Genomic DNA, 115,343 nt, shown 5'->3' with positions numbered 1-115,343 from the left:
GGGAAGCGCTCGGGGATGGCGCGCAGGTTGTCGACCAGCAGCGTGTCACCGCTGATGTAGAGCCGCAGGATCGGCCCGTCCGGCCCGGCCAGGTCCAGCACGCTGCCCATCACCGGGGGCAGCACATGCCGTGCCAGGCCGACAGCGTGCCGCCCGGGTGTGGCGGTGATGCGCAGCCGGTAGCCGTCGCGCTCGAGCCTCGCGTCCTGCCAGGTCGTCAGCGGGCGCGGGTCGGTGAACCGCTGCCGGCGCAGTGCGCGGGCGGACGCGGGGGTGGTGAAGATCGGCAGGTCGTGCGGCAGCTCGCGCTTGCCCACCCGGTCCCAGTGGTCGCCGTGCATGTGCGACAGCACGATCGCGTCGAGCGCCGGCAGGTCACCGACGGACAGCGCGGGCTCGGTGCGCCGGGTCGACGTCAGGCCCAGCCCGAGGTAGGCGCGCTGACCCCGGTGCAGGAAGTTCGGATCGGTGAGCAGGGTGAACGGGCCGAGTTCGAGCAGCACGGTGGCCGTGCCGATGAACGTCAGGCGGCACTGTGCGGTGGGCATGAAAGGACCTCGTCACGGCCGATGCGGCACGTCCATTTTGACGGTGCAGGCCTACCGGTTCGTCTACCCCGGCCGTGCCCACCCGAACCGCAGGCGGAATGAGCCCCCACCGCCGGGTGGTTGGCGCAAACATGAGAGCAATCGGAGTGACCACCTACGGCGGCCCGGACGCCCTGCACGAACTCGACGTCCCGGCCGAGCCCCTCGGCGCCGGCGAGGTGCGCATTCGCGTGACCGCGACTGCCGTCAGCCCCACCGACACCGGCGTGCGCAGCGGGATGCGCGACGACAAGCCTGAGGCCGCCGCGCCGGGCGCGGTGCCCGGCATGGACGCCGCCGGCGAGGTCGTCGAGGTCGGTGCCGACGTCGATACGGGCGTCGCCCCCGGCGACCGCGTCATGGCCGTGGTGCTGCCGAAGGGGCCGCACGGCGCGTACCGGAGCGACCTCGTCGTCCCGGCGCAGTCCGTGGTGGCCGTCCCGGCCGGCACGTCCGACGTCGAGGCGTCGACCCTGCCCATGAACGGCCTCACCGCGCGGTTCGCGATCGACTCGCTGCAGCTGCAGCCCGGCCAGGTGCTCGCCGTCACGGGGGCGGCCGGCGCGTTCGGCGGTTACGTGATCCAGCTGGCCAAGGCCGACGGGCTGACGGTCGTGGCCGACGCCTCGGACGACGACCGCACGCTGATCGAGCAACTGGGGGCGGACGTCGTGCTGCCCCGCGGCGACGACTACATCGACGCGCTGCGCTCGCGGTACCCCGACGGCGTCGACGGTCTGGCCGACGGCGCGCTGTTCAACGAGTCGGCGCTGCCGGCGGTCAAGGACGGCGGACGGATGGCCACCGTCCGCGGGTACGACGGCAAGGGTCAGGACCGCGTCACGGTCATCCCGGTGATGGTGTTCGACCATGCGCTGGACCGGCCCGCGCTCGACCGGCTGCGGCAGCAGGTCGAGGACGGCGTGCTCACCCTGCGCGTCGCCGACACCCTGCCCGCCGCCCAGGCCCCTGAGGCGCACCGACGGCTCGAAGCCGGCGGCGTCCGCGGCCGCCTGGTCCTGCAGTTCTGACGAGAGGCTGACCCATGAAGTACCGCGAGCTCGGCACCACCGGCCTGGACGTGTCCGCGATCTGTCTCGGCTGCATGAGTTACGGCGACCCCGAGCGCGGGGCGCACCCGTGGTCGCTCGGCGAGGACGGCGCGCTGCCGTTCTTCCGGCAGGCGATCGACGCCGGCATCAACTTCTTCGACACCGCCAACACCTATTCGGCCGGGTCGAGCGAGGAGATCACCGGACGTGCGCTGCGCGAGTACGCCGACCGCGACGAGATCGTGCTGGCCACCAAGGTGTTCATGCCGGTTGACGGCGACGGCCCCAACTCCAAGGGCCTGTCGCGCAAGGCCATCTTCTCGGCCATCGACGCCAGCCTGCGCCGCCTGCAGACCGACTACGTCGACCTGTACCAGATCCACCGGTGGGACCCGACCGTGCCGATCGAGGAGACCCTCGAGGCGCTGCACGACGTCGTCAAGGCGGGCAAGGCCCGCTACATCGGCGCGTCGTCGATGTGGGCGTGGCAGTTCAGCAAGGCGCTGCACGTCTCGGACACGCACGGGTGGACGCGGTTCGTCACCATGCAGGACCACTACAACCTGCTCAACCGCGAGGAGGAGCGCGAGATGCTCCCCCTCTGTGCGGCGGAAGGCATCGGAGTCATCCCGTGGAGCCCGCTGGCCCGCGGCAAGCTGACGCGCGACTGGGACGACACCACGACCCGCTCCGAGTCCGACGAGTTCGGCCGCACGCTGTATCTCGACGGCGACAAGCAGATCGTCGACGCCGTCGCGTCGGTGGCGTCGTCGCGTGGTGTCTCCCGCGCACAGGTGGCGCTCGCGTGGGTGCTGGCCAACCCGGTGGTGAGTGCCCCGATCGTCGGGGCGACCAAGGCGAACCATCTGGAGGACGCGGTAGCGGCCGTCGATCTCGAGCTGACCGATGACGAGATCGCACAGCTGACCGAGCACTACACCCCGCACGAGGTCGTCGGCTTCCGCTGACCCGTGCGCCGACGACGGCGGCAACCCGGCATCGGGTTGCCGCCGCCGTCGCTCACGCGGGGACGAACGGTGGCTGCGCCCCGGACGCGAAGTCGTACGGCGACGCGGTGTAGCTGCCCTTGACGGGAACCGTCGGGTAGTCGCCGATGTCCTGCCCACGGGGGTTCAGCAGCGTCACCTGCACGGTGATCCGGCTCAGCACGAACCCGGACCGCTCCACCGCCTCGCCCGCACCGCACTTGAGGTCGACCAGGTCCGGCCAGCGCAGGTTGGGCGAGTGTGCGAAGTAGAACGCACTCACCGTCGCCCGTCCCCAGGACGTCGTGGTGGCCGGCGGCGGCCCGGCGAGGTAGGTGCCCTGGGTGGCGCCGTCCCCGTGCAGGGTCACCCGGCGGTCCGGGCGCGGATCCTTCACCAGCGTCGTCCAGTTGGTGCAGACGAAACTCTCGTTGTAGTGCAGGGTGAACTGCGCGGTCACCGGGACGCCGGGACGCAGCCCGCGGATGCGTGCGCCGAGCTGCACGTAGCCGAAGCACGGATGGTCGCCATTGCCGAGGCTGACCAGCTGGCACGGGTTGGCATCGTCAACCTGCGGCACCCAGTAGGTCAGGTGCGGGGTGACGATGACCGGCCCGTGCACGTCGGGGGCGGGCAGGTTCGTGGGAATGACGGCGTGGGCCTGGGCCGGTGTCGTGCCGGCGAGAACACCGGCCAGCAGGGTGCAGACGGCGAGCAGGGCGGCGACGATGCGCGCCCGGGGTACGGCCATGACTTCTCCTTGATCGTGAAGAACGAGCCGGCCGTCAGGGCCGACCCAGTGCGCGGAACAGCCAGCCCTCCTCTCGCCAGTGCTGCGGGTCGAGGGCGTTGCGCCCGTCGACGATGCGGCGCTGCGCGACCGTGTCGGCCAGCGCGCCGGGCAGGAGGTGGCGGAACTCGTCCCACTCGGTCAGATGCAGCACCACGTCGGCATCGCGGCACGCGTCCAGGGCCGTGGCCGAGTAGGCCAGCGTCGGGTGGCGGTCCTTGGCGTTCGCCATCGCCTCGGGGTCGTAGGCGCGGACCGCCGCCCCAGCCTGCTGCACGGCCACCGCCACGTCGAGCGCCGGCGAATCGCGGATGTCGTCGCTGTTCGGCTTGAAGGACAGGCCGAGGACGGCGACGCGCCTACCGGCCAGCGAGCCGTCGCACAGCTCACGGGCCAGGTCGACCATGCGCGCCCGGCGACGCAGGTTGATGTCGTCGACGCTCTTGAGGAACGTCAGGGCCTGGTCGACACCCAGCTCGCCGGCGCGGGCCATGAAGGCGCGGATGTCCTTCGGCAGGCACCCGCCGCCGAAACCGAGCCCGGCGTGCAGGAATCGGTGCCCGATCCGGGCGTCGTGGCCGATGGCCTCGGCCAGCTTGGTGACGTCCGCACCCGTCACCTCGCAGATCTCGGCCATCGCGTTGATGAAGCTGATCTTGGTGGCCAGGAACGAGTTCGCCGCGACCTTGACCAGCTCCGCGGTCGGGAAGTCACACGTGATGAGCGGCGTGCCGCGGCCCACGATGGCGGCGTACGCGTCCAACAGCGCGGCGCCCCCGTGCTCGGGGCCGCTGGGGTCGACGCCGAGCACGATGCGGTCCGGGTGCAGGGTGTCCTGGACCGCGAAACCCTCACGCAGGAACTCCGGGTTCCACACCAGGGCGGCCCCCGCAGCGCGCAACGGGCCCGCCAGCACGGCTGCCGTCCCGACCGGCACGGTGGACTTGCCGACCACCGTCGCGCCGGGACGTACCCGAGCGGTGACGGATGCGAACGCGGCCTCGACGTAGCGCAGATCCGCCGCGAGCTCGCCGGGACGTTGCGGTGTCCCTACGCAGACGAAGTGCAGATCGGCGAAGTCGACGGCCTCGTCCACGGACGTGGTGAAGCGCAACGCGCCGCCGTCGACGTGGCGTTGCAGCAACTCGGGCAGGCCGGGCTCGTGGAAGGGGACTCGCCCGCTCCGCAGGGTGTCGATCTTCGCCGCGTCGACGTCCACGCCGACGACCTCGTGGCCGAGCTCGGCCATCGCTGCGGCATGCGTGGCACCGAGGTAACCGGTGCCGATGACGGACATTCTCATGGACGATCCTTTCCGGACGGTGACGGACGCAGGGCCCGGAGACCGCGTGCGAATGCGGCCCGCTCCGTGGCGTCGTCGAGTGAGTAGGTGCCGGTCGCACCGGTCGATGCCGGTGACGTGTCGAAGTAGACGAACCCGGCGATGCCCGGATGCGTGCGCAGGTAGGTACCGAGCGCGGCGAGCCAGGTCGTCTTGTCCTTGCCGTCGCTGCCGATCTCGCTCAGCACGATCGGCAGGTGGGTCAGCGCATGCAACCGGGTGATGGTCGGGTCGAAGGTCGCGGCCGGCTGCGCGTCGGCGTGCTCGTAGCCGGTGAGACCCACGTAGTCGACGACGTCGTCACCCGGGTACAGCGGGGCGAGTTCGGAACTCGCGCCGGGGTTCTGCACCGCGACGGGTGACCACACCCAGCGCGCGTGCAGGCCGGGGACGTGGTCGAACAGCTGGTGCACGTGTCGCCAGGACCGCACGTAGTCGGCCGCCGTGTTGCCGTCGACGCCGATGCCCCACGGGTACCAGCCGGCGTTCATCTCGTGTGCGAACCGCAGGTAGAACGGCGCCTTGTACGTCGCCAGCATCCGGGCCTGCTCGAGCAGCTGTGCGTCGAACTCGCCGGCGAGCAAGTGACGCAGGGAGTCCCGTGGGTCCGGCACACCGTTGCGAGCCCCGAGATGCCAGGGCTCCAGCGTGATGAACGGCGTGAGGCCCGCCGCGTGCATCGCCGTCATCTTCTGCGCCGTCGTCGTGGTGTCCAGGCGGATGAACGCGCTGAACACCGTCGGTCGCACGCCGACGTCGCGGCTCAGCTGCCGCTCCCGACTCAGCGAGGCGTTCGGTTCGTTCAACCCGTAGAACGGACGGTGCCCGACCGGCGTGGTCACCGGAGCCGCGCAGGACGCGAGCACCAGAACCGCGAGCACCAGAACCGCGAGCACCAGAACCGCGAGAAGCGGGGCAAGCAAGACTGCGGCACCACGTCTCACGCACCGACGCTCCGGCTGGTACCGAACATCTGGTCCAGCGTCACGGGTTGCAGCCCACGTTCCCGGATGAGGGCGGTGAGTTGCGGGTAAAGCCGGGTGACGGTGCCGACGTTGGCGTGGCCGACGACGACGGCTCCGGGCAGCAACGCCTTGCGGGCGTTGATCATCAACTGCGTCGCACTCACTGGAGCGGCGTCCTCGAACGAGCCCTGCCACATCAGGATCCGCGTGAACCCGAGGCTGCCGGCGATGGCGTCGGTGCGTGCGTCGCGCAATCCCGACGGCGGCCGCAGGTAGGGGCGGGACGTGACGCGGAACGTCTTCTCGATCCAGTCCTCGTTGCGTTCGATCTCCGAACGCACCTGCGCATCGCTGCACTGCGTCAGCAGGCGATGGTGGAAGGTGTGGTTCGCGATCTGCACCTGACCCTTGTCGATCAACGGACGCAACGCCTTGACGTGCCGCTGCCAGGTGTCGGCCAGCCGACCGATGGGGTCGAAGGTCAGGGCCAGTCCGGTGTCGCTGGCCAGCCGGACGTAGGCGGCCAGCGTCTCTGGGTCGAACCCGTCGTCGACGGTCAGCGCGATCTGGTGTCCGGGCCCGGGCGCTCGGGTGACCGACGCTGCCGGTCCGGGGACGGCAGGGGGAATCTCGGGTTTCCTCGGCCCGGACGGCCCGCACCCGCCCAGCACCGTGACCGCCGCACCGAGGGCGAGCATCCCGAGGAAGTCCCGGCGGCCGTGACCGCGGGCGGTCACGACGCCCGCGCATGGAAGAGCGGCAAGGTCATCGGCGCGAGGAACCGGCTGTAGCTGGCGCTCATGTGCGAGGCGTCGCGGTAGGCCAGGATGTTGCCGATCACCATCGGGCACTTGGCCGCGGTGCACAGCCAGTCGGCCGGCTCCACCGTCGTGACGTGCGCAGCGGCCAGGGTGCTGGCCATGGCCTCGTGGCGTCCCTTGTATGTGTAGATGGAGTCGCCCTTGCGGCTGCGGATGCACTTGCTGACGTCGTCGATGTGTTCGGCCACGCAGTCCGGCCCGCTGCTCATCGGCACTGGGGTGTCCATCACGTAGACCGCACGTAGTCCCTCGTCGGAGAACACGGTCATGGCCTTCGCGGTGGCATCGGCCCACGTCGTGTTGGAGAACTGCGTGCCAGGCACGTTGTCGCTCTGCGAGGCAACCACGATGTCCGGGTCCAGCTGCTTGATTCGGCCCATCGTGATCTTGCGCCACGTGTCGCACTCCTTGAACTCGCGGTGCAGCGCGTCGTTGGTGAGGTGCAGGTCCGCGATCGAGCAGGCCGCCTTGGTCCACGCCACCACCCGCCAGTGGACGAGCTTGGCCTCGCGGTCCAACGCGGGCAGCCACTGTTGGGCGTGCGAGTCGCCGACGAGCGCGAGCGTGTGCACGCCCTGCGGGTCTCCGAACACGCAGGCCGGTTGCTTGACGACCAGGAAGTCGGCGTGGCAGCCGTCGTGGTCGCTCACCGGCACGTCGTGCGGGGCGTTCTGCAGGTTAGGAGTCAGGTTCGCGGGCACGTGCTTGATGCCCAGCGATGCGCCGACGGTGTTCTGCAGCGTGCGGCTGTCGGCCTGGCCGACCACGGTGGACGTCGAACCGACGTTCAGGCTCGGCAACGACTGCGAGACCGCTTGCGCAGACCCGACGACCAGCGCCGCGACCAGGACACCGCCGAGCGCCCAACGGGACTGCCGTAACCGGCCGCGCTGCGTCGGGCGCTCGAGCAGGTGCAGGGTGAGTACCGCGAACCACAGGGAGAGACCGGCGAGTTCGAGGTTGAGCTTCCAGGTGAACTCGTAGCCGAAGGCGACCGGGACAATGATCAACATCGGCCAGTGCCACAGGTACCAGGCGTAGGAAAGCTTGCCGACCTGCTGCACGGGCGGCACCCGCAGCACGCGCTCGACGCCCCACCGCACCGGTACGGGCCGACATCCTGCCGCGATGACGAGCGCCGTAGCCAGCACCGGCAACAGGGCGGCGGTGCCGGGAAACGCCGTGCCGTCGTTGTAGTGGAAGGCGGACCAGACGACACCGGCGACGCCCAGCCAGGACGCGACGCCGGCGACGGCCGTGGGCACGCGCCCCAGGGCCGTCACGACGACGGCGACGAGCGCACCCACACCGAGCTCCCAGGCCCGCGTGTGGATCGCGAAGTAGGCCAGCGGCGGATTGGACGCGGTCTGGGTCACCGACAGCCAGAGCGAGACACCGACGACCAGGCTCACCGCGACGAGCACGACGCGACGGAAATGACGGCGTCCCAGCCAGGCGCACAGCGCGATCAACACGGGCCAGAAGATGTAGAACTGCTCCTCGACCGCCAGCGACCAGAAGTGCTGCAGCGGGGACGGCGTCTCGGTCGCCTGCTGGTAGTTGACTCCCTCGGCGGCCAGCCGGTAGTTGATCCCGTAGTAGGCGGTGGCGATTGCGTCTTTGACGACTTTCTGCACCTGGAAGATCGACAGGAACTGGCGCGCAGCCAGCACGGTCACCACCGTGACGAGGGCGGCGGCGGGCAACAGGCGTCGGATGCGTCCGACATAGAAAGCGACGAAGTGGATCCGGCGCCGTTCCTCGACCTGGCGCAGCAACTGCCCGGTGATCAGGAAGCCCGAGATGACGAAGAAGACGTCGACACCGACGTAACCGCCGGTCAGGCCGGGCACATCGGCGTGGTAGAGCACGACGAGGGTCACCGCCACCGCGCGCAGACCCTGGATGTCTGGTCGCCACCGACGCGGTCCGTCGGCGGCCGGGTGCTGCCCGGTGCCGATCGTCTCGCGCACCGGCGCCCGCTTCTCGGTGACGCTGGCCGACGCCGGGCGCCCGGCTCGTGCGGCGGCCGCCCGCTCGGCGCGCCGGGCGGCTCGCGACGCCTGCCGTTCGGCGCGGGTGGTGCCGGTGCGCACGAACAGCAACGGCAGCTGCACCCACGACGCGACGACGGCCAGCGCGATCATGGCCCAAAACGACGCCAGGCCGTAGGCCCGCACGCCCTCGACGAGCCCGAACCAGATGAGCACCTGGGTGACCAGGACCCACGTCTTCATGACCCGTCCGACGGTGACCGCGATGGGCGTGCTGCGGCTCGTCGAGGCCCCGGTCGCCACCCAGTCCTTGGTGCGACCGGTGAGCACATGCACGATCGCGACGGCGTGGGCGAAGGAGTACATGGCCTGCACGCGCAGCACGTCGAGGCGCCAGCGTCCGCGCATCACGCACGGCAGGATCACGAGCCACAGCAGGACGGCACCCAGCAGCCAGACCGAGTTCATCGGCTTCACCCAGCGCGGCAGCAGGTACAACATCGTCAGCGCCGGGACGGGCGCGAGGAAGGCGTTGACCGCGGTCGAGATGTAGTACAGGAAGCCGGCCCAGAAGCACAGCCGTTGCCGGCCGCGCACCTGCGCGGCGGCGTGGAAGGACGGGTCGCGCAGCAGCGACATGCTGCCGGAGCACCACCGGTACTGCTGGTTGAGGAAGGCCCGCGCCGTGTCGGGGCAGATCCCGCGTGACACCACGACCGGCACGTAGCGCACGACGAAGCCGACCTTGAGCATCTTCACGCCGGTGTGGACGTCCTCGGAGTGCCCGATCTGGGCGAAGCCACCGGCCGAGTCCAGCGCGGCGCGGCGATAGATCGCGCAGGTGCCCACGCAGATGGCGGCGTCGACGGCGTCCCGGCTGGGTTGGATCATCCGGTAGAACAACTCCTGGGTGGCCCCGGCGCACCGCTGCAGCCAGCCCATCCGTCGTGACGTCTCGAAGTACTGTGGCGACTGCACGATGCCGACCGTCGGGTCGTCGAAGTACGGCACGAGCTCGTGCAGGAAGTCCGGGCGGGGCACGAAGTCCGCGTCGAGGATCACGATGAGGTCGCCGGCGCTGTTCTCGTAACCGTGCCGGAGGTTGCCGGCCTTCTTCAGGAAGCCCCGGTTGGGGCGCACGGAGTAGCGGAAACCGTGCACGTCGGCCAGCTCGCGGACGGCCTCGCGGGCGCTGTCGTCGAGCACGTGCACGGTGACCTCGGCGGGCCACGCCAGCCGGCTGACGTGCTCGTAGGTGTTGGCCAGCAGGTCGAGCGGTTCGCCCGCGCTGGGCAGGAAGACGTCGACGCTCGGGTGGGTACCCGGCGCGTACTGCGACACGAGCAGTTCGTGGTCGACCCGGTCGGTGCGGCGGCGGTGGGTGCTCGACGCGAGCGACACCGCTAGGGCGACGGCGTAGAGCGAGGTAGGAACGAGGAACAGCACCAGGCGGTCGTCGGCCGTGGCGAAGCGGCCGACGCTGTAGGCGATGAGGCAGAACGAGATTGCCTGCAGGGCGAGCAGCCAGCGGTTCTGCCGGCCGAAGTAGCTGTACTTCTCCTTGTCGTCCGGGGGCGACGGTAGGTGCGCCGTGGTACCCGGTGTTTCCGGGGCAGGGGCGATCGTGCTCTGGGACATGAGGGGCCATCCTTGGCAGCTGGGGTGGCGGGGGCCACGGCAAAGGGTGTGCTCCGGCGAATGCGCGCCCGCCGAATGGGCGCGGGTCGTCGAAGAGACGTGCCGGATCGGCGCCGGCACGGAGATCCCGATGCGCCCACGACACCCGGCAGCGTCGAGGAACGAATCGGTTATTTCGAGGTCAACCTATAGTGACTCAGAGTGCCGAGACAACTCCATACAGTGTTTGTAACCGACAGAAACGTGATGTTTACCGGGTACTTCCTGTGCCGCCAACACGTGCGTCACGGGTACTCCGTCGTCTCGTCCGGCGCATACTGCCCGGGTGCGCAGAGGGGTGCGGTCGAGGCGTGCCGAGCAAGCGGCGGCACCGGACTCAGCCCTGCCGGATTCAGCGGTCAGTCGGACATCGCAGCCGGACGCAGCGTTGCCGGACGTGTCGGTACCGGTGCGCGCCCGGCCCGGCCGGTGTCCCGCCTGCGCCCACGAGGCCCACCGGTCTTCCGGGCGGGTGTGGCCGGCGCGCCGGAACGACCCACGTCCGGCGACCTGCCGGATGGCCGACGGCGTGGATGATCCGTCCGGCTGGCCGACCGAGTGCGGGTGCACCGACCCGTTCCACGGCTCCTGAGCGCGGCCGCCCGACGCGGCGGGCGTCAAGCCGGCAGGAACCTGCCGGTGACGCTGAGAGACCGCGCGGCGGCGTTGACCGCACGCAGGCTCCACGACGCGCTGTACCCGCTCGCCAACCCGGTCACCGTCATCGTCGACGCGCCGGTCACCGGATAGGTGGTGGGGCCGACCGTCAGCTGCCAGCCCGTCGCCCCTGCCGGCAGCGCGGGAAAGGTGAAGGTGGCGCCCCCACGGACCGGCACGACCGTCGGCACGACCGGGGCGTCCAGCGCGACGAAGCTGCCGCTGGAGGCCGAGCCCGCCGACCCCCAGCCGGCGACGCCGCCACTGCCCGCGGCGGGGGCCAAGGACCAGGTGTGCGTGGTGCCGGGGCGCAGGACGGTGGACGACGTCCACGTCGTGCCGGTGACGGGCAGCGTGGTGGTCGTGCCGTCGAGGGTCAGCAGCCAGGCCTGCGCCCCGGTGGGCACCCGGGGCAGCTGGAACACGGCGGTCCCACCGGTGACGACGAGGTACGGGGTGGACGGTCCGGCCATCGGCACCGCCGTGAGCGACACCGGCTGCGACACCACGGTGCTGGTGCCGGCGACGTCGGCCGCCGACAACTGCACCTGGTAGCTGCCGCCGTTGATCAGGTTCAGCAACCAGTACGTCGACGTGGCGACCGGGATCGGCACCATCTGCTTGCCGTCCAGGCTGAGCAGCCAGTGGGTGGCACCGAACGGTGCCGGCGGGAAGGAGACCTGCAGCGCGCCGCCGACCGCGGTTACGGTCGGCGCGGCAGGGGCGTCCGGCGTCATCTGCACGGCGGCGGTGGCGTTCGACCAGGCATCCGCCGAGCCGGCCGCATTCGTCGCGTGCTCCCGGTAGCGCAGGTAGTCGTGCCAGTCAGCGCGCTGGACCGTGTACCCGGCACCCGCGCCGGTGACTGCAGTGCACGACGTGGTGTCGGTCGGCGTCGTGCAGCGGTACCAGTGCCCGGTGACGGTCGGCGCAGCCGCAAGACCGGCCCGCCACGTGCCCGGCGTCGCCGAGACCGCGGCACCCACGCGCGGGGTGCCGGTCGTCACGGGCACGGATTGGTACAGCGGTGGCAACGCCGTCGTCCCGCTGGCGCCGGGGACGCTCACCCACGGCGTGGCCAGCTGCGCGGCGAGGGCCGAACGGCCGGCGGGGTCGGCGTCCACCCGCCAGTCCTTCGTGCCCGACTCCTCGAACCACACGATGCCGGCGAGTCGCGGGGTGTGCAGCAGGCCGCCGACCAGGTCGGCGATCTGGGCCGGGCGGGTCGGCCCGGGGGCGACGCCGGTCTCGGCGAAGACGAGAGGCTTGTCGGCGGCGAAGGTGTTCAGGTCGGCCTGCACGGGATTCCAGAGTGCGGCGAAGGTGTCGGTCGCGTTGGGCAGGTAGAGGTCCGGAGCCACCCAGTCCACGTAGGCCGATCCGGGGTACAGCGAGCCAAGTGACCCCGAGGACCCCGGGGACGCCGCGCCGGCGACGACCGCCGGCGACCACATCCAGATGACGTTCGTCGCGCCGGCCGCGGTCACGACATCGTGGACGTGGCGGTAGGCGGCGACATATTGCGCGTCGGTGTTGCCGTTGACGCCCCTCCCCCACGGGAACCAGCCGGCGTTCATCTCGTGCGCGAAGCGAACCGCGACGTGCCCGGGCACCGCGGCCAACGCCTTGGCCTGGGCGATCAGGTAGGTGTCGAAGGCCCCCGACGCGATGGCGGTCAACGGGTAGGGATTGGCACCGGTGTTGCCTCTGACGTCCGGCGACCACGTCAGCATCGGCAGGCGGTGCGCGTCGGCCAGCGCCGTCAGGCCGGTCCGGTCGAGCTGGTCGCCGAAGGCGGCGAAGTAGTTCGCGATCGTCGGCTGCCTGGCGACGTCGGTGCCGAATGCCTGCAGGCCGGCCAGGTCACGGGGCAGCCCGGGCAGCGAGGCGCCGAAGTAGACCGACGACGGGCAGATGACCGGGTCGGAGCAACTCGGTGCCGCGCCGGCCGGTGACGCCGGGACGAGCAACACCGACAGCGCGAGCCCGCTCCCTACGAGGGCGGCGACGAGGCGGCGAAGAAGGCGAGCAGCCATCGGCTGGCTCCTGACGAAAGGGCACCGGTGGGTGCGGCGGGCCGATCACCGACGCCATCCCCCGCGTGAATTCGGTGTGAGCTCGCTATACCCAGTTCAGGTCGATGTGTCCCACTCTGCCCACGCCTGGTGATCCGGTTGATTCTTGCGAAGGAGCGGATTCCGTCGGATGGTGATCACGCGCGCCGGTCGGCCATGTCGGCGAACAGCAGCGCCGCGCCGACCCTCGACAGGTCGTCGGTACCTGCAGCCCGGGCCAGCTTCGTGACGTCCGCGGGCAGCCCGCGCTTGCGGGCGAGTTCGAGCACCCGCCGGTCGGCGAACGGACGCAGGCCCGGCCACACGGCCTGGACCTCACGGCAGAAGATGTCGACACCCAGCGGCCCGATGCAGGTGAACGCCTGGATCGCGTCGCGGATCGCGGTGACGTCGTCACTGCCGTCACGCAGCCGGCGGAGGTCGCCGCCGTAGCGGTCCTGGGCCTCCTCGGCGAGCTGTCCGAGCTGGCGGGCCGTCTGCTGGGTGCGCAGATACTTGCTGTCCGTCAGCAACTGCCACCGGGTGTCCTGGCCGGCGTCGCGCAGCTTTGCCGCCGTCGTCAGCCCGGCGTCGCCCAGCGCCCGCGCCGTCCGCAACCCGAGTCGCGGGTCGAGGTTGGCCGACAGCAACGAGGTGAGCACCAGCAGCCGGAACAACGGTGCAGGTGTGTCCTTGAGCGTGATGCCGGCTTCCTCGGCGAAGGTCGAGCCGTGCTCGTCCAGCAGGCTGCGGATGTCCGAGGAAGCGCTCACGCATGCGGCGTACCCGGACTCAGCGATCCGTGCGCAGGGCGGCCAGGTCCTGATCGACGACCCGCCGACCGACGACGGTCAACAGCTCCGCCGCCTGGTCCAGGCTGTCCTGCTCGGAGCGCGCCAGCTCGCTGACGGTGTGCACGGCCGCGAACCCGGCGGGCCGCCACTCGTCGGGCGAGAGCAGCGACCGGCCGCATACCGCGACGACCGGCGTTCCGGCCCGCTGCGCCAGGCGGGCGATGCCCACCGGCGCCTTGCCCCGCAAGGTCTGCCGGTCGAGCGAACCCTCGCCGGTGACGACCAGGTCCACCTCCGGCAGCATGCCGTGCAGGTCGTACAAGGTGGCGACCAGTTCGACGCCGCGGATGACGTCGGCGGCCAGCGCAGCCACGCAGGCGAACCCGGCACCGCCCGCGGACCCAGCCCCCGGGGTGTCTCGGTGCCGGGTCCCGGTGGCGTCGTCCAGCAGGTCGGCCCAGCGGGCCAGCGCGAGGTCGACGCGCCGGACGTCGGCGGGCGTCAGGCCCTTCTGCGGCCCGAACACGGCGGCCGCTCCGTCCGGTCCGGTGAGCGGGTTGTCGACGTCGCACACGACACGGAGGTCGCAGCCGGCCAGGTCGGGTCGCAGGCCGTCGAGGTCCACCGCGACGACGTCCGAGACCGCGACGCCCGGGTCCGCGACCCGGCCCTCGTGCGTCGTGAGCCGAGCGCCGAGGGCCTGCAGCAGCCCGGCGCCGCCGTCGGTGGTGGCGCTGCCGCCGAGGCCGACGATCACCTCGGTGCAGCCGGCGTCCAGCGCCGCGGCGACGAGCAGCCCGGTGCCGAACGTGCTGGCCCGTTCCGCCTGGTGCTCGCCCGACACCAGGTGCAGGCCGGACGCCGCCGCCAGCTCCAGCACGGCTCGCGTACCGCGCTGGGCCCAGCGGGCCTCGGCCGGCTCACCGTGCGGGCCGCTGACGTGTGCGAGCCGCGCATCGAAGCCGGCGGCGAGCGCCACGTCGACCGTTCCCTCGCCGCCGTCGGCGACCGGCACCGTCCGCACGTCCAGTGCCGGCATCGCGGCCCGCATCCCGCGGCCGATAGCGGCAGCCACCTCGTCGGCGGTCAGGCAGCCCTTGAACTTGTCGACGGCCAGCAGAACGATGTCGCGCCGCTCGTCGCGGCCCGACGGAGATCGTTCACGCATACGCTCATGGTGCCCGCCGCCAGCCGGCTCAGCTGCTCGACCCACTTTGCGGACGATGCGTCGCCGTGCCGACGCGAACCGGCGGTCAGTCGCGCAACTCGCGGCGCAGGATCTTGCCGCTGGCGGTCTTGGGCAGTTCGTCGACGAAGAACACTGCACGCGGGTACTTGTAGGCGGCCAGCTCGCCCTTGCAGTGGTCGATCAGCTCGGCCTCGGTGACGGACGCGTCGGGCTGCAGTGACACGAAGGCATGCACGGTCTCGCCGCGGTAGGGATCGGGCACGCCGATCACGGCGGCCTCGCGCACCGCGGGATGGGCATACAGCACGTCCTCGACCTCGCGCGGCCACACCTTGTAACCCGCGGCGATGATCATGTCCTTCTTGCGGTCGACGAGGTAGAACCAACCGTCGTCGTCGCGGAACCCAACGTCACCGGTGCGCAGGGCGCCGCCCGGGAAGGCGTGGGCCGTGGCGTCCGCGCGACCCCAGTACCCACGGGCGACCTGCGGCCCCGAGATCTCGACCTCGCCGATCTCCCCGGGAGGGAGCTCGGCACCGTCGTCGCCGACGATGCGCACGAACGTCGAGGCGATCGGCACCCCGATGGACAACGCTCCGGAGGCCGGGTCGACCGGCGCGCGCCGTGACGGCGGGACGATGTGGGTGATGGAGGAGGTCTCGGTCAGCCCGTAGGCGTTGTGGACGTACTGGCCCAACTCGCGTTCGACGGCGTCGGCCACCGACGGTGCGATGGGCGCGCCGCCGCTGTACAGCTTCGTCAGGGAGGCGAAGTCCTCGCGGGTGCGGCCGGGGGCGCCCATCAACGCGGTGAGCGCGGTGATGGCACCCACCGTGAACACCGGGCGGTGCTCACGCACGAGGTCGAGCATCACCTCGGGGTGGAAGCGGTGGCCGAGCACCAGTGGCGCGGGCAGCAGCAGGGACAGGATCCCGTGGCCGACCAGGCCGGTGATGTGGAACAGCGGCGCGACGGCCAGGATCGGCTCGTCCGGGTGCAGGTCCATCCACTCGCGGAAGCTGCGCGCGTTGAAGACGAAGTTGCCGTGCGTGAGCTCGGCACCCTTGGGGTCGCCGGTGGTGCCGGAGGTGTAGACGAGGAAGCAGACGTCGTCCGGGCCGGGCTCCGGGGTCGGCGCCGGCCGCGCGCCGGAGTGCCGCTCGAGCAACGCCGACAGCTCAGCGACGCCGTCGGCGACGGGCCGCGGGCCGGAGGGGAACAGGCGCTCGTCGTCGCGGGTCTGGAAGTCCAGCGGCGAGCACGTCACCACCGTGCGCAACGCGGTGCCGGCCGCGGCCTCGGCCGCCACCGGGTACAGCTCGTCCAGGCAGAGCATGACCGTGGCCCCGCTGTCGCGGACGACGTGACCGAGTTCGCGCGCCTTGTACATCGGGTTGGCCGCGACCGCGATGCCGCCCGCTTTCCACACGGCCAGCATGCCGATGACGAAGGCCGGATTGTTCTGCAGGAAGAGCACGGCCCGGTCACCCGGCACGAAGCCGCCGTCCTGCAATCCGGCGGCGAGCGCGTCGCTGAGGTCGTCGAGGTCGGACACCGTGATGGTGCCGTCGAAGTACCGGATGGCCGGTTGACCCGGAGCGCGGGCGACCGACGCCGCCCACATGGCGCGCAGGTTCGGGTACTCGGCCTCGATGTCGGCAGGTTGGCGCTCGTCGTAGAGCCCGAGCCACGGTCGGGTCATCGCTCCCCCTTCGCGGACCGTCACTCGGCAGGCCGGGCCCGCACGTCGACCACGATGTTCCCCCGGGTGGCGTTCGAGTACGGGCAGATCCGGTGGGCGTCGTCGGCCAGCGCCTGGCACTGTTGCTCGTCCACCCCGGGGATCTGCACGTCGAGGGTGACGGCGAGCCCGAACGCGTCCCCGACCGGGCCGATGCTCACGGACGCGGTCACCAGTGACGCGGACGTGTCGATCTTGGCCCGCCGCCCGGCCGCGCCGAGCGCACCCTGGAAGCACGCGGCGTACCCGGCGGCGAACAGTTGCTCGGGGTTGGTGGCGCCTCCCGGGCCGCCCATCTCCTTCGGCGGGCGGAGGTCGAGGTCGATGAACCCGTCGTCGGACGTGGCGTGGCCCGCCCGTCCGCCGGTGGCCGTGACGGTGGCGGTGTAGGCGATGCGGTCTAGCTCGGTGGTCATGCTCAGCCTTTCGATCGGGACAGGTGCTGGACGGCGAGGTGGGCGAGGGCGAGCGTGCGCGCGTCGGCGTACCCGGTGATGTATCCGCCGCGAACCTCGGTGGTCGCCGCTGCGGCGCCGACGGCAGTTCGAGGGCAACATCCACAGTCCGCCACCCGCACAACATTGTCAGAGGGGCGCGCCACACTCGGCCCATGTTGATTCTCACCGCGACAGCGACTGGTCAGGGCGACCAGGACAACGATTTCACCTGGACGACGGAGGGCGAGCTGGTCTGGCTCGGCCTGGTGTGCGACCGCGACCTGCGCGACCCCGACGGCGGGTGCGGGTGCGGCCGCGCCTTCTCGGGCCTCAGCTCCCACCGCGCGACGACGACGGCCATGGTGCGCGACCTGCCGCTCACCCGCGACGACGTCGTCCAGGCGCTGGTCGGTTACCTGGAGGCTGCGGGGTACGGCACCTTCACCGCCGCCAGCCTCGAGGACGAGGTGGACGAGCTGCTCGCGCCGCTGCAGCGGTTGTCGGCCGGCGACATCGTGCGGCGCCGGCTCGACGAGCTCCTGGTGCTCCCCCGCGCACCACGCCCGACCTGACGCCGAAGGCGCACGGGCTGGATCGGTCTGCGCCTGGTGACCGGCCTGACCTTCGCCGGCGCACCGCTGCTCTTCTCGATGCTCAACATGGCGGTCGACACCGACAAGCGTGCGATCCGGGGCGTAGCCGCCGGGTCGACGCCATGGGTGACGTCCGCGGTCCGGCAATCCCGGCGGTGGTCCGCCGCCCGACGGGCCCGTCCGACCCTGGAGCAGGATGCTGGACATGGCTGATCGTCGACCACTTCCGACCGGTGCCTCGTACAGCATCACCGTCCGCATCTACGCCGAGCCCAGCGCGTCGGTGGTCGGTGAGCTCGCCACCGCGGTCGGTTCGGCCGGGGGGCTGCTCACCGCCATCGACGTCAGCGACTCGCGCCCCGACCGCGTCACCGTCGACGTCACCTGCTCGGCGACGAACGCCGATCATTCGGGCGAGATCGTCTCCGCGATGCGCGCGGTGCCGGGTGTCGAGGTGCACCGGGTCAGCGACCGTACCTTCCTGCTGCACCTGGGGGGCAAGATCGCGGTGACCTCGACGGTGCCGCTCAAGACACGTGACGACCTGTCGATGGCGTACACGCCGGGTGTCGGCCGGGTGTCCATCGCCCTGGCCGCGCACCCCGAGGACGTGGCCAAGCTGACCGTCAAGGGCAACTCGGTCGCGGTCGTCACCGACGGGTCTGCGGTGCTCGGTCTCGGCAACATCGGGCCGGGCGCCGCCCTGCCGGTGATGGAGGGCAAGGCCGCCCTGTTCAAACGCTTCGCCGACATCGACGCGTGGCCGATCTGCCTGGACACCCAGGACACCGACGAGATCGTGCAGGTGGTCAAGGCCATCGCGCCCGGTTTCGGCGGCATCAACCTGGAGGACATCTCGGCCCCGAGGTGCTTCGAGATCGAGCGCCGCCTGCGCGACCTGCTCGACATCCCGGTCTTCCACGACGATCAGCACGGGACGGCGATCGTGGTCACCGCAGCCCTCACCAACGCGCTGCGGTGCGTCGGCAAGACGTTGGCCGATGCGCGCGTCGTGGTCGCCGGCGGCGGTGCAGCGGGCACGGCCATCGTCACGCTGTTGATTGCCGCCGGGGTGGGCCACGTCCTGGTGTGGGACCGCGAGGGCATCCTGTCGCCGCAGGACGCGTCCCTCAACGCCGCGAAACGCAGCCTGGCCGAGCGCACCAACCCGTCCTGCGTGGTGGGCACCCTGCGCGACGCGCTCCAGGGCGCGGACGTGTTCATCGGCGTCAGCGGACCCGGGGTGCTCGACGCCGCGTGGATCGAGGAGATGGCGGCCGACCCGGTCGTGTTCGCGCTGGCCAACCCCGACCCCGAGGTCGACATCGACGCGGCCCAGCACCGGGCTGCGGTGCTGGCCACCGGGCGCAGCGACTACCCGAACCAGATCAACAACGTGCTGGCCTTCCCCGGGGTGTTCCGCGGTCTGTTGGACGCCCGCGCCCGCCAGGTCACCGTTCCGATGCTGCTGTCCGCGGCCGAGGCGCTGGCCGGGTGCGTCTCGGACGGCGAGCTGAACGCCGCCTACATCGTGCCGTCGGTCTTCGACCCGGCCGTGCCGACCGCGGTCGCGAGCGCGGTCGGCGCCGCGGTCGGTGTGTCGTAGCGACGCCATAGGCATCAAGCCCGACCGAGCCCGGAGCACGGCCCTCGCGAAAGGATCGCACCCATGACCACGACCGAGCCCGACACCAAACCGGCCTCCCCCGCGTGGATCGCCCGGCCCACCATCGGCACGGCGTGGCTGGCGGTCGCCGGCCACATCCTCGACCACGGAACGCCGGGCAGCTGGGACGGGGTGCCGCTGACCGAGGTCCTGCGTGCCACCCTCGACGTCGACGCTCCCGCGGTCACCGACCCGATCATCGACCGCTATGCCGACCCCGAACGCCTCGCCTGGATGCACGCCAACTTCACTGACGCCAGCCGCGTCGCCGAACTCGACCACGCCGACAGCTACGCCACGCGCCTCTACGACTACGCCCGCAGCGGCAGGAACCAGATCGACTGGGTCATCGACCACATCCGGAACGACCCGGCCACCCGCAACGCGACCATCACCACGCTCCAGCCGCTGACCGACACCACCTACATCCCGTGCGTCAGCCTGCTCGACTTCTGGCTGGCCGAGGACGCGCTTCACCTCGGCGTCTACGCCCACGGCATCGACTTCGGCACGAAGGGCTACGCCAACCTCGTCGAACTCGCCGCCTTGCAGCACCACGTTGCCGACGCTCTCGGCAAGGCCGTCGGCTCGCTGGCGTTCACGGTCAAGTCGGCGCACATCTACGACACCGAACGAAGCCGGATGGGCGCGATCTGCGCCGCCGTTGCTCGTCCTGCGTAGCTGTCCGGCCGCGACGCCTCGTTCAGCCGCTGCTCCCGGACGGGTCGGGGGCGGCCAGCGTGCGGATCTCTTCGGCGTACTCGGCGCTGTACACGCCCACGGTAACTGCCGTTGCACCGACACCGACCTCCACCCGGCTGCCGCCGGGCAGGTCCCACCAGGCCTGAGGGGTGGACCCGCCGAACCGCCCGGACGGCGCGCCGAGCTCGGTTGCCACGATGGCAGCGGCGTCGGTGAAGGACTCGCGCAGCAGCCGACCGCCCCAGGTCGAGGCGTCCGGAACATCGTCGGTGATGTCGAACGACACGGTGGCGAGCCCGAGCTTGTCGCTGGTTAACTCGGCCGGCGTCCGGTGCGACGTCCGGCCGGTCTGCGCCTGCAGCGACCGGCCACCCGTTCCGGGGACGATCGTCCAGCCCAGCGAAGCGACGAGGTCTGGCACGTCGTCGACGGCTACTGGCCACCTCACTCCGGCGAAGATGCGCAGCGCTTTGGCCAGGGCGTTCGCGTCTATCCCTCGCGCGCCAGCCACCGCTTGACCTTATCCGCAGTCCAAGCCAGGTCGGTCGGCCGGCGAAGTGACTGTCACCGTCGCGTCCTATGACTCTGTGGCCACGGCTCCACCACGAGGTGGGCGCCGTGACCCCCACACTGCCAGCCCCCCGTTTGATTGTTCTCGAACGTTCACAAAAGTGCGGAAACCCTGCTGCGTATGGGATCTGACTACGTCGCGAACTTCATCGAACTCTCAGGAACAACGGCGAATTTCCCAAATGGCTACCAAGATGGCTACCCGATGATCTTGGCTCGGCAGCATTTCGAACGAATCTGCGCTTAGTCATTGCGACCTGCCTCGCAGCTCCATGCTGCGGCCACCACCTTGTCGTCCGTGAGATCCTTGCAGACCTCGGCGACCCGCTGCAGGTGAGTGCCCGTCAGCAACACTGCAGCAGAGTTGACGGGCGTCATTTCGCGCAGCCCGCTGTTGTTTGATTGGTCAGCCACAGCTCGATCCCTCGCCTTCCCGCATCATGCTGCAGCTTGGTAGAACGCCGGCTGCAGCGCAACGCTCGTATCCAGGCGAAGTCATGATCAAGTGCTTTCGCGGGTCTCCGTCACCCAGGCGTGCTCGGCGACGTACCAGCAAGACGTCGTGATCGGTGCGTTAGCACTCAGCACGGGATCAACGAAGGCTGCGACGGCATGCAGCACCTCCCCGAACTGCTGTGGAAGGTCGGCGGCCTGCGACTGCCGCCGGCGCCAGATCAACCATTTTGCTTGAGCCGCTTCAGGCATTTGAGCCAAACCCGGCAAGAGAGAGAGGTCGGAAGGTAACTTCCCGACAGGTCGCCACGGCCTCGAACGCGGCGCGCACGTCGTCGGCGGCGAGGTCGTGAGTACGAGTAATCGTCAGGATGTCCGCGAAGTCTCGCCAGCGAGTGTTCGCCTCGCCGCGCTGCAGGGCGGTCACCGTCTTCTCGGCAACGACCATCGGCAGCGGGTAACCGAGAAGCCGCACTGGCAGCTGCCCGATCTCGATCAGCCGTGGGAGCTCGATCTGGGTTGATGCCGGGAAGATCGGATCGCCGAAATTGACATCGATACCGATCGTGATGCGCGCGCTGCCGAGTTTGGCGACGAGCCGAACCCGCACACCGGGGTATCCGTCATCCTCGCGGATGACGTAGGCACGGATCTCACTTAGGTCGAAGACGAGCCCGTCGTCGTCGACGCTAAGAGCAGTCAACTCGGAAATGCGCGATGCATGCATCGACCGCTTGGACCTACTGGTACGAGACACAGATGGCGACGGCCGCCAGCTGCTGCGCGGTTATGTCATCCCTGAGCGTGCGCTGTTCACGTCGATCACGCGATCTCGATTCCATGCGCGACGTTGCCTGCCAAACCAAAAAGATCCGGATAGAGGGTTGACTGGTTGTAACCGAAACGTTTCTCGAGCAAAAACCGCAGCTCGGGCTTAGCGCTCGCAGCGACGCGCAATGTGTACGTCGGAGTCGCGTCTACCCGTGCGCGACGCGTAAGAGAATTCATTCTGACAGGTATCGACGTTGCCTCGCGGACCTCAGCCGAACTCCACAGGCCCATTGTTGATGCGTGCCCCGGCCTCTTGCGGTACAGGCGAGAGTTATCTCCAGCTTGAATCATCGGTACGCCGCCCAACAGGAACGCCGAGTTCTGCGCCGAGATACGCTCATTATATCCCGGAGGGCGCCAGACGCGGGGTAAAAAGCGCCGCCACTCGCCCTCGTCGATAGATTTCCACGGGAGATCCCGACTGGACCATATTGCGTCTAGGTCAACCTGCCGATGGCTCACGTCGAATGCGAACAGTCGACCATCAACATCCGGTCTTGGAACTCCATTTTCATCGTACTTACGCTCGACCGAAAACCAAAGCGCGACGAATGGGTTGTACGTTACGTCAAGTAAACGCGTAGGGCCGCCGTAATGCTGGATATGCGCCAGAATCTCCAGAGCTGATAGGTTGTCAAAACGCCAGTCCTGCCTTGCGCGTCGAATGACTTCGTTCTCGAAATTCACAACTTGTACTTCATCAGGAGGTTGGCCTAGATTGTTTCTAAGACGGCGATACGCGGAGCTATGTAACGAGTAGGTCGCATCGACAACACCTCTCCATGCCATCGTTCTCGCATTGGTAGCTCTATCGATAATTTTATTGATGGCTCTGCTGGCCGTGTCCCAGTCGTCCACTGCTTCTTCCCATGGCCCGAAAAAGGCGTCTCCTGCAGATAGCATGACTGTGCAACCCTACTTTAATGAACGTCTTGTCCGTTGAATCGGGGCACTCTTCAATCTCAGTGCGGCTCTGACATCCGGGTATATTGCTCGAAAAGAGCAGCCTGACGCTCTTGCTCGCTTGGTTTATCTTGGCGAAGTCCGAACACTCGATCGACCGCTTTGTCCAGCGTCTCGTGCGCGACACGCAGCCCCTCTCGCATCATTCCAGGTTCATATTGTTCTGCGAGCGAGCGCGGATCTTCGCGGCGAGCCTCCTCGATGCCAGCCGTAGCCTCTATGATCTTGCGTTTTTGTTGTCGATCTAAGCGCGGTAGTGGAAAGTTGTTCCATACGATTGTGTTGGTGAATCTCAGACGAGATTCGAGACGGCCGCCAATAGTTCGTTGCCACGTGATGAACATTGATGAAGAAATCACCCCGAACTGCAGGCCATCATCATCTGCCAGGCTGTACGCAAGGTTGCTTGCGACAACCTCAGGGCCGAACCTTTTAGCGGTAAAGTAATCGCGTTGCTCGCTGACGACGCTGGGAACGCACAAGAATGCCGTCGACGGTTGACTGTTGAAGTCGAACAGGTGCGGTCGGTCTGCCCATTCGCGCGTCGCTTTTCTTTTACTGCTCGCGCGATGCTGGCGACATTGGAGCAGACGTTCACGCAAGACAGGGCTTTGAGACAAGTGCGCCATCGGAGCATCGACAAGCCACAGACACCACCGCTCCTGCCCATGTAGCAGCTCTCGCGAGCCAACGAAACGCCTCAGATATTGCGCAGCTATCTGGTCCTCCGAGATCATGGCGTACTCCTCGGGCGTGACTATAAGAGCGCCACCGTCGTTGGGTCGGCTACCGAAACTAGCGGACCTGAGATCAGGTGCCATCGGCTGTCGTCGCTGTTCTACGAGCACGTCGGGCCCGTCGCAAAGGTACGCATTGATATGTCTGGCCGAGAGCTCGTTCGGTCGGGAGTCTGGGCGCTCGTAGTCAAACAGCTGGCAACCGCTTTCAGCGGCCCGCTCAAACCCAATGATTACGCAATGAACCGTTGCTGCTCCAGCCGCTTCGGACTCCCAGGCAAAGGTCCGATGAGCAAATCGGATTTTCCAGCCTCTTGAGTACACTGCTTCGAAAAGGGTAGCGACGGGCTCTCCCTGGACGATCGAGTTTGTCGATACTAGAGCCCAACGCCCCTCAATCCCTGCAAAATATTGCATTGCCTTCACGTACCAGCCGGTGACGTAATCCAACCTGCCAATATCGTCACGTTTCCAGAGCCTCCGGAGTTCTTGCGACTGCTCGGCTGTCCTGGTGTTGTGCCCAAGGAAAGGAGGGTTGCCGGCGATCACGACTGTTTGGCTAGCCTGGCATACTTGCTGCCAGTCCGTCTGAAGTGCATTTCCGACTACGACTGTGGCAGCCCTCTGAATGGGTAGGCGCTCCGGCGCAACCCCGAAGCGTTCTTTCATTTTCAGATCGCATTGGCGGTCAATGAGGAACATCGCCGTCTCCGCGATGCGCGCCGGCCACTCATCAATCTCGATGCCGTAGAAGTGGTCGAGGGTGACCTTAAGCGTGTGCGTCCAGTCGGCCGTCAGCGCCACGGCTTGCATGCCATCGGTCAGCGTCGCCAGCGCATCCATGATCCGGAGTTCAAGATCACGCAGCTCTCTATAGGCGACGATGATGAAATTGCCGCAGCCGCACGCGGGGTCCATGTAGCGGATGTCGCCGATCCGCTTCCACAGGTCGTTGAGCTTTTGTCGTCGGCCCTTCTGCAGCGTGAGGATGTGGTCGAACTCGGCGCGGAGCTCATCGAGGAAGAGCGGGTTCAGGGTCTTCAGGATGTTCGCTTCGGACGTGTAGTGCTCGCCCAGTTCGCGCCGCGTCTGCGCATCGCGAACTGACTGAAACATTGAGCCAAAGATGGCGGGGCTGATCGTTGACCAGTCCACGGCTGACGCGGCAAGGACAGCATCGCGGAAGTCGCTGTCGAGTGTTGGGAGGGTGATTCGCTCCTGAAAGATTCCGCCGTTGACGTACGGAAAGGCACCCAACCCCGCAGCCAGCCCGCCCCGCTTGGCATCGGGGGTGTCTAGGACCTCGAACAACTCGTTGACCCGCTGCGCGATGTCAGACCCATCTCGCGCCGTGTGATCCTTGACAAAGTCTTGAAACAGATCGGGAACGGGCTCTCCGCTCGGCGCCTTCCACATCTCGGTGTCGTCGCCGAAGAGCAGAAACAGCACCCGCGCGAGCGTCACCGAGATCTCGTGATCGCGCTTTTTGCGATTGGAACCTGCGAGGTAGCCCTTCTCCACCGCGGCGTACATCTGAGCCATGAGCTTCGATGCGCGCTTGGTCTCGTTCTTGGTCTCGACGTCGAAAGCAGCCCGGACCCGCGACAGGAGATCATTGACGTCGACAAGGCTGTCGTTCGGGAGTCTGATCGCGTCGAGTTTCGCCAAGAATCGTGGGTCGGGGTTGCCGACGTGGTGCACATGCCGGGCGGGTCTGGATGTGACGCCGCCACCCTTCGAGATGCGCGAGGGCCAGCGCCACACCTGTTTCTCGCCGTCGTGAAAGATCACGAGACGGTTCGTCGAACTCTTCGCGATCGCTTGGTCGAGTTGCGCTTCGACTGCCGAACCGGGCAGCGCTGGAACTTCCCACACGCGGACGCCTTTGTACGAGGACACGTTCGTGGCGGTGATTGTGTGCCCGTTTTCGAGCTCCGTCAGGATGGGCGGCTGGTCGGGACTGTGCCAGAAGAGGTCGAAGCGGAATAGGTCGCTAAACCGCTCGTCGTCCGCCTTGGCAAGCAATGAGTCGGTCATCGCGCCGTGACTCCGATGGAGCAGAGGATCTTGATTTCTTCCTTGTCCGTAGACCCAATGACAAGGCGCTGGTCATCGTGGATCTGTTTCACGAGATCTGCAAGGTCTTGGTCGGAGTACTTGCTCCGGCGGGCATGGCGCAGACGGATGTTGGCGTATTCGGTGAGTGGCCTGTCCATCATGGCGCTCACGGCGTCGCTCGCGTCGGCACCGTAGATCGTGCCGCCAAGCCGTTCCACGGCCCACTTACGCACGCCGCGAAGTGCGCCCGCCGCGACCATCTCGGTGCCGAGCTTTCCTTTGACCAGGGAGGCCTCCCGATCGAAGTGATCCAGCCGCAGCGGGGCGGTCGGTGTCGTCTGCTGAGCGCGGAACAGGCGAAGTGCTTCGAGTGGTGTCAGCAAGCGTTCGACTGGGTCGCCGCCATCCGGGTTGTCGAACGACGCGGCGAACGCGTCGATGCCGGTTGAGGTGCTGGCGTAGGTAGCCACGCCGGTCCTGACCTCGTTGTCATAAGGCTCCCGGGTGCTGTGGATCATGTCCTGCATCGCGATGATCTTCGCTGCGAGGCCAGGCTTCTCGTCCCTGATCTGCGACCATACGAGCCAGGCCTCGCTCACGGCATCGGCCTCGCCTTCGTCTTGGACGAGCTCCTCCTCCGCGGGCAGCGTGCCTTTGTAGAGGTCGTCCAGAAGGTTGATTTCCTTATCGTCACCAAAGAACTGCTCGTCGGAACCGAAGGCGGCAGCGTTGTCGCCGAGCCTTTGCCTGATGCGCTGGCGCAGCCGGATCGCCTGCTCAACCTTCTCGTGCGTGATCAGGTAGATGAAGACGCGGTCGGACTTCTGGCCGACCCGGTCGACACGGCCGGCGCGCTGGATGATTCGGATGATCGCCCATGGCAGGTCGTAATTGACGATGATGTGAGAGTCCTGCAGGTTCTGGCCTTCGGACAGGACATCGGTAGCGACGAGTACGTCGATCGGGTCCGTGACGGTGGTGGTTTGCGCGTCTTGCCCCGGCATCCGATTGCTCTCGGGGGAGAAACGGCGGGCGATAGCAGCTGGGTCGTCAGAGTCGCCAAAGGCCAACCCAACGTGCTGGATGCCGGCATCTCGTAGCGCTCGCGCGACGTACCCGGCAGTGTCTGCGTACTCGGTAAATACGAGCACCTTTTCGCCGGGGTGGTCGTCCCGAAGCATGTCAATGAGCGCGTTGACCTTCGAGTCCTTCGCCGGATCCCAGGCTCCGAAACGGTCAAGGAGGTCAGTGATGATCCGATTGTCGCGGACTAGGTCCTTCTTGAGAGTGGACTTGAACACCTTGGTCCCGAGCCACTTCGTCGAAGCGGGCAGCCGGCGCTGCAATTCGCGGTATCGAGACTCCGGACTACCGCCCATCTCCTCGTCATCTTCGAGATCCTCGTCGGTGACCGCGAACTGGCTGTCGCTGAAACTGCCGAGCGGCAGGTCAAGCCCATTGTCGATCGCGTGAACGAACAGCTCGTTCCTGGCACGCTGGCGTTGGAGGCTCAGAATGAAGGAGTACCCGGAGGACGAGAGGCGTTTGAACAGCCCGATGCGGACGAAGCCGCTGACGTTGCCGCGGCCAGACCGGATGTCGGAAAGGATCTTGGCGTCCTTCTCAGTGTGCGAAGTCTTTGGGTCGTCGTAGGCCGCGAGTCGGTAGCGCGGAAGGCGGAGGTCTCGAATGGCATCGAGAGTGTCGTCGTCCTCCATCAGCTTCGCCGGGTCGTCGTCTGAAAATTCATGGCTCAGCGGAGTGGGAACGCGCGTCGGAAAGTGAAACCGCTGGCCGTCGGCGAACTGCAAGTACTCGCGTGATTCGGCCGTGCCGTCGGGAAGTGTCACCACCTCCGTCTTGGCGGTCCGCTTGATGAAGGAGCGGGTCCGCCGCACGAGATGGTCACTCATCAGGCGCTTCCAATCATCGGCCTCTTCCGATCGACGGAACGCGGCGAGGGTGGTGATCTTACCGTCGACCTTATCGACGAGCGTCGGATCGATAGCGACAGCCGCCGTCGGCTGGATACCGAGATCCTCGTCGTCGTCGATGTAGAGGCCGATCTGGTTGGCGACGTCGGCGAACGCAAGGTTGTACGGAGTCGCGGTCAGCAGCAAAACCTTCGAGCCGTTGCGACGGACGTAGTCCTGGATCGCCTCGTACGCCTTGGTGGAGTTGTTGCGAAGGTTGTGCGACTCGTCGCAGATGACGAGGTGGAACCGCTTCAGCTCGGGAAGCTTCTTGTCAGCCATTGAGTATGGGATGACGCGGGCGCCCAGCAGGCCGAAACTCTCCAGGTGCTCCTCCCACATACGCTCCAGATTCTTGGGGCAGAGGACGAGAGTTGTGTAATCCTCGGCCGCTTCGAGCATCAGCGCTGTAGCGACCGCCGTAAGGGTCTTGCCAAGGCCGACGACGTCGCCGAGCATCGTGCCGCCGCGGCGCACGATGCGGCGTGCCAGCGTGCGCACGGCAGTCTCTTGGTAGTCGAGAAGCAGGCTCTCGATCGACCGTGGCAGGACGTAGCCGAGCCCCTCCCGAGCGTCTTCGGACAGCGCATGGCACACCTTGAGATAGACCTCGTAGGGCGTCGGCTGTTCGTCTGACGCCCAAGATTGCTCGATCAGCTCGATGATCTCAGACGTAATCTTGAGCGAGAACGGGTCGTCCCACCGATCGGTGAACCAGTTCGCGAGCTTGCCCGAGGCGTCTTTGTCGGTGACGTCGATGTTCAGCTCGAGGTTCTTGTAGAAGCCCGCGTTGGTGAGGTTTGAGGAACCGACGTAGGCACGACGTTCAGCGAACACGTTGCCGGGGGCGTGAAAGATGTACGTCTTGCCATGAAGCGGTGCGGTCGTGAAGACCTTCATCTCGACCGCACCGGACTCCAGTTGCGCCCTGAGCTGCTGAAGCGTCCTCTGTTCAGCCTGCGACGGCAAGCCGCGCATGAGCTGAGTCCGTAGATGCTTGACGAGCCGCTCCTTCGCGGTGAGGGCCTTCCCCATGTCGTTAAGGTCCGAGCCATAGGGCGGAGGTTGAACCGCATCCTGAAGCGCGGCGAGCATGAGGGCCGAGTCTGCTGGCATCACCATCCCAACGAGCACCCGCACAACGGCGGAGTCGCTCGCCTGCTTGCCAACGATCTTGCCGTCGACGACGTTTGCGAAGCTCGCCCAGCCGCGAAGGTCGAAGTAGCCGGTGGCGACGTCGCAAGTGTCAAAGTTGGCGAGGGCCGTCTGTAGCGCTGCTCCGATGGACGATTCGGTCTTTAGGTTGTCAAAGATGTCTGGCACATATCCTCCGCCGGGTAGCTCGCCCCGGTGACCTTACCGAGGGCGACCGACAGAATTCGGTCAAACGGCGACAATGCAAGAGGTGTGATCGCCTGGTCTTGGGTGTTGGTCGACTGAGGTGACACGTGTGAGGCGTGGCTCGGTGATGATCATGGTGCCGAGTCGCCGGGGAGATCGGGAGCCTCGGCATCGGTGGAGTGGTCTTGGAGCCAGTCGGCGATGGCGGATAGGTCAGCATGGCCGACAACTAGGTCGAGCATGAACCGCTCCCCCTCGTCCGCCGCCGACTCGAGCCGTTGGCCGTTGACCAGCAAGAACACCTTCGTGGACAGCCAGGCAAGCCGCTTGTTGCCGTCCACCAGCGCTTGGTTGTTGTCGATCGACTGACACAGCGCAGCGGCCTTGAGCCACATGGTGGGGTATGCGTCCTCCCCGAAGACTGATGTCTCCGGCCGGGCGATGGCTGACGCGAGCAGCCCCGGGTCGCGCACGACGAACCCGACCCGGTCGACCTGGCGCAAGATGTCCTCAAAGCTCAGGTAGCGAGTCACTACTGGGCGAGGCGATCGAGCAGCTCCGCGTCTTCAGCTGCGGACTGGTCGAATAGCCCGTCCAAGGCGGCGGCACGGCGGTCGCCGTCGATCCGCGTTTTGATCGCCAGCACCACGACCTCGTGCATCGACCGGTGCTCGCGGGTGGCCTGCTCCCGCAACGCCTCGGTGTCCTCGGGGCTCAGCTTCACAACGAAGGCCATATCGAAACGATATCTCCGGTTGCGAGTTCTGGCCATCGCTTTCTCCTTAGTTTGCTCTTGCGGCGACTCCCAAACTGCGTCAGCATGTGAGCTCAAAGTGAAGCTAGGCCGCGGGGGCCGACCTAGGAGCGCGCCCCGTGTCCGTTGACCTCCCTGCCCCGTCCACGCTGAAGTTCATGGCTCTGCGCCGCCCCGGTATGTGCAGTTGCGGCCAGACCCTCGCCGCCGGCGAGCGTGCGGCGTGGGACAAGAGCAGGCGCGTCGTCTTGTGTCTGTCATGCGCAGCTGGCGCGCTGCCGCTCTCTGCGACCGAGCAACCCGAGGTCGCAGTCCTTGAGCCAGCGCCGATTGATCTGGGCGTGGCCGGCGGGTCGGCCCGGGCCGAGTTCGAACGCCGTCACCAGAAGCGTGAAGATCGAGTTCGCGAGGCGCACCCGAAGATCGGCGGACTGCTGCTCGCGCTCTTCGACGATCCGCAATCGACCCAGGCCTGGCGCAAGGGCGGCGTCGGCGAGCAGAAGGTCGGCGAGCGGTTCGCCAAGCTGGGCGACTCCGTCATCGCTCTGCATGATCGCTGCGTCCCACGCAGTCGGGCCAACATCGATCACATCGTCATCGGGCCATCCGGCGTCTTCGTTGTCGACACCAAGCGCTACGCGGGCGCCAAGGTTGCCCTGCGCCGATCAGGCGGGTTCCTCAGTCCCTACCGCGAGCAGCTGATGGTCCGTGGCCGCGACCAGACCAAGATGGTCGAGGCAATGGAGTGGCAGCTGTCCGCCGTCCGGACCGCGTTGTCCGGTTCGCCATTCGCCGACGTGCCGATCAGTGCCGTGCTGTGCTTCGTCGACGGTGAGCTCCCGTTCTCCGGGAAGATCGACATCGGGGACGTCCGGGTCCGCGGCCCGAAGGGATGCGGGCGGCTCGTCGCCGAAGACGGACCGTTGGACGCTGCCGAACGCGAACAGATCGCGCAGCATCTGGCCGAGCGCCTACCGGCCAAGAAGATGCCGACCACGTGACAGCGCCGACCGTCGACGTGTGAGGCGGCACGAGGACGTGTGAGGTCTGCCCTTACCGGCCCGTGGCGGCGGCCCGGCCGAGAAACCCTCCGAACCCCGCCGACTACCCGAAAAGACTGAGCCAGGACGACCTGTGAGGTCTTGCCGGGACGTGTGAGGTCTCGCCGACCTCACACTGATCGCTACACGTCTGCGGACGCTGCTCAGCATGTACTTCGCCAGCACGCTGAATGGCCGGCGCATTCGCCGCTCGGCAACCGTCCACAGGTCCTGTCACCTGTGCTCATCGACCGTGTCACCCCCTCCGGTTGGTCGTGTCACCCCTGCCTGGACACGTGTCACCTGCCCCGCTGCAGAGCCCGTCAAGTCCAGCTTCAAGATCGTCGTCTCGGACGCCCGAGAGACAGGTGACGCCCGGGATTACTGGGGTGACGTGACCTGGGCGGGCTTCTCAGCGTTCCTTGGGGTGACGAATAGTTGTACACGTCTGCGGATCGTCGTCCCCATGCCGAACGAGATTCCAAAACTTTTGCGCGACCGGAGGTCCGGTCCGGGTCGAAGAAAGCGCCCTACCCGGGAGAGAGCACATCTCACTCCCGGAGGCAGGCCATGACGACCACTCGATCGGACGCGGCGCGATGATGACGTTGCACAAGCTGAGCGCCGGCAACGGCTACACCTACCTGACGCGCCAGGTGGCGGCGAACGACGCCGCCGACACCGGCTACGCCAACCTCGGCGAGTACTACAGCGAGCGCGGCGAGTCGCCCGGGGTCTGGCTGGGTCGCGGGCTCGACAGTCTCGAGGCCGGACCACGCGTCGGTGACCGCGTGCACGAGGCGCAGATGGTGGCGCTGTTCGGCCAAGGACGGCACCCGAACGCCGACGTGATCGAGCAGGCGGCGCTCGTCGCAGGCGCCCCGTCTCCGTCGACGGCGCTCGGCCGGCCGTTCGCGGTCCGTTCCGCGAGCAGCGAGTTCCGCCACGAGCTGGCCCGCCGCCTCGTCGAGTACAACCGCGACCACGGTCAGCGCCCCGGCGCAGCGATCGAAGACGACGTACGAGCCGAGCTGCGGACCGAGCTGGGTCGCGAGTGGTTCGCCCGTGATCACGGCCGCGAGCCGGCCGATGCGCGGGAGCTCACCGACTACGTCATCGGTGCCTCGCGACCCGGTGCGCAGTCGGTCGCCGGCTACGACCTGACGTTCTCGCCGGTCAAGAGTGTGTCGACCTTGTGGGCGCTTGCCGATCCCGCGCTGGCGCGCGAGGTGGCGGCCGCACACGACGCGGCCGTCCGCGACGTCGTCGACTGGCTCGAGCGCGAGGCGGTCTACACCCGGGTGGGCGCGAACGGCGTGCAGCAGGTCGACGCGCGGGGTCTGCTCGCCGTCGCGTTCACGCACCGCGACTCCCGCGCAGGCGACCCCGACCTGCACACGCACGTGGCGATCTCCAACAAGGTCCAGACGACCGGCGGACGGTGGCTCGCGCTCGACGGCCGGCCGCTGCACAGAGCAGCCGTATCGGCGTCCGAGCGGTACAACACCCGGCTCGAAGCAGGACTCACGGCGCGGCTCGGTCTGCGGTTCGCCGACCGACCGGACGAGAGCGGCAAGCGTCCGGTGCGCGAGATCGTGGGCGTCGACCCGGCGCTCGCGCAGTTCTGGTCGAAGCGCCGCGCCGACATCACTGCTCGGCAGCAGGTGCTCGCGGCGGAGTTCAGTCGCACCCACGGTCGTGCTCCGGACTTCGCAGAGCAGACCGGGTTGTTCGGACGCGCGAACACCGACACCCGGCAAGGCAAGCACGCTCCGCGCTCTGAGGCCGAACAGCGCAACGCGTGGCGCGCCGAGGCGTCGACTGTGCTCGGCGGCGATGAGTCGCTGGTGGCCATGCTCGCTGCCGCCGGCCCCCAGGTGGCGCCGGCGACAGACGAGGCCGCGACGGCCGTCGACGACCGATGGGTCGAGTGGACCGCTGCGGACGTCGTCCGGACGGTCGCCGACAGCGCGAGCACCTGGCGGGCCGGGGTGGTCCGGGCTGAGGTCGAGCGTCGGGTCCGGTACGCGAACGTCCCGCTCGCCCACCTGGACGTTGTGGTCGAGGCGACCCTGGTTCGAGCCTTGTCGTCCGAGCTGTCTGTACGTCTCGGCGACCCGGATGAGCTTATCGAGCCGGGCACGCTGCGCCGACGCGACGGGTCGAGCGTGTTCGCCGTCGCCGGGGCGCAGCTCTTCACCTCGACGGCCGTGCTCGACGCGGAGGAACGCATCCTTCGCGCCGCCTCCCTGCTCGACGGCCGGTCGCTGGACGGGACGACGGTCGACGTGGCGCTGCTCGAAGCAGCCGCGAACGGCACGCCGCTCAATGATGGGCAGGCCGCGCTCGTGCGTGACCTGGCCACCTCGGGCCGGCGGGTCCAGCTCGCCATCGCACCGGCCGGGTCGGGAAAGACGACCGCGCTCGGTGTGCTCGCTGCTGCGTGGACGGACGACGGCGGCAACGTGGTCGGGCTCGCGCCGACGGGCAGCGCCGCGGACAAGCTGCGCCGCGCGATCACTAGGCCGACGGACACGATCGACAAGCTCCTCTACTCGCTCGACCACGACGCTCGTCCCGGGTGGGTCGACACGATCGATGAGACGACGTTGCTGATCGTCGACGAGGCCGGCGCTGCCGGCACACCCGGGCTGGATCGCGTGATTGCCTTCGCACTCGAACGAGGGGCAAGCGTCCGGCTCGTCGGTGACACCAAGCAGTTGGCGCACGTCGCGTCCGGCGGGGTGATGCGGGACATTGCCGAGACGACCGGTGTGGCCAGCCTCGAGACGCTGGTGCGCTTCGCCGATCCGCTCGAAGGACGTGCGTCTTTGGCGCTTCGCGTTGGCGACCCCGTCGCGCTCGGCTACTACCTTGACCGCAACCGCGTCCATGCCGGCGACCACGGGTCGACGGTCGAGCAGGCCTACGCAGCGTGGCGGGTCGATCGAGAGACCGGACGCGATTCGATTCTGCTCGCGCGTACCAACCGGGTCGTCCGCGAGCTGAACGTCCGCGCCCAGGCCGACCGACTCGTCGAGCAGGGGGCGTCGGCCCAACAGGTGCGGCTGCACGACGGCACTGCCGCGAGCGCCGGCGACACTATCGTCACCCGGCACAACGACCGGCGGCTGCCGATCTCTGCCTCTGACTGGGTGAAGAACGGCGACCGGTGGCAGGTCGATGCCGTACGAGAAGACGGCGGCCTGCGGGTAACGCACGCCGACACCCACCACTCGATCACCCTGCCGGCGCGCTACGTGCACCGCTACGTAGAGCTCGGCTACGCGACGACGATCCACCTCGCGCAGGGCAGCACCGCCGACACCTGCCACACCGTGCTCACCGGCGACGAGGATCGCGAGTCGCTGTACGTAGCGATGTCGCGCGGTCGGCTGGGCAACCACGTCTACCTCGATGTCAGCTCGGCGACCGATGGTCATGCGGCGATCACCCCCGAGGCCCTTCACCCGTCGACGAGCATCGAGCTGCTCGAGCGGGTCCTGGCTCGGGAGAGCGCCAAGCGCTCGGCGATGACGCAACGCCGCCTCGACGAGGACCCCTCGGCCCGGCTGCGGACGGCCTGTGAGCGGTACCTATCGACCGTCGAGTCGGCGCCCGCGCACTTAGGGGTCGGCGCCGCGCCGCTGCCCTGGCTGCCGAAGCTGCCGATGACCGGAGATCCCATCTGGGACGAGTACTTGTCGCTCCGGTTCACGCAGGTTCTCGAGCGTGCCGACGCTGTCACCGCCTCGCTGCCAGACACGCGGTGGGCGGCGGCGCTGCGGCAAAATGAACCAACGCTTGCCGAGCAGGTCACTGTCTGGCGGGCGGCGCACAACGTCGATGTCTTGGACTTCCGTCCGTGCGGAGCACTCGACCACGATGACGCGGTCCATCAGCGTCAGCTCGAGGCGCACGTCAAGGCTGCCGTCGGCCACCTGCTCGGCGAGACGGATCGTTGGCGGCCGCTGATCGATCGAATCGCGCCTGGTCTCGCGGACGATCCGCACTGGCCGGTCTTGGCCCGGGCGTTCACGCGCGCCGAGGCGGCCGGCTTAGACGTCGAGACCCGGCTACCCGAGTTGATCGCCGAGCGGCCACTACCGGCCACGTACGCCGGGCGATCGCTGGACTACCGGCTCGCCAACGCCTGCCCCGAGGCGTTCGAGCTGACGCATCGGACGCCGCAAGAGCCGGCGGCCGTGACGCCCACGCACCCGGCTCCCCCACCGAACTATGCACGCGCACTAGGCAACCCACCCATCTCACGAGGAGGACCGCACCGATGAACCACGACGGCGACTACACCGACGAGCAGATGCTGCTCACGATCGTCCAGGCAGCACGGCTGCTCGGCATCGGACGCACCACTGTCTACCAGCTGATTAAGGACGGCGAGCTGCACCCCGTGCACGTCGCGCGTGCTTGCCGCCTCTCGTGGGCCGAGCTCGAGCGCTACGTCGCCCGCCTCGACGCCGCCAACCAGCCCGACCTGCCGCCGGCCACCTCGAAGGCGGCAAGGCGGTGGCGCCGCGTGACCGATGCCAGCGGGCGCGCTCTGTTCGCTGTCGACATCTCAAAACCCGGCGGTGATTCCGCGGCCTGATGGCATTGCTCATGTCAGAGGTAGGGCGGAGCATCGATAGGCAGCGAAGGGAGAACACCATGGCCGGACGAGGCGCCAACGGACGTTCCACGATCGTCAAGAACGCCGACGGTCGATGGCACGGCTTCGTGTCGATGGGTTCCAAGGGCGACGGCCGCCGCGACCGCCGCCACGTGTCCGCAGCGACGCGAGCCGCCGTGGTCGCCAAGGTCAAGGAGCTCGAGATCAAACGCGACGCCGGCGTCGCAGCCGCATCTGGACGGTCGATGCTCGTGGAGGACTGGCTGACCTACTGGGCCGACAACATCGCCGCGATCCGCGTGCGGGAGCGAACGCTCGACACCTATCGCGCTCTCATCCGGATGCACGTGGTGCCCTATATCGGCAAGCGGCGGCTTGACCAGCTACAACCGGAGGACCTCGAGCAGACGTACAAGGCGCTGCTCGCCAAGGGCCTCTCCCCCGCCTCAGTGTTGCGGGTGCACCGCATGCTGCACCGGGCCCTGAAGATCGCGATGCAACGCGAACGGGTCGCCCGCAACGTGGCCACGCTGGTCGAACCACCGCGACAGGAACGGGCCAAGACCCCCGAGCCGCTGGACGTCGCAGAGTGCAAGCGTGTGCTCGCAGCCGCAGAGGGACAGCGCAACGCCGCTCGTTGGACGGTCGCGCTGGCGCTCGGGCTCCGGCAATCCGAGGCGTTGGGGCTGCAGTGGAAGGACATCGACCTCGACGGTGCACGGCTGTCGGTGCGTCGAGGTCTCCACCGCGTCCCCGGTCAGGGACTCGTCTTCACCGAGCCCAAGACCGACCGCAGTCGCCGCACCATCGCCGTGCCGGCCCCGTTGATCGAGGCGTTGCGTAGGCATCGTGTGGCGCAGGCAGCGGAACGACTCGTCACCGGTACGGATTGGGAAGATTGGGACATCGTCTTCGCCCAGCCGAACGGTCGGCCGCTCGACAAGCACTCCGACTACGAGGCCTGGGTCAAGCTCCTCCAGCGCGCTGGTGTGCGGCACATCCGCCTGCACGACGGCCGCCACACCGCGGCGACACTGCTGCTGACAGCCGGCGTCCACCCAAGGGTGGTGATGGAGCTGCTCGGCCACAGCCAGATGCGCACGACCACCGACATCTACAGCCACGTCATGCCGGCGCTCGCCCAGGAAGCCGCCGACCGGATGGCCACGACACTTTGGACTTGAGCGCGATACCCGCCGACAGGGCGTGCTCTGGTCACGCATGCGGGTCGAACTGCAGGACACGAAGCGGTGGAAGACCCCCGATCGAATTACGAACGCGATCTCGGCCACCTCGAGATCTGGCGCAATCGCAACCGCGAACACAGCCGGCTCGGCATGCCGCCTCCGATAGAGTTCGAACGCTTCGTCAGATCACTGTGGCATGAGAATCCAAGATTTTGACTCCACGAAACTCGGGAGAGGCCACAGCATCCGGACACGCCGGGGCGGCTTGTAATGCTTCGTGGGTCGTCCGGAGTCGAACCGGCCTGGCGCCCGTGTGTCGCGCGCGACCCGCCTCGTGATGGCGGCTAGTTCGAGTGGAACTTGCTCGCCCGGTACTGACCGCCGTTGTTCTGGACATGCCAGGCGTCCACGTGCGGCTGACCGCTCGTCTGGCCGGCGTGCAGGTGCGGGTGGTTGATCATCTGCTCGCCCTGCAGCGTGATGTAGTCGCCGGGTGCCACCCCGACCTGCTGCGCGGTGCGAATTGCGTCTTGACGGTTCATTCTGTTCACCTCCTCTCGCAGCGCCCGGCTGAAGCTGCCGGGAGGACCTGTCGGTCCTCGTGGGCGGCCCGGACTCGAACCGGGTCGCGAGCTGTGTGCTGTTCTTCGCGAGACCGCTGACCGCCCTTGGTGGAGCTCGGAGTGGCTGGTCGGGGGACTTGCCTTTGGCAGGAGTCCCCCGACCGCCGTGAGCGAGGGATCAGCCGAATCGGCCGTCCCAGGGGTTTCCGCCGACGTCGACGGCGCCGCCGCCCCAGGCGCCGCGGATCGCGGCCCAGCCGAGCGGGTTCTCCGCCATCGGCGGGCGGTTGAACCCGGTGTTGGCGTTGTAGTGGCCGTGGCCGAAGCCGTCCGGTGCGCCGACTCCGTTGTAGTAGTGGTGGCCCGGGTGCTGCGGGTCCTGCATCGAGTTGACCATGTTGCTTCCTTTCGTCCTGGTGCGGCGCGTTTCGCCTCATCCGCGGGCGGTCCGGACTCGAACCGGGAGCGTGTGCGCTCGCCTTGCCGCCCTTCTCGCTGAGCAAACGTTTCAGCGGGACCAAATCACTGGTCGCTGCCAGTCCGGCACCTGACCGGTTCCGCCGGGGAAGAGCGGGTTCCAGGGGTGAACCGGAGGCGGCGGGAAGCAGCCCGGTTGAGGCTGACCCCACGGCCGGCCAGCCGGCGGCGCCGGCGGGAAGATCGCAGGCGAGTGCGGGTCCCACGGGCGCCGGGTGTTCAGTCCGCCGGTCAAATCGAAGATCGTCATCGTCATCACCTCCTCGTTGACGTAAACGTAGACAGTATTTGTAGACGTGTCAAGACTACCGTGGCTGACTTTTGTCATTGCAGACGCGCCTCGCATGCTGTAGACAGAAAAGGTTGATGTAAGTGGGGTCGTCGAGGAGGCGCGTGGTCGTGGCAGCAGATGTGTCGGAGACGGTTTCGTTCCGGGCTTCGCCTGCCGAAAAGAAGTTGCTCGAAGAAGTGGCCGAGCATCAGCTCGAGAAGGTGGCCCCGTTCGTTCGCCGGGCCGCCCTTCAGGTCGCACGCGAGTACGTAGACGAGAACGGTGGTGTTGAGACCGTCGTGAAGGACAACCTCGAGCGGCGACAGGCCAGGGCGGAGCAGGAGACGAAGGACGTCGCCCAGCTACTCAAGGCGTTCTTGTAGTCATTGCAGGTAAGCGGGTGCCGGCGCCATGATCTTCGGAGCCGGGACCCGAGGTTCGGCGAAGGAGCGGGGAACGATGAACGGACGCGTGAGCATCAAGCGCTTCGTGACGACAGTGGTCAGCGCTTCTAACTACTTGCGCGCCCGTCGCGTCGCTGCCCACCGGGACCTCGACCGCGCCGACCTCACCGCCCGTGAATTCGTGCGCGGTGCTATGCAGTGGCAGCTCGCAGTACTGGAGCAGACCGAATCTCTTGCTGTGCCGGCACGCTCCTTCCCAACAGGTGCTGAAATCGGCGGTCGACGCGATGACAAGCAGCAAATTGGTCTAGAGAGGAATGGCCGCTGGGATCGGCAGCTCGATATCTCTACGTTTGATTGGAACGACCCAGAATTTATTGAATGCGTCATCGGCAGGCAGTCGTTTGCAACCAAAGCCATAGAGCTGCCGAATAGCGCAATCGAAGTCACTGACCCGGGATGGGCTGACGACGAGTGGGACGTTGATGCACGCGAGTTGGGATTGCGACCCCTGGGGCTCCTGCCAGCATAAGCAAAGCGACCGCAAACTTGTCGTTCATACTCCAGCCAGAAGCTGCTAGAACAAGATCGCGATCTCTCCATCGCCATCCGCGAGGCGGGCCACCGCCCGGCCGCAATGCTTGAGACCATTGACGAACTGACGCATCTGGTCGACGAAGGCGCGCTCAGTCGCCCCGACGCTTGGATAGTTCCCCCGAGCGGCAAGGGCCGCCGGCTCTAATTGGCCCATCGCCCGGACGAGTTCGACACAAAGACCAACAACGATGTCTGTCGTCGTTTCGGCCTTCGTCGCAGCAATCAGGTATAGAAGTTGAATCTTCCGCAGGGATATCCCTGCAACTTCCGACTTTTGGGAAAGGCTGCTTTCGGTGACAGAATCTATCGTATCTAAGGCCAAAGTCAGTGTATTCCCTGTGCCATAGACTTCTTTAAGTAGAGGAAATATCTCGTTTAGCGGTTGCGCCATGCTGGTTAATGCGATCGGCTTGCCGAATCGACTCAGAACACCGCCGTAGATGTCTGCCCAATCATTGGCGAGATCCTCGTCGGGGGCGTCACGGTCGGGAATCTTCAAAGGGCTTCCTGTCTCATAGCCGGAGTCGAATGCCGAGGAGCCTAGTCACGTCGCGTTACCGGCGACACGCTGGTCTGGCAATCTACCGGGACAGGCGCTCGCTTGTGTCGGGGGTGGATGGCGATTACGAGCACGCGTCCCTTGCGTAGCTGGCCAAGCGCCCTTGCGACCTAATCGCTCTGCAGACGGTTCTCACGGCCCAGCCTACGTACGCGATTGAGACCGACGCCTGGCCGGGCGAGCAGGTGTGCCCCGAACGCGGGGCGAGGTGGCCCAGCCGTCGGTTGCCAAGAACGGCCGCCGTCGGCTCACGAGCGGTAAGGCGGGGTGTGCAGCAGCGCTATCTTTCGCAGACGGCGCTGTCGGCCCACTGGCCGAGGTCAGCGGGCTGGCTGAGGTCTTGGTGGATTCGCGTACTGAAGCTCAAAACCATTCGTGGGCCAACTTTCATTCGCCGAGAGTGCGTCAAATCCGCTGCCTTTGACAGTAGTCCAGCTCGGCGGAGGTCAGCAGGGCCTTTTGCAACTCGGTGTGGCCTAGTATTCTCCTCGCCGACCGGGGGGTGATCCTGTACCGGCGGATGGGTCTCGCCAAGTCCTTTCCCGGAGGTACACTCGCCCGCGTATTGAAAGTGACAGATCCGAGGCGCTGCGCGATGAGAATGGCTAGGTTTCGTGTCTTTAGAGCTGGCCGATGCGATAGTCACCAAGTTCCTCACGGGCGGAACGGGTTATGCGCCCTTCGGCGACGGGCTGGACGGCGAGGAGCTATTGCCGGGCACGCTGTATCACTACTACCAGCAGGAAACAGGCAACGCCGCTCAGCCCCAAGTTGCTTTGCTACAGCTGTTCCTGGGTCTAGGTCCGCTCGCCGGGGAACTATGGGATCAGGAAGTCCGCGCTCTGACCCGCATCGCCGACCAGGATCACCCAGCGCTGCCAGTCGTGCTCGACGGAAAGTACGAGGAGCCGACGAGCGAATTGACAGCGCTTGGCGCCCGCCACGGCTTCGGCTACCTCCGCACCGCAGCGGACAAGCCCCTCGGGGCGGCCGGCGTTGCTAAGCTTGCTAATGTCTATCGGGAGCAGCCAGTCGCTGCTCTGCAGCAGTTCTGGTACCTCGCAGATGCCCTGTCCATCTTGCACGACATTCGCATTGCGCACCGGAACGTCTGGCCCGGTTCACTGCAGGTCGAGCCAAAGGCGGACTCTTTCTCCCTGCGCTTGAGTCGCTTCGAGCTCAGCGCGCTGCTGTCAGGCTTAATGGCTTCTCCGCGACGGCATGCCACACGCGACGCTCTGCGCGACATATATCTGCGTCAAGGCAGCGCGGCTCTCATTTATGCTCCTCCTGAGCGGCTGGACTGCCTGCTCGGCAACGGCACGGACTTGGCCGGGCCGGCCGGCGACGTCTTTGGGCTGGGTGTCACCGTGGCCGAGTGGTTCCTTCCACCCGACCATTTTCGCATGGACGGCGAGCCGCAACGTGAGGATGTCGAGAAGGCGCACGAAGGACTTCGCAGTGTCCTCAATGCCGACCCGCCAATCCCGCGCGTTCTCGCACAGCTTCTGGCCTCCATGATCCAGCGCAGCGGGCGGCCCACGTCCGCGGAAGTGGTCAGCGAGCTTGCCGCGTCATACAACAGCATTGCGCGACAGCTGGAGGATTCCCCGGCAAAGCGTCCATACCTCCTCGTGTTCCAGCCTGAGAAGTTCGCCGCGACACTCGGCAGATGGGGCAGTCTCAACCACGACCCGGCGACGCCCGAGGGCGCGAATGAGATCGCGGCCAAGCTGCTGAGCGACACCCGGGAGAACGCGAAGGTCGTACGCCTTAAGGACGGCGCCCTCAAGTACACGCAGCAAGGCGATCCCGAGAGCCGACGAGCCGCGCAGACGACCATCTTCGGGCAGGAGTTCATCTGGTTCTGCCACCGGTACTTCCGCCCGAGTGTGCTGGGAGGGCGCGACCATTACGACGAAGCCCAGATTATTCGCTACGTCGTGCGCCGACGTCAGAATCAGGCCGTCCGTGAGCTGGAATCACAGGCTGACTCTGCGTTTGCCCGTTCCCTGCCGCTGATACAGCCGGTGAGCGATGGCATCGCTCAACTGCAATGGGAGAAACTGCTGCTCGACCGGCCCAGCTGGCTTCCGCTGCTTGACTCAGCCGTCGAAGCTCGGCCAGTCGGCACCGCCGCGGCAAGCTTTCTCGACGCCCTCGACTTCTACCTGAATTACCAGCGCGCCGACCTGGACGCGCGCTGCTACCCCTACCGCCGGGTCGATGCCGGGACGACCCAGCGCGCCGTGTTGGAGTGGGACACCAACCGTGACGTCGACCGCGCCACGGTCGCACAGCCTTTGACCGCGGCACTGCTGACCAATTCTCGCCTTCGCCCCGACTTCGCCGACTTCTTCGCAGCCAACGTTGACGACGGCCTGCGCACGATCCCGCTTGAGGTCTTGACAGACGACCGTGGACGCGTCGGCACGAAAATCGGCGCCTATACGCTGCGCGAGTCATCGAGCCCCCGGCAGATCACCCTCGACACGACGCATCAGCCCGCTGTTCCGGAACGGGGCTGGCTCCGTCTCTCCAGTGACCCCATCAGCGGGTCCATGCTCAACAGGCAGGCCGACGCCCGCGTCGACCTCACCGGCCAAGTCGGCGCCCTGTCGTACCTGCTCGGCAGACGCGGCCTGCAGCAGCGCCGCCGGATAGGCGCACGGGTCAGCGGCGATGTGCAAGGAGAGGGAGACACGGCAATCCGCGACCTCCTCGCGAACGAGACTCTCTACGCGCTGCAAGGGCCGCCAGGTACTGGCAAGACAACCGTCAGCGCGCAGGCCATTGCTGCGTATCTCGATGAGAACAAGACGGACCGCATCCTGGTGACCGCCCAGTCGCACGCAGCGGTGGACAACCTCGCGCTTCGCGTGCTTTCGAATTTGAGGCGCGACGACCCGCAGCTGCGCTCCTTCATTGCCGTCCGCGCGCAGCCATTCAACGAAGACTCCGTGGACCCGCGAATGCGCAAGTACTTCTTCGCCAGGTGCACCGCGCGGTTCATCACCGACATCGACACGCGCCTAGCGGAGCAGCTCTCGGCTGGGACGCTGACCGCTGAGAAAGCCACCGTCGTGCGCGAATGGCGGGCCCAGGCCGGCTCTGCCGTGTTCGAGCTCGCCCGGCGTATCCGCCGGGGCGCGAACCTAGTATTCGCGACGTGCGGCGCCGCTACGCCTAATTCGCTGGCGGACAACGGAAACCTGGAGCCGTTTGACTGGGTCTTGGTAGAGGAGGCAGCGAAGGCGTGGCCGACGGAGCTTGCCATCGCACTTGTGCGCGGGCGGCGCTGGACGCTCGTGGGAGACCAGGCTCAGATTGGTGCGTACGGTCTGGCCGAGGTGCGGCGCTTCCTCGACGCATGCGAGAACGACCCGGCCCCGGAAGTAAAAGCTCATTTCGAGAACCGCAAGTCCTATTTAGAGGCGTTCGAGCTGTTCGACGGTGTGTTCAGGCGCGGCAAGGCCCACGGCTCCTCGCGTCAACTGACCGAGCAGCGCCGGATGCGAGACCCCATCGCGCAGGTAGTCGGCAGCAGCTTCTACCCGCTCTCGGAGCCTGCTAGCGCCGATGAGCTGCCCGCCAGTTCGCTCGTCACGAAGCGCAGTGACGCCTGCGCGTCGCTGCTTCGGCCAGACTGGGTTGGCGACGCGGCGCTTGTCTGGCTTGACACCTCGCACACCCACCAGGACGTCGGGCATTGGTCCAACCCACATGAGGCGATGCTAATTGCCAGGCTGGTGCGCGAGCTGCGCCCGCAGCCCAGCTTCGATCTCGGCCGGGGGAAGTCCGATTCCTTCAAGATCTCGCTCGCCATTCTCACCCCGTACAGGCAGCAGGTCGACGAGATCATCAAGCAGTTGCCCGAGGCCGCCGGAGCCGTGTTCACCGTCGACTCGTTCCAAGGTCGCGAGGCCGACGTGGTCATCGTCTCGCTGGTGCGCGACACGACACGCCCTGGTGCGCCGCACAAGTCTTACGGCCACTTGCTCGACCAGGCCCGCGTCAATGTTGCGCTCAGCCGCGCGCGCGACCGGCTGTTCGTCGTCGGCAGCTTCGACCATTTTGAGCAGGCCCCAGCCCTGCACTGGAACCGCGTGACGAAAGCCGTCCGCGTCCACGGCGAGGTGCGCGCGGCGGGATATTCATGAGCACCGTGTACTTCCCGTGCGAGCCCATCAAAGTCCGTGTCGTGACCGGACTCGCTGACTCTCTCTCGCTCGTCGAGCAATACATCATGCGCAGCGTCGCCGCGGGCGCCGCAAGCGAGCGGGACCTGGCCAACATGCTGGCGTTGCCACACCGGGTTCTCATCGATGCCATAGGCGACCTATGGCGCGCTGGGCACCTCACGATCGATTTCGACACTGACTCCGAAAACATCGCCCTCAGCTCGTCAGCACGTGAGCTTGCCCGTAGCGGGCGCCTCGATCAGGTCGACAGCGCGTTCCAGTCCACTGGTACCCGAGAGCTGCTCTTCGACCCCATCACGGGCCGTGTGCTGTCGCCGCGGGCGCGAGCGCGGCCGCCGCGAGACGGCCGCCTGCGGCTTCCAGGCCGCGCCTCTTTGGCCGACCTGGCGGCCATAAGCCAGCCAGTTCTAATTACCGCGATAGACCAGCTGCTGCGCCGTGAGGAGTTCGAGGGTGTCGCGCCTACTTCAGGGCGCGCAACGGTCCGGACCCTCAACGCTTACCTGGAACCGAGCCAGCTACAGAGTGCTGGCTCCTCGAAGCCTATATATGTCGCAGTCGAGGTCCGCGTCAGCGACGGGGACCTCGGCCTCTCGGTGCTCGTCACCGAGCCGTCACTATCAGCGAGGCAACAAGCCGCGGCAACGAGCTACCTGCAAAACCTCCTGGATGATGCGCCGACCCTCGGTGTCGCCGCCGCTTTGCGGGAGCAGGCGTCCCACGACCCACCTCCGCTGCCCATGCCTCTAGAAGACCTGCTCGACCTGCTCGACAAGCAGGCTGAGCAGGCAGCGTGTTCTCAGCCCGGAAGCCGCCAGCAGGCCCACGACCTAGCCGCGCGCGAATTAGCGAGGGTCAACTCTGCGTTCGCGGCAGCCACGCAGGGCCAGGCGACATTCACAGTGTTAACCGACCCACCCGCCCACCGCACCGCCCTGGTCGGGCTGATTTCATCGGCTCGCACGCAGCTGGTGCTCGCCGCCCCGTGGATCAGTCATGCAGGCCTAAGGCCCCTGCTTGAGCCGATCGCAGAAGCTGTCCGCAAAGGCGTACAGCTGGTGCTGTTGTGGGGCATGAGCCCTGACCAGCAGCTCGACGCCCGCGTGCTACAGGCCATCCAAAACCTGCAGCGGATCGCGAATACGCCTGGCGCTGGGCAGGTCCTTGTGCGCCCAGACACTCCAGCGCGCAGCCACGCCAAGGTCGCAGTGGCGGATGACCGCCGCGCCTTGGTTAGCAGCCACAACTTTCTATCTAGCGGCGAGCATCAGGAGGTAGGGCTGCAGGTAACCGCAGCGGCGGGGTTGCCGTGCGCCGCGATTGATGACCTTCTTGCCTGGGCCGCACACCAAATGCCCGACCCGGAGATGGCCGAGTGCGTGTCGCGGAAGATTCGCGCCGTGCAAGTGACTGGCGAGACGGCGTCGGGCGCGCGCATCGAGCCACCCAGGTTTCGTGCTGCGCTCGACCCCCCAACCGCCCCGCCCGCCGACGTTCAGGCCTGGGCGCTGGCCTGGCGCGGCGCTGCCAAAGAGGCGCGGGCGTTGGCGGTGGGCCTGGCACCCGCGGCCAGCGTGGTGCTGGACAGCATGCACCGCCACCTCGCCGACTTAGCCGTCCGCCAATGCAGCCGACGCCTCGCTTTGGTTTCTGACGGGCTTCAGGGCACCATCCTGGACGCGCCTCTGCGGGCAGCTCTCGTGGCGTGCGCGGAGCGCGGCGTCGAGGTGACTGTCGTGTACGGCAGCCCTGCCGCCGACGGCGACGCCGCCGTCGCCACGCTCGAGGCCGAGGCGCGCAATTCGGGCGTCCACAGCAAGATTGCGATACGACACGTGCCGGATAACCACGCGAAACTTCTCGTGTGGGATGACCAGGCTGTGGTCGGGAGCTTCAATTTCTTGTCCTTTCGGGGCACTGACCGCCGTTCAGCGGCGCTGCGCAACCGGGCCGAGCTCAGCCTTCACGTACACAGCGGCGAGCTGGCTACGCGGCTGCTGCGGTCAGTTGCCCCCGATCGCGCCATCGCAGCGGCGGCAAGCGCCGTCCTAACTCACGTCGAAGCGCCCGGCACTGCCGTGGACGGGTCGGCATCGCGCCTCGCGCAAGACATTCTTGAGCTCGTTCGGCCGGGGCAACCGTCGCGCTCCCTGGCGGCTTTGGTGGGCAGCGCCCAGCGGCCCTTCGCCGTCCTCGACGCGCTTGAGGCCGCAGGCGCGCCAAACGTCGTGCTGGAGCGCGCCGCCGCAGCTGCACTCGCGGGCCACAGCCAGCCTCCTGAGGCAGCGCGCGCGTGGTGGCTCCGGCTTGCCCAGCTGTTGTGGCAGCGGCAGGCGTTTGCAGAGGCGGCGATAGCTCGCTCGGCCGTGGACAGCCCGGATGATGAGCCCTCTCCGTTGGTGGTGAAGGCAGCAGCTGCCGTCGACAGCGAGGCCCTATGCGCGCAGCTCGAGGACGCCGCCCTCGGCGAGGCAATTCCTAGCGCTGATTGCACCGCCTTGGCCGTGCTGGCGGCAGCGTGGTTCACCCACCACGCCGACTACTCGCTGTTAGACCCGATGGGGGTGCTGGCTGCGAACGCGACCGCCCCCGCGCAGCGTCTTGCCGCAGCAACGGCCGCGCTCAGTAATACCGGCCGGTCACTGCCTACGGCTGCTCTACAGGCCAGGCACGCGCGCAATGCGGACCAGGCGGCGATTCTTGCGCAGTGGAAAGCGCTCACCGCGGCCCTGGCGAACTTACAGCTCTACAACGCCAGCTTCGAGGTTGGCAAAGCGATCCTAAAGCACCTGCGCGCTCACCGCGGGTTTCTTGAGCAATTGGCCGACGGCGCTACCAGGCGTGACACCGCCCTGCTTGCAAACTTGCTGCGCGAATATTCGGTCGGAAGTGCCGAGAGCTGGGTTGACCACCTGAGTAGCCAGCTCGGCATTCCACACGTGATGGGGAGAAAGCGCCTGGGTTTCGTCAAGCAGCTTGACAGCGTTGTTGCCCCGACGATTTTTCTCGTTCGTGCCGAGACACAGGACGTTACTGAGCATATTGACACAGCCGCCGAGGAGTGCGCGCGGGAGATCTCAGCCAGCCTGGATGCGCTGGACGCCTCACTGCCCAGTGGCAGTGTGCCGTACAGCTGGCCTTTACTCGAGCACGCTAAAGCCGCTCTGCGGGTGTTGGTGGGCGACGCGGCCGGCCAGCCAACGATTGCGCCCGGAAGTGAGTGGGCTGCTTGTTATCCGCGCCTGGCGCAGGTCGTCATGAGCGATGAGGCAGCCTCGCCAGACGAGCAAGCGCGACGCTTAGCGCGCGATCTCGCAGACGGCCTCGGTCCGCTTGAAGCAACTGCCGATCTTGTCGAGGCCGGCGAGTATCGCCTCGCCGATCTCGTCATTGACGGCCTTTCCGCCACGTCTTCGGTCAGCCATGCCGCCGCTGAGGAGGCGCGCCGCCTGCTTGAAGACGCTGTCCGTATGAGCGCCGCCGCCGCCTCGCGCCGGTGCCACGACCAGAACCGGCGCGCGGTGGCGGTGGGCGTGCTGGAATTGCCTCGCGCCGAGCTGGTCGAGCTGGCGCGAGACCGTCGAGCCGGAGCCGACCACCAGCTGCAAGATCAGCTTGCCGAAATTCAGATTGCAGAGCGGGCCGCCAAGGTCGAGATCCTGGGCGGCCTCGCAGCCGCAGCGCGGCCACAGGGCGACCCATGGCACCGCCAAGTAACCGAGCTCGTAACTCTCGGGGAGCTCGCAGCGGCAAGACGCGTTCTTACCAGCGATCCGGAGCACTTCACAGTGGAGTTGCCCCAGCCATCGGCCGAGGCCGGCTGGCCGTTCCGCGAGCTCTCACTTCGCCGTGCTGCAGACATGTTTACTGACACCGAGCAGCGGCCGGCCGGCCTGACCCCGTTTCTTCCTGCCGCTGACGATTCGGACGCCGCCGGTCTCGTAGCAGCGCTAGGCGCCCTAGCCAGCGAGGAGAGCGGGTCGTCTGAAGCATGGCTGTCAGCAGTTGCCAACCTGGTCGGTGACACACAACAGCGACCGCCCATTACGCCGCGCCTGCTCAGCCTCGATGGGCCAGCCTGGCCTTTGAATTCGCTCGCGCGTCGGACCCTGGTCATGCACACCGCGGTCCCGGGCACCGCCCGCGATGACGGCGTGCCCGAGCAAGCGCTCGCGGAGTCGGCCCACACATGGGAGGTCGAGCTGTCGACAGACCTATTGATGGCCAAGCGTGGCCGGCAAGTCACCATCTCCGTCTCGGATGTCCTCGGCCTGCTGCCGCTGGCAGACGCCGAGCGGCCTCTGCGGCGCCGCCTCCGGCAGCAGCGTTTCCTGCGTCTGGTCTGCCGGCAACTCGACCCGGCCGCAGTGGTAGCGGTCGGCGACTTCGGCGATCCTGGCCGAGTCCCGCTCCAAGTTTGGTGGCTGCTCTACCTGCTCGGCTTTGCCCCCTCTCACGCGCAGGTGTACGCGCTCAGCGAATTCGCCGGCGAGCACCCAGATCTGCTGCGCCTGGCTATCGTTCGCGAGGCCAGACGGGCCCGCGCGGAGAACACGGAGTTCGAGTTCGCAGTCACACTCTCCGATCTCGGATTCGCAGCCGAGGTCGCCGCGAGCGTCCGAGATCAGGTCGGCCTGCCGGCGGCCACAGCTCTGTTCGCGTCACTGCCTCTCGGTTCTGTCAGCAGCGCAGCGGACCTGCAGGTGGCGCTTGAGCTAAGCGACTATGCGCAGCTCGCCGAACTCGCGGTCTCAGACGAGGCCGTTGCGGAGTACGCCCGTCAGCTCATTCAGCACGGCTTCGCCACTGAAGGTGCGGGCAATGAAATGCAACTGTGCAGTTGCGGCGCCATGCGGCTGCTACAGGGCAGCCACGTTGACATTGGGTCGCTTGTATCCATCAGGTGACGAGGCACAGGCTCGCGCTGGACCACAGCATCTCGGTGACAGCAGTGGACTGCGCAGGAGCTCGAGCTTGACCACCCAGCGGCGACAGCAGCTCGCCCGCCCAGGCGTCAGCTTCATCGCCAGTGACGGTCAAGGTCGGCAACCGCTTGTTACTCCTCGTCGCCAGCGTCCACATCGACATGAGCGACGCACATCGATCGGGGCGAATCCAAGCGCTCAGCGCGGCGTTGATGTTCTGCGCCAGTGTCATCGGAGCGCGCCAGCCATATGCTTACGGACCTGTCTGTTACACGCGGGCTGCGCCGCGGGAGATGTGTCCCGGCCATTGAAGAAGGTAGGCGCCGCCCACTGGCCGCGCCACCGCATAACGACGCCATGCCGGGCGACGCCCTGCTGGTCCGATCGCATCGGCATCCGGCGCTACGCACGCCGGCCGGCTCGAGCGGCGAAGTCGTCAAGGGCGGTCAGCACCTCGCGTGCCTGCCACATGCGGTTGCGGCGCAAGCCGGTGAACTCAGTCAGGACGCCGGCCTCAGCGAGCGGGGCGATTGCGCGCTGAGCGTTCTGCGGCGCGATGCCGAGTTCAGCACCGACGGTCGCGGCATCAACGACGGGTTGGCGTAGCAGCAAGTCCGCGACCCGCCACGCCGACGCCCCCTGGCGGGCCTTGATCGTGTCGTTCCAGCGTGCACGGATCTCCCGAAGCGCCGCCACAAGCTGACGTCCGTTCATCGTCGCCTCGAAGGAGGCATCGGCCAGACGCTGAACGATCTTCGAAGGTTCGCCCTCGCGATACGCAGTCAGTGCGTCGAAGTAGGCGTTCGTGTCGGTGAGCAGGCCGGCTGAGACCGGCACTGTGACGTTCTGCGTCAGGCCATAGCCGCGCAACATCGAGTGGATCAGCGCCCGGCCGGTACGCCCGTTGCCGTCAGGAAACGGGTGGATCGTCTCGAACTGCGCATGCGCGATTGCGACCTGGGCCAACAGCGGAATGTCGGTGCGCGTCATGAAGGCGACGAGATCATCGATCAGGGGCTCGACGTGCTCGTGATGCGGGGGGACGAACATCGCCTGATGAGGCCCGAACGAGGTGCCCCCGATCCACACCTGCTCGCCACGCCACCGGCCGGCGATGTCTGGATGCAGGTCGCCGAGCAGCGCAGTATGCATCGTCCGGATCGCATTGGCATCGAGGTGCTCGGCCAGGTCGAGCGCGGCCCTCATCGCCGCGACGTTGCCGACGACCTCGCTGGCGTTGCGGTTCTCAGTGCTGCCGAGCTCGGCCAACGCGATGGCCGTCGCACCCGAGGTCAGGTTCTCGATCATCGCCGACGAGGCCGACTCTGACCGCAGCAGGACGGAAGCGAACAGCGCCACCTCGGCAGCGAGCTCCGCGTCGAAGCGTGCGATCTCGACCGAAGCCTCTTGGGCCATTGCGATTACGTCCATCGGCAGCTGAGGAGTCCGGTCCGCGATCAGCGGAACGACGGCGGCGCGGTACGAGCCCGAGTGCGTGCGGCGGACTCCCGCGGAGACCAGCTCCGGCGGGACCGACGGCGTCCAAGGGCGCAGTTTAGTGCTCAGCTTCGGCCAGCCAGCACCCGAAACCATGGCCGGATCTTAGGCTCATTTATTTGATAACTGATACTAAGGAGCCGTTCTGCGCTCACTCATTCGGACACCCGCCGCGAGCTCGGATGCACCAATGGCTACCAAGGTGGCTACCACGCGATTACCGTTCGATTACTGAGGTGGCTCTAGGCCAACAATTTCGGGTGGAGCTGAGGGGACTCGAACCCCTGACCCCCACACTGCCAGTGTGGTGCGCTACCAGCTGCGCCACAGCCCCTTACCTGACCGCCCGAAACCTCCGAACCGGCCAGCGCAGAACGTTACACGCCGATGCCGAGCGCAGACACACCGGGGACGCCCGTCGGCGACACGCCCGGCGCTTCGAACCCCCGGATTACGGGGATTTTCGAGCCGGAGTCCATACTGGTGCCTGCATCACACACAACGATCAAGGGAGACCTCGTGAACCGCAAGGAACTGGTGGCTGCTGTCGCCGACGCCGCCGACCTCGAGCAGAAGACGGTCGACGCCGTGCTGCGCTCGCTCCAGTCCACCCTCGAGGGCGCCGCGAAGTCGGGCGAGAAGGTCAGTGTGCCCGGCTTCTTCGCCCTCTCCGTCGGCGACCGCGCCGAGCGCGAGGGCCGCAACCCGGCCACCGGCGAGACCATCAAGATCCCGGCCGCCAAGACGGTCAAGCTCGCCGCCGGCAGCGCCCTGAAGGACGCCGCCAACAACAAGTAGGTCCAGACGTCGAAGGCCCGGCCCCGCACACTGCGGGGCCGGGCCTTTGTCGTGCGGGGCGTCGTCAGTTGGATGACTTGGACTTCGCCGCCTTGGCGACGGCCGCGTTGAAGGCCGACAGGGTCGGGCTGATCGACTTGCCGTTCACCTTGACCGTCGGCGTGCCGGTCACGCCGTCCTTCGAGCCCTGCTCCGTCAGCGCCTCGACCAGCGCCTTGTGGTTCTCATTGTTCACGCAGCCCTGGAACGTCGTCAGTGCCGCGCCCGTGATGCCCGCGGCCTTGCCGTAGGACACCAGCTGCGCATCCGTCCGCCCGTTCGACCCCTCGGTGGGCTGCACCTGTTTACCCCCGACCTTGCCGTACAGCACGTTGTGGAACTTCACGAACGTGGCGACCGAGATGTCGGACGCGCAGATCGCGGCGTTGGCCGCGCGGCTGGAGTACCGGTTACCGCTGGACGAGCCGTCCAGGAACGCCAGCAGATGGAAGCGCACCTGCGCCTTGCCGGCCTGCACGTCCTTGTCGACGGTGGACCCGACCGACTTCTCGAAGTCCAGGCAGCGCGGACACTGGAAGTCCTCGTACACGTCGACCGTCGCCGCCGCGGCCTTGCCGTAGACGACGCCGTGGGACACGGTCACGTTCTTGGCGGTGAGCGTGCCCTGGATCTTGGCCCGGCTGCTCTGCACACCGATCCCGATCAGCACGACGAGCACGACCACACCGGCCAACGAGCCGGTGAGCCACCGCCCGCGCGAGCGCGCGTGCTTCTGGCTGGCGGCCACCTGCTGCTCGTACTTCTTGCGTCCCTGCTCGGTGCGCAGCCGCTTGGCCGACGGCATCTCGACCACGTCGTGGCGCGTGATGTACTCGTCGACCGAGATGCGGGTCAGCGCCCACACGACCAGGTAGGCGGCCAGAATCAACAGCCCGACGTCACGCAGGATGTCCAGGACGTACTGGGTGTTGCCGCCGTCGGTGACTCCCCCGCCGCCGAAGCAGCCGCACTCGAGCTGGATGCCGCGCGCCGACGCCTGAATGAGCCCGACGAGGAACACCAGGAACAGCACCCCCGACACGGCGGCGGCGACGCGCGTCACGAGGCCCAGGACGAGCAGTACGCCCAGGGCCAGCTCGAGCACCGGCAGCCCGTACCCGATGCCCCTGGACAGCCACTCGGGCGTCACGTCGTAGGCGCGGACGGCCTGGGTGAACGTCCGTGGCTCGCGCAGCTTCGACCACGCGGCCCAGATCCACACCGCCCCGAGGACGAGACGGGCGACGGTGCCCAACCAGGGGCGGACGGCGTTCCAACTCACGGTCACGAGGGACGATTGTGCCTCAGCCGGCTACGAGCGCTCGGCCGCCACGATCGGCAGGTCGTGGGTGATGGCCTGCTGCTCCGTCGCGCTCTGCAGGAACGACACCCGCGCGTAGTCGTCCGGGCCGTAGAGCAGCAGCTGCGCGGAGTGCGTCTGGCCATCGTCCTCGGCCAGGGTGATGTGCGCCGACGCCTGCGCCGCGTCGACCTGCTGCTGGGTCCCGCGCAGGCCGACGAAGGTGGCCTTGCTGCCGCGGTCGAAGTTGCCCAGCCACTGGGCGATGACCGGCCCGGTGTCGCGCTTCACGTCCGTCGACACGAACACGACCATCGTCTTCTTCGCCACGGCCGCCGGCACCTTCTTCAGCGCCATGGACGCGTCGGCGAGCGTGGTCGGGCAGACGTCCGGGCAATTCGTGTAGCCGAAGAACAGCAGCGTCGGACGGCCGCGGGTGGCGGTGCCGAACGCGAACGGCTTGCCGGCGGTGTCCGTCAGGGTGAACGACGGCCGCGGCTGCGCCGGGGTGAGCCCGAAGCCCTGGTACTTGCCGGACCCGCTCTGGTCGTTCAGTTGCGACGCCTGGGCGCTCTTGGCGCCGGAGCCGCCCGACCCGCTGCTCGAGCAGCCCGCGACCACCAGCCCCAGAACGAGCAGCAGCGCGAGGACGACGGTGGGGCGCTTCACTAGTGGTCTCCCATGTTCATGGACATACTCGATGATGCGGACGGCCCGGCACCCGCCGGCGCAGGGGCCCCAACGGCAATGACCGGCGCCACCACGTTGACGGTGCCGGCCTTCTCGAACTGCAGCGTCATGTCGACCGTCTGCCCGGCCTTCACCGGCCCGAACAGCTGACCGATCATCACGTGGCCGTTGCCGGTGCTGAGCACCAACCTGCCGTGGGCCGGGACCACGACACCGTTGGCGCCCACCGGAGCCATCCCGCCGCCCACGGTGCCCACGTGCAGCACCGCACTCGCCCCGGCCCCGGTCTGCACGGACACCAGCCGGTCGGGTGCGGACGTCGTGTTGTAGACGGTGAAGTAGCCGGCGGCGAGCTTCGTCGGGGGCACCGGTGCGCGGACGTACGCGCCCACCACCGACACCTGCCCCGGGCCGCTCGACGTATCCGCCCGGCTCGGCGAGGTCTGGCCGACGGCGAACCCGGCCACGCCGAGCCCCGCGACCAGCACCGCACCGGCCACCGCGAGGGCGGAGATCTTCACGTGCGGCCTTTCGCTCGTCCGACCACGACCAGTCCGAGGGCACCGACCGCGACCACCAAGGCGATGATCGACAGCACGACCGGACCGGTGTTGCTGCTTCCTCCGTCCGAGTGTCCGCCTGCCGCCTGTGGTGTCGCCGTGACCCCCGCCTCGCTCGACCCGCTCGACCCGCCCGATCCACTCGACGCGAGCTGCAGCACGGGTGCCGGGTGATCGGGTTCGTCGCTGCTGCCCGGCGCGGGTGTCTCGATCCAGCGCACCACCGAGCCGTTGCTGTAGGTCTGGATGGCCTTGAACGTCAGCGACTTCGCCTTGGGCAGCTGCCCGGCGATGATCGTGAACTCGCCGTACTCCCCCGGCTTGAGTCCGCCGCCCTTCGCCGCCGTCCAGGTGATCTGCGAGACCGCCTCGGTGATGTCGCCGTCGTCGGTCTTGATCGGCGTCTGCAGCTTGGCCGTCTGCTCGGTGTGCGTCCAGCCGGCGATCGGCGCGATGTCGATGGACGCGATCGGCGTGCTCGTCGGCATCTGAACCGTGACGCCGACGGTGTTGGCGTCCTCCTCGACCGGCACCCGGAAGGTGATCTCCTGGTCGCCGCCGCCGCTGGTGGCGCCGGGTGCGGTGACCGTCACGTGTGCGAACGCCGATGCGCTCAGGACGAACAGCAGCCCCAACGCCCCCAGCAGGGCGACGGTGACGGTGCGCAGGCGGTGCATGGGACTCCTTCGGAGAGTGGGTTGCGGGTCAGTACAGGCTGAGGACGACGTCGGTGGTGGTGGCGTCGAAGCGGGACGTGGTGATGACGAGGTCGATCTCCCAGCGCCCGGCCACCGGCAGGTCGGCGCTGCCGTTGAAGCTGCGCGCACCCGCCTTGGTGAGCTTCACCGGGATGGGGCCGATCTGCTTGGCCTTCTGGGTGGCGGTGGCGCTGACCTGCGTCGGGGTCCTGCCCTCGACGTCGACGGTCAGCTGGACGTTGCCGTGGGTGCCCGGGTCGGACGTGACGGTGACCGACGCACCACTGCCGAGCGACGCCGTCCTGCTGATCGGCTCGCGGTGCTGCGCGGCCAAGGCCTCGGTGCCGCGGGGCTCGGCGACCAGCACGCTCGTCAACCCGAGCACGACGAGGGCGACCAGCGCCTCGACGTAGACGGAGCGACGCAGCCGTTCGGTGTCGGTCGCCTCGGCCACGTCCTGATCGGGGTCGTCTGCGGGGTCAACGCCGTCGGAGTCGGTCTGCTCGGGCTCGTCGTCGAGGTCGGCGGAGTCGTCGCTCTCGAAGTTCGTATCGCTCCCGTCGTCGAGCGTGTCGCTTCCGTCGTCGAGCTCGGTCTCGGCCGTCATCGCGTACGCGACCTGCGGGTGCCGGAACCGGCGGCGCACGACCCCACGCGAGAGGTAGGCCAGCGCCATCAGAGCCAGGAACAGCACGACCTTGCCGGTGACGAGCAGGCCGTAGGTCGTGCCGAGGATGGCGTCGAGCGAGCCGATGCCACGCCAGGCGGCGTACGTGCCCGACCCGGCGAGCACGACCGCCGAGGTGAAGGCGGCGGTCGAGAAGACGGGCAGCACCTCGCGCAGTTCGGCCGGTTCGCGACGCGGGAGCACGGCCAGCACGAGCACGACGAGCCCGCCGACCCACGTCATCATGGCCAGCAGGTGCAGCATGTCGACCGGGATCGACAGCCAGTTCGGCGACGTCGTGTCCGCGTGCCCGCCGGCCGAGACGGTGAACACCGCTCCGACGGCCAGCACGCCCGCCGCGCTCTCCCACGGCGCCCGCTCGGCACCGGTGCGCAACGACCGCGCCAGCACAAGCGCAAGCGCCCCGAGCAGCACGAGGCGGACGCTGTGCAGTTGGCCGTAGTCGGTGCGCAGGGTCGATTGGAGCACCGACCAGTGCGTCACCCCGGACGGTGCGTCGCCTGCGGTGTAGGGGCCCTGGAGCAGCAGTTCGAGCGCGGCGCCGAGCGCAGCCGCGCCCCAGCCGGTCCAGACGATGCGGCGGGCGCGAGCGTCGTCGCGGCCCGCCACCCACACCGTCAGCAGCAGCCACACGCCGCCCAGCAGCGCCAGGCCGCCGTAGGTGATCCAGCGGGCGACGTCGAACAGCGTGCCGGTCGCGCCGTTCGACGCGTTGCCGACGCCGACGCTGCCCCGGGCCAGCGCGCCGTTGCCGACGACGAAACGGATGGTGCCGGCGACGGGATGCGAGTCGGCGCTGACGACGCGGAAGCTCGCCGTGTACGTGCCGTCGCCGAGGCCGCCCTGCAGCCGGTCGACAACCTTGGTCGCGTCGCCGCCCGGGTGCGAGGCGGCGCCGGCGTCGACGCGCTTGCCGCTGCCGTTCGTGACGTGCAGGTAGCCGATGCCGCCCAGCCCGACGTTCTCGTCGAAAACGATCGTCACGCTGCTCGGTGCCTTCGCCAGGCGCGACCCGTCGGCCGGCGTCGAGGTGACGACGGTGGCGTGCGCCTCGGCCGGCGCGGCGAGCAGCAGCCCGCCGCCGATCAGCGCGAGCAGCAGCAGGACGAGACGTTTCACGCGACCGTCCGCAGGTCGGTCGGCCCGTCGTCCTCGTCACGGACGGCCACCGCGGTCGGGGCGGGGCGGATCGCTCGTTCGGTGCGGTCGAGCAGGATCAGCAGGACGAGCCCGGCCAGGGCCGCCAGATGGGTGGCCAGCCGGTCCAGGGTGACCGCACCGGTCGCGACATCGTGCACCGACAGCACGCCCAGGACGACCAGGAACGTGCCCAGCAGCGGCACGAGCCCCGCGGCGCGACGGGGCAGCCAGGCCGCGGCGAGAAACGCGGCACCGATGGCCAGGTTCCACGCCGCCATCTCGTGGGCGCCGTGCATCGACATGGCCATGCCGATGCTGTCGCCGAGCAGGGCGGGCAGGCCGACCGCGAGCTGCACGAGCCCGGCGACGACGAGCCCGATGCGCAGTGCCGTGCGGCGACGGTGCACGCGGCGGACGGGCAGGACGACACCGGCCACGATGCGGTCCGCAAGGTCGGGTACCGGGGTGGCGTCGAGGCGGACCGTCCGCGTCACGAGCTCGGTCTCGGCGATCCACCGGGCACAGCCCGGGCAGCCCGACACGTGGGTCTCGAGGGCGGACGTCGACATGCCAAGCGGCTCGCCGTCCATCCGCGCGGACGCCGCGGTCCGGTACCGGTCGCACTTCACAAACGCTGTAGTCGCGCGGGCGGCGCTCATAGTTCCCGCGTAACTTCATCTTTCGAGATGGACGACGACCCGGACGAGATCACCGCGCTGGCGCTGCGAGCCCGCCGCGGCGACACCGCTGCCGCGACGGCGTTCGTCCGCGCCACGCAGGCCGACGTCTGGCGGCTCTGCGCCGCGCTGGGTTCTCCGCAGCAGGCCGACGACCTGACCCAGGACACCTACGCCCGGGCGTTCTCGTCGCTGCACCGGTTCGTCGGGCGCTCCTCGGCGCGGACGTGGCTGCTGTCCATCGCCCGCCGGGCCTGCGCCGACGCGGTGCGCTCGGCCGTCCGGTCCCGACGCGAGCCCCCGTCCTGGGCGTCCGCCGGGGCCTCCGTCGCGCCGGACCACTCCGGTGGGGTGGCGATGCGAATGCTCGTGTCGTCGCTGGATCCGGCCCGTCGGGAGGCGTTCGTCCTCACCCAGGTGCTCGGGTTGTCCTACGCGGAGGCCGCCGACGTACTGTCGTGCCCCATCGGGACGATCCGTTCACGCGTGGCGCGGGCCCGCAACGACCTGCTGGACGGGCTGGGCGATCAGGCCGCGTCGCTGGGCTGAGTCTTCCGGGCGTCGCGGGTGACGAAGTGCTCGGCGACGAACGACATCGTGGGGATCGTTCCGGCGAGCATGACAAGGCCGTAGCGGGCCAGCGGCCAGCGCAGCTTGATGCCGAGGTAGGCCGTCGCCAGCACGTAGATGACGAACAACCAGCCGTGGGCGACCCAGAGGTAGCCGGTCCAGGGCTCGACGTCGACGCTGGTGCCGTACTTGAAGATCAGTGAGATGCAGCCGGCGATGAGCACGACGCCGGTCACGAAGGCCATGATCCGGTAGCGCAACAGGCCTCCGCGGGCCTGCTCGAGCTGCTGCGCGGTGACGGGCGGTTGGGTGACGCCCAGCACGCTGGGTGCACGGGTGTCGCGCGGGGCCTGGGTCACGAGGTCGACGGTAGACGGACGACGGGCCGGAACGCGTGCCGGGCTCGGCAAAATGACAACCGCACCCACCCCCGTTGTCGTCGGACAGCTGTCTGACCGAACGACCGGGGGTGTCCGTCTTCTCGCCCGGTCGTGGACCGGCTCGACGCGCTCATGAGCGGCATCGGCCGCTCCGCGTCTGTGTCACGGCGTATTACACGTCTCGTCTGTAGACCACCGCTCACCGCTTGCGGGTCGGGAACTGCCTTCTGCCGTCCGGTGGCCGGCTCTCGCGGCTGCTTGTCGCCACCACGGGGCACCAGGCGCAGCACCGAGGGTGTTCGGTCACTTGGGGCCGGCGCCTGTGGACAACACATGCGCGAGGGGGCCGCACGTGACAAGATTTGGCGCGTGCGCGCGTGGCGGATTGTCCCGATTGCCCTGGTTCTAACCGGGGCCGTCGCGTGCACGGGCGGGTCCGGGGGTGACAAGACCGATCCGGCCACACCAAGTCCGACGAGTTCGGCTGTGTCCTCGCCCTCCTCGACGCCACCGAGCACCTCGGCGCAGCCCACGACGACCGCCCCGAGCGTGGCGACGACAGGCCCCAACGTCCGCCCCGGCGAAAAACCGCCGACATTGCCTACTGCTTTAGATACAAACCGTGGGGCACTCGACTACGCACGCTATTGGTTTCGCGCTCTGGATTGGGCTTACGCGACAACCGACTCAGCGCTAGCTCGAACGGTCTATGTGTCCTCGTGCACAGATTGCACGCACTTCTTGAGCAAATCGATCGATGAGATTGCAAAGGCCAATGAGCACTTCAAGGGAGGGCGGATATCAATTCAGTCGACGACGCTCGCCCCTAACGACGGCAGAGATGGGTCGTCGCAAGCGGTCGATGTGAGGATATTGCAGGGAGCTGCCACGATCGTGGACGCCCACGGCCGAACCACAGACCGAATGCCAGCGACTGGTGTCGTCGAGTTCCGTTCATGGTTGAAATGGACGGGAACGCGCTGGGTCCTCGTGGACTGGAAGACCGCTGTGTCATGAAAGCGATTTTGATGACCGCGCTGCTTCTTTTTGGCGTATCTGGAGCTGTGCTAACCACCGATCAAGCTGCATATGCCGACCCTTGCGCAACCAGCCGACTTCTAAACGGCTGCGCGAAACCGGGCGCGATCTCGATCGGCGGACGTCAGGGCACAAGCGCCGGTCGGTCAAGCCACGGAGCCGGAACCGCCCCTCCCGGCACACTTCAATCGCTCGCATGCGGGGCCAGAACTGCCAGCGATCTTGCGGGACTTGGCGATGCACAAGCTGCGGCCGATGCAGGCGAGTGTCCTCAGACGGCGGTGGACTGCCGCAAGGGCGACCCGAAGACAACCAACGCCGCGCTCCAGGTACAGAAACAAGCCGACGGCACCTGGACCCTCAACGGCTCGACCTGCACCCGGCCGGCAAAACCCGTCGTCACCGCGGCGATGGTCCGCGACCGGGTCGTGCGCCTCATCCCGTCCGCCAGCCTCGGCCTCGCGCCACACGACTCCACACTCGTCAACATCCAGACGATCATGTGGGTCAACGCGCCGAAGAACCGCACCCTGGCCCCGCTCACCATCCTCGGACAGCGGGTCACCGTCACCCTGACGCTCGACCACGTCGACTGGAGCTTCGGCGACGGCCAGAACACGACGACGACCAGCCCCGGCCGGGCCTACGACAACGCCCACCACCCCTGCCGGACCCGCACCTGCCCCGGCTACTTCGGCCACGTCTACACCCGTAGCGGCTCCCGCACCCTGCACGCCACGGCATCCTGGACCGCCCGCTTCAGCGTCAACGGCGCGGCCGCCGTCGCCATCCCGGGCACCGTCGCCGGGCCGACCGCCGCCTCCGGCCTCGCCGTCAAGCAGGCCCGTTCCGTACTCGTACCGAACCCCGGCCAGCACTGACATTTAGAACGCCTGTTTGATAGTGTCGTGGCCATGACGGCCTTCCAGGCATCACTGCTCGATCTCGTCGACGAGGTCCGCGTCACCGCGCTGGCGCCCACCCGCACCACCCTGTCGAACGGCGCCTGGATCGACGTCCAGGAGCATTGGATCCACGGTGCCGACACCCTGTTCGACCGGCTGCGCGACACCGTGGAATGGCACGCCGAACGCCGGCCCATGTACGACAAGGTGGTCGACGTCCCCCGCCTGCTGCACTTCGTCGACGAGCAACACGAGCTGCCCGACCCCGCGCTCGTCACCGCCAAGCAGCGTCTCGACCGGCACTACGCCGCCGAGCTCGGCGAGCCGTTCACCACGGCCGGCCTCTGCCACTACCGCGACGGCCACGACAGCGTTGCCTGGCACGGCGACCGCATCGGCCGCGGCAGCAAGCACGACACGATGGTCGCGATCATCGTCCTCGGCGCGCCCCGCGCTCTCCTGCTGCGGCCGCGCCCGGGCGTCGGCGACCCCAGCCGCACGCTGCGCCTCGACCTCGGCCACGGCGACCTCGTCGTGATGGGCGGCAGCTGCCAGCGCACCTGGGAGCACGCCGTGCCCAAGACCGCCAAGCCCGTCGGCCCGCGCATCAGCGTCCAGTTCCGCCCGCGCGGGGTGCGCTGAGCCCCGCCGCGGCGTGCCTTCGGCCTACGGAGCGCGCCGGGGCAGTGGCGCTGAACCCGGTCCGTCGAGCCACGCCTGCAACAGGTCGTCGTGCTCCCCCACCGCGGGCGGAGCCACCGCCTCGGCCACCTCGCTCGCGGAGTACCGCACCGGGTGCCGCACCTGGCGGCCGTCGCCCACCTCGACCAACGGCGACAGCCCACACGCCTCGGCCCGGTCGATCGCCGACCCGACGTCACCGACCAGGCCGGCCGGGACGCCGGCCGCGGTCAGCAGCTCTTCGAGGTCACCGGCGGAGAAAGCGACGGTCCGCTTCTCCAGCGCCGGGATCAGCTCCGTGCGGTGATTGACACGGTCCCCGTTGTGCACGAACCGGGGGTCCGACGCCAGCTCCGGGAGGCCCAGCACCGACACCAGCCGTGCGAACTGCCCGTCGTTGCCGCACGCCACGGCCAACGGCCCGTCCGCGCACCGTACTGTCTGGTACGGAACGACCGACGGGTGCGCGTTGCCCATCCGTCCGGGCGAGACGCCGGTGGTCAGATACCCGGCCGCCTGGTTCACGAGACCGCTCAGCAGGCTCGACAACAGCTCGACCTGGACGTGCTGGCCGCGGCCGGTCTGAGCACGGGCAGTGAGCGCCGCCAGGATCCCGATCACGGCATCCTTGCCGGTGAGCACGTCGACGACGGCCACGCCCACCTTCATCGGTTCGCCGTCGGCGTCACCGGTGACGCTCATCAGCCCGCCGACGGCCTGCACCAGGAAGTCGTAGCCCGGCCGGTCGCTGCCCTGCGCGGCGCCGAACCCGGTGATCGAGCAGTACACGGCCCGCGGGTTCCGCGCGGCCACGCTCGCGTAGTCCAACCCGAAGCGGGCCAGCGACCCCGGCCGGTAGTTCTCGATCACGACATCGGCCCGGGACGCCAGCGTCACCGCCCGCGCCCTGTCACGCTGGTCGGCCAGGTCGAGCGCCACGCTGTACTTGCTGCGGTTCGCGCACTCCTAGTACGCCGACGAGGTCGCCGTCCACGGCGGGCCCCACGCGCGGCTCTCGTCCCCGGTGCCCGGCCGCTCGACCTTGACGACCGTTGCGCCCAGATCGGCCAACGTCATCGCCGCCATCGGTCCGGCCAGCACGCGGCTGAAGTCGGCGACCAGCACGCCCTCGAGCGGTGAGGTCACCCGCGCGACTCCAACGTCTGCTTGAGCTGGTCGAGGGTGCGGCGGATGTTGCGGGTGTTGAACTCGGCGAAGGTCGATCGGGTCGCCACCTTGTCGAACAGCGCCGCGCCGCGGTCGCCCCACGAGCGCCCGTCGACCCAGGTCTCCACGACGCGGGTGCCGCCCCCGTCCGGGGTCAGGTCGTAGGACCACGACGCAATCGGGGCCTTAAGGACGGGCCGGCGCACGCCGATGGCCTCGACGTCGAACGCGAAGCGCGACGCGGGTTCGAACGCCGTCACCCGGCATCGGGTGACCCACCGCATCCAGCCGCGCCGGTTGCGGCCGACGAACGTCGACCCGACCGCCAGCTCGCCGTCTCCATCGAGGCGGGCGCCGCGGTTCTCCGGGCTCCACCGGCCGGTCTGCGTCGGGTCGCTGACCGCCGCGAACACCACCTCGGGCGGCGCGTCGATGACAACGCTCTGCGACACGGTCTTGGTTCGGCTCACGGATGTCCCCCGGAACGTCGGTCGGCGATCCCGCCGACGCTAACCGACCGGGACCTCGACGCTGCACACAGCGTCGAGGTCCCTGTCGGAAAACCCCTGGGTGCAGGGCCGTCCGACTGCCACAGTGAGCAACAGCCCGGTGACAGCAGGAGACCGGTGACGACGGGAAACCAGTGACGACGAGAGGTCCGGTGACGAGAGCGACGACGACCGGCATCGCCTACGACCGTGAAGGACCGACGGACGCGCAGGCGGTGCTGCTCCTGCACGCCGGGGTGGCCGACCGCCGGATGTGGGACGACCACTTCGCCACGCTGACGGCCGAGTTCGACGTCGTCCGGCTCGACCTGCGCGGCTTCGGCGCGTCCGATCGTCAGCCGGCCGAGGCGCTGTCCGCGGTCGGCGACGTCGTAGACACCCTGACCGAGCTGGACATCACGGGATGTCACGTCGTCGGTGCGTCGCTCGGGGCCGGCGTCGCGGTCGAGGTCGCGCTCACCCGGCCCGACCTCGTCACCTCGTTGCTGCTGGCCGCGCCCGGCGGCTCGCTGCTCACCGAGGCGACCCCCGACCTGATGGCGTTCTTCGCGGCCGAGCGCGCAGCACTCGGGGATCACGACCTGGACCGCGCGGTGGAGGCCAACCTGGCGACCTGGGTGGACGGACCCCGTCGCGGACCCGGCGACGTCGACGCCGGGTTACGAGCAGCGGTGGGGCAGATGCAGCGCCGGGCCTTCGAGATCAGCGCGGGCTGGGGTGACGTCGAGGAGGTCGAGCTCGACCCGCCGACGGCGAGCAGGCTGGCGGAGGTCTCGGCGCCCACGCTCGTCCTGTCGGGCGCCCTCGACCTAGACACCTGCCTGCTCGCCGCCGACGCCGTGGCCGACACCATCCCGGGCGCGCGCCGGGTCGACTGGGGCGATGCGGGACACCTGCCGTCGCTGGAACGGCCGGCGGACTTCGCGGCCCTGCTCCGCGGCTGGCTCGTCGAACACGATCGGCATCCGACGTAGCCGAGCGCGACGAAGGCCCCGCACCGTGACGGTGCGGGGCCTTCGGTCTCGGGGTGGAGGTGGCGGGAATCGAACCCGCGTCCTCCGCCGCTTCAACAGGGCTTCTCCGGGCGCAGTGTGCAGCTGCCTCTACTCGGCCCCCGACGATCACGCACACAAGTCGTCGGTGACGGGCCCAGCCACTGTTGGTTGTCCCGATCCCATCCGTGGCCGGTGGGGACGGTGAGTCACCTAGCTGATGCCAGGACCCGGGCCGGTGACACTCCCGGACTGACAGACTTGCTCAGGCTGTACTAGGCAGCAAGAGCGAAGTCGGCGCGACTCTCGTCGGCGCTTATTTTGTTTGTATCGCTTTTTTTACGAGGTCAGCAATACGGTCCTCGGCCCGCTTCACCTGTCTCGACGAACAGAGTCGAGACCATTCACCCCCTCGTGCGGAACTGTTCCGCAACCCCATCAGCCTAGTGCAGCGGGCAAGTCAGGGGCGCCGATGAGCCGGGCGCCGTTGTCCCAGCAGACGGCGCGGAGCCAGTCGTCGCCGAGCCCGAAGCGTTCGAGGGCGTCCAATTGCTCGGCGTAGGGGTACGGGATGTTCGGGAAGTCGGCGCCGAGGACGACGCGGTCCTGCAGCTCGCCGAACGCGGCCACGACGTCGGCCGGTAGCGGCGCGAGGTCCTCGAGGTACGCGGTGCCCACCATGGTGGTGTCGAGGTGGACGTTCGGGTACCGGCGCGCCAGCGCCACGTGCTCCGCGTACTCGGGGGCACCGGCGTGGGCGATCACCGCGGTGAGCGTGGGGTGCGCGGCCAGGACCTCGCCGATCGGGCCCGGGCCGGTGTGCGCGCCGGGCATCGGGCCACTGCCGCAGTGCACGACGACCGGCGTCCCCGCCTCGGCGAGCAGCCCCCACACCGGGGCGAGCAGCGGGTCGCGGGGGTCGTAGGCGCCGACCTGCACGTGCGCCTTGAAGATCACGGTGCCGGCCTCGACGGCCTCGCGGACGTAGCGCTCCGCCGACGGTTCGGGGAAGAACGTGCCGGTGGGGACGCATCCGAGCGTGCGCGCCGCGAAGTCCCGCGCCCACGTCGACAGGGACTCGGCCATGTCCGGCTTGTGCGGGTAGAGCAGTGCCGAGAACCGGCGCACACCGAGGGCGTGCAGCTGCGCGACCCGCTCGGCCTCGGTGCCGCGGTAGGTGATGGGCCAGGCCCGGCCGAAGCTCTCGGCAACGTTGTCGAAGTAGTTCCAGACCGCACGCATGACCCGGTCGGGCATGAAGTGCACGTGGACGTCGATCATGCCCGGCAGCCCCAGCCGCTGCCACCAGGCCGGGACGTCGCTGTCCTGCATCACGCGCAGTCCTGCATCAAGCACAGCCGGGCATCAGACGCAGCCCCGCATCAGTCGGAGCCCTTCTGGCGCCTGCCCAGGGCGCGGGCCACCTCGCGGTCGGCGTCGCGGCGGGCAAGGTCCTGCCGCTTGTCGTAGGTGCGCTTGCCCTTGGCCAGCGCGATCTCGACCTTGACCTTGCCGCCGGTGAAGTACAGCGACAGCGGGACCAGGGTCAGCCCGGACTCCTTGGTCTTGCCGACCAGACGCTCGATCTCGCCCCGGTGCAGCAGCAGCTTGCGCACCCGGCGCGGCTCGTGGTTGGTCCAGCTTCCGTGGGTGTACTCGGGGATGTGCACGTTGTGCAGGAACGCCTCGCCGCTGTCGATGGTGGCGAACCCGTCGACGAGCGACGCCCGCCCGAGCCGCAGCGACTTGACCTCGGTGCCGGTCAGCACCAGACCCGCCTCGTAGGTGTCCAGGACGCTGTAGTCGTGCCGGGCCTTGCGGTTCTGCGCGATGACGGTGCGGCCGGACTCCCGGTTGCTGGAAGCGGGTGCGGCGGCCATTCCTACAGTCTGACGTACAGGCGCAACGTGGCTATCGCGACGACCGCGGACAGCACGATGCCCGAGATCAGACCGATGCCGCTGGCCACCAGCAAGTCGTTGGTGGTCAGGTTCGGGATCACGCCGTTCTTGGTCTGGGTCGCGAACACGTCGTTCAGTGCGTAGTGCTTCCCGACCGCGACCAGACCGAAGGCGATCAACCCACCGACCGCCGAGGCGATGATCGCCTCGATCATGAACGGCAACTCGGTCATCAGGCGGGACGCGCCGACCAATCTCATGATCGACGTCTCGTTGCGACGTTGCTGGGCCGCGACCTGGATGGTGTTGGCGATCAGCAGGATCGACGCGATGAGCACGACGGCGGCGATGACGATGGAGAAGATCCGCGCCGCGTCGATGATGTCCAGGAGGCTGCGGATGGTGTCGATCTGGTTGTTCACGACCGAGACCCCGGCGACCGAGGAGAACGTCCGCGCGAACTTGTCGTAGTCCTTGCCGATGTCCTTGAGCTTGACCGTGAACGACGCCGGCAGGTCACCGACCTTCGACTGCGCCAGCACCCGCTCGGACGCGGTCTCCTTGAGCCGGTTGAACTGCTGGCGCTCCGAGACGTAGGACACGCCGGTCACGTCGGGATAGGCCTTGAGCTCCCGCTCGATCGTCGCGGTCTGCGCGGCCGTCGTCCGGCCTGTGCACGGGGCGTCGTAGACCTTGGCGCACAGGTACACCGAGGTGTTCAGCTTGCCCTCGTAGTTCGACTTGAAGCGGGAGATCTCGATGTTGGCCAGGATCGCGGTGCCCACGAAGGCCAGCGCGATCGCGGTGCTGAGCACCAGCGCGATCGTCATCGTCAGGTTTCGGCGGAGGCCGATACCGACTCCGGACATCACGAAATTGGCGCGCATTACGTCCTCACTGATCGGGTGTGGCTACAGGCGTCGGACCGGAGGTCGACGCCGGCGGTGCGGTCATCGAAGCGGCGGCCGTTACCGGCCGACCCCGTAGACCCCGCGGTTCTGGTCGCGGATCACCGTGCCGTTGTCCAGTTCGATGACCCGTCGACGCATGGCGTCGACGATGTTGTTGTCGTGCGTGGCCATGACGACCGTGGTGCCCGTGCGATTGATGCGCTCGAGCAGGCTCATGATGCCCTGGCTGGTGTCGGGATCGAGGTTGCCGGTGGGCTCGTCGGCCAGCAGCACGAGCGGTCGGTTGACGAACGCCCGAGCGATCGCGACGCGCTGCTGCTCACCGCCGGACAGCTCGGTGGGCATCCGCTTGGCCTTGCCGGACAGCCCGACGAGGTCGAGCACCTCCGGCACCGTGCGCTTGATCGCCTTCGGCGATTTGTTGATCACCTCGAGCGCGAACGACACGTTCTGGTAGACGTTCTTCTTCGGCAGCAGGCGGAAGTCCTGGAACACGCAGCCGATCTTGCGGCGCAGGTCGGGGACCTTGCGGCCGGGCAGCTTGCCGACGTTGCGGCTGTCGACGGTGATGACGCCCTTGGTGGGAAGTTCCTCACGCAGCACCAGGCGCAGCACCGTCGATTTCCCGGAGCCAGACTGGCCGATGAGGAAGACGAACTCGCCCTTGTCGATGTCGATGGACACCTGGTCGAGGGCGGGGCGGGCGCCGGCGGGGTAGACCTTGGAGACGTTCTCGAGCCGGATCACGAGGACCGAGGTTACCGAATGGTTATCTGACGCCAGGTGAGGCTGGCCCGCGGAATCACAGGTTTGGCCGCGATTCGTCCGATATGCCCGACGCGCCGGTCGTCGTCAGGACGCAGTGGCCTCGGCGCTGCGGCGCCAGCGGATGCCGGCCTCGATGAACCCGTCGATGTCGCCGTCGAGCACGGCCTGCGGGTTGCCCACCTCGAACTCCGTCCGCAGGTCCTTGACCATCTGGTACGGGTGCAGGACGTAGCTGCGCATCTGGTTGCCCCATGAGTTGCTGCCGTCCTTGAGCGCGTCGAGCGCGCTGCGCTGCTCCTCACGACGGCGCTCGAGCAGCCGCGCCTGCAGCACGGCCATGGCCGACGCGCGGTTCTGGATCTGGCTGCGCTCGTTCTGGCAGGTGACGACGATGCCGGTCGGCAGGTGGGTGAGCCGCACCGCGGAGTCGGTGGTGTTGACGCCCTGGCCGCCCTTGCCGGAGCTGCGGTACACGTCGACCCGCAGGTCGTCGTCCGGGATGTCGACGTGGTCGGACTGCTCGACCACGGGCAGGACCTCGACGCCGACGAAGCTGGTCTGACGCCGCCCCTGGTTGTCGAAGGGGCTGATCCGTACCAGCCGATGGGTGCCCTGCTCGACCGAGAGCGTGCCGTAGGCGTACGGCGCCTTGACCTGGATGGTCGCCGACTTGATGCCGGCCTCCTCGGCGTAGGACGTGTCCAGCGCCTCGATGGTGTAGTTGTGCCGCTCGGCCCAGCGCGCGTACATGCGCAGCAGCATCTCGGCGAAGTCGGCGGCGTCGACGCCCCCGGCCTCGGAGCGGATCGTCATCAGGGCCTCGCGGGCGTCGTACTCGCCGGCGAGCAGCGTGCGCACCTCGAGTTCGTCGACGGCCCTCTGCAGGCCGCTGAGCTCGTTCTCGGCCTCGGCGCGGGAGTCGGCGTCGTTCATCTCCTCGGCGAGGTCCCACAGCGTCTGGGTGTCCTCGAGCCGGCGACGCAGGTCCTCGACGCGCCGGATCTCGCTCTGCACGTAAGACATGCGGGAGGTGACACGCTGCGCGTTCTCGACGTCGTCCCAGAGATCGGGCTGCGAGGCGTCGGCCTCGAGCGCGCTGAGTTCGGAGCGCAGGGTCGGGACGTCCACGACCGACTCGATGGTGGCGAGGGTCGCGGACAGTTCCTTGAGATCGGCGGGGACGTCCACGACCGCTCAGCCTACGCGGGTGTCACCTACCTCGAACCCGTTCGTACAACCGCCCGGGCCCGGGGAGCGGCAGCCGCCGGAAATGCGCGCGCAGGTAGGCCTGGGCGGGGCCGTCGGTCGGGAACTGTGGGGTCACGCGCGGCTGCAGGTAGACGAAGTCGGCGTGCCGGTAAGCGTTCAGCCACACCCGGATGACGGCCGGCCGGTGCAGTTGCGCCTCGGTGGGTGCATGCCCGCCGGTCGCGGCGAGGATCTCGCCGAACGGGTCGAACAGCAGCGGGCACGCCCGGCCGATTGTCAGCCGGTCGGCGGCGATGGTCGCCCCCTGCGTGGACGAGACGACGCACGCGCCCTTCGGGATCGCCCGCTGCAGGGCGACGTGGTTGTCGTAGGGGTGGGTCGGGCGCGCGTAGCGCTGCACGACGACCACCGCGAGCACGAGCACGGCCGCGCCGGCCAGCGCGACCGCGGGTCGGTGTCCGCGTCCCTGCGGCAGTCGCAGCAGCGCGGCCAGCACCACGAACGGGGTGCTGAACGCGGCGTAGTGCCAGTAGAAGGTGTCCGGGGCCAGCAGCATGACCACGACCAGCACCGCTGTCACCGTCGCGAAGCGCTCCAGCGCGGTGCGGGGTGGACGGACGAACCACGGCGCGGCGACGAGCGCCAGCACGAGCAGGGCCGCGGCGACCAGCAGCGCCCACACCGCGGTGCCCGCTTCGGAGGCGTCCGGCGGCGAGGTCGCGAACACGTGCACGAGCCGGAACGCGAGGGTGGTGCGCGTCGGCGCCGTGCGGCTGAGCTGAGCCACCACGACCTGACGCACGAAGTCGTGCGGAGCCGCGAGGAGGAACGGCAGCAGCGGCACCACGCCGCCGAGCAGCAGGCCGCCGACGACCGCCCGGGCCCGCCGGGCCAATACGACGAGCACCAGCAGGACGAGCGCCGGCGCCACCGCCCAGATCTTGATCGTGCAGGCGAACCCGAGCAGCACGCCCGCCCCGGCCAGGCGCCGGTTGCCGGCCAGCGCGTCACCGTCGAACGCCAGTGCCACCGCGCCGAGGCAGCACAGCACCAGCCACGGCTCCAGCAGGGGCGTCCACGCCGCGGCGACCGCGTCGCCCTGCACGGCGAGCACGGCGCAGCCCAGGGTGACCGCGGCCGGCCCGCGGTGTCGCAGGACGACCGCGCCCAGCGGGACGGACGCCGCGCCGGCGAGGCCGGTGAGGATCTTGGCGACCCCCATGGCCTGGGCGCTGCCGACGGCCTTGCCCAGCAGGGCCACCGGGCTGAGCAGCAGCGTGATGCCCGGGGGCTGCACCAGCACGAAGTCGCGGTAGGGCAGGCGCCCGTCGACCAGGGCCAGCGCCGAGGACAGGTAGACGCTGCCGTCGTACTCGGCCACCGGGTGGGCGTAGCCGAAACCGAGCCGGTACAGGCGCAGCGCCGCGGCCAGCACGGTCAGCGCGACGACCACGGCGGTCGTCGGGACGCGGGTGCGGGACCCGGCGCGGTCGGCGGACCCGGCGGACCCGGCGGCGAGGGTGAGGCTCATCTCACGTCCGCCGTCGGCATCCGGCCATCGTCCCCGATGCTGCGGGACGTCGCCGACCGGGACACGATCGCGCCCCCGCGTGTCCGGTTTGTCCCCGGCCCGGCTCGGGTAGCCACTCGGGCGTGATTGTTGTGCTGACCTGCGTGTTCCTGATCGTCGCGTCCGGCCTGTGCGCCGAGGCCACCCGCGCCGCCTGCCGCCGCCGGCTCCTGACCCCGGTCGCCGTCCGTGAGGACGCATCGGCCCGTCAGCTGCAGCCGTCCGGCGCCGCCGAGATCGTCTGAACGACGTCGGGCGGGTCCGGCGTCAGGCCGCGACCTTCTCCGGCTGCTCGGCGACGGCCTCGTCGACGTGCACGTACTTGGTGCCGCGGAACAGCGAGGCCAGCGCACCGATGACCGACATCGCGATGGCCATCGAGAAGACGATGACCAGCCCGTGGTGGAACGGGCCGGAGATGAGGTGCGGGAAGAACTCGCGACCGGTGAGGGTCGCGCGGTTGCCGGCCGCCAGCTGCGCCAGGTTGTGGTCACCCAGCAGGTTTTGCACCGGGTTGTAGCCGAGGAAGGCGGAGAACAGGCTGCCGACCGGCGGCTGGTTCGCCACGGTCGTCGCCGTACCGCCGGCCACGCCGTGCGAGGTGAGGCCGCCGTGCAGCGCACTCGGCAGAGTCGAGGCCAGCCCGGCGATCATCAGCGAGAAGAAGATGCCGATCGACAGCGACGTGCCGGAGTTGAAGAACGTGGCGCGCATCCCGGACGCCGCGCCGCGCTGGTTCCGGGGCACGGAGTTCATGATCGCGGTCGTGTTCGGCGCCGAGAACAGCCCGGAGCCGATGCCGTTCAGGACGAGCAGCCCGGCGAAGGCCCAGTAGTTGAAGTCGACCGGCAGCAGCATGAAGCCCAGGAAGCTCAGCGCGACGAGCAGCAGCCCGCCGGTGGCGAAGGTGCGAGCCCCGAACTTGTCCGACAGCGTGCCGCTCAGCGGCCCGGCGACGAGGAACGCGACGGTCAGCGGCAGCAGGTAGATGCCGGCCCACAGCGGCGTGTCCTCGTAGCTGTAGCCGTGCAGCGGCAGCCAGATCCCCTGCAGCCAGATGATGAGCATGAACTGTAGGCCGCCGCGCGCGACGGACGCCAGCAGCCCGGCGAGGTTGCCGGCCCAGAACGCGCGGATCTTGAACAGGCTCATGGCGAACATGGGCTCGGCGATGCGCGTCTCGACGACGCAGAACACGCCGATCAGCACGACGCCACCGATGAGGCCGAGCAGCACCCAGGGGTTCGTCCACCCCTGGGAATGACCGCCGTAGGGCTGGATGCCGTAAGTGATCGCGGCGAGCACCCCGGAGACACCGACCGCGAACAGCACGTTGCCGACCCAGTCGATCTTCGACTGCTGCCGCTCGCTGAGCTCGTGCAGGCTGAGGTAGGACCACACGGTGCCGATGACGCCGAAGGGCACGGACACGTAGAAGACGAGGCGCCAATCGACCTCGGACAGCAGGCCGCCGACGATCAGGCCGATGAAGCCGCCGGCGATGGCGGCGACCTGGTTCATGCCGAGGGCGAAGCCGCGGCGCTCGGCCGGGAACGCGTCGGTGAGGATGGCGGTGGAGTTGGCGAACAGCATGGCCGCGCCCACCCCCTGCACGAGCCGCCAGACGATGATCCACAGCGCACCGTGCCCGCCGGTGAACGGATCGAGCGCAAGGGCGATGGAACCCACGGTGAAGACGACGAAGCCGAGGTTGTAGATCTTCACCCGGCCGTACATGTCGCCGAGGCGGCCCAGGGTCACCACCAGCACCGCGGTGACGACGAGGAAGCCCATGAGCGTCCAGAGCAAATAGCTGACGTTGCCCGGCTCGAGCGGGTTCAGGTGGATGCCCCGGAAGATGGCCGGCAGCGAGATGATCACGATCGAGCTGTTGATCGTCGCCATGAGCACGCCCAGGGTCGTGTTGCTCAGCGCCACCCACTTGTACTTGGGGTGGTCGCGCTCGACCCGCAGTCGCTTGGTCCGGGACACCATCGGTTCTCCTTGCTCGGCACGGCCGAGATAGTTCGTTAGCTAAGCTAACGATACCCACGGAACCCGGCGTTCGCACGGGTTCTGCCAAGCTGGGGGCGTGCGGATCGCCACCTGGAACGTCAACTCCGTCGTCGCCCGGATGCCCAAGCTGTTGGACTGGCTGGGGACGGCGCAACCGGACGTGGTGTGCCTGCAGGAGCTCAAGACCAGCGTCGAGCAGTTCCCCGGCGACGACATCGCCGCGCTGGGCTACGAGGTGGCCGTGCACGGCACCGGTCGCTGGAACGGCGTCGGGATCCTGTCGCGGGTCGGGCTCGACGACGTGCGCCGCGGCCTGGCCGACGAGCCGGGCTTCGTGCCCGACGACGCGCCCAGTCTTTTTCCTCCGGGCGAGACGGTCGATGCGCACGAGCCGCGCGCGGTGGGCGCCACCTGCGGCGGCGTGCGGCTGTGGTCGCTGTACGTGCCGAACGGGCGCGAGGTCGGCCACCCGCACTACGACTACAAGCTCGCGTGGCTCGACGCGCTCGCCGCCACCGTCCGCGACGAGCTGCCGTCGTCACCATTCTTCGCACTGCTCGGCGACTTCAACATCGCCCCCACGGACGCGGACGTGTGGGACCCGGCCGTCTTCACGACGTCCACCCACGTGACGCCGGCCGAGCGTGGCAAGCTGGCCGACCTGCGCGAGCTGGGCCTGACCGACGTCGTGCCGCGCGCGATGAAGTACGACACGCCTTACACCTACTGGGACTACCGCGCCGGCAGCTTCCACAAGAACCTCGGGATGCGGATCGACCTGGTCTACGCCAGTGCCGGGCTGGCGTCGGCGGTGTCGGACGCCTACGTCGACCGCGAGGCCCGCAAGGGGTCGGTCAAGGCGGGCAACGCGCCGTCCGACCACGCCCCCGTCGTGGTCGACGTCGACCTCTGACGCTCGTCCGTCGGCGTCGCCGGTAGGGCCGTCGGCCTCGCCGGTCAGCCGAGCAGCAGCCGCACGGCGGTGATGGTCATGACGACCGCGACGAACGCGTCGAGCGCCCGCCAGGTGCTGGGCCGGTCGAAGCGCCGGCCGAGACGGCGGGCGCCGAAGCCGATCACCGCGAACCACACCGCGCTGGCCACGGCCGCCCCCGCCGCGAACCACCACTCACGGCCGCCGTGTGCGTTGGCGACGGAGCCGAGCAGCACGACCGTGTCGAGGTAGACGCCCGGGTTGAGGAACGTCAGGGCCAGGGCGGTGAGCACGACGGCGCGCAGGCCGGGCGCATTCGGGACCACCGCGTCCGGGGTGGTGGGTGGCGGGCGCAGCGCGCGTCGGGCCGCGAGCAGGGCGTAGCCGAGCAGGAACGCGGCCCCGGCGTAGCGGACGACCGGCAGCACCCAGTGCGCGCGGCGGAACACCGCGCCGGCGCCGGCGGTGCCCGCCGCGATGAGGGCGACGTCGGCCAGCGTGCACACCGTGACCACGGCGGCCACCCCGCGCCCGAGCACGCCGACCCGCAGCAGGAAGGCGTTCTGCGGCCCGACCACGACGATGAGCGACAGGCCGAACCCGAAGCCGGCCAGGGCGACGAGCAGGGCGTCCGCGTCGATCACGCCGTCCCGGCCGCCGGTCCGGACAGCCGGTCGAGCAGCTGCACGTAGGTGGCCTCGACGTCACCCTCGGGCGCGGGGACGAGCTGGGCGTGCGGGCGGTTCGCCAGCAGGAGCAGCAGGCGGTCGTACATGGCCTCGAGCTGCGGCGTCCCGCCCGCCGCGTCGAGGAATTCCTGCGCGTCGTGGTGGACGGGGTCGTCGGACGTGGCCGTGCGTGCGGCAAAGCGCGCCAGCACGCGATCCTTCGACTCCATGAGCACGATCTCGTGGTGGCGGGCGCCGGCCTGCTCAGCGACGTCGGCGAACTCCTGCAGGGCATCGATGCGGCCGAGGTACTGCGGAACCACGACGTCGTGGCCGGCCTGCAGGTGGGCCCGGGCGGCGGCCACTCCGAAGCCGCGGGCCAGCGTGTACGCGGCGAGCGGGTCGTCGCGCCAGCCGCCGACGAAGCGCCGCAACCGGTCGAGGTCCAGGTTCAACGCGCCCGGGTGGTCGCGCAGGTAGCGCTGCGCGAGCGTCGATTTGCCGATGCCGGGCGGCCCGTTGAGGACGACGAGGCGGGCCACGACGGGCAGTCTAGGAGGGTGGTCGGGCCGGGGTTCGCCGGCTTCGTGCGAGGTGCGGCACGCGGACGCCCGGCCGTCCGGCCGTCCGCAGGGGCGTCCCCACGAATTGATCCGGTCCGTCGATCAGGTGATACTTCACCGACGTCGAACAGGAGGACGGGTGGCACTCGGTCAAGGACCTGGTCACCGGGGTCGTGTCCGGCACCGACGCCGCTGGTCGGTCCTCGCCGCCGCGGCAGCAGTCGTGGTCATCGGCGTGATCGTCATCGTGAACGTCAACGGGTCCGGCGATTTGTCCGGTCAGGACTCCCTCGCCGAGCTGCAGTCCTACGCGGCCAAGCTGCCGCTGCCGTCCGGATCCACCCTCACGCACGAGACGGCCCGCAAGGCCGAGGGCGATGCGAATGCCTACCTGCAACGCAACTACCGGCTCACCGACGGCACCCGGCCCACGGCGGACATCAAGAGCGCCCTGCAGCAGGGCGGTTGCCGGCTGGCCGACCCGCGCACCGGGACCGACGAAGCGGTGGATTCGACCTTGTTCGCGGAGTCGAGCGCCCCGGACTCCGGTGACGTGTACGTCCTGCCGCCGGGCACCCGGGGCGCTGGCTTCGAGCTCACCTGGAAAGGCGCCGAACTGACCCTGCGCGCCTCCGGAGGGGACGTTCGCGGCGCCTGACCACGGGTCTAGCGGCGCGCGCGAGCCTGGGCGACAGCGTCGCCGATCGAGCCGCGCCAGGGGTCGCCGTGGCCCGGCAGCAGGAGGTCGGCGTCGAGGTCGGCCAGTGGTAGCAGCGCCGGCTCGGGGTCACCGTGGTTGAACCACGGCGCGATCAGTTGCGGGCCGGTCGTGCGCGACACCGAGTGGCCGGTGATCAACCCGTCGCCGGTGACGATCGCACCGGCGTCCGGAAGCAGGTACGCGGTGTGGCCGGAGGTGTGGCCGTGGGTCGCGACGGGAGTCGGGCGGCCGGGCAGGTCCAGCGCGCCGGCCCGCGGAAACGCAGCGGCCTGCTGCACCGGGACGTCCGACAACGCGCCGACGCGCATGATCCGCAGCGTCCACGGCAGCACCCCCGGACGCCAGGCGTTGCGTGCGACGTCGAGCGGGCCGGCCTGCTCGCGGTGGTCGTGGCGTGCGTGCCCGACCTCGACGGGGTCCGTGTAGACGGGCGTGCCGTAGGTGTCGGCGAAGAACGCGGCCGACCCGACGTGGTCGATGTGGGCGTGGGTGAGCAGTACCGCGCGCACGTCCTCAGGGCGCCGACCGACCGCACGGATCGACGCCATCAGGGCGTCGCGGTCGCCGGGGTAGCCGGTGTCGACGAGCGTGACGTCCTTGCCGTCGACCACGAGGATCCAGTTGACGTCGGTGCCGTGCCCGACGAAGACGCCGTCGGCGACGCGTTCGACCATGCGTCCTTCCTACCCGACGACTGCCGCACGCGCGCTCGAGGTGGTGGTGTGGCGCACGTGCGCCCGGCCGAAGAACGCGCCCAGGGCCAGGGTGCGGGTCTGCCGGCAGGTCAGGGTGATCCGCTCACGGTCCGGCGACAGCGCGACGCCGACCCGCACGTCCTGCCGTGTCGGGTCGCGGTGCAGGTAGGCGACCACGCCCGCGCTCACGTCGGTGAAGCGCAACGAGGTCCCGCCGGCCACCGAGCTGTCGCGGTCGAGGTCGGCCGAGCTCGCGGCCGCCGCGGCGGCCGCGCCGTCGCACACGTCCTGCAGGTCCCGCTGCTGCACCAACGCCTGCCCGAGCGACACCGACGCGGCGACCATGATCAACGCGATGAGGAAGAACCCGAGGATGAGCGGGATGGTGGAACCCTCGTCGCCCGGCCGCGGCGGGCGCGTCACGTGAAGTCCCGGAAGTCATCGACGTGCACCACGTACTCGGCCGTCGTGCGGATGCCCCGTCCGGACAGCACGCTCGGCACGCCCGGCAGCTCGGTGCGGCGCGTGACGCAGACGGCGAACTCGGCACCCGCACGCAGCACCGGCGTCACCTCTCGCGCGCCGCACCCGGACCCACTGCGCACGAAGCGCACGGTCGCGTCGTTCGGCAGGCCCTGGTCGGCCAGGGCGAGCCGCACCGCGGCCTCGACCCGCGGACCGGCCTGCGCTGCGGTGTCGCTGGTGGCGAACGCCCGGCCGGCGTCGCGGGCGGCCTGGTCGACGGCCAGCTGCCCGCGCTGCACCGTGGCCACCGACGCGATCAGGTACATGAGGGGCACCATGATCACGACGGCGACGAAGACGAACTCGATGATGGCGCTGCCGCGGTCGCAAGGTCGGTCTCCGTCGGCTCGCGCGGCCTCGTCCAACCGTGCATCGACCGCGTCGAGCACCAGGCGCAGGCGCCTCACCGGCCCTCCCGGAGCACCGAGGAACGTACGTCGACCGTCAACGGCAGGCCGAGGGGCGTGAAGAACAGCCGCACCCGCCCGCGGCAGTGCACCGTCGTCACGACGAGGCCGGACCGTTGGTCACGCCCGGGCCCGGAGGTGCAATGGATCGCCCGCGCGTCCTTCGCGTCGAGCCCCTGACCGACGAGCTGCTCGGCCCGTGTCGCACCTGAACGCGGGCTCACCCCCTCGGCGGCGGCGTAGCGGGCGGCGTCCGCGGCCGATGCGGCGGCCACGTTGCGGGCATAGAAGTAGACAGCGGCCTGCAGCACGGCGAACAGCAGCAGGAGCAGCAGGATCGACATCATGACGAAGTCGACGACCGCCGCACCTCGGTCGTCGGGCGGTACGCCGTGGTCGTCGGGCAATACGCCGTGGTCGTCGGCCAGCGCACCGTCTCGCGCACCGCGACGGCACCGGAGGCGCACGTCGACTACTTCCCGGACCCACTGACGGAGTCGATGATCCCGGACAGCGAATGCTTGATCTGCGGTTCGAACACGCCCAGGATCGCAACGACCAGGATGGCGGTCATGACCGTGACCATCACCCAACCGGGGACGTCGCCGCGGTCGTCCCGCACCCTCTCACGCGCACCGGCGAGCCATACCTGAAGGTATGCGAGCAGTTTCATTTGTGTCCTCCTCCGGTCACCGGGTCAGCGACGTCAGCGTCAGCAGACCCGGGAACAATGCGAACAACACGGTGACCGGCAGGATCAGGAACACCACCGGCACCATCATCGAGATCTCCTTGCGCCCGCCCGCCTCGAGCAACGCCCGCTTGCCGACCTCGCGGACGTCGACGGCCTGGGCCCGCAGTACGTCCGCGAGCGGCGTTCCGCGTTCGACGGCCACCACCACGCCCTGCAGGAACCGCGAGAACGAGTCCATCGTGGTCTGCTCCGCGAGCTCGGACAGCGCCGCCGTGATCCGCGTCCCCGCACGAGCCCGGTCGAGAGCACGGCGCAGGTCACGTGCGATCTCGCCGTCGGTGAGATCGCAGACCCGGGTCAGCGCGTCGACGGGCGACTCACCGGCCACGACCGCGAGGGCCAACAGGTCGGCGATAACCGGGAACTCGGCAAGCATGGCCTGTTCGCGGCGCTCGAGCTGCTGCGACAGGTACCAGTCGCGGCCGAGCACACCGGCCACCAGCCCGGCCAGCGCGGCGAGGACGACGAACAGCGGACTGATGCCACCCCGCAGCCAGCCCCCGACTCCGACGACCAGGGCGCCGAGAACCGTCCCCGCCACGCCCCAGACGACCTGTTCGATGCGGAACTCGTCCAGGGTCATGCCGCTGCCCAGCCCGCCCAGTCGCCGACGCACCGACGCGGCCCCGCCCACGGTGCGGTCGACGGCTCTGACCAGCTCGGCGAGGAGCGGGCCGAAGATCCGGCGGGCGACCGCGAACGGCGCCGCGGTGGCGGTCGGCCGGGCGAGCAACCGGGACGGCGGTGGCGTGTCGCCGAGGTAGGGCGCGATCCGGTCGGCGAGCCGGATCGGACGCATCGGCGGCGTCGCGCGGACGGCCACGACGACCCCGCCGGCGGCCAGCAGCCCGAGGCCGCCGCCGAGCAGCCACAACGCGCTCATCGCAGGACCCGCTTCTCCTGCGGCAACCGGCCGATGTGCAGCATGACGCGGTAGGCGACGACGCAGACGACCGCACCGATGGCGAGCAGCAGGGTGCCGCCCGGGGTGTCGTAGGCCTGCAGCGTGGCCGACTGCGTGCCGAGCAGCAGCAGGACGATCCACGGGGCCGCGACGGCCAGGCGCGCCGCGTTGACCACCCAGCCCTGCCGGGTCTCGAGCTCGGCACGGGTCCGTGCGTCGGCACGCAGCAACTCGGACAGGGTGCGCAGCACCGTGCCCAGGTCGCTGCCGCCGACCTCACGTGCCACCCGCATGGTCTCGCAGACGCGATCACCGACCGGATCCGCGAAGTCGTCCTTCAGCGCGTCGAGGCACGTGCCGAACCGTCCGCTCGCGCGGTAGTTCGCCGCGAAGCGGGCGAACGGGGTACGCAGCTCGGCCGGCCCGCGGATCGCCAGCGCCGACAGGCCCTCGGGCAGCGACATGCCCGCGCGCACGGCGGAGGCCAGGTTGTCGATCGCCTCCGGCCACAGCTCGCGCAGCGCCACCTGCCGCCGGGCACGCAGCCGTCGCACGACGACGACGGGCAGGAAGAACCCGAACACCCCGAAGCAGACCGCGACGGCGACGGTGCGGGTGACGGCCAGGACGAGCACGAACGCGATGAGCGCGGCCAGGACCTGCACGGCGAGCAACTGGCCGGCGCCCACCCCGTCGATACCGGCTTGACGCAGCAGCTCGCGCCGACGCGCCGTCCAGCCCGTCGACGGGGAGCGCTTCTGCGGGGCCCTTGGACCGCTGCGCCAGATGAGCAGCAGGCCGAGCCCGGCGATCAGGCCGACGAGTGCGCCCACGTCAGCCGCCCGCCGCCGGGCGCAGGTCGGCACGGTGGCCGAGCGCGTGGGCCAGCTCGATGCCGGCCGCCTCGTACCGGTCCGGGTGCGGCGGGTACCCGTCGCCCCGCTCCAGCCGGCCGCGCCGGGTCGTGAAGATCTCGGACGTCTCGATGACATCGCCCTCGACGCGTCCGGTGACGCCGACGACCTCGCGGACCCGGCGCTGCCCGCTCGCGTCCAGACCGAGGTGCACGACGAGGTCGACGCTGGTGGCGACCGTCGGCACCACGAACCCGGCCGAGACGTTCTCGCCAGCCAGCAGCGGCAGCGTGCACATCTTGATCAGTGCCTCACGGGCGGAGTTGGCGTGCAGCGTGCACATGCCGGGGAGCCCGCTGTTCAGGGCGATGAGCAGGTCGAGGCACTCCTCCTGCCGCACCTCCCCGACCACGAGTCGCGACGGGCGCATGCGTAGCGCTTCCTTGATCAGGCGTCGCAGCGGGATCTCGCCGGTGCCCTCGAGGTTGGGCTGCCGCGTCTGCATGGCCACCACGTCGGGCAACCGGATCGACAGCTCGAAGACCTCCTCGACGGTGACGACCCGTTCGCGCGCCGGCACCGCGCCGCACAGCGCGTTCAGCATCGTCGTCTTGCCGGCCTGCGTCCCGCCGGCGACCAGGACGTTCAGACCGGCGACGACGGACGCCTCGAGGAAGCGTGCCACCTGCTCGGTGAGCGAGCCGGCGCGGACGAGGTCGTCGAGCGAGCGCAGGCCGACCGCGAACTTGCGGATGTTGACCGCCATGTGCCGGCGGGTGATCGACGGGATGACGACGTGCAGGCGTGACCCGTCGGGCAGCATGGCGTCCACGAACGGCGTGCTGAGGTCGATGCGCCGACCGGTCGGGCGCAGCATCCGTTCGACGAGCTCGGCGACCTGGTCGGCGGTGAGGATCGTGGTGGTCAGCTCGGAGCGGCCGTTGCGGGCCACGAACACCCGGCCCGGCTCGTTGATCCAGATCTCCTCGACGGTGGGGTCGTCGAGCATGGGTTGCAGTGGCCCGAACCCGGCGACCGCGTCCACGAGCCCCCGGATCATGGCCAGCGGGTCGCCCATCGCCGGCAGGCTCGCGGTGACGGAGCGGTCGCGGTACTCGCCGACGACCTCCTCGACGAGACGCGCCACGACGGTGGGCTCGGCGATGGGGTCGATGCCGCGCCGGCGCACGAGTTCGCGCACCTCGGTCTCGAGGATGGTCCGGGCAGACCGATCCGGCTCGAGCGTCACGTCCCTCACCCCCGTGTCGCTGATCAGATGCAGACCCTAGGCGCTTGCTAAGGGATATTCCACACGAAACGGACAGGCTGTGGACAACGCCGAGGTCGCCGTGACGCCCGTGGCGCGTGCGACGGATGAGGCCCGCGCGGCCCTCCGTCCCGTTCGGATCGAGCCCGCTTGTGCCGGACCCCGACCGCGCACACGATGGCTCGATGAGGTGGTGGCAGCCGGTCGTCGATCGCGACGACGACTTCACGCCGTTTCTGACCGCGCACCTGCCGGTGCGGGTCACCCTGCTGCGACGCGCCGGCTGGGTTCTCGTGCTCGCCGGCTTCGGCGTGGCACTGGGCGCGGTGGTCGCCCACGGCGAGCAGGTGCAGCTCGCCGGCACGACGGCCGGCGAGCTCGCGGTGTACCTGCTGCTGCTCGACCTGCCGACCCGCCGCCTGCACCGATACAGCCGCGTCGGCACCGGCTACACGACGCTGCACGTGCTGGCCACGGTCGCGCTGGTCGCCTGGACCTGGCTGCTGCCGTTGCCCGACGCCGGTGCCGGCCTGCGCGGCGCGACCGTGCTGGGGGGCCTGCGCGGCAGCCCGCACCCCGACCCGGCCGGCCCGTGGCGCGTCGCCGCCTGGGTGCTCGGCGGGCTGGCCGTGGCGGGCGGGATCACCCTGCACGTCCTCGTCCAGCGCCTGGGTCGAAGCCTCGCCACGTCGCCCGGCGACACCGACGCCGACCACACCCCGCGCTGACCGCCCCGCGGCACCGCGACCGGCGCTTGGACGCCGCTTGGATCGGCCGCAGCGAATCCCGGGCGCCGGCCCAAGTGCGCGCCAAGCACCCTGCGCCAGGGTTCTGGCCATCGCACCCGATCCGAGTCACGGAGACCCACCATGACCACGCTCGTCCCCGAGTCCCACCCCGGCACCGACCCCGGCCCCGACACCACCGACATCGCCACGACCCTGCGCGCCGAGGTCCGCGGCCGCGTCCTCACGCCCGCCGACGACGGCTACGCCGAACTCGCCACCCCGTGGAACGTCGCGGCCGCGTCGACGCCCGTCGCAGTCGTCGAGGTCCTCGGCACCGCCGACGTCGCCGCCACCGTCCGCGTGGCTACGCGCCACGGCCTCGACGTCGCCGTCCAGGCCACCGGCCACGGCGCCTGGGGCTACACCCGCCCGACCGTCCTGGTCCACACCGGCCGCCTCGACGAGGTCACCGTCGACCCCGCCACCCGGTCGGCCCGGGTCGGCGCCGGCGTGCGCTGGCAACAGGTCCTGGACGCCGCGGCACCGTACGGGCTGTCCGGCCTGGCCGGCTCGGCCCCGGACGTCGGCGTGGTCGGCTACCACACCGGCGGCGGGCTGTCCCCCGTCGCGCGCACCTACGGCTACGCCTCGGACCGGGTCACCGCGTTCGACGTCGTCACCGGCGACGGGGAGATCCGGCGCGCCACCCCGGACCGCAACCCTGCCCTGTTCTGGGCGCTGCGCGGCGGCAAGGGCGCGTTGGGCATCGTCACCGCGCTCGAGTTCGAGCTGCTGCCCGTCGCCGAGCTGTACGGCGGCTGCCTGTACTTCGACGGCGCCGACCTGCCGACCGTCCTGCGCACCTGGCGCGAATGGAGCGCGACGCTGCCGGAGCAGGCGTCGACCTCGCTGGCGGTGCTGCGTCTGCCGGAGATGCCGATGGTGCCGCCGCCGCTCGCGGGCCGGTGCACCGTGGCCGTGCGTTTCGCGTGGATCGGCGACCCGGAGGACGGGGCGCGCACCATCGCGCCCGTGCAGCAGGCGGCGCCCGTGATCCTCGGCGGGACCGGCGTCCTGCCCTTTTCCGCGCTCGGCAGCATCCACGCCGACCCGGTCGACCCCATGCCGGTGCATGAGCGTTCGTTGCTGCTGCGGGAGCTGCCCGACGCGGCCGCGGACACCCTGCTCGAGGTCGCCGGGGCCGATTCGGGCAGCCCGCTCGTCATCGTCGAGCTGCGGTTGCTCGGCGGCGCGATCGCCCGCGAGCCGGAGCACCCCAGCGCCGTGTGCCACCGGGACGCCGCGTTCACACTGCTCGCGATCGGGGTGCTCGCCCCGCCGATCGCCGAGGCCACGGTGGCGTCCGCGCAGGCGGTCCTCGACTCGATGTCGGCGTGGTCGGACGGTGCCGTGCAGCCGAACTTCGCGGCCTCCGGCGACCCGCTGCAGGCCGCTCGCAAGTACGACGACGCGACGCTCGCCCGGTTGTCGACCCTGGCCGCCACCTACGACCCGGACGGGGTGATCCTCGCATCGCGGGCGATCCGGGCGGCCTGTGCCGCCCGGGCCTGACGAGCGGGGTCGCACCTCTAGGATCTGGCGGCCGTGTTGGCCATGATGTCCTGCGTGACGCAGGGGGCGACGCGGACGGCGACACGGACGCAGTACTGCCTGCTCGGCCCGGTGGACGTCTTTCGTGACGGCCACCGGGCTGAGCTCGGCGGTCGCAAGCAGCGTGCTGCGCTGGCGATGCTGCTGCTCGAGGCCGGACGCGTGGTGTCGACCGACCGTCTGCTCGACGCCGTCTGGGGTGACGACCACCCGTCCAGCGCCTCGGCCGGGCTGCAGGCCTACATCTCCAACCTGCGGCGCGTGCTCCGCGACGACGCCCGCGCCACCTCGCCGATCCTGCGCAAGGGGTCCGGCTACCTCATCGATATCGCCGCCGACGACCTCGACACCGTCCGCTTCGCCACGGAGTGCAGCGCTGCGCAGTCGGCCGTGGACGCCGGTGACTGGACCGCCGCCGTCGACGCGGCCCGCCGCGCGGAGCACCTGTGGCGCGGCCCGGTGCTCGCCGACTACGCGGACGAGGAATGGGTCCGCGTCGCCGCCGCGCCGCTGGAGGAACAGCACGCGGTCGTGCGGCAGAACCTCGTCGTGGGCCTGCTCGGTACGGGACAGGTCGGCGAGGCGGTGGCGCGGTCACGTCGCCTCGTCGACGACCAGCCCCTGGCCGAACGGGCGTGCTGGCTGCACGCGGTCTCGCTGTACCGGGCGGGACGCGCTCCCGAGGCGTTGGAAAGCCTCCAGGCGCACGCGCGGCGACTCAGCGAGGAACTGGGCCTGGACACCGGGCCGGCTCTGCGCGACGTCCAGGGTGCGATCCTGCGCCAGGACGCCGCGCTGGCCACGTGGCCCGTCGAGACGTCCGCGAACCGCACACCGCCAGTCGTCGAGCCGGACGCGCAACCGGACGCTCGGCCGGACGCTCGGCCGGATTCGCAGCCGGGCGCCGACGCGGCGGACCCGGCCGGGAGTAGCGACCTGGTCGGCCGGCGCCCCGAACTGGAGACCGCCCGCGCCCTGCTCGACCGGGTCGACGAGGGACTGCGCCTCCTCGTGCTGAGTGGGCCCGCGGGCATCGGCAAGACCCGCCTGGCCGAGGAGATCGCCGCGGCCTGGCCCGGCCGGCTGGTGCGCGCGGGCTGCCCGGACGACGACGGCGTGCCCGCGTGGTGGCCGGTCCGGCAGGTGCTGCGCGGGATCGGCGCCGACCCGGACGCGCTGCTGACCCCGCAGCCCGGTGTCGACGCCGACGCGGCCCGCTTCGCCGCCTACGACGGCGTGGCGCGGGCGCTGGCCGCCGCGGCCCACGACGAACCGCTGCTCCTGCTCGTCGAGGATGTGCACTGGGCCGACACCGCGTCGCTGCGGATGTTGGCGCACCTGGCCGCGGCCAGCTCGGCGACGCTGAGCGGCCTGGGCCTGCTCCTGACGTGCCGCGACGACGAGGGCGGCCCCAAGGTCGAGCGCCTGCTCGCCACCGTGGCCCGGCGACCCGGGTCGCGGCACCTGGCCCTGCCGGCGCTGTCGACCGACGAGGTGGGTGCGCTCGCCCGGCAGGTGAGCGGCCGCCCGGTCGACGAGCAGGAGGCGCGCTCGCTGACCCGGCGTACCGGCGGCAACGCCTTCTTCGTCACCGAGTACGCCCGACTGTCCGACGACGAGCGCGACGAGCTGCCCGTCGCGGTCCGATCGGTGCTCGGGCGGCGCCTGTCGGGCCTCGACCCCGCTGTGCTCCAGGTGCTGCGCACCGCCGCCCTGATCGGTGACCGCCTCGAGATCGACCTGCTGGCCGCGGTCACGCGGCTCGACCGTGACGAGCTCGCCGACCTGCTCGACGAGGCGGCCGACGAGCACGTCATCGTCGTCGCGCCGGGCGGCGGCGCCTACGTGTTCGCGCACGCGTTGCTCCGCGACGAGGTCGTCGCCGGGTTGTCACCGGTGCGCCGCCAGCGCCTGCACCTGCGCGTGGCCGACGCGGTCGGCCCGGGTGGTGACACGGACCGCCTCGTGCGGCGCGCGGCGCACCTCGTCGCGGCGCAGCCCCTGGCGGACGCCCACGACGTGTACGCCGCCTGCCGTGCCGCGGCCCTGGACGCCGAGAGCCGCTGGGACCCGGACAGCGCCGCCCACTGGTGGGCCCTCACCCTCGAGGCCTTCGACCAGCTCGCGGAACCCTCCGACCACGACCGGGACGACCTCGTCGTCGCCCAGGTGGCGGCCCTGGCACGCGCGGGGCGCGGCCAGACCGTGCTGGACGTCATCGACGCCGCTCTGCTCGACGCCGTGCGCCGCGACCGGCTGGATTCGGCCGGCCGCCTGGCGTCCACCCTGCTGCGCACCAGCGGCTCGTGGCCCTGGGCCGCCTACGGCGGCGATCCCGGACCGCTGCTCACCCGGCTGGCCGGCGTCGAGTCGCTCGTCGACGACAACCCGGCGGCCCACGTCAGCCTGCTGGCGGCGCTGGCCGTCGGCAGCTGCTACGACCCCGACCCGAACGTCCCCGACCGGCTCAGTGCCCGAGCGCTCTCGATCGCGGAAACCCTCGATGACGACGACGCGCTCGCGGACGCGCTGCTGGGGCGCGCGCTGACGTACTCCGGCGTGGCCGAACGCGCTGTCGAGTCGGTGCGCATACTGGACCGCCTCGCCGGTCTCGACCACCGGCTGCGCGCGCTGGACGAGGTGATCTCGCACGGGCTGCTGTTCCTCGCCCGGCTGCCGCTCGGGGACGCCCAGTCGGCCGCCGAGCACGCGCACTTCGGCGCCCTCGGCAGCGACCTGCTGCGCCTGGCCACCAGCCGCGTGCAGTTCCGCTGGGCCGAGGGCACGTTGGCGCTGGTGCACGGGGACCTCGACCTCGCGGAAGCGCACTACGCACGCGCCGCCGAGCTGCACGAGCAGACCGAGCTGTACCGGAGCGGCGTGTTCGAGGTCGCCCGGTTCACCCTCGCCTGGGAGCGTGGGCGCCTCGACCGGATCGACGTCTCCCAGTTCGACGCCCGCACCCTGCCCTGGGCGGCGGCGGTCTGCGCCGTGGCCACCGACGACCCCGCGGCCGGGGAGCTGCTGGCCACCGAGGTGGCCCGTGTCGAGGCCCCGCGCTGGACGACGCACAGCCGCCTGACCATGCTCGCGCACGCCGTCGCCGACGCGGGTGCGCGCGAGCAGGCGGCGTCGCTCATCGAGCGGTTGACGCCGCTGACCGAGTGCCTCGCCAACATCGGCCAGTGCGGGGCCGTGGGCGCGGTGGGGGTGGGCCTGGCCCGCCTGCACCTGCTGCTCGGCGACCACGACCGGGCCCGGACGGCCGTCGAGGCTGCCGAGGCGGTGGCCCTCCGGGCGCAGGCGCCCGGGTCGCTGCTGCGGTGCCGCATGCTGCGTGCCCGGCTCGACGACGCCGGCCGAGAGGAGTGGTCGGCGATCGCCGACGAGGCGCGGCGGCGCGGCCTGGACGGTGTGGCGGCCGAGGCGGACACGGCGCTGTCGACCGTGGGCGCCCGGTCACAGCGCCAGTAGCGACCATCACCCCCTGGGTAGGAGTGCCTCGAGCACATCGGGTGTTGTACTGGCTGAAGGCCCACACACCAGCGAGAGGGGACACGATGTCTGAGACCTTGGCACACCGCCACCGCGTGGTGATCATCGGCTCGGGCTTCGGCGGCCTGTTCGCGGCCAAGAAGCTGCGACGCGCCAACGTCGACGTCACGCTCATCAATCGCACGACGCAGCACCTGTTCCAACCGCTGCTGTACCAGGTGGCCACGGGCATCCTGTCCGAGGGCGAGATCGCCCCGGCCGCTCGCGAGATCCTGCGGAAGAACAAGAACACCCAGACCCTGCTCGGCGACGTGACGGACATCGACGTCGCGGCCCGCACCGTCACCTCGCACGCCGGCGACACCGTGACGGTGACCCCGTACGACTCGCTGATCGTCGCCGCCGGCGCGTCCACGTCGTACTTCGGCAACGACGACTTCGTGCCGTACGCACCCGGACTCAAGTCCATCGACGACGCGCTGGAACTACGCAGCCGCATCCTCACCGCCTTCGAGTTCGCGGAGCTGGAGCACGACGAGGCCAAGCGCTCCGAGTGGCTGACCTTCGCCGTCGTCGGTGGCGGCGCCACCGGCGTCGAGATGGCCGGGCAGATCTCCGAGCTCGCGCACCGCACGCTGCGCAAGGACTACCGGTCGATCGACACCACCAAGACGCGCATCGTGCTCGTCGACGCGCTTGACACCGTGCTCAGCGCGTTCGGCACCAAGCTGGGCGCCGGCGCCGCCAAGCAGCTCGACAAGCTCGGCGTCGAGGTGTGGCTCGACGAGAAGGTCGTCGGCGTCGACGACCGCGGCATGACCGTCGAGGACCGCAGCGGCACGCGGACGCACATCCCGGCCCGCACCGTCATCTGGGCGGCCGGCGTCAAGGGGTCTTCGCTCGCCAACACGCTGGCCGACCAGACCGGCGCCGAGATGGACCGCGGCAACCGGATCAAGGTCAACGACGACTGCACGCTGCCGGGCCACCCGGAGATCTTCGTGGTCGGCGACATGATGTCGCTGCACGACTACCCGGGCGTCGCCCAGGTGGCCATGCAGCAGGGTTCCTACGCAGCCACCGCCATCGTGCGCGAGATGCAGGCCAAGGCCGCGCAGAAGCCGTTCCACTACTTCGACAAGGGCAGCATGGCCACCATCAGCCGCTTCCGGGCCGTGGCCAACGTCGGTCCGCTGAGGTTCAGCGGATTCATTGCCTGGGTGCTGTGGCTCGTGATCCACGTCTTTTACCTCATCGGGTTCAAGAACCGGGTGACGACGTTGCTGCACTGGGCCGTCAGCTTCATCGGACGGGGCCGGGCGCAGCGCGCGACCTCCAGCCAGCAGCTGGTCGGACGCAACGCGGTCCGCGCCCTCGGCCTCCCGGACGACGCCGACCCGGCACAGTCGACCGAGCCGGCCCGCACCGCGCCGACGGTGTCGCAGGGTGCCGAGCCCGAGCCCGCACCGGTTTCTCCGACGCAGCCCGAACCGGAGCCCGCTCAGCGACGCTGAAGCCCCTGTCCCGTTAGGGTCCTGATCATGCTCACCCGGGCGCTCGACACGCTGCTCGACCGTGCGGTCGTTCCGGGGTATTCACGGGTCGGGTACGTCGTGCGCCGCCGCTGGTGGGACGACGACCCGACGCCCGGGCAGCTCGACGGGCACACCGTCGCCGTCACCGGCGCGAACTCCGGGCTCGGGAAGGCCACCGCCGTCGGTGCCGCCCGGCTCGGCGCGGCGGTGCGCCTGCTGTGCCGCGACACGTCACGGGGCGAGCAGGCCCGGGCCGAGATCCTGGCCGACCTCCCCGAGGCCTCCGTCGTCGTGGACGAGTGCGACCTGTCCAGCCTGAAATCCGTCACCGCCGTGGCCGCACGGTTGCGCGACGAACTGCCCAGCCTGCACGCCCTGGTGCACAACGCCGGGGTGCTGCCGCCCGATCGTACCGAGACCGCCGAGGGTCACGAGCTGACCGTGGCCACCCATGTCCTCGGTCCACACCTGCTGACCAGCGAGCTCGGCCCGGTGCTGACCGCGGACCGGGACGCACGTGTCGTGTTCGTCTCGTCCGGCGGCATGTACACCCAACCGCTGCGCATCGACGACCCCGAGTTCCAGCTCGGCGACTACGACGGCACAGTGTCCTATGCGCGGACCAAGCGCATGCAGGTCGTGCTCGCGCAGTTGTGGGCGCAGCACCTGCCCGGTGTCGCGGTGCACGCCATGCACCCCGGCTGGGCGAGCACGCCGGGCATCACCGATTCGCTGCCGCGCTTCGCCCGGGTGGTCGGGCCCATCCTGCGTAACGCCGACGAGGGTGCCGACACCGCGGTGTGGCTGACGGCCGCCGACTGGCCCGGCGCGACGACCGGCTTGTTCTGGCACGACCGCCGGCCCCGCCCGAGAAACTACCTGCCGTTCACGCGGCATACGCCCGACGACGCGCAGCGGCTCTGGGACTACTGCGCCGTCTCGACCCGCCTCTGACGACCCGCGCCTTCCCCTGCACCGCCCGTCGCCCTTCCTCCCGCTTGTCACCCTCCGATAGCGCCCTGCCGGCCGGCGACGCGGCGATGCGAGGGTGACAAGCGGACGGGCTGTGGACAACGTCCGCGCCCGGACCCCTGTTCTGACAACCTGCCGGACATGCGCGCACTACCGTCGGCTCCCGGCCAGTTCGGCGTCGTTACGGCACGCCAGGCGTACGCGGCCGGCTGGACGTCCGCCGCGCTGCGGCACGCCGTCGCCGTGGGCACCCTTCGTCGCCTGCGGGCCGGCGTCTACGCCGTTCCTGCGCCGCGCACGGGCGACGCCGCGGTCGACGCCGCCTCCGACCTGCGCCAGGCCGCGGTGGCGGTTGCGATCGCACACCGCCGGTCGACTCTCACCGCTGCGTCGGCGCTGGTCGTGTACGGCGTCCCGCTGCTCGATCCGTCGCCTCAACCGTGCGTCACCTTCGCCCGACGCTTCCGCGGACACATCGACGGGGCGCACCTCCACCGCGCCCGGCTCTGGACCGGCCAGATCCGCCGCCTCGGCCCCGTCCTGCTCACGACCCCGGAACGCAGCCTCGCGGACCTCGCCCGGGAGCGCGGGGTCGACGCGGGGGTGGTGAGCGCCGACGCCGGGCTGCGTCTCGGCGTGTGCTCGTCGGCCGACCTGGACGCCGCTGTCCAGGACTGCCGCGGCTGGCCCTTCGCGCGCCGGGCGGCGGAGGCCCTGACGGCGGCCCACCCCGGCGCCGAGTCCGCGCTGGAATCTTTGAGTCGGCTGCGCATCACCCGTGCCGGATTGCCCGCACCGCGGACGCAGGTCGAGATTCGAGTCTCCGACCGGTTCGTCGGACGGGTCGACTTCTACTGGGACGAGCCCGGTGTGGTGGGTGAGGCCGACGGACGCGGCAAGTACACCGACCCCCAGGTGCTCTACGACGAGAAGCGGCGTCAGGAGCGCCTGGAGGCGGCCGGGCTCATCGTGGTGCGGTGGGGATGGGCGGAGCTGGCGGACTTCACCACGACGGCCGCGCGCCTCCGCTCGGCGTTGGCCCGAGGCACGGGTCGCCCGGCAGACCTTCGTGGGTGGACCACCACTTGTCACCCTCGCGTAGTGGCGAGTTGATCTCTACCGCAGCGACCCGAGGGTGACAAGCGACGGCGCTAGGGGTGCAGGGCGTGGACGGCGGCGCCGACGAAGCCGCTGCGCTCGGCGTCCGCGGACACCCGGACCGGCGGCAGCGTGCCCGCGCCGGCGCGCAGCCACGGTTCGAACAGGTCCCACGACGCGGCCATCGAGCCGCCGACGACGAGCAGGTCGGCCGCGAACCCGGCCAGCACCGACCCCACCGCGACGCCGAGCGCGCCCAGGGCCCGCTCCAGCACAGCCGCCGCCCGGTCGTCGCCGGTGCGGGCCAGGTCGGCGATCTCGCGCACGTCGGCCGACGGCGCCCCGCCGGCGGCGGCGAACGCCCGGCGGATCGCGCGCCGCGACATGACGTCCTCGAGCGGGACGCCGTCGACGTCGACGAGATGGATGCGCCCGTTGCGCGGGTAGCCCGGGTCGACCACCGCACCGTCGACGACCCACCCCGACCCCACGCCGGTACCAAGGGTCAGCCCGCACACCCGCGCGGCTCCGACGGCCGCCCCGGCCGTCCACTCCCCCAGCGCGAACGCGTCCGCGTCGTTGAGGAACGCCACCTCGGCGTGCAGTCCGCCGCGCAACGCCGCGCCCACGTCGACCCCGTGCAGCGCCCCGAACTTGCCCACTGCGGCGTCGAAGAGCGCGATGCCCTTCGGATAGTCGAACGGGTCGGGCATGGCCACGCCCCACGTCGATCCGGCGGGCGCGGGCAACTTCAAGGCGACGGACACGAGACGGGCCAGGATCTCGTCGGCGCCGGCGTCCGCGTCCAGGGGTTGCCGGACCGCGTCCGACACCGTCCACCCGTCCGGATCGACGAGCGCGGCCGAGACATGGGTGCCGCCAACCTCGAGCACGGGGCTCGGGGAGCTCACGGGGCTGGTCATCCAGGGGCGCTTTCGACGCGTCCCTAGAGCCTGTACTCCTTCAGCAGACCGCGGCTGATGATCGTCTTCTGGATCTCGGAGGTGCCCTCGCCGATGAGCAGGAACGGCGCCTCACGCATGAGCCGCTCGATCTCGTACTCCTTGGAGTAGCCGTAGCCGCCGTGGATGCGGAACGAGTCCTGGGTGACCTCGGCGCAGTACTCGGAGGCGATCAGCTTGGCCATGCCGGCCTCGACGTCGTTGCGGGTGCCGGCGTCCTTCAGACGTGCGGCGTTGACCATCATCAGGTGCGCCGCCTCCACCTTGGTGGCCATCTCGGCGAGCTTGAACGCGATGGCCTGGTGGTCGGCGATCTGCTTGCCGAACGTCTTGCGCTGCTGGGCGTAGGCCACGCCGAGCTCGAAGGCACGGATCGAGATGCCGCAGGCGCGGGCGGCGACGTTCACGCGGCCGACCTCGACACCGTCCATCATCTGCGCGAAGCCCTTGCCGCGGCCGTCCTCGCCGCCGAGGATGCGGCTCGCCGGCACGCGGACCCCGTCGAGGATCATCTCGGTCGTCTCGACGCCCTTGTAACCCATCTTCTCGATCTTGCCGGGGATGGTCAGGCCGGGACGGGTCTCGCCGAACCCGGCGTCCTTCTCGATGAGGAACGTCGACATGTTCTTGTAGACCGAATCGGCCCCCAGCTCGTCCTTGACCAGCGTCGCGACGACGCGTGACCCGCCGCCGTTGGTCAGCCACATCTTCGACCCGTTGATGACGTACTCGTCGCCGTCCGGCACGGCCCGGGTCTTGATGGCCGAGACATCGGAGCCGAGGTCGGGCTCGGACATCGAGAACGCGCCGCGAATCTCGCCGGTGGCCATCTTGGGCAGGAAGTACTGCTTCTGCTCCTCCGTGCCGTGCTGGGCGATCATGTAGGCGACGATGAAGTGGGTGTTGATGACGCCGGACACCGACATCCAGCCGCGCGCGATCTGCTCCACCACCAGGGCGTAGGTCAGCAGGGACTCGCCGAGCCCGCCGTACTCCTCGGAGATCATCAGGCCGAACAGGCCCATCTCCTTCATGCCCTCGACGATCGCCTCGGGGAACTCGTCCTTGTGCTCCAGGTCCGTGGCGTAGGGAATGATCTCCTTGTCCACGAAGGTCTTCACCGCCGACAGGATCTCGGTCTGGATCTCGGTCAGTCCTGCGGTCTGGGCCAGGCGGGCCATGCGAACCTCCAGCTGGGCACCGGTCGACGGCGCGTGTCTCGGCGATTACCGCCGAGTATCCCCGGCCGGGCGACCGGCGGCCAAAGTGAGACCCGGTGACGTGACTCTCAGCCACGCCGCCCACGGCCGGTACGCGGCCCCCCGGAGCCGGGTAGGCACCTTGTGCGCGTCAATCCGCACGCCCGAGGAGGCACCACCATGACCCAGACCCCAGAGAAGTACACCACCACCAACGCCGGTGCCCCGGTGGAGAGCGACGAGCACTCCCTGACCCAGGGCGAAGCCGGCGGCATCCTGCTCCACGACCACTACCTCATCGAGAAGATGGCGCAGTTCAACCGCGAGCGGGTCCCGGAGCGCGTCGTGCACGCCAAGGGCGGCGGGGCGTTCGGCGAATTCGTCGTCACCCAGGACGTCAGCGCCTACACCAAGGCCGACTTCCTGCAGCCCGGCAAGCGCACCGAGATGCTGGCCCGCTTCTCGACCGTCGCCGGCGAGCAGGGCTCCCCCGACACCTGGCGCGACCCCCGCGGTTTCTCGCTGAAGTTCTACACCGAGGAGGGCAACTACGACCTCGTCGGCAACAACACCCCCGTCTTCTTCGTCAAGGACCCGATGAAGTTCCAGGACTTCATCCGCTCCCAGAAGCGGCTGCCGGCCTCCGGCCTGCGCGACAACAACATGCAGTGGGACTTCTGGACCCTGTCCCCCGAGTCCGCCCACCAGGTCACCTGGTTGATGAGCGACCGCGGCATCCCGCGCACGTGGCGGCACATGGACGGGTACAGCAGCCACGCCTACCAGTGGATCAACGCCGCCGGCGACCGGTTCTGGGTCAAGTACCACTTCAAGACCGACCAGGGCGCCGACTACCTGACCCAGGACAAGGCCGACGAGCTGGCCGGTTCGTCCCCGGACAACCACCGCCAGGACCTGTACGGCTCCATCGAGAAGGGTGATTTCCCGTCCTGGACGCTGAAGGTGCAGATCATGCCCTTCGACGACGCCGAGGACTACCGCTTCAACCCCTTCGACCTGACGAAGGTGTGGCCGCACGGCGATTACCCGCTCATCGAGGTCGGCACGATGACCTTGAACCGCAATCCGCAGAACTTCTTCGCCGAGATCGAGCAGTCGAGCTTCGAGCCGTCGAACTTTGTTCCCGGCATCGACACCTCGCCCGACAAGATGCTGCTGGGCCGGATCTTCAGCTACGCCGACGCCCACCGGTACCGCATCGGCACGAACTACACGCAACTGCCGGTGAACGCGCCGAAGGCTGCTCGCCAGCTGGGCACGTACAGCAAGGAAGGGTCCATGGCCTATCGCTTCAACGACCCGTCCACCCCGGTGTACGCGCCGAACTCGTTCGGCGGCCCGCACGCCGACACCTCGCAGCAGGACGGCAAGGGCTGGGAGGCCGGCGGGCCGATGATTCGCGCGGCCTACACCCAGCACGTCGAGGACGACGACTGGGGCCAGGCCGGCACTCTGGTGCGTGAGGTCCTCGACGACGCCGGGCGCGAGCGGCTCGTCTCGAACATCACCGGACACGTCCTGAACGGAGTCGAGGAGCCGGTGCTGTCGAGGGTGTTCGAGTACTGGTCCAACGTGGACGCCGAGCTCGGCAAGCGTGTCGAGGAGTCGGTGCGCTCGCAGCAGTCCGACAGCGCTCCGAGCACCGCACTGGGCGCCACGACGCCGGGCGACGAGGCCGAGAAGGTCTGACCCACCGACCGTGAACGACACGCCGACTGCGCGAGCCGGCGGGGCAGCCATCATCGCCCCGCTGCTCGCGCAGTTCGACGCTTCCCTGGTCATGCTGCTCGACCGGCTCGACGGCCTGGACGCGGATGAGTACCGCTGGTCGCCGATCCCGGGTGCCGCGGATCTCGTCCCGGTCGTCGGTGACGAGCTGGTGGCCACCGAGAACCACGGCGGCGAGCCGATCCGCACCATCGCATGGTCCCTGGCGCACCTCGTCGACGGCTTCCTGACCCGCGCGGACCACGTCGACGGCACCCACTCCCTCGCCGAGGAGTACGGCCCGTTCCCGGGCGACCCGACGGACGCGGTGGACGAGCTGCGGCGCGCGGCCGACCGGTGGCGGGTCGCCGTGGCCGGCGCCGACGACGAGCAGGCGATGCAGGTCGGCTACTCCGCCTACCCGGCCGGGCTCGACCGCGGCCTGCCGTTCGTCGACATCGTCTGGTGGGTGAACCGGGAACTGATCCACCACGGCGCCGACATCGCCATGATGCGTGACCTCTACCTCGCGCTGGGTGGCTGAGACCGTTTTCGGCCGTGGTCGGCTGCTACGTTCCGGCCATGCGTACCGCCAAGGACTTCTTCACCCCCCTGGCCGTCGGGGCGCCGGCCCCGCTGCGGGAGATCCCGGCCCGCCCGTCGCGGGCCATCCACTTCTTCGATCCGAGCAACGCCAAGATGGCCGCCAAGGTGCCGGACATGGTCGGCACCTTGGACGTGCTGCTCGGCAACCTCGAGGACGCGGTCAAGGCGGACAACAAGGAAGCGGCCCGGCAGGGCCTGGTCGACATCGCGAAGTCGACCGACTTCGGCCCGACCCAGCTCTGGACACGCGTCAACGCCCTGGACTCGCCCTGGGGCCTGGACGACCTGGTGACGCTCGTCGGTGAGATCGGCGACAAGCTCGACGTGATCATGGTGCCCAAGGTGCAGGGCGCCGAGGACATCCATTACGTCGACCGCCTGCTGGCGCAGCTCGAGGCCAAGGCCGGGCTCGACCGCCCGATCCTCGTCCACGCCATCCTCGAGACGGCGCGCGGCGTGGCCAACGTCGAGGAGATCTGCGGCGCCTCACCCCGGATGCAGGGTCTGTCCCTCGGCCCGGCCGACCTCGCCGCCGACCGTCGGATGAAGACCACGCGGGTCGGTGGCGGCCACCCCGGCTACCTCGTCCGCCAGGACCCGACCGACGGCGACATCGAAGGTCAGCGCACCACGTACCAGCAGGACCTCTGGCACTACACGATCGCGCGCATGGTCGACGCGTGCGCCATGCACGGCATCTACGCCCACTACGGGCCGTTCGGCGACATCAGCGACGTCGTCGCCTGCGAGGACCAGTTCCGCAACGCCTTCCTGCTCGGCTGCGTCGGCGCCTGGAGCCTGCACCCCAAGCAGATCGCCATTGCCAACAAGGTGTTCAGCCCCAGCGTCGAGGACGTCGCGCACGCCCGCCGGGTGGTCGCGGCGATGGGCGACGGGACGGGCGCGGTCATGCTCGACGGCAAGATGGAGGACGACGCGTCGCTCAAGCAGTGCCTGGTCATGGTCGACCTCGCCGAGCGGTTGGCCGCCGTCGACCCCGAGCTGAAGAAGAGCTACGACGCGATCGAGGTGGCTTGATGAGCGACGTGTTCCGCGCCCGACGGTCGCTGCTGTACATGCCCAGCTCGAACCCGAAGGCGCTCGAGAAGGCCAAGACGCTGCCCGTCGACGGCATCATCTTCGACCTCGAGGACGCCGTCGCCCCCGACGCGAAGGCCGACGCACGCGGGGCGGCCGTGGCCGCGGTGCGCAGCGGCGAGTACGGCCGGCGCGAGCTGACCGTCCGGGTCAACGCCATCGGCACGGAATGGCACGCGGCGGACCTCGTCGCCGCGGCCGCAGCCGGACCGGACGCCGTCGTGGTGCCGAAGGTCAACACCGCCGAGCAGGTCCGGGGCCTGGCCTCGGCCCTCGAGTGGTCAGGCGCGCCCGAGCACACCTCGCTCTGGGCCATGATCGAGACACCCGAGGCCATCTTCAACGTCCGCGAGATCGCAGCCGCGTCGGACCGGCTCGCGTGCCTGGTGATGGGCACCAACGACCTGGTCAAGGAGCTCTACGCCGAGCACGTCCCGGGCCGTGCTCCCGTGCTCACCGCGCTGTCGCTCGCGGTGCTGGCCGCGCGGTCGGCGGGCATCGCGATCCTGGACGGCGTCTACAACGACGTGAAGGACGCCGAGGGGTTCGCTGCGGAGTGCCGGCAGGGCCGCGAGTTCGGCTTCGACGGCAAGACACTGATCCACCCCGGCCAGGTCGAGGTCGCCAACACCGAGTTCGCGCCGTCCGCGCAGGCGATCGACGACGCCCGCGGGATCCTGGCCGCCTGGGAGCAGGGCGGCACCGGCGTCGTCACCTACAACGGCCGCATGATCGAGAACCTGCACGTCGACAGCGCGAAGCGGACCCTCGCCATCGCCGACGCCATCGCCGCCCTGGGCTAGGCCCGCACTCACCCCGCACCGACTAGCCTCTTGGCGTGACGATCGGGGCCGACAGATGAGCACGCGGGTATTCGTGGCCCGCCTCGCGGGCATCGACGTGTTCGACCCCGGTGGCGAGCAACTCGGCCGGGTCCGGGACGCCGTCACGATGCTGCGGGTCGATCGGCAGCCCCCACGGGTGCTCGGGCTGGTCGTCGAGCTCACCCAGCGGCACCGCATCTTCGTGCCCATGGGCCGGGTCACCCGCATCGAGCCCGACCAGGTCGTGCTGTCCTCCGGCACCGTCAACATGCGGCGTTTCGAGCGGCGCGCCAACGAGACCCTCGTGCTCACCGAGCTGCTCGACCGCACGGTCACCGTCCGGGAGACGTCGGCCGCGGCCACGGTCGTCGACGCCGGCATGGAGCAGAACCGCACCCGCGACTGGGTCATCTCGCGCCTCGCCGTCCGCACCCAGACACCCCGGTTGAGCCGGCGGCGCGGCCAGCTGTCGCAGGTCGACTGGAACGAGGTCGACGGCCTCGCCCTGCAGGAGACCCGGCAGGGCACCGACACCGTGGTGTCCATGCTGTCCGACCTGCGTGCCGCCGACGTCGCCACCGCCCTGCTGGAGATGCCCGAGAAGCGCCGCCTCGAGGTCGCGGCCGCACTCGACGACGACCGGCTGGCCGACGTCCTGCAGGAACTGCCCGAGGACGAGCAGGTGTCGCTGCTCGCCCAGTTCACCGACGAGCGCACCGCCGACGTCCTGGAGGCGATGGACGACGACGACGCGGCCGACCTGCTGGGCGAGATGGCGCAGGACGACCAGGAGCGGCTGCTCCAGCTGATGGAACCCGAGGACGCCGCGCCCGTCCGTCGCCTGCTGACCTACGAGGACTACACCGCCGGCGGCCTGATGACGTCCGAGCCGGTGATCTGCCTGCCCGACGCGACGGTGGCCGAGGCCCTGGCCCGGGTGCGGCACCCCGAGCTGTCGCCCGCCGTCGCGGCGCAGATCTACGTCGTGCGACCGCCGGCCGGCACGCCCACCGGCCGCTTCCTGGGCACGGTGCACATCCAGCGGCTGCTGCGTGAGCCGCCGTCGGCGCTGGTCAGCGGGCTGTCGGACAACTCGACCGCGTCCTTGCGTCCCAGCGCACCGATCGACGAGGTGACACGGCACCTGGCTGCCTACAACCTGGTCGCGGTGCCCATCACCGACGACCACGACCGGCTGCTGGGCGCCGTCTCGGTCGACGACGTCCTCGACCACCTGCTCCCTGAGGGCTGGCGCGAGCGCGACGACGACGAGGAGCCCGCGCGTGGCTGAGTCGCGGATCCGCCTGGACCAGCCGCGGGTCGAGCGTCGTACGCCGCGATTCCACTACGACGCCGAGGCGTTCGGCCGCTCGACCGAGCGGATCGCGCGGTTCCTGGGCACGGGCCGCTACCTCGTCTACCAGTCCGTCCTGATCCTGGTGTGGATCCTGGTCAACACGCTGCCGGGCATCGGGCACTTCGACCCGTACACGTTCACGTTCCTGACCCTGATCCTGTCGCTGCAGGCGGCGTACGCGGCCCCGCTGATCCTGCTCGCACAGAACCGGCAGGACGACCGTGACCGGGTCAACCTCGAGGCCGACCGCGACGAGGCCCGGCAGTCCAAGGCCGACCTCGACTACCTGGCGCGCGAGATCGCCGCCATCCGGATGGCGCTCGGCGAGGTGGCCACGCGCGACTTCCTGCGCTCGGAGCTGGCCCGTCGCGAGCGCGAGGACGACAAGGACGGCGACTGACGCTGCTCAGAACGCCAGCCGCAGCACCGCCGCGACCGCAGCAGCAGCCACCACCACGACCAGGAAGGGCATCCGCCGCCACACCGCGACCGCGCCGGCCCCGAACCCCAGCAGCCGCGGCGCATCGAAGGACCAGTGCGAGCCGTCGGCCACCGCCTCGACGACCACCAGCGCCGCGAGCAGGGCGACGGGCAGCAGCTCGACGACCCGGCGGACCTGCGGGTGCTCGAGCACGCGGGCGGGCACCAGGTAGCCCGCGAGCTTGAGCAGGTAACAGCCTGCCGCGGTGGCGAGGACGAGCACCCAGAGACTCATGGAGCCACCGCACACGTGGTCAACTGCGCCACGCGGTCACCAGACAGCCACGTACCGCAGTCGATCACCAGGAGAGGGGTCACCGGAGACGCACCGCCAGCAGCAACGCGGCGGAGGCGGCGAGGACGGGCACGCCGGGCGGGGTCACCGGGATGAGCAGGAACGCGATGGCCGCGCCCACCAGCGCGATCCACCGCTCCAGCTGCCCGGTGCGCAACCGGGGCGCCAGCAGGGCCAGGAACGCGGCCGGCACCACCGCGTCCAGGCCGAACGACGCCGGGTCCACGACCGAGCCGACGAGCGCGCCCACCGCCGTCGTCAGGTTCCAGAACGTGAAGACGCCGGCGAAGGTCCACCAGAACGCGACGCGCGACAGCGCGGGCGTCCGCTGCGCCACGGCCATGGCGGTGGACTCGTCGATCGTGCCGAGCGCGGCGAGCAGCCGGCGCAGACCCCGGACGCGCAGCAACGGGGCGAGCCGCATCGCGTACAGGGTGTTGCGCGAACCCAGCAGCAGGCCGCCGCCGAGCGCGGCCCCGATCGAGCCGCCGGCGGCTACCACGCCGACGACCGCGAACTGGGTGCCCCCGGTGAAGGCCAGCAACGACAGCAGGCAGGACTGCACCACCGACAGCCCGGCCGCGACCGACGCCGCACCGAACGCGAAGCCGTACGCGCCGACCGCCACGCCGACACCGAGGGAGTCGCGCACGGCGGCGGTGCGGGCCGGATCGGCGTCAGCCACCCTGGGCGTCGTCGACGGCGCGGTCCATCAGCGTCCCGAGTTGGCGCAATTCGTCGTCGCTGAAGTGGATCAGGAAGTGGTCGCGGATGCCGGCCAGGTGGACGGGCGCGGCTCTACGCAGCGCCTCGAAGCCGGGACGGGTGAGCACGGCGTACATCCCGCGCGCGTCGTCCGCCGACGGCTCACGGCGCACCCAGCCCTCGGCCTGCAGCCGGTCGACCATGCGGGTGAGGCCCGACCGCGACATGAGCAGCCGGTCGGCAAGCTCGGCCATCCGCAACCGGTACTCCGGTGCCTCGACGAGCTGCAGCAGCACGTCGTACCAGGCGAGGGGCATCGAGCAGGTCTCCTGCAGTTCCTCCTCGAGGGTGCGCATCAGCGACGCGTGGGCCAGCAGGAACTGACGCCAGATGCCGATGCGCCAGTCCGAGGGCCGCAGCGGGCCCGGAGGACGGGGGTTCGGCGCCGGCACGTGAGCACTCTACGTACCATCGAAGCGTGCCCCAAGAGAGTTCCGTGCGTGCCGCCCTGTCCACCGTCAACGACCCCGAGATCGGCAAGCCGATCACCGAACTCGGGATGGTCGAGCGCGTGGAGGTGGGCGACGACGGCCGGGTGGGCGTCACCGTCCTGCTGACCGTCGCCGGCTGCCCCATGAAGGCCGAGCTCACCCGAGGCGTCACCGAGGCGGTGTCGCGGGTCGAGGGTGTCACCTCGGTCGCCGTCGAGCTGGGTGTGATGAACGACGCCCAGCGCACCGAACTGCGTCAGCAGCTGCGCGGCGACGCCCCCCAGAACGAGATCCCGTTCGCCCAGCCCGGCTCGCGCACCCGCGTCTACGCGGTCGCCTCCGGCAAGGGCGGCGTCGGCAAGTCCTCCGTCACCGTGAACCTGGCCGTGGCCCTCGCCCAGAAGGGGCTGTCGGTCGGCGTCGTCGACGCCGACATCTACGGCTTCTCCGTACCGCGCATGCTGGGCGTGGAGGGCAAGCCCACCCAGGTCGAGAACATGATCATGCCGCCGATCGCGCACGACGTGAAGGTCATCTCCATCGGCATGTTCACCCCGGGCAACACCGCGGTCGTCTGGCGCGGCCCCATGCTGCACCGGGCGCTGAACCAGTTCCTGGCCGACGTCTTCTGGGGTGACCTCGACGTCCTGCTCATGGACCTCCCGCCCGGCACCGGCGACATCGCGATCTCCGTCGCCCAGCTCGTCCCCTCCGCCGAACTGCTCGTGGTCACGACGCCGCAGCTCGCCGCCCGCGAGGTCGCCGAGCGCGCCGGGTCCATCGCGCTGCAGACCCACCAGCAGATCGTCGGTGTGGTAGAGAACATGAGCTGGCTGGACATGCCCGACGGCTCGCGGATGGAGCTGTTCGGCAGCGGCGGCGGCCAGGCCGTCGCCGACTCGCTGGCCGCCACCACCGGCACCCGCGTCCCGCTGCTGGGCCAGATCCCGCTGGACCAGGCCGTGCGCGAGGGTGGCGACGGCGGCGCGCCGGTCGTGCTGTCCGACCCCGATTCCGCGGCGGCCACGGCGCTGCGCGGGATCGCGGACGCGCTGGCTGCACGCAGCCGCAGCATCGTCGGCCGCTCGCTGGGGCTCACGCCCGTCAACTGACGCGAGGTCGGTGCCGACCCGGTGACGTCGTCCGGGTCCGTCGACCTCAGGTGACGTCGTCGAAGCCGGCCTCGGGGCCCGGCCGCGGCCTCGGACGCGGTCGCGTCGCGGGCGGCTGGGTCACCGGCTTGACCGGCGGGTCTGCCGCGGCGGACTTGGTCATGCGCACCGTGGCCTCGTCGTCCTCGAGACCGCGCACGGCCGCCCGCGGGTCGACGTCACGCAGCTCGTCGCGCCAGCTCTGACGCGGGTCGTCGTCGCCGAAGATCGCGTCCCGCAGCGCGTTGCGCGGGTTGAGCCGGCCGAGGTCGACGTCGTCGCCGAACACCGCACGCTGCACGGCGGTACGCGGGTTCAGGTTGCGCAGGTCGATGTCGGCGAACTCCGGCCCCAGCTCCTCGCGCAGCTGCTCACGGGCGCCGGTGGCGAGATCGCGCAGCGTCCGCAGCATCTCGGCCGCGTCGCGGGCCAGCTTGGGCAGACGGTCCGGGCCGACGACGACGATCGCCACGATCGCGAGAACCACGAACTCGAACGGCCCGATGTTGAACACCTGTCCACCTTCCCGCGTCCGCCCGTCGAAAGGGCTGAGGGCCGTCGGTTCAGCTGAGGGTGACGGTGACGGTCTTCTTCGTCGACGAGTTCTTAGGGTAGTACGTCACCGGGACCCGATCACCGGGCTTGCGCTGCTGCACCACGACGACGAGCTGGTCGGCGGACTGGATCACCGTCTTGTCCACGACGACGACGACGTCGCCGGTCTTGAGCCCGGCCTTGGCGGCGGCCTTGCCCGGGGAGACCTGCACGAGGTACGCCCCGGACTTGGCGCTGGTCAGGTAGGTCTTGGCCTGCGCGCCGAGAGTGGCGTGCGAGGTCTTCCCGGTGTGGATGAGGTCGAGCGCGATCTGCCGTGCGTAGTTGATCGGGATCGCGTAGCCGATGCCGGACGCCGCCGGGCCGGAGTCGGAGCTGCCGACGGACGCGGCGGAGTTGATGCCGATGACCGCGCCGGAGGAGTTCACGAGCGCGCCGCCGGAGTTGCCGGGGTTGATCGGGGCGTCGGTCTGGATCGCGTCGAGATAGGCGTCGGACGTGCCGTCGTCGGCGTAGACGTGCACCGGCCGGTTCAGCGCCGAGACGATGCCGGCGGTGACGGTGCCCTGCAGCCCCAGCGGGGAGCCGATGGCGATCGCCTGGTCGCCGACCGCGACCTTGCTCGAGTCGCCCAGGCTGGCGACGGTCAGGTCGCTGTTCGACACCTTGATCACGGCCAGGTCGCTGGTGGGGTCGGCCCCGACGATCTGCGCCGAGGACGTGGCCTCGTTGCTGAACGTGACCCGGATCGTCGCGGTTTTGTCGCCCTTGGCCGCGGCGATGACGTGGTTGTTGGTCAGCACGTAGCCGTCGCTCTGGATCACCACGCCGCTGCCGATGGCCGCCTCGTCGCCGGTGGTGACGAGGATGGACACGACCGCGGGCCCGACCCGCTTTGCGACGCCGGCGACCGAGCCGGCCGGCCGCTTCGTCGGCGTCTCGACCTGCGCGATGTGCAGGTCCGGCCGGTGCAGGGCGGCGTTCGTCTCGTGCGTGGCGAACCATCCGACGCCGCCGCCGATCAGACCGGCGAGCAGCGTCACGACGAGCAGCACGACGAGCGACGGCAGGCCGAACCGGCCACGGCGCACGTTGTCGGGCGCCTCGTCGTCGTCGAGCTCCTCGTCGTCGACGTCCTCGGCCTCGCTGTCGTCGGCCGGGTCGATCTGGGCCGGGCGTCCGTCGCTGAACACGGCGCCACGGCCCAGCCAGAACGGTGACGACGGGTCGCGCCACGGATCACGCGCGGCGTCGGGCTTCCACCACGGGGACTCGCGGCGCGGGCCGGACGCCTCCAGACGCGACCCCGGAACGGGCGCGAAGCCGTCCTGCGCGTCCGGGGTGGCCGAGAACGAGTCGGCCATGACATTGGGCACCGCGGGGCGTGGATTCGGGCGCGGCATCAACCGCTCGCCGGGTTGCGGCGCGAAGGCCGTCGCACCGGCCGGCCGGCCGTAGGTGGCGCGTTCCTCCGGCGACACGGTCATCGGTGGCGGCGTGTACGAACCGGGCTCGTCGCGGGCGGCGAATCCGCCCTGCTCACCGGGCGGGCGGGCGAACACGTCGTCCGCCGCTGCTGCTAGCGGCGACGGCCCGCCCGTGCGGGCGGAGTCGACAGGCCGGTCGCCGACCTGGTCGGCCGGCTCGGCGGGGCCGTTGCCGTCGCTCGCGGGAGCAGCCTCGCTGGCCGCATGCCGGCCCTGCTCCTCATCCACGTCCAGCTCCTTCATCGCCGAGGGCGTCCGTCATCGAGTCTGCCCCAATCGGCGCGGGCACGACGCACCGGCCGCGGATCGCTACAGCGCCGGGGACGCGGCGTGTCAGCGGCCGCGGTGGGGGCGCTTGGGACGCGACGGCGGGACCAGGGCGGCCATCGGGGCACCGAGCACCGGCCCGCCCAGCGGGCCGACCGTGGACAGCATGGTGGTGCCGTCGTCGTCGACGACCGTCGGTGACGGGGCGATGGGCGTGGTCAGGGGCAGCGAGCGCAGCCGGTCGGCAAGGCTGGTCGGCAGGGCCGGCGCAGGTGCCCCGCGCAGCGCCCAGACCGCTTCGCGCTGGACCCGCACCGCGTGCGCGCACTCGGCGCACGACTTGGTGTGACGCGCGGCCCGCTCCCGGACGTGACCTCGCAGGACGCCATCGGCGAACGCGGCCACCGCCTCGTCGGACAGGTGCTGTGAACTCATCGAGCCGGCGCCCCCGTGAGCTCCGCGCCGTCCGCGGGGCCCACGTCCGGCTCGAGCGGACGACGCCCGGGCGCGCGATGGGCCAGGGCCTGGCGCAGCAGGACGCGACCGCGGTGGATGCGGGAACGCACGGTGCCGACCTTGATGCCGAGAGTGGCCGCGATCTCCTCATACGACAGCTGTTCGAGGTCGCACAGCACGACGGCCACGCGGAAATCGGGCGGGAGCGCGTCGAGGGCGGCCTGGATCTCGGGGTCGAGGTGGGTCTCGTCGTAGGCCTGCTCGGGCCCGGGGTCGCTACCGGCCAACCGGTCACCGGCGTCCTCGGGCAGCGCGTCGAAGCGGATGCGCTGACGCCGTCGCACCATGTCGAGGAACAGGTTGGTGGTGATGCGGTGCAGCCAGCCCTCGAAGGTGCCGGGCTGGTACTCGGCCAGCGAGCGGAACACCCGGACGAAGGTCTCCTGCGTCAGGTCCTCGGCGTCGGCGCGGTTGCCGGACAGCCGGTACGCGAGCCGGTAGACCCGATCCGCGTGCGTACGGACCACCTCGTCCCAGGTGGGCGGAACCCACACCGGAGTCTCGGCGGACTCGACCGTCATTGCCTCACCTCGCGCCTCGTCGGTACGGCGGACGCCTGAACGCCACTGCCGATCCCGTCCGAGAGAACCAGACCAACCTGTACAGGACCTAAACGCCGACGGCCGTGCCAGCGTTCCCACAGGCGGCTCGGGACCCCGTCCGCTACCGCGACGCGTGCCTCTACGCTCGGTGGCCATGCACGCGTACACCCCCGCCGACGACCGCACCACCCGGGAACTGGCCCGGCTGTGCATCGAACGACTCGCCACCCGCACCCCGCTCGACCGTCCGCTCACCCCCGAGGAGCTCGAGCAGCAAGCCGGACGCACCGTCGTCCCGGAAGGCCTGGGGCCCGACGAGGCGATGCGGCTCTGGCAGGAGGTGCTGAGCCTGGCCTGCCTGTCCGTCGACCACCCGCGGTACCTGTCTTTCATCCCCAGCGCGCCCACGAAGGCCGCGGCCGGCTTCGACATGGTCGTCGGCGCGACCTCGGTCTACGGCGGGTCCTGGCTCGAGGGCTCGGGTGCCGTCTACGCCGAGAACCAGGCGCTGCGGTGGATCGCCGAGCTGGCCGGCCTGCCGCCGGAGTCCGGCGGCGTCTTCGTGCAGGGCGGCACGATCGGCAACCTGTCGGCGCTGGTCGCGGCCCGCGAGTCGGCGCGGCACCGGCGCGCGCAGCGCGGCCGACCCGCACCGCACCGCTGGGCAGCGTGCGTGACGGCCGAGACGCACTCGTCGGTCAAGCACGCGCTGCAGGTCGTGATGGACGTCGACGTGATCGAGGTCCCCGGCGACGACCGTGGCCGGATGACCGGGCCGGCGCTGCGCGCGGTCGTCGACGACCTGCCCGACGCCGTTCGGTCGGGTGTGTTCGCGGTGGTCGCCACCGCGGGCACCACCAACCTCGGCGTGGTCGACGACATCGCCGGCGTGGCCGAGGTCGCCCGGGCGCAGCAGTGGTGGCTGCACGTCGACGGCGCCTACGGCGGGGCCGGCCTGGCCGCCCCGAGCGTCCGGCACCTGTTCGCCGGCGTCGAGCACGCCGACTCGTTCCTGGTGGACCCGCACAAGTGGCTGTTCGCCCCGTTCGACTCGTGTGCCCTGCTCTACCGCGACCCCGTCCAGGCCCGCGCCGCGCACACCCAGACCGCCGGCTACCTCGACCCGGTCACCGTCGAGGGCGAGTGGAACCCGTCCGACTTCGCCATCCAGCTCACCCGGCGCGCCCGCGGCCTGCCGTTCTGGTTCTCCCTCGCCGTCCACGGCACGGACGCCTACCGCGACGCCGTCGAGCAGACCCTCGCCGTGGCCCGGGCGGGCCGCGCGATCATCGACGACCGCGCCCACACCCGGCTACTCGTCGAGCCGGACCTGTCCGTGCTGGTCTTCGAACGGGTCGGCTGGGACGCCGACCAGTACGCCCGCTGGAGCAGCCGCATCCTCGACGAGCAGCTCGGCTTCGTGACCCCGACCCGGCACGACGGACGGGTGTGCACCCGTTTCGCCGTCGTCAACCCGACGACGACGGCCGACGACCTGGCCCAGTTGATCGACTCCATGCACGACGTCGACGCCGGCGCGGCCGAAACCGGCTGACCCGGCGCTAGGCTCTCGGCCATGGCCGACGCGATGCTCTCCGAAGCCAGCCTGTCCTACGCGGAGTCCTACGCGGACGAGGACGACATCGTCCGCGGCGCGCGCGCCCGCGCCAAGGAGTTCGGCTGCACGCCCATCGGGCCGGCCGGCGCGGCCACGCTGCGGGTACTGGCCGCGGCGGCCGGTGCGCGGGCCGTCGTCGAGGTCGGCACCGGCGCCGGCGTCTCCGGCCTGGCGCTGCTCGACGGCATGGCCACCGACGGCGTGCTCACCACCATAGACGTCGAGGGCGAACACCAGCGCGCGGCTCGCGAGGCGTTCACCGAGGCGAAGATCGCCCCGACGCGTTTCCGGCTGATCAACGGCTCGGCCACCGAGGTGCTGCCCCGGCTGCGCGACGCCGCGTACGACCTCGTCTTCGTCGACGCCGACAAGTCGGCCTACGAGTTCTACTACGAGCAGGCGATGCGCCTGCTGCGGCCGGGCGGGATCGTCGCGTTCGACAACGCGCTGTGGCACGACCGGGTGGCCGACCCCGGGCAGCGCGACCCGGAGACGTCGGTGCTGCGTGAGCTGGCGCGGCTGGTGCGCGACGACACCCGGCTGCTCTCGACCCTGCTGCCGGTCAGCGACGGCCTGCTCGTCGGCGTCCGCCGCTGACCTCGGACCTCGCCGACCTCGGCACCGAGCGTCCACACCTTCTTCTCGTGATCAACTCGCGCTGTGCCGGGCTGCAGACCTTGTGCGGACCGGAGAGATGCCGGACAGATCGTTCTGGAGACATGCCGGACACCTGATCGCTGGTGTGGCCTGATGGGTCATGCCGCTGAAGGTGATGGATGTAGTGGAGCTCAGGCTTCGGGTGATCGCTGATCTGCAGGCGGGCTTGTCGGCCCGTGAGGTCGCGCGTCGGCATCGGATCGGTAAGTCGCAGGTGTGTGAATGGTGGCAGCGTTATCGCCTCGAGGGTGCGCAGGGTCTGGTCCCTCGATCGCGGCGTCCGCTGCGCAGCCCTGCCCAGCTGGATGCGGTTGTCGAGGACGAGATCGTGCGGTGGCGTAAGGCCCGACCGCGGTGGGGCGCGAAGAAGATCCAGGCGATGCTGGCCGCTGAGGGGTGGGTGCCGACGCCTGCGGTCTCGACTGTGCACCAGGTGCTGGTGCGTCGGGGATTGATCGATCGGACGCGGCGTTCACGGCAACCGGCTGCGGGTTGGCAGCGGTTCACCCGCGACTATCCCAACGATCTGTGGCAGATCGACGCGACCCAGCATCGGCTGGCCAACGGACGGGCGTTCTGGGTCGTTGACCTCGTCGATGACCACTCGAGGTTCCTGCTCGGCACGCACGTCTGCCCGGCCCCGACCGGCGACGCAGCGTGGACGGCGTTGCGGGACGCGGTCCGCGCCCACGGGCTGCCTCGGCAGCTGTTGTCCGACAACGGGCTGCTGTTCACCGGACGACTGCACGGCGTCACCGTGGCCTTCGAGCGACAAGCCCGCGCCGCTGGGATCGAGCTGATCCACTCCCGGGTGCGGCACCCCGAGACCGTCGGCAAACTCGAACGCCAACACGCCACCCAGAACGCCTGGCTGGCCGATCACGGCGCGCCTCGTAGCCTGACCGCCGCCCAGGCCGTGCTCACGGCCTACCGCCACGACTACAACACCGCCCGCCCGCACGAGGCGATCGAGCAGCGATTCCCCGCCGACGTCTATCGCCCAGAACCCGGCGTCGACCTACCCGCCATTCGAGCTGGCACCGGCCGACCCCTACCCCGCCGGCTGCCTGAAACGCCGCGTCGACCACAGCGGCAGAATCGTCTACTCCCACCACACATGGACCCTGGACCAGCGGTGGGTCGGCATCACCGTCGGCCTGCTCCGAGACCGCGGACGACTCGAGGTCTACTACGGAGCCGCCCTCATCGACACCATCATCGTGGGCACCCTGCCCGAACCAACACCCCGCGGACGCCGACCCAACAACTAACCGTGTCCGGGATGTCCCCGGAACGAACCGTCCGACATCTCCCCGGTCCGAACACGGGCTGCAGACCTGCACAACGCGAGTTGATCAGGCGGACAGGCCACGCCGCAGTTCCGTCTCACGGCCGGCGAGCCAGGCCCGGACGTCAGCCACGAACGAGGCTGGGTCGCGCAGCGCCGACGGCGGGCGGTGGATGACGGAGTGGCCCGCGACGGTCAGCTCGAGATGGCGGTCCCACGTGGAGTTCCACCCGTCGCGCGTCGCGTGGAACTCGACGCTGTCGATCTCCAGGCACGCGCGCAGTCGCGCCCAGTAGAAATCGACGACCCGCCACCGCCCGTCGGGCAGGTCGATGCGGACGTTCTGCTCGAAGCCCGTCAGTCCGGCGGTACGCAGGATGCGCGCCGCACGCGCCTCCGGTGCGGAGGCGCTACCCCAACCCACCTCCTCGAGCGCAACACGGAGGTACGCGCTCCCCTGCCGCGGTCCGGCCTCGAGTTCCACCCCCAGTTCGGCGACCGTGCAGTGTTGATCTTGAACGACCCGGGCAACCAGGGTCCGTACATCGTCCAGCCGGGTCATCGCGCACGCCAGATCGGCCGCTGCACGAGCCGGTTCGACACGGCAGGGGCCCGACCACCGCATGGCCGTGAACGGCCGGGACGTGCTGCGCACCTGGGCGAAACCGGTCGCGCGTCGACGGTTCTCCGTTGGCACGAGAACGAGCACCGTCCGCGTCGCAGCGACACCCCGTACCTCCGACGCGCGGAGGGCTGCTGCGCCGGAGAGCGCTGCGCCCCGACCGGCGTAGACGAGGGCGGCGGTCCAACGGTCGGGCTCGGTGAGCGTCTCGCCCGTGAGATAGGTACGCGGCAACACGCGACGCCACGCCCCACTGGCCAGACGGTGGTCGACGGCATGCCGCGAGAGCCCCCGCCGCAGGGCTTCGGCTCGATCGAGCACCCGGGGCAACCTGTCCGGGTCGACCCACCAGTCGTCATCCACCGGTGCATCGTGCCGCCGCCCGACCGCGAATCGGCCACATGTCACCCCGACTGTGGACGGCCGGTCACGCCTGTGGACGAACCCAACCGGAACCCCTCACCCGTGATCAACACGCATTCAGCAGGCCTGGGTCCCTGCAGAACGCGAGTTGATCACCTGAAGGTCGGGAAGAGGTGAGGCGGGGCGGACAGGTGGGACGGCAGTGCGGGCGGCGGCGGTCAGGCAATGACGACTAGCGTCGGACGGGTCATGACCTGCTACGTCGACACGGTGCGCTCCTACCCGGACGCCGGGCTGCGCTTCACCGACTACTGCCACCTGCTCGCCGACACGCGCGAGGAGCTGCACGCCATGGCCGACGCGGTGGGCATGCCCCGGTGGACGTTCCAGGACCATCCGTGGCGCTGGCATTACGACCTCCCGGCGCACCTCCGTCCGGCGGCCATCGAACGCGGCGCCCGGGCCGTGCTGCTCCACGACGTCGGGGCGCTGCTGCGCCGCCGGAAGGCCGCCATGCCAACGGCGTGAAATCCCACGCAGTGCGCATCGCGTAGGTTCGTCTGCGTGCGCATCGCAGTCCTCGCCGGCGGCATCGGCGGCGCCCGCTTCCTGCGCGGTGTCCGGGCCGCCCGCCCCGACGACACCGTCACCGCGATCGTCAACACCGGCGACGACGTCACCCTGCACGGGCTGCGCATCTGCCCCGACCTGGACAGCGTCATGTACACCCTCGGCGAGGCCCACGACGCCGAGCGCGGCTGGGGCCGCACCGATGAGACGTGGCGCATCAAGGACGAGCTGGCGGCCTACGGCGCCGAGCCGTCCTGGTTCGGGCTCGGGGACCTCGACATCGCCACCCACCTGGTGCGCACCCGCATGCTCGATGCCGGTTACTCGCTCACCGACGTGACGGCCGCACTGTGCGAGCGGTGGCAACCGGGCGTCACGCTGCTGCCGATGACCGACGACCGGTGCGAGACGCACGTCGTCGTCGAGCTCGACGGCGCCCGTCGCGCGATCCACTTCCAGGAATGGTGGGTGCGCTACCGCGCCGCGCTGCCCGCCCAGGCGTTCGTGCAGGTCGGGCTCGACGACGCCACCGCGACGACCGCGGTCCTCGACGCCGTCACCACCGCCGACGTCGTGCTCGTCGCGCCGTCGAACCCGGTCGTGTCGATCGGCACCATCCTCGGCCTCGACGACATCCGGGACGCGCTGGTCACCGGCCCCGCACCGGTGGTCGGCGTCTCGCCGATCATCGGCGACGCCCCGGTGCGCGGCATGGCCGACTCGTGCCTGCCCGCGATCGGCGTCGAGGTCAGCGCCGAGGGCGTGGCCCGGCACTACGGCGCCCGGCGCGACGGTGGCCTGCTCGACGGCTGGTTGATCGCCGAGGACGACCGCGCCGACGTCCCCGGAGTCGAGGTCCGCGCCGTCCCGCTGCTGATGACCGACGACGACGCGACGGCGGACATGGTGCGCGCCGCCCTGGAGCTCGCGCGGTGATCGCGGGCGACCACGCCGTGGCGTACCTCGAGGTACGCCCGGTGCACGGCATCGGCGAGCTGCGGCCCGGCGACGACCTCGCCGGCGTCGTCGCGGACCACGCCGACCTGCAGGACGGCGACGTCGTGGTCGTCACGTCGAAGATCGTCTCGAAGATCGAGGGACGCCTCGTCGTCCTCGACTCCGACGACCCCGAGGAGCGGGAGAACGCGCGGCAGGCCGCGATCGACGCCGAGACCGTGCGCGTGGTCGCGCGGCGCGGCGACCTGCGCATCGTGCAGACCCGGCACGGGTTGGTCATGGCCGCGGCCGGGGTCGACGCCTCCAACGTCGCCCGCGACGAGCTGGCCCTGCTGCCCGTCGACCCCGACGCCTCGGCGCGGGTGCTCCGCGACGGCCTGCACGACCGTCTGGGCGTCGACGTCGGCGTGATCGTCACCGACACGATGGGCCGGCCCTGGCGGCACGGGCTCGTCGACGTCGCCATCGGCGTCGCCGGGCTGACCGCGGTCACCGACCCGCGCGGGAGCGTCGACAGCTACGGCAACACCCTCGACGTCACCCAGGTCGCCGTTGCCGACGAGATCGCGGCCGCCGCCGACCTGGTGAAGGGCAAGCTGTCCGGCATCCCCGTCGCGGTGGTGCGCGGTCTCGCCTCCGCCGAGGGCACGCTCTCCGACGACGGGCACGGCACGCGGGACCTCGTCCGTGGCGCGGCCGACGACCTGTTCCGCATGGGCACCGCCGAGGCCATGGCCGTCGGCCGGGAGGACGTCGGCTGGGCCGGCGGTTCCGCCCCGTTGCTGCACGCCGACGCCGTCGCCACCGTCACCGGCATGGCGCCGGACGACGGCGCCCCGCCCGCCGTACGGGAGGCGTTCCTCGGCTTCCTCGCCGCGCGGCCGGACGCCACGTGGCGCTCGTGCGTTGCCGGGCACCTGACCGCCAGCGCCCTGGTCGTCGACCCCCACCGGCAGGCCGTGCTGCTCACCCTGCACCCGCGCGTCGGCCACTGGCTGCAGCTGGGCGGCCACTGCGAGCCCGGGGACGGCACCATGCTCGACGCCGCCGCCCGCGAGGCCCGCGAAGAGAGCGGCATCGGCTCGCTGTCCTTCGACCCCGGCCCCCTGGCCCTCGACATCCATCCCGTCACGTGCTCGCTCGGCGTGCCCACCCGGCACTTCGACGTCCAGTACCTCGCGGTGGCCAGCCCGGGCGCCGAGCCGACCCGCAGCGAGGAGTCGCTCGACCTGCGCTGGTTCGGCTGGGACGACCTGCCCAGCGGGGTCTCCCCCGATCTGCCGCGCCTCGTCGAGCTCGCCCGCCGCCGCCTGCCGTGACGGCCCGATGACGGCGATCTCATGAGCGGCCTCGACGACGCGCTGCGGGCGGTGGACGACTGGCCGGTGCCGCACGCCGCCGCTGCGGTCGTGGGGCCGTCCGGGGTCCTCGCGTCGCGCGGGCCGCAGGAGCACGCCTTCCCCCTCGCGTCGGTGACCAAACCGCTGGCCGCCCTCGCCGTGCTCGTCGCCGTCGAGGAGGAGGCGGTGGCCCTCGACGACCCCGCCGACGAGCAGCTGCTGCCGGGCGCGACGCTGCGCCATCTGCTCACCCACGCGTCGGGGCTGGCACCGCAGCGGGCGTTGCGCTCGTTCCCGCCGGCGACGCGCCGCGTCTACTCCAACGTGGGCATCGAGCGCGCGGCCGAGCTCGTGGCGACGGCCGCGGGCATGCCGTTTACGCGCTACCTGGACGAGGCCGTGCTGCGGCCGCTGCGGATGACCGGTACGTCGCTGCCCGGTTCACCCGCCCGCGACGGCGTCTCGACCGTCGCCGACCTCGCCCTCGTGCTGCAGGAGCTGCAGGCCCCGACCGGGCTCCTCGCGCCCGCCACCCTCAAGGACCTGCGCACGGTGCAGTACCCCGGCCTGCGCGGGGTGCTGCCCGGCTACGGCGGCCAGACTCCCAACGACTGGGGCCTGGGGTTCGAGATCCGCGGTACCAAGTCACCGCACTGGACGGGGGCCGCGAACTCCGCGGCGACCTACGGGCACTTCGGGCAGAGCGGCACGATGTTCTGGATCGACTCCGAGGCCGGGGTGGGGCTCGTCGCCCTCGCCGACGAGAACTTCGGCGACTGGGCACGGACGGCCTGGCCGCAGCTGTCCGACGCCGTACTGCGCGCTCTCTGACCGACGCGCACGGATCAGTGCGTCTCGACGGTGCGGGCCAGGATCCCCAGCGTCGCCTTGAGCGCGGCTTCGGGGATGACCGGGAAGACGCCCTTGCCGCGGAAGCGCTCGTCGATCCGGCTCCAGTCGTAGTACGACGTGACCAGCGTGCCGCTGTCGGCCGAAGCCAGCCGGTAGCCGTAACGGTGCTCGATCGGCGGTTGCACGGTGCCGGAGATCGTCCACTCGACCAGCGCGTCCGGCTCGAATGCGGTGATGATCACCTGCACGTCGTACCGGCCCATGTCGGCGATGTCGCCGAGGGCCTCGCGGTCCATGTGCACGACGAAGGTGTCACCGGTGGCAGTGACCCGCGCCCCCTCGGCCGACTGCAGCATCCCCGAGCTGTCGATGCGCACGTGGCCCTGCGGGTCGGTCAGCACGGCGAACACCGCGGCCGGGGGCGCCGCGATCGTGCGCGCCGCCTCGAAGCGCTCGTCCTCGGGCATGCCACTCCTCAGATCGCGCGGATGTCGGTGTAGTTGAACTTCGGCCCGTACCGCGGCGCCCTCATGCCGGTCAGTTCAATCAACCGCATGACGCGTTGCCGGTGGCCGAGCCAGGGCGCAAGCAGCTCGAGCATCTGCTCGTCGGTACTGCGGGGGCGCCCGGCCAGCACCCACCCCACCATGTTCGGCAGGTGGTAGTCGCCGACGCTCACCGAATCGGGGTCACCCAGCGCGCGTTGCGTGGTCTCCGCGGCGGTCCACGCGCCGACGCCGGGGATCAGGCGCAGCCGAGCGGTCGCCTCGGCGTGGGTGAGCTCGACGCACTGCTCCATGCGGCGCGCCACCGACGCCGCCGCGCGGATGGCCCGCTGCCGCTTGCCGTCGACGCCGAGCCGGTGCCATTCCCAGGTGGGCAGCTCGAGCAGGTCGCGCGCCGAGGGCGGGACACGCATGCCCTCGGCCGGGCCGGGCGCGGGCGTACCGAACCGGTGCAGCAGCAGCCGCCACGACCGGCGCGCCTCGAGACCGGTGACCTTCTGCTCCAGGACGCCGGGCACGAGCGCGTCCATGACCAGACCCGTACGGGTCAGCCGGAACCCGGGACGGGCGCGGCGCAGCTCGTGCAGCACCGGCACCGCCGTGACGTCGAGATCAGACCAGTCGTCGTGGGCGCCCAGCAGGGCGGGCACCTGCTCGAGCAGCCAGGAGGCCCCGTCGCCCCACGCCTGGGCGCTGGCCCGCGAGCCCGCCGCCGCGACGCACAGTGTGCCCGGGCCGTCGGGCGTCGTACAGGCCCACCAGAACCGGCCGGCGGTGTCGAAGCGGTGTGCCGGGTCGCCGCTGCCGCGGCGCAGCGTGGCCAGGGTGGAGCGCAGGTCGATCGGGCGACCGGCCTCCCACTCGCGCACCTGCACCCGCACAGTGTGGACCAGGGGTGTGACGGAACGCGTCAGAGGTCGGACGAGAAGCGGATCGAACCCTCGGCCAGGTGCACCCCGGGCCACACCCGCGCGCCGTAGCGCAGCTCGATGCCGGCGCCGATGACCGCGTCGTCGCCGATGACGCAGTCCTCGAGCAGCGCCCCGGGGTGGACGGTGACGCGGTTGCCGACGATGCTGCGGCGGATCACCGCGCCCGCCGCGATGCGGGCGTCTTCGAAGACGGCCGACCCGTCGATGTCAGCACCGGCCCCGACCGCCGTGCGGGCACCGATCGTCGACCCGCCGTAGATCTTGGCCTTGGGCGACACGGACGCGCCGGGCATCAGCAGCCGCTCACCGGGCCGGGGCACCGCGGGCGAGGGCGCGACGCCCCGCACCAGGTCGGCGGAACCCTGGACGAAGTCGGCCGGCGTCCCGAAGTCGCGCCAGTACCCGGTGGTGAGGTAGCCGCGCACGTCGGCCCCCGACCGGAGCAGCCCCGGGAAGGTCTCCTTCTCGACCGACACGGGCCGGCCGGCCGGGATCGTGTCGATGAGGCGGCGCTTGAACGCGTACAGCCCGGCGTTGATCTGGTCGGTCACGGGGTTGGGGTCCTTCTCGAGGAACGCCTCGACCCGCCCGTCGGCGTCGGTGGGCACGCAGCCGTAGGCCCGGGCGTCCTCGACCCGGGTCAGGCACAACGTGACGTCAGCGTCGGTCTTGCGGTGCGACTCGACGAAGTCGACGAGGTCGACGCCGATCATGTTGTCGCCGTTGAACACGAGCACCGTGTCGGCCCGCAGGGCGGAGGCGACGTTGCGGATGCCGCCACCGGTCCCCAACGCCTCCTTCTCCACCACGCACCGCAGATCGACGCCGAAGCGCGACCCGTCACCGAAGTAGTCCTCGAACACCTCGGCGCGGTAGGACGTGCCCAGCACGACGTGGGTGATGCCGGCCTCGCGCAATCGCAGCACGAGGTGGGTCAGGAACGGCACGCCCGCGGTCGGCAGCATCGGTTTGGGCGCCGACAGCGTCAGCGGTCGCAGCCGGGTGCCGAAGCCACCGACCAGGATCACCGCATCGGTGGCCATCTGTTCCCCTCGCCCGCGCCCGTCGTCCGGCCTCCGACCCTCTCACACGGTCGGTGGCCGCCCGTCACCCAATCGCTTCTGCGAGGTGGTCAGCTCGTGACGAGCCGGAACCAGTCGGTCCACGCCCCGAGGGTGTTCGCGAGCCCGAAACCGGTCGTCGTCACGTGCGTGGCCTTACCGCTGCGCGTGCCGTAGATCGTGACCTTGCTCGTCCGGCCGCCCCACGCGCCGTGACCGTCGGTGGTCGTGACGATGCGGGTGACCTTCGACAAACCGTAGCTGCGGGCCAGCGACGACAGCGAGGTCTTGTGGGTCATCGCGAGGTACGGGTCGCCGGACGCCGCGTTGTCGTAGGGGTCGGCCCGGGCCACCAGGTAGGGCTGGCCGCCGTCCACCGTCCAGCCGCCGTTGGAGGCGCTGAACTGGGCGAAGATCGCCGAGCCGTGGTACTCCGCGACCAGGTTGCTGGTGTCGGTGACGCCGCGCATGTCCTCGCTCCAGACCCGGTGGCCGGCGGCGTCCAGATAGGCGGCGCCGCCGTAGAACTGGCAGGCCGTGGTGTCGCAGATGTCCCAGTCGCGGTTGCGGGGGTGGTCCGTCTCGTACTGCGCGTAGGTGCGCGCCGCGATGGCCTGCGCGTCCACGGCGGCCCGGGCCCACGACGCCGGCATCTCGCGCGGGGCGACACCGGCGACGTAACGCTCCAGGTCGACCGTCTCGACGGAGTTCACCGCGCCGGTGCCGGACGCGGTCGTGCGCACGGCGCGCACGACGCCCCAGTAGTAGTTGCTGCTGCCGTCCGGAGCCATGATGCGCACCCGGTGGCCGTTCCCGCGAGTGAACCCGGCCCGGTTCGGCAAGCCCGCGCGGTAGGTCGTCCAGTGCGATCCCTTGGCTGCGCGCAGTTGCTGCAGGGTGAGGCCGCGGTGCGCGTCGGCAACGAGGCGGTAGCGGGACACGCCGTTCGAGGTCGACGGCAGCGCGCCGCTCACGCCGGTGACGGTCAGGCCGGGCCAGGCGACCGCGGTGGTGGCCGATCCGAAGCCGCCGAGCAGCACCCGGATGGTGCGCGAGCTCTGCCGCACCAAGGTCGTGTGCGGGTAGTAGAAGGCGATGATGCGCCGGAACGACAGGCCGGCCGCGGCGGCACCACGGGCGCCGTACTGGCTCATGCCGTGGCCGTGGCCGTTGCCGCGCCAGGTGATCGTCACCGACTTCGCGGAGGCCGCCGGCGTCACGGTGGCCGCGCCGGCAGCGGGAGCGGCGAGGGTCGCCGCACCGAGCGTGCCGGCGACCAGGGCGGCGGCGGTGAGGG

At 69.8% G+C, this 115,343-nt stretch carries 105 protein-coding genes, 1 tRNA gene, 1 other RNA gene and 1 pseudogene (1 of these 108 running past the window's edge); 42 read left to right on the top strand and 66 right to left on the bottom strand.

All coding sequences use genetic code 11. The annotated features are described in order from the left end of the window. Window positions 1-548, bottom strand: partial view of an MBL fold metallo-hydrolase gene (locus tag ACFFCA_RS05200; RefSeq protein ID WP_375482489.1) — the 5' portion only. Its footprint begins 253 nt before the window's first position; 548 of the gene's 801 nt are visible here — the first part of the coding sequence; it begins with the start codon at window positions 546-548; its stop codon lies beyond the left edge, outside the window. A gap of 131 nt (window positions 549-679) precedes the next feature. On the opposite strand from ACFFCA_RS05200, the gene ACFFCA_RS05195 reads away from it, so the two are divergent. Beyond that, the gene (locus tag ACFFCA_RS05195) at window positions 680-1,618 is read left to right on the top strand and encodes a zinc-binding alcohol dehydrogenase family protein (RefSeq protein ID WP_375482487.1); all 939 of its coding nucleotides are present in this window, start codon (window positions 680-682) and stop codon (window positions 1,616-1,618) included. A gap of 14 nt (window positions 1,619-1,632) precedes the next feature. Then, entirely contained in the window at window positions 1,633-2,607 is a 975-nt protein-coding gene (locus ACFFCA_RS05190; RefSeq protein WP_375482485.1) for an aldo/keto reductase, read from the top strand. Window positions 2,608-2,659: 52 nt separating this feature from the next. Here ACFFCA_RS05190 and ACFFCA_RS05185 read toward each other — a convergent pair whose 3' ends face one another. From ACFFCA_RS05185 to ACFFCA_RS05140, 10 genes are all read right to left on the bottom strand, one after another. Further along, the gene (locus ACFFCA_RS05185; protein WP_375482483.1) at window positions 2,660-3,376 is read right to left on the bottom strand and encodes a hypothetical protein; all 717 of its coding nucleotides are present in this window, start codon (window positions 3,374-3,376) and stop codon (window positions 2,660-2,662) included. A gap of 34 nt (window positions 3,377-3,410) precedes the next feature. Then, window positions 3,411-4,718, bottom strand: coding sequence for a UDP-glucose dehydrogenase family protein (locus tag ACFFCA_RS05180; RefSeq protein WP_375482482.1), 1,308 nt, complete (start codon window positions 4,716-4,718; stop codon window positions 3,411-3,413). Next, the gene (locus tag ACFFCA_RS05175; protein ID WP_375482480.1) at window positions 4,715-5,680 is read right to left on the bottom strand and encodes a glycoside hydrolase family 26 protein; all 966 of its coding nucleotides are present in this window, start codon (window positions 5,678-5,680) and stop codon (window positions 4,715-4,717) included. Before ACFFCA_RS05175 ends, ACFFCA_RS05180 begins: the two co-directional genes overlap by 4 nt. A gap of 17 nt (window positions 5,681-5,697) precedes the next feature. After that, a complete protein-coding gene (locus ACFFCA_RS05170) occupies window positions 5,698-6,459 on the bottom strand; it encodes a polysaccharide deacetylase family protein (protein ID WP_375482478.1) in 762 nt (253 codons plus the stop codon). After that, complete coding sequence (locus tag ACFFCA_RS05165; protein ID WP_375482476.1) at window positions 6,456-10,175, bottom strand: acyltransferase family protein; 3,720 nt, start codon at window positions 10,173-10,175, stop codon at window positions 6,456-6,458. The genes ACFFCA_RS05170 and ACFFCA_RS05165 overlap by 4 nt, the downstream gene beginning before the upstream one ends. 656 nt (window positions 10,176-10,831) lie before the next feature. Then, window positions 10,832-12,907, bottom strand: a complete 2,076-nt coding sequence (locus ACFFCA_RS05160) for a glycoside hydrolase family 26 protein (RefSeq protein WP_375482474.1) — start codon at window positions 12,905-12,907, stop codon at window positions 10,832-10,834. Window positions 12,908-13,083: 176 nt separating this feature from the next. Beyond that, on the bottom strand, window positions 13,084-13,698 hold the full coding sequence (locus ACFFCA_RS05155) for an endonuclease (RefSeq protein WP_375482472.1): 615 nt from the start codon (window positions 13,696-13,698) through the stop codon (window positions 13,084-13,086). Between the two features lie 19 nt (window positions 13,699-13,717). Further along, window positions 13,718-14,887, bottom strand: coding sequence for a glycerate kinase (locus ACFFCA_RS05150; RefSeq protein WP_375482470.1), 1,170 nt, complete (start codon window positions 14,885-14,887; stop codon window positions 13,718-13,720). Between the two features lie 85 nt (window positions 14,888-14,972). After that, window positions 14,973-16,610 (bottom strand): AMP-binding protein, encoded by a 1,638-nt coding sequence (locus ACFFCA_RS05145; RefSeq protein ID WP_375482468.1) that lies wholly within the window; start codon window positions 16,608-16,610, stop codon window positions 14,973-14,975. Window positions 16,611-16,630: 20 nt separating this feature from the next. Beyond that, window positions 16,631-17,065, bottom strand: coding sequence for an organic hydroperoxide resistance protein (locus ACFFCA_RS05140; protein WP_375482466.1), 435 nt, complete (start codon window positions 17,063-17,065; stop codon window positions 16,631-16,633). 194 nt (window positions 17,066-17,259) lie between these two features. Between ACFFCA_RS05140 and ACFFCA_RS05135 the strand changes: the two genes are divergently transcribed. From ACFFCA_RS05135 to ACFFCA_RS05125, 3 genes are all read left to right on the top strand, one after another. Next, on the top strand, window positions 17,260-17,658 hold the full coding sequence (locus tag ACFFCA_RS05135) for a hypothetical protein (RefSeq protein WP_375482464.1): 399 nt from the start codon (window positions 17,260-17,262) through the stop codon (window positions 17,656-17,658). A gap of 226 nt (window positions 17,659-17,884) precedes the next feature. Beyond that, window positions 17,885-19,285 (top strand): NAD-dependent malic enzyme, encoded by a 1,401-nt coding sequence (locus ACFFCA_RS05130; protein WP_375482462.1) that lies wholly within the window; start codon window positions 17,885-17,887, stop codon window positions 19,283-19,285. Between the two features lie 63 nt (window positions 19,286-19,348). After that, a complete protein-coding gene (locus ACFFCA_RS05125; protein ID WP_375482460.1) occupies window positions 19,349-20,026 on the top strand; it encodes a thymidylate synthase in 678 nt (225 codons plus the stop codon). A 22-nt stretch (window positions 20,027-20,048) separates the two neighbouring features. Here ACFFCA_RS05125 and ACFFCA_RS05120 read toward each other — a convergent pair whose 3' ends face one another. The 8 genes from ACFFCA_RS05120 to ACFFCA_RS05085 form a co-directional block, all read right to left on the bottom strand. After that, on the bottom strand, window positions 20,049-20,558 hold the full coding sequence (locus ACFFCA_RS05120; RefSeq protein WP_375482458.1) for a DUF6301 family protein: 510 nt from the start codon (window positions 20,556-20,558) through the stop codon (window positions 20,049-20,051). A 302-nt stretch (window positions 20,559-20,860) separates the two neighbouring features. Continuing rightward, the gene (locus ACFFCA_RS05115) at window positions 20,861-21,031 is read right to left on the bottom strand and encodes a hypothetical protein (protein ID WP_375482456.1); all 171 of its coding nucleotides are present in this window, start codon (window positions 21,029-21,031) and stop codon (window positions 20,861-20,863) included. 283 nt (window positions 21,032-21,314) lie between these two features. Continuing rightward, the gene (locus ACFFCA_RS05110) at window positions 21,315-21,797 is read right to left on the bottom strand and encodes a nucleotidyl transferase AbiEii/AbiGii toxin family protein (protein ID WP_375482454.1); all 483 of its coding nucleotides are present in this window, start codon (window positions 21,795-21,797) and stop codon (window positions 21,315-21,317) included. Between the two features lie 95 nt (window positions 21,798-21,892). Beyond that, complete coding sequence (locus tag ACFFCA_RS05105; protein WP_375482452.1) at window positions 21,893-22,759, bottom strand: FRG domain-containing protein; 867 nt, start codon at window positions 22,757-22,759, stop codon at window positions 21,893-21,895. A gap of 104 nt (window positions 22,760-22,863) precedes the next feature. After that, entirely contained in the window at window positions 22,864-25,638 is a 2,775-nt protein-coding gene (locus ACFFCA_RS05100; RefSeq protein ID WP_375482450.1) for a class I SAM-dependent DNA methyltransferase, read from the bottom strand. Next, complete coding sequence (locus ACFFCA_RS05095) at window positions 25,635-28,955, bottom strand: helicase-related protein (RefSeq protein ID WP_375482448.1); 3,321 nt, start codon at window positions 28,953-28,955, stop codon at window positions 25,635-25,637. The genes ACFFCA_RS05100 and ACFFCA_RS05095 overlap by 4 nt, the downstream gene beginning before the upstream one ends. Window positions 28,956-29,104: 149 nt before the next feature. Next, on the bottom strand, window positions 29,105-29,506 hold the full coding sequence (locus ACFFCA_RS05090) for a type II toxin-antitoxin system death-on-curing family toxin (RefSeq protein ID WP_375482446.1): 402 nt from the start codon (window positions 29,504-29,506) through the stop codon (window positions 29,105-29,107). Further along, window positions 29,506-29,745 (bottom strand): hypothetical protein, encoded by a 240-nt coding sequence (locus ACFFCA_RS05085; RefSeq protein ID WP_375482444.1) that lies wholly within the window; start codon window positions 29,743-29,745, stop codon window positions 29,506-29,508. The genes ACFFCA_RS05090 and ACFFCA_RS05085 overlap by 1 nt, the downstream gene beginning before the upstream one ends. Before the next feature lie 140 nt (window positions 29,746-29,885). On the opposite strand from ACFFCA_RS05085, the gene ACFFCA_RS05080 reads away from it, so the two are divergent. The 4 genes from ACFFCA_RS05080 to ACFFCA_RS05065 all read left to right on the top strand — a co-directional run bounded on the left by ACFFCA_RS05080 (window position 29,886) and on the right by ACFFCA_RS05065 (window position 36,581). Then, complete coding sequence (locus tag ACFFCA_RS05080; protein WP_375482442.1) at window positions 29,886-30,728, top strand: nuclease-related domain-containing protein; 843 nt, start codon at window positions 29,886-29,888, stop codon at window positions 30,726-30,728. Between the two features lie 638 nt (window positions 30,729-31,366). Continuing rightward, on the top strand, window positions 31,367-35,059 hold the full coding sequence (mobF, locus tag ACFFCA_RS05075) for a MobF family relaxase (protein WP_375482440.1): 3,693 nt from the start codon (window positions 31,367-31,369) through the stop codon (window positions 35,057-35,059). Beyond that, window positions 35,056-35,376, top strand: a complete 321-nt coding sequence (locus ACFFCA_RS05070; RefSeq protein WP_375482438.1) for a helix-turn-helix domain-containing protein — start codon at window positions 35,056-35,058, stop codon at window positions 35,374-35,376. The genes mobF and ACFFCA_RS05070 overlap by 4 nt, the downstream gene beginning before the upstream one ends. A gap of 197 nt (window positions 35,377-35,573) precedes the next feature. Continuing rightward, window positions 35,574-36,581 carry a tyrosine-type recombinase/integrase gene (locus tag ACFFCA_RS05065; protein ID WP_375482436.1) on the top strand — a complete coding sequence of 336 codons (1,008 nt, stop codon included), beginning with the start codon at window positions 35,574-35,576 and terminating at the stop codon, window positions 36,579-36,581. A gap of 347 nt (window positions 36,582-36,928) precedes the next feature. Here ACFFCA_RS05065 and ACFFCA_RS05060 read toward each other — a convergent pair whose 3' ends face one another. Further along, window positions 36,929-37,126 carry a hypothetical protein gene (locus ACFFCA_RS05060; RefSeq protein WP_375482434.1) on the bottom strand — a complete coding sequence of 66 codons (198 nt, stop codon included), beginning with the start codon at window positions 37,124-37,126 and terminating at the stop codon, window positions 36,929-36,931. A 199-nt stretch (window positions 37,127-37,325) separates the two neighbouring features. After that, window positions 37,326-37,544, bottom strand: coding sequence for a hypothetical protein (locus tag ACFFCA_RS05055; RefSeq protein WP_375482432.1), 219 nt, complete (start codon window positions 37,542-37,544; stop codon window positions 37,326-37,328). A 473-nt stretch (window positions 37,545-38,017) separates the two neighbouring features. Between ACFFCA_RS05055 and ACFFCA_RS05050 the strand changes: the two genes are divergently transcribed. Together ACFFCA_RS05050 and ACFFCA_RS05045 are read left to right on the top strand one after the other, a co-directional pair. Beyond that, entirely contained in the window at window positions 38,018-38,278 is a 261-nt protein-coding gene (locus ACFFCA_RS05050) for a hypothetical protein (RefSeq protein ID WP_375482430.1), read from the top strand. Between the two features lie 88 nt (window positions 38,279-38,366). Continuing rightward, complete coding sequence (locus tag ACFFCA_RS05045) at window positions 38,367-38,831, top strand: hypothetical protein (RefSeq protein ID WP_375482428.1); 465 nt, start codon at window positions 38,367-38,369, stop codon at window positions 38,829-38,831. 45 nt (window positions 38,832-38,876) lie between these two features. Here the strand turns inward: ACFFCA_RS05045 and ACFFCA_RS05040 are convergent, their stop codons facing one another. Further along, a complete protein-coding gene (locus tag ACFFCA_RS05040; protein ID WP_375482426.1) occupies window positions 38,877-39,395 on the bottom strand; it encodes a hypothetical protein in 519 nt (172 codons plus the stop codon). Between the two features lie 674 nt (window positions 39,396-40,069). On the opposite strand from ACFFCA_RS05040, the gene ACFFCA_RS05035 reads away from it, so the two are divergent. Together ACFFCA_RS05035 and ACFFCA_RS05030 are read left to right on the top strand one after the other, a co-directional pair. Next, entirely contained in the window at window positions 40,070-43,615 is a 3,546-nt protein-coding gene (locus tag ACFFCA_RS05035) for an AAA domain-containing protein (RefSeq protein WP_375482424.1), read from the top strand. Then, entirely contained in the window at window positions 43,612-48,564 is a 4,953-nt protein-coding gene (locus tag ACFFCA_RS05030) for a hypothetical protein (RefSeq protein ID WP_375482423.1), read from the top strand. The genes ACFFCA_RS05035 and ACFFCA_RS05030 overlap by 4 nt, the downstream gene beginning before the upstream one ends. Here the strand turns inward: ACFFCA_RS05030 and ACFFCA_RS05025 are convergent. The 3 genes from ACFFCA_RS05025 to ACFFCA_RS05015 all read right to left on the bottom strand — a co-directional run bounded on the left by ACFFCA_RS05025 (window position 48,557) and on the right by ACFFCA_RS05015 (window position 50,413). After that, on the bottom strand, window positions 48,557-48,814 hold the full coding sequence (locus ACFFCA_RS05025) for a hypothetical protein (RefSeq protein ID WP_375482421.1): 258 nt from the start codon (window positions 48,812-48,814) through the stop codon (window positions 48,557-48,559). The genes ACFFCA_RS05030 and ACFFCA_RS05025 overlap by 8 nt on opposite strands. Before the next feature lie 170 nt (window positions 48,815-48,984). After that, entirely contained in the window at window positions 48,985-50,175 is a 1,191-nt protein-coding gene (locus tag ACFFCA_RS05020) for a Fic family protein (protein WP_375482419.1), read from the bottom strand. Window positions 50,176-50,340: 165 nt separating this feature from the next. Continuing rightward, window positions 50,341-50,413: transfer RNA gene (locus tag ACFFCA_RS05015), tRNA-Ala, on the bottom strand. Window positions 50,414-50,598: 185 nt separating this feature from the next. Between ACFFCA_RS05015 and ACFFCA_RS05010 the strand changes: the two genes are divergently transcribed. Continuing rightward, window positions 50,599-50,877: an HU family DNA-binding protein gene (locus ACFFCA_RS05010; protein ID WP_375482418.1), complete on the top strand. Its 279-nt coding sequence runs from the start codon at window positions 50,599-50,601 to the stop codon at window positions 50,875-50,877. Between the two features lie 64 nt (window positions 50,878-50,941). Here ACFFCA_RS05010 and ACFFCA_RS05005 read toward each other — a convergent pair whose 3' ends face one another. The 6 genes from ACFFCA_RS05005 to ACFFCA_RS04980 are packed head-to-tail and all read right to left on the bottom strand — an operon-like array spanning window position 50,942 to window position 56,561. Then, entirely contained in the window at window positions 50,942-52,204 is a 1,263-nt protein-coding gene (locus ACFFCA_RS05005; protein WP_375482416.1) for a MauE/DoxX family redox-associated membrane protein, read from the bottom strand. 24 nt (window positions 52,205-52,228) lie between these two features. Beyond that, complete coding sequence (locus ACFFCA_RS05000; RefSeq protein ID WP_375482414.1) at window positions 52,229-52,885, bottom strand: SCO family protein; 657 nt, start codon at window positions 52,883-52,885, stop codon at window positions 52,229-52,231. Then, a complete protein-coding gene (locus tag ACFFCA_RS04995; protein WP_375482412.1) occupies window positions 52,885-53,427 on the bottom strand; it encodes a copper chaperone PCu(A)C in 543 nt (180 codons plus the stop codon). Before ACFFCA_RS04995 ends, ACFFCA_RS05000 begins: the two co-directional genes overlap by 1 nt. Then, window positions 53,424-54,143, bottom strand: a complete 720-nt coding sequence (locus ACFFCA_RS04990) for a YcnI family protein (RefSeq protein WP_375482410.1) — start codon at window positions 54,141-54,143, stop codon at window positions 53,424-53,426. The genes ACFFCA_RS04995 and ACFFCA_RS04990 overlap by 4 nt, the downstream gene beginning before the upstream one ends. A 28-nt stretch (window positions 54,144-54,171) precedes the next feature. Next, the gene (locus ACFFCA_RS04985) at window positions 54,172-55,971 is read right to left on the bottom strand and encodes a copper resistance CopC/CopD family protein (protein WP_375482408.1); all 1,800 of its coding nucleotides are present in this window, start codon (window positions 55,969-55,971) and stop codon (window positions 54,172-54,174) included. Further along, on the bottom strand, window positions 55,968-56,561 hold the full coding sequence (locus tag ACFFCA_RS04980) for a hypothetical protein (RefSeq protein WP_375482407.1): 594 nt from the start codon (window positions 56,559-56,561) through the stop codon (window positions 55,968-55,970). Before ACFFCA_RS04980 ends, ACFFCA_RS04985 begins: the two co-directional genes overlap by 4 nt. Window positions 56,562-56,678: 117 nt before the next feature. On the opposite strand from ACFFCA_RS04980, the gene ACFFCA_RS04975 reads away from it, so the two are divergent. Beyond that, window positions 56,679-57,218 (top strand): sigma factor-like helix-turn-helix DNA-binding protein, encoded by a 540-nt coding sequence (locus ACFFCA_RS04975; RefSeq protein ID WP_375482405.1) that lies wholly within the window; start codon window positions 56,679-56,681, stop codon window positions 57,216-57,218. Here ACFFCA_RS04975 and ACFFCA_RS04970 read toward each other — a convergent pair. After that, window positions 57,197-57,598, bottom strand: a complete 402-nt coding sequence (locus ACFFCA_RS04970) for a DUF3817 domain-containing protein (protein WP_375482402.1) — start codon at window positions 57,596-57,598, stop codon at window positions 57,197-57,199. The two genes, ACFFCA_RS04975 and ACFFCA_RS04970, sit on opposite strands and share 22 nt — an antisense overlap. Window positions 57,599-57,751: 153 nt before the next feature. Here ACFFCA_RS04970 and ACFFCA_RS04965 point away from each other — a divergent pair, with 153 nt between their 5' ends. From ACFFCA_RS04965 to ACFFCA_RS04955, 3 genes are all read left to right on the top strand, one after another. Further along, entirely contained in the window at window positions 57,752-58,636 is an 885-nt protein-coding gene (locus tag ACFFCA_RS04965; protein WP_375482497.1) for a DUF6318 family protein, read from the top strand. A 302-nt stretch (window positions 58,637-58,938) separates the two neighbouring features. Next, window positions 58,939-59,538 carry a hypothetical protein gene (locus ACFFCA_RS04960; protein WP_375482400.1) on the top strand — a complete coding sequence of 200 codons (600 nt, stop codon included), beginning with the start codon at window positions 58,939-58,941 and terminating at the stop codon, window positions 59,536-59,538. Window positions 59,539-59,571: 33 nt separating this feature from the next. After that, the gene (locus tag ACFFCA_RS04955; protein ID WP_375482398.1) at window positions 59,572-60,204 is read left to right on the top strand and encodes an alpha-ketoglutarate-dependent dioxygenase AlkB; all 633 of its coding nucleotides are present in this window, start codon (window positions 59,572-59,574) and stop codon (window positions 60,202-60,204) included. A gap of 24 nt (window positions 60,205-60,228) precedes the next feature. Here the strand turns inward: ACFFCA_RS04955 and ACFFCA_RS04950 are convergent. Both ACFFCA_RS04950 and ACFFCA_RS04945 read right to left on the bottom strand, forming a co-directional pair. Then, window positions 60,229-61,320: pseudogene (locus tag ACFFCA_RS04950) on the bottom strand (CaiB/BaiF CoA transferase family protein). Between the two features lie 65 nt (window positions 61,321-61,385). Next, the gene (locus tag ACFFCA_RS04945) at window positions 61,386-61,880 is read right to left on the bottom strand and encodes an SRPBCC family protein (protein ID WP_375482396.1); all 495 of its coding nucleotides are present in this window, start codon (window positions 61,878-61,880) and stop codon (window positions 61,386-61,388) included. A 191-nt stretch (window positions 61,881-62,071) separates the two neighbouring features. Here ACFFCA_RS04945 and ACFFCA_RS04940 point away from each other — a divergent pair, with 191 nt between their 5' ends. Further along, a complete protein-coding gene (locus ACFFCA_RS04940; protein ID WP_375482394.1) occupies window positions 62,072-62,893 on the top strand; it encodes an alpha/beta fold hydrolase in 822 nt (273 codons plus the stop codon). 51 nt (window positions 62,894-62,944) lie between these two features. On the opposite strand, the gene ssrA is transcribed toward ACFFCA_RS04940, so the two are convergent. The 7 genes from ssrA to ACFFCA_RS04905 form a co-directional block, all read right to left on the bottom strand. Then, window positions 62,945-63,323: a transfer-messenger RNA gene (gene ssrA / locus ACFFCA_RS04935) on the bottom strand. Window positions 63,324-63,349: 26 nt separating this feature from the next. Next, window positions 63,350-64,243, bottom strand: coding sequence for an amidohydrolase family protein (locus tag ACFFCA_RS04930; RefSeq protein ID WP_375482495.1), 894 nt, complete (start codon window positions 64,241-64,243; stop codon window positions 63,350-63,352). Window positions 64,244-64,293: 50 nt separating this feature from the next. Next, window positions 64,294-64,791, bottom strand: coding sequence for an SsrA-binding protein SmpB (gene smpB, locus ACFFCA_RS04925; protein WP_375482392.1), 498 nt, complete (start codon window positions 64,789-64,791; stop codon window positions 64,294-64,296). A gap of 2 nt (window positions 64,792-64,793) precedes the next feature. Further along, window positions 64,794-65,699 carry a permease-like cell division protein FtsX gene (ftsX, locus tag ACFFCA_RS04920; protein WP_375482390.1) on the bottom strand — a complete coding sequence of 302 codons (906 nt, stop codon included), beginning with the start codon at window positions 65,697-65,699 and terminating at the stop codon, window positions 64,794-64,796. An 81-nt stretch (window positions 65,700-65,780) separates the two neighbouring features. Next, the gene (gene ftsE / locus ACFFCA_RS04915) at window positions 65,781-66,470 is read right to left on the bottom strand and encodes a cell division ATP-binding protein FtsE (protein ID WP_375482388.1); all 690 of its coding nucleotides are present in this window, start codon (window positions 66,468-66,470) and stop codon (window positions 65,781-65,783) included. A gap of 105 nt (window positions 66,471-66,575) precedes the next feature. Further along, entirely contained in the window at window positions 66,576-67,679 is a 1,104-nt protein-coding gene (gene prfB, locus ACFFCA_RS04910) for a peptide chain release factor 2 (protein ID WP_375482386.1), read from the bottom strand. A 22-nt stretch (window positions 67,680-67,701) separates the two neighbouring features. Beyond that, the gene (locus tag ACFFCA_RS04905; RefSeq protein WP_375482384.1) at window positions 67,702-69,231 is read right to left on the bottom strand and encodes a glycosyltransferase 87 family protein; all 1,530 of its coding nucleotides are present in this window, start codon (window positions 69,229-69,231) and stop codon (window positions 67,702-67,704) included. 122 nt (window positions 69,232-69,353) lie between these two features. Between ACFFCA_RS04905 and ACFFCA_RS04900 the strand changes: the two genes are divergently transcribed. After that, on the top strand, window positions 69,354-69,515 hold the full coding sequence (locus ACFFCA_RS04900) for a hypothetical protein (protein ID WP_375482382.1): 162 nt from the start codon (window positions 69,354-69,356) through the stop codon (window positions 69,513-69,515). 22 nt (window positions 69,516-69,537) lie between these two features. Here the strand turns inward: ACFFCA_RS04900 and ACFFCA_RS04895 are convergent, their stop codons facing one another. Then, window positions 69,538-71,265, bottom strand: coding sequence for an MFS transporter (locus tag ACFFCA_RS04895; protein WP_375482380.1), 1,728 nt, complete (start codon window positions 71,263-71,265; stop codon window positions 69,538-69,540). Between the two features lie 97 nt (window positions 71,266-71,362). Here ACFFCA_RS04895 and ACFFCA_RS04890 point away from each other — a divergent pair, with 97 nt between their 5' ends. After that, window positions 71,363-72,199, top strand: a complete 837-nt coding sequence (locus ACFFCA_RS04890) for an exodeoxyribonuclease III (protein ID WP_375482378.1) — start codon at window positions 71,363-71,365, stop codon at window positions 72,197-72,199. Window positions 72,200-72,243: 44 nt separating this feature from the next. Here the strand turns inward: ACFFCA_RS04890 and ACFFCA_RS04885 are convergent, their stop codons facing one another. Together ACFFCA_RS04885 and ACFFCA_RS04880 are read right to left on the bottom strand one after the other, a co-directional pair. Next, window positions 72,244-72,864, bottom strand: coding sequence for a LysE/ArgO family amino acid transporter (locus ACFFCA_RS04885; protein WP_375482376.1), 621 nt, complete (start codon window positions 72,862-72,864; stop codon window positions 72,244-72,246). Then, on the bottom strand, window positions 72,861-73,430 hold the full coding sequence (locus ACFFCA_RS04880) for an AAA family ATPase (protein WP_375482374.1): 570 nt from the start codon (window positions 73,428-73,430) through the stop codon (window positions 72,861-72,863). Before ACFFCA_RS04880 ends, ACFFCA_RS04885 begins: the two co-directional genes overlap by 4 nt. Window positions 73,431-73,686: 256 nt before the next feature. Here ACFFCA_RS04880 and ACFFCA_RS04875 point away from each other — a divergent pair, with 256 nt between their 5' ends. After that, entirely contained in the window at window positions 73,687-74,109 is a 423-nt protein-coding gene (locus ACFFCA_RS04875) for a hypothetical protein (protein ID WP_375482372.1), read from the top strand. 8 nt (window positions 74,110-74,117) lie between these two features. Here the strand turns inward: ACFFCA_RS04875 and ACFFCA_RS04870 are convergent, their stop codons facing one another. The 8 genes from ACFFCA_RS04870 to ACFFCA_RS04835 are packed head-to-tail and all read right to left on the bottom strand — an operon-like array spanning window position 74,118 to window position 79,560. Beyond that, window positions 74,118-74,846, bottom strand: coding sequence for an MBL fold metallo-hydrolase (locus ACFFCA_RS04870; RefSeq protein WP_375482370.1), 729 nt, complete (start codon window positions 74,844-74,846; stop codon window positions 74,118-74,120). A gap of 9 nt (window positions 74,847-74,855) precedes the next feature. Beyond that, window positions 74,856-75,290, bottom strand: a complete 435-nt coding sequence (locus ACFFCA_RS04865; RefSeq protein WP_375482368.1) for a pilus assembly protein TadG-related protein — start codon at window positions 75,288-75,290, stop codon at window positions 74,856-74,858. Continuing rightward, window positions 75,287-75,799, bottom strand: a complete 513-nt coding sequence (locus tag ACFFCA_RS04860) for a TadE/TadG family type IV pilus assembly protein (protein ID WP_375482366.1) — start codon at window positions 75,797-75,799, stop codon at window positions 75,287-75,289. Before ACFFCA_RS04860 ends, ACFFCA_RS04865 begins: the two co-directional genes overlap by 4 nt. After that, complete coding sequence (locus ACFFCA_RS04855; protein ID WP_375482364.1) at window positions 75,796-76,266, bottom strand: TadE/TadG family type IV pilus assembly protein; 471 nt, start codon at window positions 76,264-76,266, stop codon at window positions 75,796-75,798. The genes ACFFCA_RS04860 and ACFFCA_RS04855 overlap by 4 nt, the downstream gene beginning before the upstream one ends. A 5-nt stretch (window positions 76,267-76,271) precedes the next feature. Continuing rightward, the gene (locus ACFFCA_RS04850) at window positions 76,272-76,472 is read right to left on the bottom strand and encodes a hypothetical protein (protein WP_375482363.1); all 201 of its coding nucleotides are present in this window, start codon (window positions 76,470-76,472) and stop codon (window positions 76,272-76,274) included. Between the two features lie 16 nt (window positions 76,473-76,488). Beyond that, a complete protein-coding gene (locus tag ACFFCA_RS04845) occupies window positions 76,489-77,436 on the bottom strand; it encodes a type II secretion system F family protein (RefSeq protein ID WP_375482361.1) in 948 nt (315 codons plus the stop codon). Continuing rightward, on the bottom strand, window positions 77,433-78,290 hold the full coding sequence (locus ACFFCA_RS04840) for a type II secretion system F family protein (RefSeq protein WP_375482359.1): 858 nt from the start codon (window positions 78,288-78,290) through the stop codon (window positions 77,433-77,435). Before ACFFCA_RS04840 ends, ACFFCA_RS04845 begins: the two co-directional genes overlap by 4 nt. Before the next feature lies 1 nt (window position 78,291). Then, on the bottom strand, window positions 78,292-79,560 hold the full coding sequence (locus ACFFCA_RS04835) for a CpaF family protein (protein WP_375482357.1): 1,269 nt from the start codon (window positions 79,558-79,560) through the stop codon (window positions 78,292-78,294). Between the two features lie 203 nt (window positions 79,561-79,763). Here ACFFCA_RS04835 and ACFFCA_RS04830 point away from each other — a divergent pair, with 203 nt between their 5' ends. The 6 genes from ACFFCA_RS04830 to ACFFCA_RS04805 all read left to right on the top strand — a co-directional run bounded on the left by ACFFCA_RS04830 (window position 79,764) and on the right by ACFFCA_RS04805 (window position 89,032). Then, entirely contained in the window at window positions 79,764-80,306 is a 543-nt protein-coding gene (locus ACFFCA_RS04830; RefSeq protein ID WP_375482356.1) for a hypothetical protein, read from the top strand. Between the two features lie 141 nt (window positions 80,307-80,447). Further along, entirely contained in the window at window positions 80,448-81,878 is a 1,431-nt protein-coding gene (locus ACFFCA_RS04825) for an FAD-binding oxidoreductase (protein WP_375482354.1), read from the top strand. 54 nt (window positions 81,879-81,932) lie between these two features. Next, window positions 81,933-85,391 (top strand): BTAD domain-containing putative transcriptional regulator, encoded by a 3,459-nt coding sequence (locus ACFFCA_RS04820; RefSeq protein ID WP_375482352.1) that lies wholly within the window; start codon window positions 81,933-81,935, stop codon window positions 85,389-85,391. Window positions 85,392-85,477: 86 nt separating this feature from the next. Further along, window positions 85,478-86,926 carry an NAD(P)/FAD-dependent oxidoreductase gene (locus tag ACFFCA_RS04815; RefSeq protein ID WP_375482350.1) on the top strand — a complete coding sequence of 483 codons (1,449 nt, stop codon included), beginning with the start codon at window positions 85,478-85,480 and terminating at the stop codon, window positions 86,924-86,926. Window positions 86,927-86,953: 27 nt separating this feature from the next. After that, window positions 86,954-87,901, top strand: coding sequence for an SDR family NAD(P)-dependent oxidoreductase (locus tag ACFFCA_RS04810; RefSeq protein ID WP_375482348.1), 948 nt, complete (start codon window positions 86,954-86,956; stop codon window positions 87,899-87,901). Window positions 87,902-88,060: 159 nt separating this feature from the next. Further along, the gene (locus ACFFCA_RS04805; protein WP_375482346.1) at window positions 88,061-89,032 is read left to right on the top strand and encodes a type IV toxin-antitoxin system AbiEi family antitoxin domain-containing protein; all 972 of its coding nucleotides are present in this window, start codon (window positions 88,061-88,063) and stop codon (window positions 89,030-89,032) included. A 38-nt stretch (window positions 89,033-89,070) separates the two neighbouring features. Here the strand turns inward: ACFFCA_RS04805 and ACFFCA_RS04800 are convergent, their stop codons facing one another. Together ACFFCA_RS04800 and ACFFCA_RS04795 are read right to left on the bottom strand one after the other, a co-directional pair. Further along, window positions 89,071-89,928 (bottom strand): ROK family protein, encoded by an 858-nt coding sequence (locus ACFFCA_RS04800; protein WP_375482344.1) that lies wholly within the window; start codon window positions 89,926-89,928, stop codon window positions 89,071-89,073. Window positions 89,929-89,963: 35 nt separating this feature from the next. Next, window positions 89,964-91,160 (bottom strand): acyl-CoA dehydrogenase family protein, encoded by a 1,197-nt coding sequence (locus tag ACFFCA_RS04795; protein WP_375482342.1) that lies wholly within the window; start codon window positions 91,158-91,160, stop codon window positions 89,964-89,966. Window positions 91,161-91,358: 198 nt separating this feature from the next. Here ACFFCA_RS04795 and ACFFCA_RS04790 point away from each other — a divergent pair, with 198 nt between their 5' ends. From ACFFCA_RS04790 to ACFFCA_RS04765, 6 genes are read left to right on the top strand one after another with little or no spacing between them, the layout of a single operon-like run. Beyond that, entirely contained in the window at window positions 91,359-92,888 is a 1,530-nt protein-coding gene (locus ACFFCA_RS04790; RefSeq protein ID WP_375482340.1) for a catalase, read from the top strand. A 10-nt stretch (window positions 92,889-92,898) separates the two neighbouring features. Further along, window positions 92,899-93,450, top strand: coding sequence for a DinB family protein (locus ACFFCA_RS04785; RefSeq protein WP_375482338.1), 552 nt, complete (start codon window positions 92,899-92,901; stop codon window positions 93,448-93,450). A 38-nt stretch (window positions 93,451-93,488) separates the two neighbouring features. Continuing rightward, a complete protein-coding gene (locus tag ACFFCA_RS04780) occupies window positions 93,489-94,550 on the top strand; it encodes an HpcH/HpaI aldolase/citrate lyase family protein (RefSeq protein WP_375482336.1) in 1,062 nt (353 codons plus the stop codon). Next, on the top strand, window positions 94,550-95,413 hold the full coding sequence (locus ACFFCA_RS04775) for an HpcH/HpaI aldolase/citrate lyase family protein (RefSeq protein WP_375482334.1): 864 nt from the start codon (window positions 94,550-94,552) through the stop codon (window positions 95,411-95,413). Before ACFFCA_RS04780 ends, ACFFCA_RS04775 begins: the two co-directional genes overlap by 1 nt. A 55-nt stretch (window positions 95,414-95,468) precedes the next feature. Then, on the top strand, window positions 95,469-96,725 hold the full coding sequence (locus ACFFCA_RS04770; protein ID WP_375482332.1) for a magnesium transporter MgtE N-terminal domain-containing protein: 1,257 nt from the start codon (window positions 95,469-95,471) through the stop codon (window positions 96,723-96,725). Then, window positions 96,718-97,191, top strand: a complete 474-nt coding sequence (locus ACFFCA_RS04765; protein WP_375482330.1) for a DUF1003 domain-containing protein — start codon at window positions 96,718-96,720, stop codon at window positions 97,189-97,191. Before ACFFCA_RS04770 ends, ACFFCA_RS04765 begins: the two co-directional genes overlap by 8 nt. 6 nt (window positions 97,192-97,197) lie before the next feature. Here ACFFCA_RS04765 and ACFFCA_RS04760 read toward each other — a convergent pair whose 3' ends face one another. From ACFFCA_RS04760 to ACFFCA_RS04750, 3 genes are all read right to left on the bottom strand, one after another. Further along, window positions 97,198-97,506 (bottom strand): AzlD domain-containing protein, encoded by a 309-nt coding sequence (locus ACFFCA_RS04760; RefSeq protein WP_375482328.1) that lies wholly within the window; start codon window positions 97,504-97,506, stop codon window positions 97,198-97,200. Between the two features lie 79 nt (window positions 97,507-97,585). Further along, the gene (locus tag ACFFCA_RS04755; RefSeq protein ID WP_375482326.1) at window positions 97,586-98,251 is read right to left on the bottom strand and encodes an AzlC family ABC transporter permease; all 666 of its coding nucleotides are present in this window, start codon (window positions 98,249-98,251) and stop codon (window positions 97,586-97,588) included. After that, the gene (locus tag ACFFCA_RS04750) at window positions 98,244-98,723 is read right to left on the bottom strand and encodes a MarR family winged helix-turn-helix transcriptional regulator (RefSeq protein WP_375482324.1); all 480 of its coding nucleotides are present in this window, start codon (window positions 98,721-98,723) and stop codon (window positions 98,244-98,246) included. The genes ACFFCA_RS04755 and ACFFCA_RS04750 overlap by 8 nt, the downstream gene beginning before the upstream one ends. 26 nt (window positions 98,724-98,749) lie before the next feature. Between ACFFCA_RS04750 and ACFFCA_RS04745 the strand changes: the two genes are divergently transcribed. Next, window positions 98,750-99,874 (top strand): Mrp/NBP35 family ATP-binding protein, encoded by a 1,125-nt coding sequence (locus ACFFCA_RS04745; RefSeq protein WP_375482322.1) that lies wholly within the window; start codon window positions 98,750-98,752, stop codon window positions 99,872-99,874. Between the two features lie 46 nt (window positions 99,875-99,920). Here the strand turns inward: ACFFCA_RS04745 and ACFFCA_RS04740 are convergent, their stop codons facing one another. The 4 genes from ACFFCA_RS04740 to sigE form a co-directional block, all read right to left on the bottom strand. Then, window positions 99,921-100,427 carry a sec-independent translocase gene (locus ACFFCA_RS04740; protein ID WP_375482320.1) on the bottom strand — a complete coding sequence of 169 codons (507 nt, stop codon included), beginning with the start codon at window positions 100,425-100,427 and terminating at the stop codon, window positions 99,921-99,923. Between the two features lie 49 nt (window positions 100,428-100,476). Beyond that, the gene (locus ACFFCA_RS04735; RefSeq protein ID WP_375482318.1) at window positions 100,477-102,183 is read right to left on the bottom strand and encodes a trypsin-like peptidase domain-containing protein; all 1,707 of its coding nucleotides are present in this window, start codon (window positions 102,181-102,183) and stop codon (window positions 100,477-100,479) included. Between the two features lie 105 nt (window positions 102,184-102,288). Beyond that, window positions 102,289-102,657 carry a hypothetical protein gene (locus ACFFCA_RS04730; RefSeq protein ID WP_375482316.1) on the bottom strand — a complete coding sequence of 123 codons (369 nt, stop codon included), beginning with the start codon at window positions 102,655-102,657 and terminating at the stop codon, window positions 102,289-102,291. Next, window positions 102,654-103,259, bottom strand: coding sequence for an RNA polymerase sigma factor SigE (gene sigE / locus ACFFCA_RS04725; RefSeq protein ID WP_375482314.1), 606 nt, complete (start codon window positions 103,257-103,259; stop codon window positions 102,654-102,656). Before sigE ends, ACFFCA_RS04730 begins: the two co-directional genes overlap by 4 nt. Window positions 103,260-103,434: 175 nt before the next feature. On the opposite strand from sigE, the gene ACFFCA_RS04720 reads away from it, so the two are divergent. From ACFFCA_RS04720 to ACFFCA_RS04710, 3 genes are all read left to right on the top strand, one after another. Next, window positions 103,435-104,835 carry a pyridoxal phosphate-dependent decarboxylase family protein gene (locus tag ACFFCA_RS04720; protein ID WP_375482312.1) on the top strand — a complete coding sequence of 467 codons (1,401 nt, stop codon included), beginning with the start codon at window positions 103,435-103,437 and terminating at the stop codon, window positions 104,833-104,835. 21 nt (window positions 104,836-104,856) lie between these two features. Further along, entirely contained in the window at window positions 104,857-105,495 is a 639-nt protein-coding gene (locus ACFFCA_RS04715; RefSeq protein WP_375482310.1) for an O-methyltransferase, read from the top strand. Window positions 105,496-105,655: 160 nt separating this feature from the next. Then, window positions 105,656-107,020 (top strand): IS481 family transposase, encoded by a 1,365-nt coding sequence (locus ACFFCA_RS04710; RefSeq protein WP_375482308.1) that lies wholly within the window; start codon window positions 105,656-105,658, stop codon window positions 107,018-107,020. Here ACFFCA_RS04710 and ACFFCA_RS04705 read toward each other — a convergent pair. Then, window positions 106,911-107,828, bottom strand: a complete 918-nt coding sequence (locus ACFFCA_RS04705; RefSeq protein ID WP_375482307.1) for a hypothetical protein — start codon at window positions 107,826-107,828, stop codon at window positions 106,911-106,913. The genes ACFFCA_RS04710 and ACFFCA_RS04705 overlap by 110 nt on opposite strands. A 225-nt stretch (window positions 107,829-108,053) precedes the next feature. On the opposite strand from ACFFCA_RS04705, the gene ACFFCA_RS04700 reads away from it, so the two are divergent. Genes ACFFCA_RS04700 through ACFFCA_RS04685 form a run of 4 tightly spaced genes read left to right on the top strand, consistent with a single transcriptional unit; the run spans window position 108,054 to window position 111,526 of the window. After that, complete coding sequence (locus ACFFCA_RS04700) at window positions 108,054-108,356, top strand: DUF4031 domain-containing protein (protein WP_375482305.1); 303 nt, start codon at window positions 108,054-108,056, stop codon at window positions 108,354-108,356. Between the two features lie 36 nt (window positions 108,357-108,392). Further along, a complete protein-coding gene (cofD, locus tag ACFFCA_RS04695; RefSeq protein ID WP_375482303.1) occupies window positions 108,393-109,334 on the top strand; it encodes a 2-phospho-L-lactate transferase in 942 nt (313 codons plus the stop codon). Further along, complete coding sequence (locus ACFFCA_RS04690; RefSeq protein WP_375482301.1) at window positions 109,331-110,674, top strand: coenzyme F420-0:L-glutamate ligase; 1,344 nt, start codon at window positions 109,331-109,333, stop codon at window positions 110,672-110,674. Before cofD ends, ACFFCA_RS04690 begins: the two co-directional genes overlap by 4 nt. 21 nt (window positions 110,675-110,695) lie before the next feature. Continuing rightward, window positions 110,696-111,526, top strand: coding sequence for a serine hydrolase domain-containing protein (locus tag ACFFCA_RS04685; RefSeq protein ID WP_375482299.1), 831 nt, complete (start codon window positions 110,696-110,698; stop codon window positions 111,524-111,526). A gap of 14 nt (window positions 111,527-111,540) precedes the next feature. Here the strand turns inward: ACFFCA_RS04685 and ACFFCA_RS04680 are convergent, their stop codons facing one another. The 4 genes from ACFFCA_RS04680 to ACFFCA_RS04665 form a co-directional block, all read right to left on the bottom strand. After that, entirely contained in the window at window positions 111,541-112,014 is a 474-nt protein-coding gene (locus ACFFCA_RS04680; RefSeq protein ID WP_375482297.1) for an SRPBCC family protein, read from the bottom strand. 8 nt (window positions 112,015-112,022) lie between these two features. Then, window positions 112,023-112,928, bottom strand: a complete 906-nt coding sequence (locus tag ACFFCA_RS04675) for a DNA-3-methyladenine glycosylase family protein (protein WP_375482295.1) — start codon at window positions 112,926-112,928, stop codon at window positions 112,023-112,025. A 35-nt stretch (window positions 112,929-112,963) separates the two neighbouring features. Continuing rightward, a complete protein-coding gene (locus ACFFCA_RS04670) occupies window positions 112,964-114,028 on the bottom strand; it encodes a sugar phosphate nucleotidyltransferase (protein ID WP_375482293.1) in 1,065 nt (354 codons plus the stop codon). A gap of 89 nt (window positions 114,029-114,117) precedes the next feature. Continuing rightward, window positions 114,118-115,343, bottom strand: a 1,226-nt coding sequence (locus ACFFCA_RS04665) for a SpoIID/LytB domain-containing protein (RefSeq protein ID WP_375482291.1), incomplete at its 5' end; no start/stop codon positions are given.

It is taken from the genome of uncultured Jatrophihabitans sp. (assembly GCF_964252635.1).
Taxonomy (GTDB): domain Bacteria; phylum Actinomycetota; class Actinomycetes; order Mycobacteriales; family Jatrophihabitantaceae; genus Jatrophihabitans.
The sequence above is the reverse complement of the archived record's forward strand: the minus strand, read 5'-3'. Positions and strand labels throughout refer to the sequence as shown.

Bases quoted from the DNA above. Each gene is read 5' to 3' on its own strand.
- ACFFCA_RS04955 (WP_375482398.1), top strand. From the start codon at position 59,572: ATGACGGCCTTCCAGGCATCACTGCTCGATCTCGTCGACGAGGTCCGC.
- mobF (WP_375482440.1), top strand. From the start codon at position 31,367: ATGATGACGTTGCACAAGCTGAGCGCCGGCAACGGCTACACCTACCTG.
- ACFFCA_RS05085 (WP_375482444.1), bottom strand. From the start codon at position 29,745: ATGGCCAGAACTCGCAACCGGAGATATCGTTTCGATATGGCCTTCGTT.
- ACFFCA_RS04805 (WP_375482346.1), top strand. From the start codon at position 88,061: ATGCGCGCACTACCGTCGGCTCCCGGCCAGTTCGGCGTCGTTACGGCA.
- ACFFCA_RS04965 (WP_375482497.1), top strand. From the start codon at position 57,752: ATGAGCGGCATCGGCCGCTCCGCGTCTGTGTCACGGCGTATTACACGT.
- ACFFCA_RS04850 (WP_375482363.1), bottom strand. From the start codon at position 76,472: ATGAAACTGCTCGCATACCTTCAGGTATGGCTCGCCGGTGCGCGTGAG.
- ACFFCA_RS04830 (WP_375482356.1), top strand. From the start codon at position 79,764: ATGAGGTGGTGGCAGCCGGTCGTCGATCGCGACGACGACTTCACGCCG.
- ACFFCA_RS04795 (WP_375482342.1), bottom strand. From the start codon at position 91,160: ATGGCCCGCCTGGCCCAGACCGCAGGACTGACCGAGATCCAGACCGAG.
- ACFFCA_RS05190 (WP_375482485.1), top strand. From the start codon at position 1,633: ATGAAGTACCGCGAGCTCGGCACCACCGGCCTGGACGTGTCCGCGATC.
- ACFFCA_RS04845 (WP_375482361.1), bottom strand. From the start codon at position 77,436: ATGAGCGCGTTGTGGCTGCTCGGCGGCGGCCTCGGGCTGCTGGCCGCC.
- ACFFCA_RS04930 (WP_375482495.1), bottom strand. From the start codon at position 64,243: ATGCAGGACAGCGACGTCCCGGCCTGGTGGCAGCGGCTGGGGCTGCCG.
- ACFFCA_RS04815 (WP_375482350.1), top strand. From the start codon at position 85,478: ATGTCTGAGACCTTGGCACACCGCCACCGCGTGGTGATCATCGGCTCG.
- ACFFCA_RS05140 (WP_375482466.1), bottom strand. From the start codon at position 17,065: ATGACCACCGAGCTAGACCGCATCGCCTACACCGCCACCGTCACGGCC.
- ACFFCA_RS04710 (WP_375482308.1), top strand. From the start codon at position 105,656: ATGCCGCTGAAGGTGATGGATGTAGTGGAGCTCAGGCTTCGGGTGATC.
- ACFFCA_RS05160 (WP_375482474.1), bottom strand. From the start codon at position 12,907: ATGGCTGCTCGCCTTCTTCGCCGCCTCGTCGCCGCCCTCGTAGGGAGC.
- ACFFCA_RS04975 (WP_375482405.1), top strand. From the start codon at position 56,679: ATGGACGACGACCCGGACGAGATCACCGCGCTGGCGCTGCGAGCCCGC.
- ACFFCA_RS05125 (WP_375482460.1), top strand. From the start codon at position 19,349: ATGACCACGACCGAGCCCGACACCAAACCGGCCTCCCCCGCGTGGATC.
- ACFFCA_RS05150 (WP_375482470.1), bottom strand. From the start codon at position 14,887: ATGCGTGAACGATCTCCGTCGGGCCGCGACGAGCGGCGCGACATCGTT.
- ftsX (WP_375482390.1), bottom strand. From the start codon at position 65,699: ATGCGCGCCAATTTCGTGATGTCCGGAGTCGGTATCGGCCTCCGCCGA.
- ACFFCA_RS04700 (WP_375482305.1), top strand. From the start codon at position 108,054: ATGACGACTAGCGTCGGACGGGTCATGACCTGCTACGTCGACACGGTG.
- ACFFCA_RS04895 (WP_375482380.1), bottom strand. From the start codon at position 71,265: ATGGTGTCCCGGACCAAGCGACTGCGGGTCGAGCGCGACCACCCCAAG.
- ACFFCA_RS05020 (WP_375482419.1), bottom strand. From the start codon at position 50,175: ATGGTTTCGGGTGCTGGCTGGCCGAAGCTGAGCACTAAACTGCGCCCT.
- ACFFCA_RS05100 (WP_375482450.1), bottom strand. From the start codon at position 25,638: ATGACCGACTCATTGCTTGCCAAGGCGGACGACGAGCGGTTTAGCGAC.
- ACFFCA_RS05025 (WP_375482421.1), bottom strand. From the start codon at position 48,814: ATGACACTGGCGCAGAACATCAACGCCGCGCTGAGCGCTTGGATTCGC.
- ACFFCA_RS05060 (WP_375482434.1), bottom strand. From the start codon at position 37,126: ATGAACCGTCAAGACGCAATTCGCACCGCGCAGCAGGTCGGGGTGGCA.
- ACFFCA_RS04715 (WP_375482310.1), top strand. From the start codon at position 104,857: ATGGCCGACGCGATGCTCTCCGAAGCCAGCCTGTCCTACGCGGAGTCC.
- ACFFCA_RS05080 (WP_375482442.1), top strand. From the start codon at position 29,886: ATGGCTCTGCGCCGCCCCGGTATGTGCAGTTGCGGCCAGACCCTCGCC.
- ACFFCA_RS04760 (WP_375482328.1), bottom strand. From the start codon at position 97,506: ATGAGTCTCTGGGTGCTCGTCCTCGCCACCGCGGCAGGCTGTTACCTG.
- ACFFCA_RS04775 (WP_375482334.1), top strand. From the start codon at position 94,550: ATGAGCGACGTGTTCCGCGCCCGACGGTCGCTGCTGTACATGCCCAGC.
- ACFFCA_RS04790 (WP_375482340.1), top strand. From the start codon at position 91,359: ATGACCCAGACCCCAGAGAAGTACACCACCACCAACGCCGGTGCCCCG.
- ACFFCA_RS05135 (WP_375482464.1), top strand. From the start codon at position 17,260: ATGTTGATTCTCACCGCGACAGCGACTGGTCAGGGCGACCAGGACAAC.
- ACFFCA_RS05110 (WP_375482454.1), bottom strand. From the start codon at position 21,797: ATGCATGCATCGCGCATTTCCGAGTTGACTGCTCTTAGCGTCGACGAC.
- ACFFCA_RS04685 (WP_375482299.1), top strand. From the start codon at position 110,696: ATGAGCGGCCTCGACGACGCGCTGCGGGCGGTGGACGACTGGCCGGTG.
- ACFFCA_RS04730 (WP_375482316.1), bottom strand. From the start codon at position 102,657: ATGAGTTCACAGCACCTGTCCGACGAGGCGGTGGCCGCGTTCGCCGAT.
- ACFFCA_RS04780 (WP_375482336.1), top strand. From the start codon at position 93,489: ATGCGTACCGCCAAGGACTTCTTCACCCCCCTGGCCGTCGGGGCGCCG.
- ACFFCA_RS05180 (WP_375482482.1), bottom strand. From the start codon at position 4,718: ATGAGAATGTCCGTCATCGGCACCGGTTACCTCGGTGCCACGCATGCC.
- ACFFCA_RS05130 (WP_375482462.1), top strand. From the start codon at position 17,885: ATGGCTGATCGTCGACCACTTCCGACCGGTGCCTCGTACAGCATCACC.
- ACFFCA_RS04770 (WP_375482332.1), top strand. From the start codon at position 95,469: ATGAGCACGCGGGTATTCGTGGCCCGCCTCGCGGGCATCGACGTGTTC.
- ACFFCA_RS05030 (WP_375482423.1), top strand. From the start codon at position 43,612: ATGAGCACCGTGTACTTCCCGTGCGAGCCCATCAAAGTCCGTGTCGTG.
- ACFFCA_RS04720 (WP_375482312.1), top strand. From the start codon at position 103,435: ATGCACGCGTACACCCCCGCCGACGACCGCACCACCCGGGAACTGGCC.
- ACFFCA_RS05055 (WP_375482432.1), bottom strand. From the start codon at position 37,544: ATGGTCAACTCGATGCAGGACCCGCAGCACCCGGGCCACCACTACTAC.
- ACFFCA_RS04680 (WP_375482297.1), bottom strand. From the start codon at position 112,014: ATGCCCGAGGACGAGCGCTTCGAGGCGGCGCGCACGATCGCGGCGCCC.
- ACFFCA_RS05070 (WP_375482438.1), top strand. From the start codon at position 35,056: ATGAACCACGACGGCGACTACACCGACGAGCAGATGCTGCTCACGATC.
- ACFFCA_RS04905 (WP_375482384.1), bottom strand. From the start codon at position 69,231: ATGAGCCTCACCCTCGCCGCCGGGTCCGCCGGGTCCGCCGACCGCGCC.
- ACFFCA_RS04980 (WP_375482407.1), bottom strand. From the start codon at position 56,561: ATGTCGACGTCCGCCCTCGAGACCCACGTGTCGGGCTGCCCGGGCTGT.
- ACFFCA_RS04810 (WP_375482348.1), top strand. From the start codon at position 86,954: ATGCTCACCCGGGCGCTCGACACGCTGCTCGACCGTGCGGTCGTTCCG.
- ACFFCA_RS05165 (WP_375482476.1), bottom strand. From the start codon at position 10,175: ATGTCCCAGAGCACGATCGCCCCTGCCCCGGAAACACCGGGTACCACG.
- ACFFCA_RS05185 (WP_375482483.1), bottom strand. From the start codon at position 3,376: ATGGCCGTACCCCGGGCGCGCATCGTCGCCGCCCTGCTCGCCGTCTGC.
- ACFFCA_RS04670 (WP_375482293.1), bottom strand. From the start codon at position 114,028: ATGGCCACCGATGCGGTGATCCTGGTCGGTGGCTTCGGCACCCGGCTG.
- ACFFCA_RS05195 (WP_375482487.1), top strand. From the start codon at position 680: ATGAGAGCAATCGGAGTGACCACCTACGGCGGCCCGGACGCCCTGCAC.
- sigE (WP_375482314.1), bottom strand. From the start codon at position 103,259: ATGACGGTCGAGTCCGCCGAGACTCCGGTGTGGGTTCCGCCCACCTGG.
- ACFFCA_RS04990 (WP_375482410.1), bottom strand. From the start codon at position 54,143: ATGCACCGCCTGCGCACCGTCACCGTCGCCCTGCTGGGGGCGTTGGGG.
- ACFFCA_RS04825 (WP_375482354.1), top strand. From the start codon at position 80,448: ATGACCACGCTCGTCCCCGAGTCCCACCCCGGCACCGACCCCGGCCCC.
- smpB (WP_375482392.1), bottom strand. From the start codon at position 64,791: ATGGCCGCCGCACCCGCTTCCAGCAACCGGGAGTCCGGCCGCACCGTC.
- ACFFCA_RS04870 (WP_375482370.1), bottom strand. From the start codon at position 74,846: ATGGTCGAACGCGTCGCCGACGGCGTCTTCGTCGGGCACGGCACCGAC.
- ACFFCA_RS05145 (WP_375482468.1), bottom strand. From the start codon at position 16,610: ATGACCCGACCGTGGCTCGGGCTCTACGACGAGCGCCAACCTGCCGAC.